Here is a 113,532-nt window from a genome sequence, read left to right on the forward strand (position 1 = left end):
CATACGGACCGCTCGTTTGCGCAGCTCAGGGGGATAAGAGGAGGGGCGTGCCATGACTCAATCCTTTCACGGAATCGAGTCTCTACCGAACCCGGGGCGGTTCAACATCCGCCGTGGTCACGGTCACCTCCAGGAGCAGACCCTCGGTGTCGGTCAGGATGTGGCGCTTGCGTCCGTCGCGGGACTTGCCGCCGTCGTATCCGCGGCTGTCCTCGCCGACGGTCTCGGAGGCGTCCACCGACTGACTGTCGATGATTCCCGCACTGGGCTCGGCCTTGCGCCCTGCGCGTTCCCGCGTCGTGCGGCGCAGGCGTTCGTAGAGTTCACGCGCGTAGTCGCAGGACCGCCAGCGGCGGAAGAAGTCGTAGACCGCCCGCCAGTACGGGAAATCGACCGGCAGAGCCGTCCACTTCACACCGTTGTCGACGAGGTATCGCACCGCGTCGAGCATCTCGCGATGGCAGAACGCCTCCGGGCGTCCGCCCCGCTTGAGGAGCCAGGCCGGCACCGGCATCGCGACACGGACCTCGGCCCACTCCGCGTCCGTCATGTCACTGGGATAGCAGCCGGACCGCCGTCCCGGAGCGATCGAACCGAACCGGTGCACGTAGCAGTCACACCCAGGGGTGACCGCGGTGGACGCAGGCACAGTGATACTGCTCAACTGATCGGGCAACGGGCTTCCTTGGTCGTGCTGGTGTCGTAACCGCGTCACTACCAAGGAGCCCGTTCTTTCATGCCCTCGGCCGCACCCGCACCTCAGTCCAGACGATCACCCGCGCCGCACACCTCGAACGAAATCCGGTTTGCCACAACGCACTGACACGTCACGGGCACTTAGGCCAGCCGTATTGGCCTGTGCTTGCAGGAACTCGCCGAGTGTGAAATCGGGTTCAACCCCGCGCCCCGCTGATCCCGTCACGCTTGATTTCCCCCAACTTTGTGTCCCACGGATGTCCCAGGGCTGCCCCAGGGACGCTTCTGAGAAGCAGTTTCTCACCACAGCTCAGTCTGCGGAGCGCGATGACCTACGCCAGGTTGTCCCTGATCGCCCCAGTGTTGGTTGGGGGCATCGCGTCACCCTCCACATTCTGGCCTCTGCCGTTGGCGGAAACCCCAGGTTTGCCGCAACTAGTTGGAGGAGCGCGACGATGCCCATGCACATGCCCGTAGACAACGTGACGCAGACGATCACAGCCACCTGCTCCGGCCAGGCCACCACCCTTCAGGACCTGATGCTGGCCTCTGTGCCCGAGTTTATCGGTGGACTCGCGGCGACACTTGTCATTGCCGCGGTGCACTGGGCTATCCGAAAGGAATCTAGGCACCGTGAATCGGTGCTTACCAGGGGTGACCAGGGTAGTTGACGCCCCCGCAGAGGGCGTCCTGGCTTCAGGCGTGTTCGGCCCGAGGCCAAGACTTCCTCATGCACCTCATCACAAGGGCCTACGTCGTCAACCGGCTGCTGGGCTGCAACCAGGCCATCGCTCACAACTGGCGAATGCCGACTTGAGCAGCCTCGGCCGCGACTGCGTTGGTGGAATCTCCTGGTGCTTACCTGCTCATACGTCGAGGGCGCGGTGCCACCTCTACGGCGAGACTCCGTGTTCGGCGTATCGGCGCTACGGTTCGCTTCCGCCGTGAGTGTCGTTGGGGCTGTTCCGCGCGAACGGCTAGGGGTGGCCTTCGGGACGCCTGGTGGGGAGCCCGCCCTGCCGTTTCGCCGTCCCTGATGGTGGGACTGGATCTGTTGAAGCCGGCGGATCCTGTTGCTTCCCTCCTGCCCGTGGGCTTTGGTGATCGGGTCGATCTAACGCTGGCCAGCCCCTGGCACCTCCCCAAGCAGGGCTGCATTCCGCAACATCTGATAGCCAGGTGCACCAACATCGGACATTGACCTACGGGAGTTGGATCAGTGGGGGCGGGAGAATGTGGTGCGGGGGTCGACCGGTAGGGCCGCCGCAGCCGGGGGGACCGGTGTGTGGACCGGCAACCTGCCCGGGACGCCGGTACGGGCCGGGCTCCTGGAGAGCGCAGCGGCGTTGATCGGAGATGCGCGGGGGGTGTCCTGGCGCTGTTCGCGGGCCACGGTCGTCACGGGGGCAGGGCGGTGGCACGCTGCTATGTGCCGGGCGAGGTGAGGCTGCACCGCGACGCGAACATCGCACTGGTGCAGCGAGTACGTGGTGTCGGTGACCTTCGCCAGGGCCTCGTGACGGCCGGTGGTGGCGGGCAACGTGTAGATGTCCAAGCTGAGGTTGTGCCGCCAGCCGTGCTCCAACAGGGCGAGCCCGGTGAACCCGGAGACACGGCTGTCAACGGCCGCGACGATGCCGAGCCGTGGATGCTCGGCGAAGGCGACATGGAGTTCACCGATCGGGACCTGGTCGCGGAGGGGAGCCGCGTCGGGTGCCAGCGAGGGATCGAACGCGACATCCACGTCGACCCGATAGCTAGACGCACGCAGCAACGCGACTGCTCGGGTCGTACGACCCTGTCCGTCGCGTTCCTGATCGGCCAGTACGTACAACGCCGGCTGGTCCGGAACGGGGTGGAAGTCGAGCCCTTCCAACATCCACCTGCTGGCTGCGAGGTTCTTCGGGTTAGCGGCGACAATGCCGTGAACGGGGTGGTGGCCGAAGGCGAGATCGGGCAACTCGTCATAGTGGCTTGGCATGGCGGATCCATCCGGGGTGGGCTCGGTCGCGATTGGGGCCGAGGGCCGAACCGCCTCTTGCGGTGTGACGCACGGAGGACTCCAAGTCGGTGGGCGGTCAGCGACCGGTGGTGGACGAGGGCGTCCGGACGGCAGCACGGTGGGCGCAGGCGATTCGGTCGGCGGGCGGGCCGGGACCGTGCGCTGCTGGACACAGCTGGCGGAGGAAGTGGTGTTTGACGGGGGTCAGCGCGAACGCGGCGTGGCCGTCCGGTTCTGCACGGGCGGTGCCGGTGGCAGAACGGGAGGTGCTCCGGTTGCCGGGGCGGAACGGGCCAGCGCAGTCGCCTTGATGGGCCTGGCCAGCGCGCACTGTCGGCCTCCATCCGGGCGGCGAGGACCTCGGCCGCGTGAACGAGCGCCGGACCCTGGACGGACAGCTCGTCCGCGTACTGCCGGCCTTCTGCGTTACGGATCTGCCGGGCCCGCCTGACGTAGGTCTCCCGCACGTCTGCGGGGGCGTCCAGGCGGGCGATGTCCGCATCCCACTGGCGGCGTGTCTCGCTCGCCATCGTGATGACGGTCTCGAATCCGCGCAGCCGTCCAAGGTCCTGACAGATCGGCCCGTCGAGGTAGTCGGTTTGCCGGGCGGCGGCGCGGACACCGGCCAGTACCTCGGCACCGTGGGCGAGGAAGACGGTGACGTGCTCCCATGCTGCGGCGTCGCGGGCAGCCCTGGCACCCGCGTTGCCGTTGTTGTCGACGACGCAGCCGTAGCGGTCGAGGGGGAGTCCGGAGAAGTCCTCCTTGGTAGCCGTTGCCCTCCGGATGCCGTCGACGGCGGCAGCCAGAGTCGGGACGTGCGCCCGCCACGCCGTGCGCCCGGCAGCCGTATGAGTTGGGCGGTTGGAGAGGGAACGGGACCGGGACGCGGCGGACATGGATCAACTCCGTTGTGCGAGATGAACGTTGATTCAGGCGGACATGCGGGCGTCGGTGTCGAACAGCTCGCGCTCGGCCGGGTGCAGGATGTGCTGGGTGATGAAGGAGCGGCCCGCGACTTTCCACAGGCCCCGGCCCTTGGTGAGGGCGGACACCGCCTGGGTTTCGACGCCGGTCAGGCCGAGCAGGGAGGCAGCGGCGGCGAGCTGGTCGGGCTCCTGCCGGTAGATGATGCGGGTGGAGCAGTCCGCCAGGAGGCCCTCGGCCAGGACTCGGCCGCGTGAACCGGCGTCACCGGCGCTGAGCAGGTCGCTGAGGCGGTGGATGACCATCAGGTTCGCGATGCCGAGGCCCCGGGACAACTTCCACTGGCTCTGCATCCGTTCGAGCAGCCCGACGTGCCGCATCAGCCGCCATGCCTCGTCGTAGATCACCCAGCGTCGGCCGCCGTCGGGGTCGGCGAGGGCGGATTCCATCCACGCGCTCGCGCAGGTCATCGCGAGCACCAGCGCGGTGTCGTCTCCCGAGCCGCCAAGGCGGGAGAGGTCGATCGACAGCATCGGCGTGGCAGGGTTGAACACCACGGTCGACGGGGCGTCGAACATGCCGCTCAGGTCACCGTGCACCAGGCGGCGAAGGGCGTGCGCGAGGTCCTGGGCGGCCGAGCCGAGGCGCCCGGCCTGGGTGCCGAGGGCCCGGTCGAGGCGTTCGGGCGAGCCCAGGGCGGACGCGATCTCGCCGAGCAGGGGCACCGTGATACGAGCGGCGGCCTCGGCGACGACCAGGTCGAGGGCGACGTCTAGCGCGGTGTGCTCCATCGGCAGGAGATCGCGCTTGAGTACGGTGCGCGCCAGGCCGGCCAGGAGCAGCAGGCGTCGCTTGCGTACCTCGGTCGACCAGTCGTCCTCGGTGACGGAAGCGGGCCGGGCCGGTGCGTCCAACGGGTTCAGCCTGCCGGGGAGACCCGGTCCCAGCGCGATGCTGTAGCCGCCGAGCGCCTGTGCGACACCGGTCCACTCCCCTTTGGGGTCGCACGGAACGTAGACCCGGTAGCCGTGGGCAATCGCGCGGGTGGCGATCGACTTCGCCAGCGCGGACTTGCCCATGCCGATGATGCCCGCCAGGACGGCGTTCGGGTTGGTGAAGCCCTCGATACGCCCGCTGCCGTACAGGGAGAACGGGTCGTAGCAGAACGCGGCCTCCGCGTGGACGTCGCGGCCGATGAAGATGCCCTCGGCGCCGAGGCCGCCCTCGGCAAGGAAGGGATAGGCGCCGGAGACGGTGGCCGTGGTCATCCGGTGGGTGGGCAGTTTCAGCTTCCCGCCGCGCGCCGAGGAGGGACCGGGCCGTCCCGACGGCGGGTAGGTCGGCCGCAGTTCGGGGTCGAAGGCGTTCTCCGGGCGGCGCTTGGGCGGTGTATCGGCGATACGGGCCTGGCGGCGGGCCTCGGCGAATCCGGCGCGGGCGGCCCGCTGTGCGGCGCGAGGTGCCTTGCGGGGGACGTACAAGAGGGAGGCGCTGGCGCGCGGGCGTGGCATGAACGGTTCTCCAGACGAGGGGAGGTCAGCGGCGTACGAGACCGGTGAACGGCGCGTGCAGGTCGGCCGGGGTGGTACGGCGGCGCATCAGGTGGGTGGTGCGCTGGTGGCGCTGGCAGATGGTCAGTTCCGGTGCCCCTTCGGGCAGGCCGACAGAGCACGTCTCGGGTTCGGATATCTCGCCGGAGCCGGGCCGGGGCGCCGCGTGATAGGCGGAGTGCACGTGGTCGGCGGCCTGCCAGATGCGGGTGCGGGCGTTACGGAGGTGGTCGCCCTCGACGGGGACGAGCTGCCCGACGCGAAGGGCATGCGCGTCGAACAGCCCGTGCAGCGCGACGAGATGGGCGTGCAGGGCGTCCAGTTCGGCGCGGGTGGTGACCAGGGAGCCGCCTGGGATGTTGAGCGCGCGGTGGAAGTCGAGCGCGGCGGTGGCGAAGGGCACGAAGTCCTGTGCGGTCGGGCTGGCGGTGCGGGACATGGGCGTGCTCTTTCGAAGGGGGGAAGGCCGGCGTCAGACGGCGAGCGCGAGCGGCATCGCGGCGGCGGTGAACGCCTCGTTCTGCTGCCAGGTAAGCGGCCGGAGGTCGAGCTGGGCGCCGACGGCGGCGGTCTCCACGACCGCGCAGGCGGAGCGGAGTTCGTCCTCGGAGTCGGCCGAGACGGTCAGCAGCCCGGTCAGGGCGACGTCGGCGTGACCGGCGATGAGCTGGCGCTCGCGGGTCTTGATGTCCTGGTACTCGATCGAGTCCGCCTCGGAGTCGACCTGGCCGCGCCTGGCGCGTTCGGCGGCGTCGGCGATCACGCTGGACTTCTTGCGCTGGACATCGCGCAGGGCGGCGTCCAGGTTCTTCGGCTCGTACGACAGCGAGAGCGTGCGGCGGACTCCGCCGGTGAACAGGAGCTGGTGCAGGAAGCCGGCCGACGTCTCCGTCCTGGGCCAGTTCTCCACCCAGTACGTGGCGTGGACGGCCGAGTCGGTCGCGATGTGGTCCGCCTTCTCCACGACCACCACGGGTCCGGCGGCGGCGGGGTCCGCCTCGGGACGCCCGGCGGTCGACCAGCGGTCCAGCGCGGCGAGGGCCTTGGGGTCGTACGCGGTGCGTACGACGGCGGCGATCTCGCGGGTGTTCAGCCAGCCGGAGGGGTTGAGCCCGGCGGTCCGCGCGGCCTGGTCGAAGGTGGAGGTGAGCTGCGCCAGGACGCTGAAGGCGCCGGTCAGACCGCCGCCGGCCTGGTGGATCAGCCGTCGTGCGGCTCGGGTGTCCAGCGCCACCGCGACGTACGCCTCGTGGGGTGCCGCCGCCGGGCCCGCGCTCTGGATCAGCTCGCTGTAGATCGCGCCCGCCAGGGGGGCGTCGGTGCGGCGGTGTTCCTCCCAGTAGCGGCGCAGAGCATCGCCTGAGTCCGGGACGGTGCGCTCGATCACCTGGATACGGGCGACCTGTCCGGTACGGGCGAGCGCGGCCAGTGCGCGCCCCCAGCCGTCGACATGGGCGCTCTGGGTGCCCGGGTCGAGGAGCGCGTAGGCACGGGAGGCGACCTTCACCACGGCGGTCAGCGTGTTGCTGTGCGGGTCGTGGACGGCGCCGTACCGGTGGTCGGGCGCGGTGATCACACGCAGGCTGGCGGCGGTGCCGGGCAGATGGAGAAGCCCCTCGCGGGTCGGCCGGCGGGAGGGCCGGGTGAGCCAGATGAGCTGGCCGCGCATCCGGCGCAGGGCGTACCGGGTGACGATCGGGGCCCAGTCCGCCAGGGCGCGTCCCCGGTAGCGGAAGAGGACGAGCAGGGCGATGGCGGCCCAGAGCGGGATGAGCTGAAGGGCACCGGTCACGCCGCGGGCGAGGATCACGGCGAGCAGGAGAAGGCCGGCCAGGCCGGCGACGGCCAGTTGCGGGGCGGTGAGACCGAGCAGGATGCCGCGCCTGCTGCGGTGGGGGAACTTCACGGTGGCCGGGGTGACTTCGGCCTGGTGCTTGCCGGACATGGTGGTTCCAGACGGTGGGAGCGGGCGGAGGACGGGGCGTGCTGCGCTCTTCTGGACGTCATGGCGACACTCCTCTGCTGGTCGGGTGGGGTGGGGGCGGGCTGTGGAGGACAGCCCGCCCCCCGGATGCGGTGGGTCAGGAACTCGACGGTGGCTGGGTGGGGAACATCCAGTTCGTCGGCGTGGGGGAACCGGTGGGCGACGGCCCGGCGGAGGGCGGCGGCGGGGGTGCCGGGCGCGCGGTGCCCAGGTAGGTCGCGCCGCCTCCGGGAGCCGACGTGCCGGCGGGAGTCGCCTCGGGACCTGCCGCCTCGCCGTCGCCGGGGCGCGTGATCAGCGGCGGGATACCGGGCCGCTGGATCAGGGCCCGCCCCTTGTCGCCGGTGGCGTTGGGGTTCTCGCCGTACCGGAAGCGGGTCTGCTGCTGGGGCGTCCCACCGTCGATGCCTTCCTTGCTGAGGTTGCCACCGGTGGGGTTGATCCCGGTGGCGACGCCGTCGGTACCCGTGCCGGGGACCTGGGGCGGACCCTGCGGCGCGCGCATTCCGGTGCTGGCCCGGACGGCCAGGGTGCCCGCGGTCTTCGCGGCGCCTGCGGCGACCGCCATGCCGGCTACGCCGGTGCGGTGGAGGTCGTCCTGGCCGCCGCCGTCGCTCGCCCAGTGGACGAACTTGTACGTGGCGTACGGGCAGAGCAGCACCAGGACCATGATGACGATGCCCGCGAGCGCGTCCGACAGGGCTGCCAGTCCGTCCTGGGGATCGGACTTGCCCATGGCGGAGACGCCGATCAGGAAGACCACGGTCATCAGGAGTTTGGAGACGATGAGGGTGGCGGTGGCCTCGATCCAGCCGCGCCGCCACCGTTTGGCGACTTCCCAGCCGCCGCCGGACCCGGCGAAGACGGCGAGTGCGACCAGGATCAGGATGCCGACCTTTCGGGCGAGCATCACGCCCCAGTACAGGAAGGAGCCGATCGCGCAGCCGAGGGCGACCAGGGAGGGAATGCCCCAGCCGAGGCCGTACATCGCGCCCAGGTGCTGGACCTCCACCACGCGGCGGATCGCGTCGTCCACGGAGGTGTTCGCCGCCTGGAACAGGCCGTCGGACAAGGCGTCGACCACGGTGATGGCGACGGTGGTGAAGGCGATGGCGGAGAAGCTGAACAGGACGCCGATCATGGTGCCGATCGCCGCTTGGGCGAGGGCGCGTTCGTCCCTCCGCCAGGCCGCGAACATCAACTGGAGGCAGAACGTGCCGACGGTCAGGGCGAGTCCGATGGGCAGCAGTAGTTCGTAGTTGTCCCGGAACCATCCGGCGTTGAGGTCGATCGCTGTCGTCTTGTCGACGGCGGTGGCGGCGAGGTCCGCCGCGCTGGCGGCCAGTTCGCCCATCGACTTCGCGATCCACGCGCCGATGCCGTCGGTGACGGCCCCGCCGGGGTTGCTGGCGAAGTCGATGGCGCCGCACAGCGAGTCCATCAGGGGCAGGTCGCAGACTTCCATGGCGATACCTCCTTTCTGGTGTGGGGGTCAGGGCGCGACGGACGGCAGGGCGCCGGACAGGGCGCAGGGCTGATTCGGGCGGCACTGCACCGCGAGGGTGGTGACCCGGCTCTCGGCGCCTCCGGCGGGGGATCCGTTCCAGGTGATCGACTGCTTGCCGGAGACGGTGACGGCGTAGACGTACGCCTGCGTGATCGCTCCGGGGTCCGCCTGGAGGGCCCGGGTGAACGCGTCAGGGAAGTGGCCCTCGTTGACCTCGGCGGTGGCGAACTGGCCGTTGGTGGCCATCTCCTTCCACAGCACGGGCGTGGGGACGAGCGTGTCGACCGACGCGGCGTCGGCGTACTTCGTCTCCGGGGTCAGCCAGTTGTGCAGGGCGGACAGCAGCTCGGGCCGGGAGTAGGCGCGTGTGTCGTAGGACCACAGCGCTCCCGCCGCGGCCTTCGCGAACACGATCGGATCACCGGTCTGGGGAGGCACGGGGAGCGAGTCGTGGTGTACGGCCGACCGGGTCGAGAACGGGGCCGGAGTGGTCGACGCGGCCGAACTCGCTGAGGGCGCGAGCTTGTTGACGGGTTCGCGGCTGTCGCGGGTGAGGTAGGCGACGAGGCCGGCGAGGGCGACGAGCACGGTTAGGACAGCGGCGGCGAGCAGGGCCCGGTGGCGTACGCGGGCGGTGCCGCCGGGATGAGTGGGGCGGGGAGGCATCAGTGGACCTGCGTACCCAGCGTGCTGAAGAACGCGACCACACCGTTGGCGGCACCGAGCAGGAGAGCGGCGCCCGCGCTGACCAGCACGCCCTTCTTGCCGGTTGCCTCGGCCTGGTGGCCCCCGGTGTGATGGCCCCACGCCCAGACGCCTGCGCTGACGGCGAGGGCGCCGACCACGGCGATGATGCCGAAGAGGTTGACGGAGCCGATCACCTCCTTGAGGACGTTCAGTCCCGGCAGACCGCCTTCGTTGGGCTTGATTCCCGGGTCGTAGGCGAGTTGGACCAGCGTGTCAGCGAGAAACATGGGAACTCCAGTTCGATTATGGCTGCGCCGAAGCCCGGCGGGGCGAAACGGCGGCGCTGAGGAAGAGAGAAAGGGGAGGCGTTGCGGGCCCGTCAGACGACTCGGCGGGCCGCGAGAATCTGCGGCTTCCAGGACGCGAGGGTCGCGATACGGACCACGTCGCCGGTGCGCGGGGCGTGGACGACCAGGCCCTGCCCGATGACCATCCCGACGTGCTCGGGCACGGCGGCCGTGCCCCGGGTGAAGAGGAGGTCGCCCGGCCGAAGGGCGTCGGCCGATACCGCCTTGCCGTCCTTGACCTGCGTGTACGTCGTGCGGGTCAGAGTGACGCCGCCGGCCTTGTACGCCTGCTGCATCAGGGACGAGCAGTCGCACCGGCCCATCGGATTCTTGCCGTGAGAGTCGGTGCAGGTCCCGCCCCACTGGTACGGCGTGCCGAGCTGGCCGAGCGCCCACCGGATCGCCGTCTGGACTTCGCGCGGAGCGTCGGCGGGGATCCTGTACGCGGCCGGCAGCGCGCCGGGCGGAATGGTGCCGAAGTCGGTCCCGTCCGCCGAACAGCCGACCGCGCTGATGGGCGGGGTCCCGCCTGTGCCTTCCGGGCCGGACGGCGACGGACCTGGTGATCCGTCACCGGCTTTCGGTAGCAGCGGTTCGATGGCCTTCTGCAGGGCGGTGGCCAGCGGCTCCCACTTGGCGTACGCCTCCGGGAAGCCCGACCGCTGCACTGCTTGGGCGGCCTGGGCGATCGTCAGGGACTGCCAGCCCGACACCTTCCGCAGCCGCTCGTAGAACATGGTCGAAGCGTGCACCGGGTCAAGGATCTGGTTCGCGGTGCCCCAGCCCTGCGAGGGCCGCTGCTGGAACAGACCCAGGCTGTCACGGTCGCCGTAGGTCAGATTCCGCAGACCGCTCTCCTGAAGGGCGGTCGCCAGCGCCACGACCTGCCCACGGGCCGGGATGTCCATCGCGACGCCGGTGGCCTGGATCGTCTTGGCGTGCGGTACCTGCTCGGCCGGGTTGTCGAGGCCCGGCACGGAGACCGGGCCCGTGTCGCCTCCGTCCAGAATGGCCTTCACCTGGGCGGCGACGGCGGCGGCATCCACCGACTGCGCACCGCCGGTCGGGCAGGCCGAAGCGGTCGCGGCGCCGATGGCGACGATCGGCACGGCCAGCAGCAGAGCGCCGGCCGCGCAGAGACCGAGAACGGCTCCGGTGGTCTTCTTCATCGCCGCAACCGTTCACCAAGGCAGTGATACCGGCAGGGCGACGGCACGGGGTCGGGGCGCGGACGTATCTGGATGTGCTGCATCGCAGCGGCTCCTCGGTGCTTGTGAGAGGCGCGGTGCCGACTTTGTGCTCAGTCGGCACCGCGCCGATGTACATCCGCCGCTCGGGCGGTCACGTGCGGCAGCCAGCCGCGCTCGTAATCTCAGGCAGTGCACCGGGGCTCCTGACGGCGTGTGGAAAGAAGGAAGACGCGCTTCCCCGCTGCTCGTTCGGACGAGACAGCACGGATAAGCACAGGTCAGCGAGCATGAAGCGAGGCTTCGGCCCGGTGACAGGCGAGACAGTAGAGCGGGAATCCGGCCGCACCAAACGACCCCGGAACCGGCCGCGACTCGTTGGGTCCGGCCGGAGATCGCCGCTACCCTCCGCCACAACCCCGCCCGGAACGAACGCCGTTGAGCGCTGCCCCGCAGCGGGACCGGAACCACCGCGCCCAGAGAGGCCCCCATGACCTACACCCTGCACCGAGGCGACGCCCTGACCGTGCTGAAGACCCTCCCGGACGAGAGCGTCAACGCCGTGATCACCGACCCGCCGTACAACTCCGGCGGACGAACCAGCTCGGACCGCACCGGCCGCACCGCGCGAGCCAAATACGTCACCAGCGGATCGGCGCACGACCTCGCCAACTTCCCGGGCGAGAACCGCGACCAGCGCTCGTACCGGTCCTGGCTGACCGAACTGCTCACCGAGGCGTACCGGGCCTCGACCGAGCACGCGGTCGCGGTCGTCTTCTCCGACTGGCGTCAGGAGCCGACCACGTCCGACGCCCTGCAGATGGCGGGCTGGACCTGGTCCGGCACCATCCCCTGGATCAAGCCCGCCAGCCGGCCCCGCAAGGGCGGGTTCAAGCAGTCCGCCGAGTTCATCACCTGGGGCGTCAAGGGCAGTCTCGCCAAGGACCGGGACCTCTACCTGCCCGGCCACTTCATCGCCTCCCAGCCCCGCAAGGACCGCGTGCACATCACCCAGAAGCCGGTCGAGATCATGCAGAAGCTCGTCCAGATCTGCCCCGAGAACGGCGTCGTCCTGGACCCGTTCACCGGCAGCGGCACCACGGGCGTCGCAGCTCTCCGCGAGGGCCGCCGCTTCGTGGGCGTCGAACTGTCCGCCCACTACGCCGACGTGGCCGAGCAGCGGCTCCGCGCCGAACTGACGAAGGACGACGTCGCCCTCGCCGGACCGGAGGCATGATCATGAGAGCGGAGGACTCTCCGGCGGCGGGCCGCAGAACGCCGAAGGGCGGCCGGTACATCGAACAACCGATGCGCCGACCGCCCTTCGCTCCGTCTCAGGCCGCCTCGAACGCCCGCCGGATCAACGGCGCCGCTCTCTCCAGATCCGCCGCCGAGCCGAGACGCACCTCCAGGTCCCCGGTCCCCAGGTGCCCGATCCCCCGCATGCCCCGGGTGAACCCTTCCTCCAGCACGACCGTGTCCGGGTCGAGCCGGAGGTAGACCAGGATCGCCCCCTGCCTAGGGCGGAAGATCACCGACGCCACGTTCACCAGCCGCCGGTAGGCGATGTAGTGCCGAAGCACCGCCACCTCCACCTCGCCCCACGCCGTGAGCGCGTCGTCCACCTCCGCGTACAGATCCCGCAGACACTCCGGAACGAGGCCGGCACCCGCAGGCGCAGCAGCCACCGGGGCCGCCGCATCCCGTTCAGGGCTCCGCCGGGTTGAAACGACGTTCGGCGAACCGGGCAGGGAGTCGACGAGCAGCAGGCTCAACAGGTCACCGTCGAAGACCCGGTAGCGCACCAGGTCGATCCGCTCGGGCAGCCGCTGCACGGCCACCCGGTCGTGGTGCGAGAAGCCGGCCGCGATGCACACCATCCGCGGACGACGCCAATCCACGGACTCCGCCACCTCCGCGCCCAGCACCTTCCGCACGAGGGCCTCGAACTCGTGATGTGCCGACTCCAGCCACGACAGGTACGAGACTGCCTGCGACAACACCCCTTCTCTGAACTTGCCCAATAGGGTCCGAGCAGGGGTCCAACGTTCGCACTTCTCTTCCGGCGAGGTGTCGCTTCGCTTCTGGGGTCGGGTTCCTGTCAGTGGCTCCTGTTAACGTCCGCGCCGTGACCTCAACCGATCATTTGCTTGCATTGATCCGGGACACCCCCGGCATCGCTGACCTGCTGCATTCGTCCTTCGAGTTCGGAGTCTTCCGCAACGAACACGGCGAGGCGGTCCGAGTGTCCTCGGGTGCCGCGCTGGAGGCCATCGCTGGTGACTGGGCTGGCGGGACCTTCTTCCTGTGCCATGACGAGGATGGGCGTCGACCGGTGGTGTTCGCGAGCTCCGAGGGGCAGGGTGGCCTCATCGCCGATGACTTGAAGGCAGCGCTGGAGATCATCACTGGGCTGGCTGTGTGGCAAGACTGCCTGAAGTTCTCGGACGGCGGCAGGTCGGAGGTCATGGAGGCCACCGCTTCGCTTCTTGAAGGGGACCTCATTCGTGACGAGCCTAAGATTGCCGAGCACCGTGCCCGTATTGCTGCTGCTCTGTCGCTGCGCCAGGTGTCCGTAACCGAGCTTGTCTCCCGGCTTCAGAGCGCGGTAGCCAGGACCGAACCGGGCCATGTGGTGGTCACCGAGTCGGGCGATGAGTACGAGTCACTATTTGGCACGTTCCTGCCCACCGACAACCCGAGCTGGCGATGATTGAGGACCGGGCTCGTCGCGTCAGTCATCGTCTTCAGACGGCCCCGGGACTGCGACGGTCCGCCCGGCGAAGCGGTTGAGGGCGGGCATACCGAGGTGGACCGTGGTGCGATGGTCGAGCTGGGCAAGCTTGCCCTCGGCTCCGGCGAGGCTGATCTGCAGCCCTTCCATCTCGCCGAGCCATCCTTCGCGTTCGGCCTCGGCGATGCGGGCGAGGAGATTGTCGCGGATCTCGACGAGCCGGTCGCGCTGGGCGGGGTCGGGCCAGAGCATCGGGCAGCGCACGCAGGCGTGTTCGTGGATGCAGGGGGTGCTGAACGCGCGGCCGCAGGCGCCGATGGAGACTTTGCGCCGCTCGAAGTGGCCGAGGAACTCTTGCCATTCCTCGTCGGTGGGGACGCGGTATTCCTCGCTCGGGCGGAGGGACCTGCGGCGGGCGAGGAAGGCCATGTGCGCCTGGATCGCCTCTTCGGGGTAGACGGCCTTGTAACCGAGAGTCACGTTGATGTCCTGGTGGCCGGCGATCACCTGGGCGATGTGTGGCGGCAGCCCGTTGAGGATGGCATCGGTGATGAACAGCCGGCGGAAGTCGTGCGGTGTGTAGCGAAGTGGGGCCCCGGTGACGTCGGTCAGGCCCGTGTCGATGAGGGCCTGGTCGAGCATGGTGCGAACGGTTTCATCGGTGAACGCGCAGTCCTCACCGCGGATGCGTCGTTGGAACAGCAGCGGGGCCGGTTCCTGCCACGCGCATTCGCGGCGGTCGTAGGAGCGGGCCAGGGGAACGGCGTCGGCGGTCTGCCGGGCTCGGCAGATGATCGCGCTCAGGACGTCGGCGAGTTCGGGGCTGACCAGCAGCAGCCGCTCGGCATCCGTCTTGGACGGGACGATCTGAAGGAGGGGGACGAGCTCACCGGTGGTGGGCAGCCGGTATTGGACCAGGCTGTGATGGCTGAGTTCCATCAGTTCCTCGATGCGGATGCCGGTGGCCCGCAGGACCTCGACCACGGCCCAGGTCCAGAAGGCTCTCTCGTCCTCGAGTCCCAGATCGCGGCGTTTCCCGGTGGGCGGGTCCTCGGCCCAGATCCTGCCCGCTGTTCCGTGCGGAACCACGGCGCGTACGAGTTGCTGACCGGCAGCCGTGAACACCTCGCCGGGGCCGGCATGGCGAGCGGCCTCCAGTACCGCGGAAGCGTCCTTGCGGCGCTGGTCGACGGTGCGGACGAGGATCGGCAGGACCGGCAGGCGCTCGCGGGTGCGGGCGTCCATCCTTGCCTTGCGCCGCCGTTGCACTTTGCGGTTCTCCAGCTCGTCAGCCTTCACCGGGCTCGGTGCCACCCACGGGCCCCAACGGCCGGGATCTTCCAGTGCCCACTGGGCGATATCGAGGTAGAAGGCCCGCACCTGGGTGAGCGTGTCCCGGTGGTTGAGTCTCTCGACCTTCGTGCTGCTGCGCCGGCCGTCGGGTCCGGTAACGGTCTTGTCCTTGGTGCGAGTCCTCTGCTTCCACTGCCCGATGACGTCCGGGGCGAGGCGGAGACTGGCGGCGTCGGGGTGATGCTGCTCGATGTCGTGCCAGAAGCGCTTGCCGAGGTGGTAGGAGAGAGACTTCAAGCTATTGTAGTCCAGAGCGGGCTGGCGTTCACGGAGATAGTCCACGAGCAGGTCACGGACGGGACGACAGCGCAGTCCGTAGCGGTCGACCAGTTCCTCAGGGGTTCGCTGTCCCCGGTTGCGGACCCCGCGCAGATTCTGTGGGGCCGCCTCTCCCAGGGCCCCGAGCTGGTGCAGCAGCCGGTAGAACACCTCGGTCCCCGCCGTCATCCGCTTGAGGAGCGTGGCCTGGGCCTCGAAGAGCTCCAGGACGTCACCGACGGTGATCCCGGTCAGTGTGCCGCCCTTGGCCGCGAGGATCAGGGCGCCGCGGCAGAGAGAGGAGCTGACGGCACCCGACCGTACGTCCTTCACTGACGCGCCCAGCTCCCGCAGGCGCTCGAACCCGTGCGGGTCGCGGCTGCGGGCCATAGAGCGGACCAGCACCCCTTGGCGGCTGGCCCCGATGGCCAGCCAGTTCACCGACGGCCGCAGAAGATCAGCACTGATCACTGTCGTCAGGGCCCGGCCCACCACCGGCATGCGCCAAGCTGCCTTGAGACCGCGCTCGTGCAGCCAGTGCTTGATCACCGGCCGCCAGGCGGCGCCTGCCTGCTCGATGCCGCTGGCCTGCCACCGTTCCTGCCAGGTCTGTCCCGGCTGGTCCTCCAGCCAGTCCAGCACCATGACGATGCCATGCCGGTGGTGCAGCTCACTGCCGACGTTCTCCAGTGTGAAAGGCGGACGGGACAGCAGCCGGGCCACCTCGGCGCGGGAGCGCTCGGTGCCCGGCCAGATGTCCGGAACGGCCCGGGCGGGAAAGCGCTGCTGGGCTGCCATAGAGCGGGTGAGTTGCGGCTCCATTCCAGTAGCCGGTGTGCAGGAGCCGGCACGGGCCGACGAGGTGATGGTCATCCGGCACCAGCTCCGAACAGCACTTTGAGACTTTCCGGCCGGTAGTCGGCGGCTGGCGGCGGGGCGATGCGGGCGGCTGCCTGTCGTGTCTGTTCGGCGTGGTGGGCCAGCAGTCGCTGGATCACCACTTCCTTGCGAGGCGTGAGGTAAAGCTGTGTCGTGGTCAACTGAGCGTGACCGAGGACGAATTGAACGTCGGTGAGAGGGAGGCTGGGGTCCTCGGCCATCCGGTAGGCGGCGGTGTGCCGCAGCGCGTGCAGCGTCGCGGACGTTCCTGCCTTGGCGTTCGCCCGCTCGAACATGCGGTGAACCGCGTGGTAGGTCAGCGGCCTCGACGGCGAGCGCAGGGTCCACCACAGCGGGAGACGCCGCCCGCGCGGGATCGCACCGTCCATCTCCAGCTGATAGAGACGCAGCCAGACGAACGCGTCGGTCGAGGCCGGCAGTTCCTGGACCTCGCCGGTGCCCTTGCGGACAACCGAGATCAGCTGGCGCCCCGGATCGGCGCCGGCCTGCCACGTGCTGAGCAGTTCGCCGGCCCGTGCACCGGTGGAGACGTAGAAGGCGACCAGGGCGCGGTCCCGGTGCGAAGGAAGCCGCGCGAAGATCTCGTTGAACTTCTCGTCAGGGACACTGCGGGGTACTCGCTTGGGGACTTTCGGCCGGTAGAGCCCGGCGCGTTCGTTCCGAGCCGGATCCATCGGGTTGCGGTGGGCGTGAGCGCGCCGACCGCGACGTGATCGGTCCAGCGGAAACGGGTTGAGGACCGGCCCGGTGCCGATGTCGCGGTGGAAGTCGTAGAAACTCCGCAGCACTGTCTCGCTGTGCGCGCGCACAGACGGTGCGTACGGCTTGCCACCCGCCGCCCACCGGCCTTCCTCGCTCGGGCGTCGCCAGTGCGGACGCCTCGGCTGCCCGGCGACCTGAAGCCAGCGGGAGAAGTCCCCCGCCTCGATCCGGCTCGCCCGATTCCACGGCACCTCGACAGCCCAGAGGAACCGGAACCAGCGCAGCATGTCCATCCCGTAGGAACGGGCGGTCGTCGTCGAACGGCCGGCTCCCTGCAGGTCCCGCAGGAAGGCGCGAGCTCCCTCGACCGGTTCTCCGGCCGGGTCGATGAGCCGGTAGGGCTCCCACGGATCAACCCTGGCCACCAGTTCCCCGACCAGGGGGACGGAGAGGGCAGCCAGGTCTCGAGATGCGTCCATGGTCGACTCAACGACGTCACCGCCACAACGTCACTGACCTGCGCAAACTCCGCCAGTAGTTCAGTCAACAGGTCGCTGTCGGACCCCTTCTTGAACTCGATCACCACCGGGGCGCCGTTCTCGTCCAGCCCCAGCGTGTCGATCCGGCCCCGATGCCACGGACCGGTCGCGTACTCGGAGGCCAGAAACCGGATACCGAGCATCCGCTCCAGCCCGGCCTCTACCCGCCGCTGCAACTCCACCTCCAATGCCACTGTGGAACCAGGCAGTTCAACATCCCGCCCGTCCGCGCCCCGCCGGAACAACATCAGCTCGGCCACCAGTACCCCCTCCCGCGATCTCTGCAGAGGAGCAATCAACGGACATCGTCATGTATTCCACGGAGGTCGAGACACCGGGCCTCGCGCCTGGATCGGGCCCTGGTCTGTGTTGTCCCGCCAGGACATCCAGGACCGATCTGCCGGATGACGGCGGGGCGCCGCAGGAGACCCACAACCGACTCTTGAGTGGGCGCTGCCACGCCCACGGGCGGATCGTGATGTTGCATAGCGGCATCACCGTGCGGCATAGTGCTGAAATCTGGCTTCTGACGCGGCCAGCTCTGCCGGACGTCCACCGACCCTGACGGCCCGAGCACGAGAATCCACGTCGCAGTGCGGGCACATAGGTGCTCTCCGAGAGCCAAACCCCTTCTCGAATCGTGATGCACTGCGCTGGCGCAGGGTCGGACGCAATGGGCTGGCGCGCTCAGGAGCACACGATGAACATCCCCCTCGCCGGAGTCGACGGACTCGACCGCGCCGCCACTGCGGCCTCGCAGGTCAGCGGAGAACGCCTCACCCACGCACGCCAGCGTCTGTACGGCTTTGACACCTATACAGGTCTCATCCCTGACGCCGGCGTACAGCAGGCGCTCCTGGAGTCCCTGGTCTTGAGCGCACTCGGCCGTCCCGGCTCCGAGAATCGGCACCGAATGCTCGGCGTCGAAGAAGTCCGGCTCGACGAGAACAGTCTCCGGCTCCGAGTCGAGGACCCGGCTGCGGTTCAGGCCATCCTGGGGATGCTTCCGGTCAAGGCCCGCCGCGGCACGCGGCGCGGAGTTCGGGAGCTGAGCGCTGAGGCCGTTGGCAAAGACGTCTTCCTGAGCTTGCGTGGCGTGCCGAGTCCGCATCCCGTCTTTGCCGGAAAGCGGCACCTCACGGCAGGGGTCCGCGTTCAACTGCTCGGCGCTACCTGTAGTGCGCAGCTCTTGGACGAACTGACGGTGCAGGTCACTTCGGCGGGCGGTACCCCCGTGTGGAGCCCGAGCATCGCGCTCCATGTGCCCGGCCGCCGTCCGCCCATCGAGCGGTGCATCGCGGAGCAGCACGCCGCCGGCGGCGGATTGGCCAGCAGCCTCCTACGACGCTCACACCTGTGGGACTCACTGGCGGGGCAGCAAAGCCTCACGGTCCAGCCGGCCATGGTCGACCACGGATTCGAATGGACCGTCAGCCGCACGATGTCCCCCGGAGCATGCCTCCACGACGCGCGCCTCCACGAGATCCTGACAGATCCGCTCGTCGGCCCGGGACTCAGGGCCGTCCACCACGCTTGCACGGCCACGGAGTGCACAGCCGCCTACGTTCTCCGTAACTACGGCGTCCAGCACAGTTCAGCTGGAAGCCTGGTCGTTACGAGCCGTCACGCGGCGACCAGCACAGGCCCATCGACTCGACGTCGCGCACTCCTCGCGCTCGGTGAGCAGCCCACGAGCCACCCCAACGCGCCTCGCGTTCGCCGAGTGCGGCGCCCTGCCGAGCGCGTTGTTGTCGGCGTCCGGTCTATGAATGCGCTGGGGCTGAACTACGGAGACCCGGAGTCCTTCGCGATGCAGACCGCAGCGGCCTGGGCCGCCGACGGATACCGCGTGGCAGTGATCGTGGCCGAAGAGAGGTCGACGTTCCACGACGTACACCTCAGCAACCGTCGATGGGGCAAGAGGGTGACGAAGCTGCCGTATCGCAATGACGATGCCCCAGTGCAGTGGCACCGTAGCCGCCTGGCGCCGTTTCCAGGTGAGCTGTGGCGTGTAGAAGTCGACGCGATCCAGGTCGACGTAAAGGACGCGATCCGGGAGGCTCGTCATCGCTGCGAGCGGGTCATCGCCGTGGACATGACTCGGTACATGGAGGCCGGCCTGTCGTCGTGCACAGATCAGACGCTCGTCGTCAACCGGTCACGCTCCTTCGAACGAGCCGTCGCCGGCCCCGCTGGTACGACCCTCGCGCTGAGCCCGGCCCTTGCCGCAGCACGGTGGCACGAACGCGAACTGTCCGGCAAGATCGCCGCCAATTGCTTCGGTGTCGTTCTGGTGCATGCGGACCTCTCAGCCACCGGTACACGGGTCGACGACTACGACCGCGAGGTTGAGCGCCACCTGGCGCGCTACGGCACGCCAATCCTCGCCCGCCAATGGCTCAGCCCTGGGGAGGCTACTGTGCTCGATCCGATGGAACCCACAGAGGCAGACCAGCTCAGGAAGCAGGCTGACGAGCTGGCCGCCATCCTGACCCGCACTCAGAGCCAACCGGTTCACCGAGGCTAAGCGCTCCCGGTCGGCGGCTCGCGCGCGGGTCGCCGACGGGTCAATCCATGCTGCCAGCACGCCGCTTCATTGATACCTCCCGTGGGCCACCAGCGAGAAGCCTGACGTTCCCCGTCCTCAAGGACAGGCATCGAATTGGTCTAATTCGCCGCGCACAGTCCGGTAGGGCACAGCAGACCGATGAGCCGGACAGACACCGACCGTTCCGGCCGCGAGCGGCTGCGAACCAACTGATATGGCGAACTGCTGCAGGCAATGGTCTGGTGGGCCACCATGGCGTTGTGGAGGACCCACAACCGGCGTAAAGGTCGTCGCCGTCGCCCCTGACGCCCTCTGCGGTGGCCAGCCGGTGGCCGGACGCCTTTGGACCACGTAATACGAGGGATCACAGGGCAAGCAGTCACGCATGCTCTGATCAGGCAGAACGTCACTCAGCAGCACCACCGGGCACCACACGGCACGAACGCTCGCGGTCTTGTAATGCGTGGTTCTCGATCTCGGAACGCCCCCGCGCGGGCGGGGAGGACGGCGGGCATACGGGGCTCGGGGCGGCGAGCGGCGGAACACCCCCGCGCGGGCGGGGAGGACATGGGCATCACCGACGGGATCACCGGGGAGACCGGAACACCCCCGCGCGGGCGGGGAGGACCCTGGGGTGAGACCGGCTTGGTCACCTTTCCGCGGAACACCCCCGCGCGGGCGGGGAGGACGGCGTTGCATCCGTATCAAAACTCAGGACAGGCGGAACACCCCCGCGCGGGCGGGGAGGACCCGGACACGTCAAGGCCGAACGCGGCGAGAAGCGGAACACCCCCGCGCGGGCGGGGAGGACAACTGGGTGAGGATCGCGGCGGGCGAGGCCAACGGAACACCCCCGCGCGGGCGGGGAGGACTCCTCGCCACCACCCTCCGCGTCGCCACCTCACGGAACACCCCCGCGCGGGCGGGGAGGACGTCGAGACCATCGACGGGGCCCCGCCCAGCAGCGGAACACCCCCGCGCGGGCGGGGAGGACGTGCTGCCGGACCCGAAGCTGATGAACTGTTTCGGAACACCCCCGCGCGGGCGGGGAGGACCGGGCCGCCGCAGCCATCACTGCCGGTCCCGCCGGAACACCCCCGCGCGGGCGGGGAGGACCACCACCCAGTCCGGTGGTGGCGGGCGCCGGGCGGAACACCCCCGCGCGGGCGGGGAGGACCAGTTTGTGACGGTTGACCCGTCGGCTGCCAGCGGAACACCCCCGCGCGGGCGGGGAGGACGATGTTGCCGAGTGCGCAGCCCCAGCGTGGGGCGGAACACCCCCGCGCGGGCGGGGAGGACGATGGCAGCGTCGGCAACAAGATCGAGCCCGTCGGAACACCCCCGCGCGGGCGGGGAGGACCGCTCCAGCGACCGAACAGCTCGGACACTGCCCGGAACACCCCCGCGCGGGCGGGGAGGACATCGCGGGACAGTCCACAATCGACCTGCCCGAGGGAACACCCCCGCGCGGGCGGGGAGGACTCTTTGTGACCTGCGGCTTAGTGGGGCCTTTGCAATCCCTTTGCTTTCGTCCGTGCGTCGCGGTTCGTCATCCGACAAGGGTAGCGCGAGCGGTGAAGCCCGAGCGGTGTGGCACGTATCGGTGCTGGTCAGGGCGATTGTCAGTGCTGGCTGCTTGTATGTCTCTCCTTCGATGCATCGGTGAGGAGACGGAGCAGCGTGGCCGAACAGGGTTTGAATGAGCGGGACTTGAGTCCTTGGGGCAAAGTGGGAGTGGAGAAGGCCGCAAAGGCGTACCCGTTGCTGTTTCACCTGCTCGATACCGCCGCTGTGGCGTTGGAGCTTTGGGAGCGGTTCCTATCGCCGAATCAGCGGGCCGCCATCGCCGGTGGGCTGGGGGTCGAGGAGGGAGAGGCCCGGTTGCTGGTGGCGTTCTGGGCAGGTCTTCATGATCTTGGGAAGCTGACGCCGGGATTCCAGCAGTGTGTCGCGGAGGCGTACGCGGAACTGAGCCAGGTGTTACAGGACGATGTCGGCGAAGTCGACGCCATGCGGCACGAACGCGCTTCCATGCACTGTGCGTTGGGCTTGTTGGGTGATCTTGGGTACGGGGTCGACACGTCCCGAGGGGCTGGGGTGCGTGTGGCGCAGATCCTGGGTGGGCATCACGGGCGGTTTCAGCCGGTGGACCTGCAGCGCGTGATGGCCTCGGGGGAGGTCGGCGCGGACGACGGTCTCGGCGGGCGGGAGTGGGGGCGGCAGCGTGAGAAGTACGTGGGTGTACTGCGGCAACTCCTGAACGTACCGGCCGCGCCGAGGGAGGTGAACGTTCCCAGCGCGGTTTTGATCACCGGTTTGGTGATTCTGGCGGACTGGCTGGTGAGTCAGGAGCACTACTGGCGGCCGTTAGCCGACGGCCCAGCGGTGAGTGCGGAGGAGCATTTCGCACGGGCTGTTGCCGCCGCGCCGGAGCTGGTGGCGGCGGCGGGCCTGCTCCGGGTGCGGCCCGAGCGGAAGGGATTCGCCGAGGCGTACGGCATCGAGAAGCCGAATCCGCTGCAGAGTTCGATTCTGGAAGAGCTTGAATCGGCGGTGGACGACGGTGCGGGCGGGCTGCTCGTCGTTACGGCGGGCACGGGGGACGGGAAGACCGAGACGGGTCTGGTCGCGGAGGGCATCCTCGCGGATGCGGCGGGCACGTCGGGTCTGTGCTTCGTGTTGCCGACCATGGCGACGAGCAACGAGATGTACAAGAGGGTCGCGAGGGTCGTTGATGCCCAGTCGGGGCCGACGGAAGGTGCGACAGCCTCGATGACGCTCACCCACAGCATGGCGTGGCTGAACGAGGCGTACACCGATTCCGAGGTCGAGGCCGGCGTGAACGTGATCTCCGACGAGTCACGGGGAACGGCTATTGGAACCGACGGGCGCCGCACTCGTCCCGTCCAGTGGTTGCGAGGGCCGAAGCGCCCACTCCTGGCGCAGTACGCGGTGGGCACGATCGACCAGTCCCTGTTGTCTGTCCTTCCCGTCAAGCACAGTGCCTTGCGGATGCTGGCGCTGTCCGGGAAGACGTTCGTCGTCGACGAGGCGCATGCCTACGACCCCTACATGCAGGTGCTGTTGGCGCGGCTGTTGCAGTGGCTGGGTGCCTACCGCTGTCCGGTGGTTCTGCTGTCCGCGACGCTGCCCTCCTCGGTCGGAGAGCGGCTGATCCGTTCCTACCTGGCGGGGGCGGGGCACGGGAAGAGGAGCTTGCGGCGTCTTGATTTTCGGCCTCCGTACCCGGGCTGGCTGTATGTGGATGCCTCGACGGCGAAGCGGTCCGTCATCTCGGCCACGCGTCAGCGTGAGCAGGGCCGTGAGCGTGCCTACGCTCTCACGGTGGAGACACGTCCGGTCCGGTACATCGCGGAAGCGGACGACGGACAACAACTGCCCTCCGACTCGCGCCTCGCCGTGATCGCGGATGTTCTGGGCCCATTGGCCAGAGACGGCGGAGCCGCCGCAGTGGTGTGCAACACCGTCGCGGATGCCCAGGGGACGTACGACTACCTGAAGCGGAGGTTCTCGCTGAGGGCGGGCGAGGAGATCGTTCTGCTCCACGCACGTTTCCCGGCTGACCAACGCGAGGCGGCGACGAGCGCGGTGGTGGAGGCGCTGGGACGTACGGGGCGACCGCCGGCGGACCGCCTGATCGTGGTGGCCACCCAGGTCATCGAGCAGTCGCTCGACCTGGACGCCGACCTGATCGTCAGCGACCTGGCACCGATCGCGCAACTGCTACAGCGCGCGGGTCGGTGCTGGCGCCATGAAGAGGCGTGGCGCAGGGGAGGACAGCGCCTCCGGGAGCGCCTCAGGTGGGCCAGGGACGTCGGTCCTCGACTGGTGGTGCTTGACCCGCTGAATGAAGATCAGGAGCCCCCCAGGCACTGGGGAAGCGTCTACGCGCCCTACCTCCTGTCCGCCACGTCCGAATGCCTGCACGGCCTCCCGCAGGCTGGCGGGCCGGGGACGCCGACACGGATCGAGGTGCCGGAGCGGGTTCAGGAACTGGTGGAGCGGGTGCACGGCGCCGAGTCCAGGTTCGAGGCGGAAACCGAGCAACTAGAAGCACAATTGACGGATCATCAGGCCGAGACGATGGCCCAGCGGCATCTGGGCGAGGCCGCGGCCGTCCCGGGACCCGGACGAGTGGGCGGCCTGCACGATCTGCACCGTGAGAACGTCGACGAGGTCGAGGCGGCGACCCGACTGGGAGCGGAGTCCGTTCGCGTACTGGGCTGCCACCTCCAGCCTGACGGGCGCCGGACCCTTGACGTTCACGGTGAACACCCCCTTCCGGCGCCCGTGCGAGGCCGGTTCGGCGCGGCGGATGTACGGGCCGTGATGCGACGAACCTTCCCCCTGCGAGCCGGGCTTCTCAAGGAGCGTGGGTCGGACCAGGAGCCGCCGCCGTCCTGGCGGGAACACTCCTTCCTCGGTGAGCTCGTGCTCCTTGTCCACGAGGTGACAACGGCGGGAGCGGTCAACGGCGTCCAGGTCGGTTCGGAGTACTTCCGGCTGGACCCTGAACTTGGACTGATTCACCGACGAATCTGAACAACTCCCCTTCACGACAAGCCTTGTGTGTGTAGCGTCGTCAGCGCGAGCCGGACAGATGCCCCCACAACGGTGGGGAGCGGTGAGACGCGCTGTCCTCGCGCCCTGGTGTCACGTCAAGCCGGAACACCCCCGCGTCGGCGGGGATCACGAGCGCCTCAAGCTACCCCTGATTTCGGTCGCTACTGAAAGTCGAGGAAAGCACATGTCGGACCCGTCCCGCTACGACCTGCGGGAAGAGCCATGGAGCCCGGTGCGGGTCGCCGGCCGGTCCGAGCAGTTGGGATTCCGGCAGCTCTGCCTGCGGGCTCACGAGATCGACGACCTCGCTCTGCCCGTTCCCCCGGCGGCGTCCGCCCTGATGCGGGTGCTGACGGTGATCGCCGCCCGGATCACGGGTCTTGACGACCCCGATCTGTCTGCCGATGAGTGGCTCGCCCTCCGCCGGGAGGCCCTTGAGCGGCCAGGAGGATTCCTTCCCGATGCAGTGAGCGAGTACTTCGACGCTCCCGGCAGGGCTGACTGCTTCGGTCTCTTTGATCCGGTGCGGCCTTTCTTGCAGGACCCGGCGCTCGCGGATCAGTGTGAGAAGCGGGCGGGAGTCAACAAGCTGGCCGGCCGGGCGGCAGGCAACAACCCGGTCTGGTGGGGCCCGTTCGCCGATATCGACCCCCGGCCGCTGCCCGCTGACCAGGCCGCCTGGTACGTGCTGGTGCAGCACTTCTACGGGCCCAGCGGGCGCTGTTCCGCCCGCACGGTCGACGGGGAATCCGAAGCCAACAGCATGGCCGGACCCCTGCGTAAGACGATCTCCTTCCATCCGCTGGGCAGAAATCTGTACGAGTCGCTGCTGGCCGGTCTGCCGCGGCTGACCCAGGACGCTCCCGACGAGGATGATCTGTGCCCTTGGGAGGAGGACCAGGCGCCTGATCCGCGGAAACGTCCGGCTCCGGTGACCTGGCCGGGGCGCCTGCTCACGGGGCGGTCACGACACGCGGTGCTCCTGGTGGCTGGGGCGGACGGTCGTACGGCTACGGACGCGTATGTCACCTGGGGTACGAGGCACGCGCCGCTGGCGGCCACCGACCCTTTCGTGGTGATGAACACCGTGCGCTCCGGCGCCAACGCAGGAAAGCGTTACCCGCGCGAGGCGGACGGGTCCCGGGCTCTGTGGCGTGACCTCGACGCGTTGCTGCTCAAGAGCGACGAGGTGGCTGGATTCCGGCGACCGGCCGTCTTCGACGATCTCAACGACCTGCCGCCGGACCTGCGCGCGGCCCTGCGGGTGCGCGCCTACGGATTCGATCAGGACGGGCAGCAGGTCGACCGGTCCTGGTTCACCTCTGTGACCCCGCCGCTGCTGCGCTGGAGCGAGGAACAGGCCCCGAACGCCGCCCGCCGGATCTCGCTCTGCCGTGAGGCGGCGGAACAGATCGCGAACGCACTCGGCCATGCCGCTCGGGTCGCCTGGGCGGAAGCCACTCTCCCTCCACCCAGGGAGGGCACGAAGATCAAGCTTGACGCCAAGCGTCATGGTCCCTGGAAGCAACTGGCTTACGACGCCTACTGGCCGCTGGCCGAGCGGACCTTCTGGCACCTGATCGACGCCCCCGGCGCCCAGCCGTACCGCGCCTTCTATCAGGAGGCCGAGAAGGCTCTTCGCTCCGCGGTCGGCGGTGCGGTGAAGGAGCAGAAGGCGGCGAAGGCGCTGAACCATGCCTTGGCCATCGTGCGCAAGGTCATCCCGGCGAAGGAGACAGCATGAGCACCAGCAAGTCGTGGCGGTCCACCCGTGACGACCGCCGGGAGGGAAGGGACCGGTTCGTCGCCGAGATCACCGATCTGTGCGCCGACCGCGGGACCCGAGCGGATCTCCGCAGCGGACTGGGACGTCCGGTGAAGCAATGCGGGCGTATGCATCGGTATCTGGCCCGGCGAGTGCCCGAGAACTCCTACGGTGAACACGCCTACTACGCCGTTGCCGCACTGATCGCGGACCGGCCACGCTCCGTCCGGGACGCCCAGTCCGCGATCGCCGTTGTGCCGACGGACGAGAAGGCCGGGCAGGGGCGGGACTCAGGGGATGCCGACGACGCCTTGAAGGCTGCCCCGCTGCCTTGGAAGCGGCGCCCCAACCTCGGGACGAGCCTCGCGCTGGCCGTACGGGCGGGCATGAAAGAAGGCTCCGCCGAGTCCCATTTGCGTCTGCTCACCCGCCAGAGCTTCACCTCCGTCCACCCGCGTCTGCACTCGCTCGTGCGGTACGCACAGGACAAGGGTGCCGAGATCGACTGGGCCGTGCTGCTGGACGACCTGGTCGGCTGGGACACGAACCGCGACGCGGTGGCCACCCGCTGGCTCCAGTCCTTCTACCGCACCCTCAGCGGCGAGCCGCCGAACCGCACCCCCGACAGCGAGAACAACTCCGAGACTGAGAAGAGCGAGAACCGCTGATGGCCCTGTACATCGACCTGCACGTCCTGCAGTCCGTCCCGTTCGCCAACCTGAACCGCGACGACCTGGGTACCCCCAAGACCGTCCGGTACGGAAACGCCGACCGCATCCGTGTCTCCAGCCAGTCCTGGAAGCGCGAGATCCGCCACGAAGTCGAGGAGCGGCTCAACGAGTACGCCAAGCGGACCCGACTCGTTCCCGTCAAGGTCCGGCAGGCACTGGAAGAGGCCGGCTGGCCCAAGGAACTCGCCCAGTTCGCCGGAGAACAGGTGGCCCGATCGGCGGGCAAGGATGGGCTGAAGACCGAGGAGGGCGGCAAGACCTCCGTCCTGCTCTACCTGCCGCAGAGCGGCATCAGCGAACTCACCGCCCTGTGCCAGGAACACCGGCAGGCCTTGGAGACAGCCGCCAACAAGATCGCCTCCGCCAAGGACGCCAAGGCCCGGACGAAGGCCGCGTCCGAAGCCGTACTCCCCAAGGATCTGGTCAACGCCGTACTCAAGGGCCGCACCGCGACCATCGACCTCTTCGGCCGGATGCTCGCGGAACTGCCCGGAGGCAAGGTCGACGGCGCCGTGCAGGTCGCCCACGCGTTCACCGTCCACGGTGCCGATCCCCAGCGGGACTTCTTCACCGCCGTGGACGACTGGCTGCCCGACGACGAGACCGGCAGCGGCCACATGCAGACCGGCGAGTTCAGCACCGGCACCTTCTACCGCTACGCCACCCTGAACGTCACCGACCTGCTCAAGAACCTCGATCAGGACCGGGCCCGCGCCAAGGAACTCGTCACGCTCTTCATCGATGCCTACCTGATGTCCATCCCCCAGGCAAAGAAGAACAGCACCGCTCCTCACACCCTCCCCGACCTCGCTTACTACGCCGTCCGGGACCGCCGCCCGATCTCCTTCGCCGCCGCCTTCGAGCAGCCCGTACGCCCCCTGGCGGGGGGCTTCTCGGAAGCCGCCCGCCAGGAACTGCTCACCTACGCCTCCGCCGTACAGCGCCTGACCGGCGGCCACGGACGACTCACCCATGGGTACGTGAGCATCGACGACAAGCCGCTGGAAGGGCTCGGAGCCCGTCACGAATCCTTCGACGACTTCACCGGAGCACCGGTGACGACCGCCTTCGAAGCCCCGGAGGGCGCGCAGTGAGCGCACTCATTCTCCGGCTGGCTGGCCCGCTCCAGTCCTGGGGCGAACGCTCGGCGTTCAACACCCGCGACACCGCGCCCTTCCCGACCCGATCCGGCCTGATCGGAATGCTCGCCGCGGCCGAGGGACGCGGTCGGTACGCAGCACTGGACCGCTACGCGCCCCTCCGCGTCACGGTACGGATCGACCGCCCCGGTAATCGCGTCACCGACTTCCACACCGTCGGGGGCGGCCTGCCCGCCGCGCGCACCGTCCCCACCAGCGAAGGGGGTCGGCGAGCCCAGGACAAGTCGACCATGGTCACCCGCCGCCAGTATCTCGCTGACGCGGTCTTCACCGTCGCGTTGGAGGGTCCCGAGACGCTGACGGAACCCCTGGCCGCCGCCCTGGAGCGCCCCGCGTGGGCGCCGTACCTCGGGCGTCGCTCGTGCGTGCCCGACGAGCCCCTTCTCCTGCGCAGCGGTGTGACCGACCCGGTGGCCGAGCTTCGCCAGGCTGTCCCGCTCAGCCTGAAACGAGCCCCACGGACAGAACAGACCACCGTGCGGGTGGGGTTCGTCTGGGAGACGCAGCCACCGCAACTCCCCGCCGGCGCAACGCTGTACGAGATCACCGACGTCCCTGACAGCTTCGCCCCCGACTCCCGCCGCTACAGCTCCAGACGACTGTGGCGCACCGACGAAGACCTGTCGGCGGACCTCTACGCCGGACGCAGCCCCGCACGTCGAATCATCGACTACGCCCTGCGGGAGACGGCATGACATTCCACACCCCGGTACCCAGGAAGGACCGCCGGTGACCACCGCACTGCTCACCCGAATTCAGCTCAACCCCCGTCACCCGTCGGTCGTCAAGGACCTCGCCGACGCGGTCGGCCTGCATCGCACGATCATGCGTCTCGCGCCCCACGATCTGGGCGACCGGGCCCGCGAACGAGCCGGGGTGCTCTTCCGTCTGGACGAGAATGAGGACGGAGCCACACTTCTCGTCCAGACCCGCATCCCGCCCCGGCTCGGTGAGCTCCCCAACGGCTACGGTCGGGCCGACAGCCGCGACCTCGCTCCGATGTTCAAGGCCCTGGCAGTCGGCACCCAGGTCCGCTACCGCATCGCGGCCAACGCGTCCAAACGCCTTCGCCCCTCGGCCGAGCAGGAGGAAAAGGGCCACACGCGAGGGAACGTCGTACCCCTGCACGGTGAAGAGGCCACCGCGTGGTGGAGCCGTCGCTCCGCCGAGTCCGGACTCGACGTACACACCGTCCTTGCCACCTCGCTGCGCCCCGCCCAGGTCCGCAAAGGTCCCGGACCTCGCCATGCGCTCACCCGTTTCGACGGCACCGCGACCGTCACCGACCCCGAGGCGCTGGCGCACGCCGTCGTGACCGGCATCGGCAAAGGCAAGCCGTACGGCGCCGGCCTTCTCAGCCTCGCCCCCGCGAGCCGCGGATGAGCACCGGAGCCCGAAACGGCGACGCGCGGGCGCGACTGGCCGCGCCCACCCTCGCCATGCTGCCCAAGATCGCTGACTCGCTGTCGTTCCTCTACCTCGACCTCGTACGCATCGTCCAGGACGACACTGGTGTCTGCGCGCAGATCGAGACCAAACGCGGTACGGACACGGTGTACCTGCCCACCGCTGCACTTTCCTGCGTCCTGCTCGGCCCCGGTACGTCGATCACCGCCCGCGCCCTCAGCACCCTGGCCCGCCACGGCACCACGGTCGTCTGCACCGGATCGGGCGGCGTGCGCGCCTACGCCGGCATCCTGCCCGACTCGCTGACGACCACCTGGCTGGAAAACCAGGCCCGCGCCTGGGCCGACGAGGACTCCCGTCTCGACGTTGCCGTCCGCATGTACGAGCAGCGCTTCGGGACCGACGTTCCTGCGGGTACCACCCTGGCGCAACTGCGCGGGATGGAAGGTCAGCGCATGAAATCCCTTTACAAGCTCCTCGCTCAGCAGCACGGTATCGGCCGTTTCCGGCGCAACTACCACCCTGATCAGTGGGACCAGCAGGACCCCGTCAACCTCGCATTGTCTGCGGCCAACACGTGCCTGTACGGCGTTGTCCACGCGGCTCTGCTGGCCATGGGCTGCTCCCCGGCCCTCGGGTTCGTCCACGCGGGAACCCAACATGCCTTCGTCTACGACGTGGCAGATCTCTACAAGGCCGAAACGACACTGCCCCTGGCATTCGCGCTGCACGCCTCACCCAACCCCGACCAAGAAGCCCGGCGTAAACTGCGCGACGGATTCAGGCTCATCAAACTCCTGCCTCGCGTCGTCGGTGACATCCAGGCATTGCTCTCCCCGGACACCGACACGGACGACGACTCCGAACCGGACCGCCGGTCGGCCGACATGGTCCACCTGTGGGACCCGAAACTCGGAGTCCTGCCAGCAGGCGTCAACTACTCACCGGAAGACGCCTGATCATGCCCGCCATGGCCGTCATCGCCACCACAGCCGTCCCCGATAGCCTCCGAGGCGCGCTGAGCCGCTGGACCGTCGAGGTCACCCCGGGCATCTTCGTCGGCACTCTGTCCGCCCGAGTACGTGACCAACTGTGGAACGCGGTCACGGAAGTTGTCGGGGACGGCGCCGCGCTTCTCGTGCACCCCGCAGCAAACGAACAAGGTTTCGCACTGCGTACGGCCGGTACGCGTAGACGCCACCCGGTCGACTTCGACGGCCTGACCTTGATCAGGATGACGGCCCAACGCCGAGTCGGCGGCGATCAGGAACGCCTTGGACCTGAAAGCGAGGCGGGAGTGGGGGGAGAGCCTGTCTAGGGACCCGTGGGTCTGGAAGAGGACGAGCCTGGCAGCAATGTGCGCGACCTTGGCGGGGGAACCCCGATTGCCTGCGCCCGCCTAAAGCGGCCGATGGAAAACCCCGCGCAGGCGGGGAGGACGCCCCAGCCACGGCCTGCGCGTACCCCGCGACCGGAACACCCCCGCGCGGGCGGGGAGGACATGCACCCCTGGGGCTGTCACTTGCACTGGACCGGAACACCCCCGCGCGGGCGGGGAGGACCCGCTCGGGACGAACGGGAGTTCCTTCGTCAACGGAACACCCCCGCGCGGGCGGGGAGGACGTCAACTCGCCGTCCACCACGCTCGACCGGAACGGAACACCCCCGCGCGGGCGGGGAGGACGGCATCACCGTATGCGACCGGTGGCGTGCCGACGGAACACCCCCGCGCGGGCGGGGAGGACGTGACTGCCGCGGTGTTGACCGTGATGGTCGACGGAACACCCCCGCGCGGGCGGGGAGGACGTGACTGCCGCGGTGTTGACCGTGATGGTCGACGGAACACCCCCGCGCGGGCGGGGAGGACCTGGGCGCTGCGCCGTTTGAGGATGTGGCGGGCGGAACACCCCCGCGCGGGCGGGGAGGACTACCCCGAGGCCATCGCAACGGCGCACGACGACGGAACACCCCCGCGCGGGCGGGGAGGACCGCTACCTGGCCGACCCCGAAGGCTGAAAGTGCGGAACACCCCCGCGCGGGCGGGGAGGACGGTAGGGCAGGATCAGCGTTTTGTCTCAGGAGCGGAACACCCCCGCGCGGGCGGGGAGGACGCTTCAACGCCGCGTCCCGGAACTACGAGATGCGGAACACCCCCGCGCGGGCGGGGAGGACCCCCCGCCGAGTTCAACCTCATCCGCGACGAACGGAACACCCCCGCGCGGGCGGGGAGGACGTAGGCGCGGGCGAAGTGGATGCCGATGTGGGCGGAACACCCCCGCGCGGGCGGGGAGGACGCCGCTACCGCGCCAGGCCATCTGAAGCATGACGGAACACCCCCGCGCGGGCGGGGAGGACTCTTTTTGACCTGCGACTTAGCGGCGGCTTTGCAATCTCTTTGCCTGGGCGGTGGAATCGTGGTTCGGCATCCGTTCAGCCTAACGCGGCAGGCTGTGACTGAGTCCGCCGGCGCTCTCTCCGCCGACCCGAAACGTTCTGAGGCGCGGGCCCGTTGTGCCCGAGCGTATCGTGTTGCTGTGACGCCGTAGCCGTTCGGGATCGTCGCTCTGCCTTGTTCGCCCGAGTCGGGGAATGGAGCAAGAGGCACGATCGGTGGTCGTGTTCATGCGGCGCGATGGGAACTGGGTGGCCCTGTGGCCCTTCCATCTCCTGTCGTTTGCGGTACACCCAGAGCTGCGGGACCGCATACGTAAGCCGATCATCAGGCGCGGAACGCGGTCTCGGCGATACCGATGGTGGTGTGTAGCAAGTCCTCCCGGCATCTCCAAACCGGTCCGCACCGCTCAGAGTGCTGGACGCCCGAGTAGTTGCTCGGGAGTTCGGCTAGGGCGAGGGGTTGTTCGTGGTGGTGGCTCAGTTCATGGATGTGCGGGAGACGGCTGAGTATCTGAACATGTCGGTTCAGTGGGTGTATCGCGAGGCGTCGCGGGCCGGGTTGGCGTCGTACAGGTTCGGTGCGGGGCGGAACGCGAAGATTCAGTTCAGGGTGTCCGAGGTGCAGGCGTGGGTTCGGCAGCAGCGGGAGGGTGGCTGACTGGCCTGGTTGGGCGGGCTCTCGGAGCGTGATGTCGAGAGAGCCCGCCCACGGTCAGGCCGCCAGGCCGAGGTCCAGGATCTTGGCGGCCTTGCTGATGGAGCCCGGCATCAGATGGCGGTAGATCCTGAAGGTGATGTCGAGACTCCGGTGGCCCATCCACTCGGCCACGTCGGTGATGGGGATGTTGTGGGAGAGGCAGTTGGAGGCGAAGAAGTGACGGAAGCCGTAGACGGTCATGCCGTCCGGGACCTCGACGGATTCCGACTTCTTGATCCGCTGCCACTGGTTGGACAGGTAGTAGTACGGATACGGCTGGGCCGCGTTTCGGGGGTGACGGAGCAGGTATCCGTCGATGGTGCCGTAAATGTCGGCGTACCGTTCGATGCTTTGGCGGGCCCGGGCGGGAAGGGGGACGTCCCGGTATTCGCCGACCTTTCGGTGCTTCAGCCGGGAGTAGGTGTTGCTCGTCTGGTTGACCTGCTCGTGGACCCGGTACGTGTCGTCGGCGACGATGTTGTCCAGACGGACCGCCGCCGCTTCGCCGTTGCGCAGGCCGCATCCACTCATCAGGTCCGCGATGAGAGCGAATGCGTCGTCACCCGCATCCCGGAGACCGGCGAGTTGGGCCGGCGAGGGTATGACGGCGCGCTCCGGGTCGTACTGCGGGGGTTTGACGGACTCAAGGGGGTTGTCGTCGTACAGGCCGAGCCGATGGGCGGAGAGGAGGATGGCCTTCAGCTTGTCGAAGGCGTTGGCCTGCGTCGCGAGACCCACGCCGTCGCGTTCCATGGACACGATGAAGGCGTTGACCACCTTGAAGTCGAAGCTGCTCATCCGGCGGCTCTCGAACGCCGGCAGGAGGTGGTGGGTGAACAGCGAGTCGAGATGGCGCAGCGAACTGTCGGCGAGGTGGCGCTGCTCGCCGCGCCACTCCTCCGCGAAGTCGGCGAACCGCATGGGGGCGTACCTCTTGATGCGTTCGGCCTTCGCCTTGCCCCGGTTCTGGGACTTCTTGGCGCGGTAGATCTCGGTCAGCCGCTCGATGGCGTCGTCCTGGGTGGTGAAGCCGGACTCCTCGAGCTGTTTCTGGGTGGCGTCGCGGTACCTGATCTTGTAGAGGTGCGGGCACCTGGGCCAACGCGAGCGGGGGTGCTCGCAGTCCTTGAAGAAGCCGCCCATTCCGTGGGGGAGTGCCTTGGAGGCCATGGCTGTTCGTTCTCCTCAGTGCCAATGCTGACGTTTTGCTGACCGCCGAGGATGGATCACCCCCCTGAGCTGGGGAGAATCCGAAATCTTGTGATATGTGGTGGAACTTCGTCGGCAGGTCCCAGCAGGAGATCGAAGAGGCCCGACGGGACTGGACGGAGGGATCCGGCTTCGGCGAGGTGAAGGGCTACGACGGCGCCCGGCTGCCCGCTCCCGAACTCCCGCCGGTGGCGCTCAAACCACGGGGACGCGTGCGCTGACCTGCTCCGACGGCCCGGCCCTACGCCACCGTGCTCCCGGAGTTTCGCGTGCCGACCGTGGCGCGCGTCTTCCGGGGGAGCGCTTCGCCGTCTTCCGCTTCATGTCCGCACCCACCGCTCTGGTGGCGACGGAGCGGAGAGGATTCCTAAAATGGGACCATGCGCCCCGAGGATGTCCTGGCCGCGATCGGCGTGGGTCTGTGGGAGTGGGACAGCGCGGCCGACACCGTCGCCCTGGACCCGCAGGCGGCACGCCTCCTTGAGCTGCCCGAGGGATCAACGGACCTCCCGGCGGCGGCGGTGTTCAACCGCGTCCACCCGGTCGACCGGAACACCATCGACAGCACCATCCAGCTCGCCTTCGCCGAGGGCACCCTGGCCGAGTCCCGGATGCGGGTGATCAACGAGGCGGGTGAGGTCATCCGGACGATCCGGACCCGGGGCAGGCCCTACGACGCGGGAACGGCGCCGTCCGGCGACCGGCCCGAGCAGAAAATGGCGGGCAGCATCCACGAGGTCATCCCGTCGGCCGGGGGCGACGGCAGCGTGGAGGACCCGGTCACCGCGGACCGGCGCAGGACCCGGGAGGCGTTCCTGCTCGACGCGGGGCGGGCGCTGGCCGAGGCCCATTCCACCGCGGAGGTCCTGCGGGTGGCCGCGTCGCTGTCCATGCCCGATTTCCCCCCGGGCACGCTGGCGGTCTACCAGGCGGTGGGCGACCGGCTGAAGGTCACCGGCTACAGCGGGGACATGCCGGACGAACTGATCCCCTTCACGGACCTGCCGCTGGACACCAACTATCCGGCGGTGGACGTCATCCACAGCGGTGAGGCCATCTACCTCAGCGGCGCACGGGCCTACCGCAGCCGCTATCCCGCCGCCTGGCAGTACGCGGGGCGCTTCGGGCGGGGGGCCTGGGCCTTCGTACCGCTGACCGTCGGGAACCGGACGCTCGGCGTCTGGCGGGTCGCCTTCAACGAGGAGATGGCCTTCACCTTCGACGAGCGCGTCGTGCTGACGACGGTCGCCCGGATGCTGGCCCAGTCGCTGGCCCGCGCCGGGGTCACCGAATCGGAACGGCAGCTGGCGCTGGGGCTCCAGCGCTCGATGATGCCGACCACCGGCCCGGAGATCCCCGGAATGACGGCCATCGGGCGCTACGTGCCCACCGGAGGCAGCCTCCAGGTGGGCGGCGACTGGTACGACATGATCCCGCTGCCGGGTGGCTCCACCCTGGGGGAGGACAGCACCGGCCAGCGGTTCGCCCTGGTCATCGGGGATGTCGAGGGCCACGACGTACGGGCCGCCGGGCTGATGGCGGCCCTGCGGATCGCGTTGCGCGCGTACGCCTCCGAGGGGCACCGTCCGGACGCGGTGCTGGCCCGTGCCTCCCGCTTCCTGACCGGACTCCAGCCTGACGGTCCGTCGTCACCGGGGCAGGCGGGCTACGGCGAGCGGCCGTCGGGCGACGGCGTGCCGGTGGGCACCGGTGACCATCCCTTCGGCCCGGCCGACGCGGCGGATGACGCGCCGCGCTTCGCGACCTGCCTCTACGTGGAGGTGAATCCGCAGGACGGGACGCTCGACGTGGCGCGCGCGGGCCACCCCGACCTGTTCCTGCTGACCACCGACGGAACCGCGCTGGTCCGGCCCACGGCCGGCGGGCTACCCCTCGGGGTGGAAGCCGACGTGAACTACCCGACCACCCAGCTCACGCTGGAACCGGGCGAGACCCTGATGCTCTGCACGGACGGGCTGATCGAAGCGGTCGGCAGGGACTACACCGCGGGTGCCCAACGCCTCCAGCGGGTGATGGAGGAACACGGTGACCGGTCGGCGGACCAGCTCGCCGACGCGCTCGTCGGCAACGCCCGCGCCAGCGGGCCGTACTCCGGACCGGCTCGCCCGGTGAGCGGACGTGAGGACGACATCGCGCTGCTCCTGCTGGCGCGGGACAAGGCGTCCGTCGGCGCGGCAGGACGAGCCCCCCGGCGTACGGTCGCCACCATCGCGCAGGCCGAGCCGGAGCGGATCGCGGGCGCCCGGCGGCAGGTGCGGGATCTGCTGCAGGACTGGGCGGACGAGGAACGGGTCGACTCGGCGGAGCTGATGGTCTCCGAGATGGTGACCAACGTGCTGGTCCACACCGACGGGGACGCGCTGCTCGTCGCGGAGGCGGACGGCGAACCCGTACGGCGGCTGCGCGTCGAGGTCGCCGACAGCAGCGACGAGCTGCCGCACCGCCGCAGCCCCGGTGAACTGGCCTCCAGCGGGCGCGGACTGGTGCTGATGGAGGTGCTGGCCGACGCGTGGGGGGCCGATCCGCGCGGCGAGGGCAAGTCGATCTGGTTCGAGCTCTACGAGGACGGCGGGGGCCCCGAATCGTCCTCGGATCCGGCACCCGGCTCCGCACCCGAGGGGAGGTCCGCACCCGACGAGAGGTCCGCGCCCGAAGGCGCTCCATGAGCGCGACGGGCCCCTACCCGGCGATGCCACGACCGGGCCTCGCGGGGGCCGCTGGGGTGAGCCGCGCACGCGGCCGTTTCAGCTCCGGCCGCCGCGGCAAGACCTCCACTCATGCGGCTACCCTCAGCGATTTTCGCGAAGTCCGTGGTGCTTGCTTCCGACACCGACCGGGCGGATGGCCCCGCCGCCCGTCGCGCGGCCTCCCTCGTGCGGAGTCTCGACGCACTGGGTGAGGCCGAGCAGCTGGACGCGGTGATCAGGCCGATCCAGCGCGCGGTGCGTGCCCTGCCCCTGGGGCGCTACCGGGACGTGCTGCACGGCCGGCAGATCGGGCATCCGCTGCACCCCGTCCTGGTACAGATCCCGATGGGGGCATGGCTGTCCGCCGCTGTGCTGGACGCCGTGCCGGGCGCCGGGCGCGGTGCCCGCCTTCTCGTCGCGGTGGGCGTCCTCTCCGCCGCGCCGGCCGCGTGGGCCGGCTGGGTGGACTGGGCCGAGCAGCACGAGCGGCAGAAGCGCACCGGGCTGGTGCACGCGGCGTCCAACGCGATCGCCGTCGGTCTGTACGCCCGCTCGTGGGTGGTCCGCGGCCGCGGCCGGCCGGTGCTCGGAAGGCTGCTCGGCCTCGCCGGCCTGTGCGCGGTGAGCGCGGGCGGGATGCTCGGCGGACATCTCGCCTACCGGCTGGCCGCCGGTGCCAACAAGTCCGAGCCGGTGCCGCATCTGCTGTCGCCCGGCTGGCAGACACTGGGCCGGGTGTCGGACTTCCCGGTCGGTGAGGCGGTGCGCCACGAGCTGGGCGAGGTACCGCTGTTGGTGGTCCGTGAGGCGAGCGGTGACATTCACGTCCTGGCGGACCGGTGCAGCCACATGTCGGGCCCGCTGTCCGACGGCACGATCGCCGACGGCTGTGTCACGTGTCCGTGGCACGGCAGCGTCTTCCGGCTGTCGGACGGCTGGAACGTACGCGGTCCGGCCACCGCTCCGCAGCCCTCGTTCCAGACACGGGTGGGCGACGACGAGACCGTGCAGGTGCGGCTGCCCGGCGCGGGCTGACCGCCGCGGGACACGGGCGGAAGCCGTCCGCCGCCGTGGACGGGCCCCCGGCCGACAGCACGCCGGACCGGACGGCAGCGGCGGGGCCGGCCCGGATCCGTTCACCCGATCGGACGTGCATAAGCCCCGCGCGGCGCGCCGGACGTCCACGCTGAGTCCATGTGGCATCGAAGGATCAGCCGGGGAATGACATTTCTGCCGCTGGCTCTCGTGTTGACGTGCGCGGCTCCGGTACACACGACATCGGAGCCGCGGCACCGTCAGGCCGCACGCCGCCCGATCCCGATGGTGCCGGAACCCGCCATCACACGGCGGCGGGCGTGGCACGCGGACGAGAGCGCCGTACGGGAGAAGCCGTCCTACGCGACGTCCGTGCGGGTCGTGTTCCTTCACCACACCAATCACTCCAACGACTACGACTGCCGCGAGGACGTGCCGGAGATGCTCCGGTCCATGCAGGGACACCACCTCGACGAGGGGTGGGACGACCTGGGCTACAACTTCGTCGTCGACCGCTGCGGGAACATCTACGAGGGCCGCGCCGGCGGTGTGGACCGGGCGGTCCGTGGCTCGCACACCAAGGGGTTCAACGCCGGGAGCGCCGGCATAGCGGCGCTCGGCCACTTCGAGAAGGGGGAGCGGGTGCCGCGCCCCATGCTGGACGCGATCGCCGCCCTGGTGGCGTGGAAGCTGAGCCCCGGCGTCGATCCGAAGGGGCGGGTGCGGATGGTGTCCAGCAGTGACGTGAGCCGCTACCCGAAGGGGAGCCGGGTGCGACTGGACGTGATCTCGGGGCACCGGGACGGAGACGAGACGACCTGCCCCGGAGCGGCGCTGTACCAGGAACTGCCCTGGCTGCGGGAGACGGTGGCCCGGCTGCGGCAAGGACGACGGGTCCGCTGAGCCCCGTCCCGCACGCCGTGGGGGAGTCGTGGGGGGCGAAGGGGGGCACACCGACCTCCTCTTACGGCCCCCACGCGGCTCATACGGTCCAACACGACGCGCGGCCACCCGCGAACAGCGCTGCAATGGAAGGGTGACCGCGCCTCCGGACGACTGCCTCGCGCGCAACGAGTGGCTGTGCGGCGCCTACCTCTCCAGCCGCCGCCAGATTCTCTGGGAAGCGACGCTCCAGCATCTCCAGCTCACCGTCGTCCCGGTGCTGCTCGGCCTGCTGATCGCCGTCCCCCTCGCGCTGGCCGCCCGCCGCTGGCACTGGGCCGCCGGGCCCGTCCTCGGCATCACGACCGTTCTGTACACGGTCCCCTCGCTCGCGCTGTTCTCCCTGCTGCTGCCGGTGTACGGGCTCTCCGCCGCGCTGGTCGTCGCCGGGCTCGTCCTCTACTCGCTGACCCTGCTCGTCCGGAACATCCTGGCCGGACTGCGCGCGGTACCCGAGGAAACCCGGCAGGCGGCCCGGGGCATGGGATACGGACCGCTGCGGCTGCTGCTCACCGTCGAGCTGCCGCTCGCCCTGCCCGCCGCCATGGCGGGCCTGCGGATCGCGACGGTCTCCGCCGTCTCCCTCGTCACCATCGGCGCGATCGTCGGCCACGGCGGCCTCGGCAACCTCATCTACGCCGGGATGAACACCTTCTTCAAGGCCCAGGTGCTCACCGCGTCCGTCCTCTGCGTACTCATCGCCGTCGTCGCCGATCTGCTGCTGCTGGGACTGGGACGGCTGCTCGCCCCCTGGGCCCGGGAGCGCCGCACGTGAGCGCGCTCCCGTCCGCCTGGGCCTGGCTCACCAGTGCCGCCCACTGGTCGGGGTCCGACGGCATCTGGCACCGGCTCGGCGAACACCTCTTCCTCACCGCCGTCTGCCTCTCCCTCAGCTGCGCGATCGCACTGCCCGTCGCGCTGGGCCTGGGGCACCTCGGCAAAGGCGGCGCCCTGGCCGTCAACATCTCCAACGCCGGCCGGGCCGTCCCCACCTTCGCCGTCCTCGTCCTGCTGCTGCTCACCCCGGTCGGCGGGTACGGGCAGTGGCCGACGATCATCGCGCTGGTCCTGTTCGCGATCCCGCCGCTGCTCACGAACGCCTACATCGGCATGCGGGGCGTCGACCCCGATGTCGTACGGGCCGCGCGCGGCATGGGGATGACCGGTGGTCAGCTGCTGCGGCGGGTCGAGGCGCCGCTCGCCCTGCCGATGATCCTGACCGGTGTACGGATCGCGGCCGTCCAGCTGGTGGCGACCGCGACGCTCGCGGCTCTGGCGGGCGGCGGCGGACTCGGCCGGATCATCACCGCCGGATTCAATCTCGCCTCCACCCCGCAGGTCCTCGCGGGGGCGCTGCTCGTCGCCGTGTTCGCGCTGCTGGTGGAGGGGGTCTTCGAGCTGGTGCGGCGGCTAAGCCCGTCGTACGGACGAGATGGTTCCGGATGAGGACGCCGCGTACGGCCGTCGTCCTCGCCGCGCTCCTGACGGCGGCCACCGGCTGCGCCACGGGACCGTCGCTGGAGACCCGGGGGCAGGTCACCACGCCGCCCGGTGACAGCAGGCATCTGACCATCGGGTCGGCGGGCTTCACCGAGAGCGATCTCCTCGCCCAGATGTACGCGACGCTGCTGAACCGGGCCGGCTACCGGACCGAGATTCTGTCGGTCACCAACCGGGAGATCTACGAACCGGCCCTGGAGAGCGGCCAGATCGATGTCGTACCCGAGTACGCCGCGACCTTCGCGAACTGGCTGAACGCCAAGACCAACGGCGCGGGCGCCGAGCCGGTCGGCTCGCCCGACCGGCACGCGACGATGAGGGCGCTGCGTTCGCTGGCGTCGGCACGCGGCCTGACCGTCCTGGCCCCCGGCCGGGCGGTCGACCAGAACGCCTACGCCGTCGCCGCCTCCTACGCGCGTGAGCACCGGCTCAGGACCCTCAGCGATCTGGGCAGGTCCGGGCTGCCGGTACGGCTGGCGGCGGGCGACGAATGCGTTCAGCGCCCGTACTGCGAGCCGGGCCTGAAGAAGACGTACGGCATCGACGTCACCGGCGTCGACCCCAAGGGTGTCGGCACCACCCCGGCCAAACAGGCCGTCCAGCGTGGTCAGGACCAGCTGGTCCTGACCACGAGCACCGACGCGACGCTCGACCAGTTCGGGCTCGTCCTTCTCACGGACGACAGGCACCTCCAGGACGCGGACCACATCGTTCCCGTCGTCAACCGCTCCCGGGCCGGCGGCCGGGGCGTCGCCGCGGTACTGGACCGGCTGAACACCGTGCTGACCACCAAGGACCTGGCCGCGCTGAACCGGCAGGTCGACAGCTGGCGCCGGCTGCCCGAGGACGTCGCCAGGAAGTACCTGAGGTCCAAGAACCTGATCCCGCCCGCTGCCCCGTGATCCCGCCCGCTGCCCCGTGATCCCGGCCGACCCGCCCGGGCCCGCGGAAGGCCCCCGCGCCCGGCTCAGGCGTCCGCCACCGAGTCGAAGTCGACCTCGTCGCGGCCGATGCCCTGGGCGTCCGCGTCCACCGAGCGGCGCAGTGCCTCGTGCAGCTTCGCCGGGGTCAGCACCCCGAGGAAACGGGCCCCGTCCAGCACCGCCACCCAGCCCGCGTCGTGCTGGAGCATCTCGCTGAAGGCCTGCTTGAGCGGCGAACCGACCGGCACCCACGCCTCCATGCGCCGCGCCAGCTCACCCACCGAACCCTGCTCCCCGGCGATCGCCAGCGCGTCCGCCGACACCCAGCCGTGCAGTTCACCCGCGCCGTTCAGCACCACCGCCCAGCGCGCCCCCTCGGCGCGCATCCGCGCCGCCGCGTCCCGGGCCGGCTCATGTGTCCTCGCGACCGGTGTCCCCTCCAGGTCGGCCGGCTCGACGGCGGTGACCGACAGCCGCTTCAGCCCGCGGTCCGCGCCCACGAACCGCGCCACGTAGGGCGTCGCGGGCGCGCCGAGGACAGCGGCCGGGGTGTCGTACTGCTCGATGCGCCCCTGCCCGTACACCGCGATACGGTCCCCCATCCGCACCGCCTCCTCGATGTCGTGCGTCACCAGGAGGACCGTCTTGCGGACCGTCGCCTGCAGCTTGAGGAATTCGTTCTGGAGCCGCTCCCGCACCACCGGGTCGACCGCGCCGAACGGCTCGTCCATCAGCAGCACCGGCGGATCGGCGGCAAGCGCGCGCGCCACGCCCACCCGCTGGCGCTGCCCGCCCGACAGCTGCGCCGGATAGCGCGGACCGTACGTCGCCGGGTCGAGTCCCACCAGATCGAGCAGCTCCGCCGCCCGTTCGCGTGCCTTCGCCTTCTTCCAGCCGACCAGCACCGCCACGGTCGCGGTGTTGTCGAGGACCGTCCGGTGCGGGAAGAGACCGACCTGCTGGATGACGTAGCCGATACGGCGGCGCAACTGGACCGGATCGGCCCCGGCGATGTCCCTGCCGTCGACGAGGATGCGCCCCGAGGTGGGCTCGATCAGCCGGTTCACCATCATCATCGTGGTCGTCTTGCCGCAGCCGGACGGCCCCACCAGGGTCACCAGTTCACCCTCGCGCACGTCGAACGACAGCTCGTCGACGGCGGCCGTACCGTCCGGGTAGACCTTGCTGACCTGCTCGAACCGGATCATGGCCTCACGCTAGGAGCGGCCGGGTCCCGGCGCACACGGGCCGCGACCGACCGAGTCACGCCCCGCCGCCCCGCGTCGGCCCTCCGTACGGAGGCCGGACACGAGTGTGCTGAACTGTCGGGCGTGACTGCCCCCGCGAGGGCGATCGAGCAGAGGAGCCTCCTTGACCAGCTACCGCCAGCCCGGCGTCGTTCTCACCGACCACCGTTTCACGGTCCCGCTGGACCACGGCGACCCGTCGGGCGAGCGGATCGAGCTGTACGCGCGCGAGGTCGTCGCCGGCGCACACGCCGACGCGGACCTGCCCTGGCTCGTCTACCTGGAAGGCGGCCCGGGCAGCGGCGCGCGCCGGTTCGTCGGACAGCAGGCGTGGCTGGGCCGCGCCCTGAAGGAATTCCGGGTGCTCCTGCTCGACCAGCGCGGCACCGGCCTGTCCACCCCCGCCAACCGACAGACCCTGCCGCTGCGCGGCGGCCCCCGGGAGCAGGCCGACTATCTCGCCCACTTCCGCGCCGACTCCATCGTGCGCGACTGCGAGATCATCCGTCCGCAGCTGACCGGCGGCGCCCCCTGGACCGTGCTCGGCCAGAGCTTCGGCGGCTTCTGCGCCGTCCGCTACCTCTCCGCCGCCCCCGAGGGCCTGCGTACCGTCCTGATCACCGGCGGTCTGCCGTCGCTGGACGCCACGGCCGACGAGGTCTACCGCGCCGCGTATCCGCGCATCGCGCGCAAGGTGGAGGCGCACTACGCCCGCTATCCGCAGGACATCGGCCGGGCCCGCCGGATCGTGGAGCACCTGGCCGAGCACAGCCCCGTCCTTCCCACCGGCCACACCCTCACGCCGGAGGTGTTCCAGTCGCTCGGCATCATGCTCGGCGGCGGGGACGGCAGTCACGAGCTGCACTACCTGCTGGAGGACGCCTTCGTGCCGTCCCCGGGCGGCCGGACCCTGTCCGACGCCTTCCAGGAGAACATGGCCGCGGCCCTCTCGTACGCCGGACGCCCGCTGTACGCCGTGCTCCACGAGGCGATCTACGCCCAGGACAAGCAGCCCACCGACTGGGCCGCCGAGCGCGTCCGTGGCGAGTTCGCCCGCTTCGACGCCGCGAACACCCTGGCCGGGGACGGCCCGCTGTACTTCACCGGCGAGACCATCCACCCCTGGCACTTCGAGCACGACCCCGCGCTGCGCCCGCTGCGCGAGACCGCCGAACTGATCGCCGCCCGGACCGGGTGGACCCCGCTGTACGACACCGGCCGGCTGGCGGCCAACGAGGTGCCCGTCGCCGCCGCCGTCTACCACGACGACATGTACGTCGACACGGAGCACTCCCTGCGCACCGCGCGTGCCATCCGCGGCCTGCGCACCTGGGTGACGGACGAGTACGAGCACGACGGCGTGCGGGCGGGTGGCGGCCACGTACTGGACCGGCTGCTGGCGCTCGTACGGGACGAGGTGTGAGGCACGGGCCCCGCCCGTCCCGCACGGGGCGCGGGCCCTGTCCGTCCCGTACGGGACGCGGTCCGAGGCGCTGAGACCGTCCCGGTGAGCGGTGCGGAGCCCCCGCTCTCCGCCCTGCCCGGCCCGCCGTTCACCCGGACAGGAGCTCGCTGCTCCAACACCGCACGTACATCGAGGTGTTGACGGGCGAGGATCCGGAGACGTACTGCCGTACCCTGCTCGCCTCCCATGCCCAGGCCGGGGCGCCGCGATTCGGCGGCCGGCCTGCGGTGTCCTTCGAGGTCGTCGCCCGCTGAGGCCCGCTTCGGCCCGCTGAGGTCCGCTGAGCTCCTCCGGGAATCGCCCGGGGTCCCCGCCGGGGCTCGTCGAGCGGATGCGGGACGGCGGGGGGAGAATGGAAGGCGGGGGACTGGTGCTCAGCTGTGCGCGGGGCCGGTCCCGTCCCACGCCGCCCCGGCGGCCCAGGCGTACCTGAAACCCTGGGCGGGCGGGCGCGACTCCGATGCTGGAGGTGCTCGACATGCTGCTGCCGGACAGACATCTGGTCGCCGATCTGCTGAGCCGTTACCGGGCATGGGAACGGCTGGTCCTCGCCGACCCGCTCGACGCGGCGAAACGAAGCCGCTTCGAGGACGTGGCGTACACCTTGTGCGTGCTCATGGGGCAGCGCACCGCGCGTGAGGCGATCTGGCAGGCGGAGTCGTACCTGCGCCGGATACGGCCCGTGCCGATCTTCCCGGAGGGAGCGGAGACACCCGCGCCGGGAGTCCACGGGTCCACCCACGACCGGGTCAGCGCGACCGGTCCGTGACCGGCCGGGCCGGGGTGTTCCCCACCGGGCAAGCGACCGCTTAGTATGCGGGAGAGTCGCAGGACTGCCCATCGTGTGGAGGCTCCGAAATGCAGGCATGGCGTGTGCACCGGAACGGCGAACCGGGCGAGGTGATGCGGCTCGAAGAGGTGGAGCGCCCGGTGCCCGGCCAGGGGCAGACGCGGTTGCGGGTCCGGGCCGCGAACATCAACTTCCCCGATGCCCTCCTCTGCCGGGGCCACTACCAGGTGCGCCCGCCGCTGCCGTTCACCCCCGGGGTGGAGATCTGCGGTGAGACGGAGGACGGGCGCCGGGTCATCGCCACTCCCGCCCTGCCGTACGGCGGTCTCGCCGAGTACGTCGTCGCCGACGCGGCGGCCGTCCTGCCCGCGCCCGAGGCGCTGGACGACGCGGAGGCGGCGGCCCTCAACATCGGCTACCAGACAGGCTGGTTCGGTCTGCACCGGCGGGCCCGGCTCCAAGCGGGCGAGACACTGCTCGTACACGCGGCGGCCGGGGGGGTCGGCAGCGCCGCCGTACAGCTCGGCAAGGCCGCAGGAGCCACCGTCATCGGTGTGGCCGGAGGCCCAGGCAAGGCACGCGTCGCCCGCGAGCTGGGCTGCGACGTGGTGATCGACCGCCGTACGGACGACATCGCCGCCGCCGTGAAGGAAGCCACCGGCGGCCGGGGCGCGGATGTCGTCTACGACCCGGTGGGCGGCGACGCCTACACCAGCTCGACCAAGTGCGTCGCCTTCGAGGGCCGCATCGTGGTCGTGGGCTTCGCCGGCGGAGTCGTCCCCGCCCCCGCCCTCAACCACGCGCTGGTGAAGAACTACTCGATCATGGGCCTCCATTGGGGCCTGTACCACGCGAAGGACCCGGCGGCGGTCCTGCGCTGCCACCAGGAGCTGACCGAACTCGCCGAGCGGGGCGCGATCAAGCCGCTCATCAGCGAACGGGTGCCGATGAAGGGCGCCGCCGACGCCGTCCAGCGCGTCGCCGACGGCACCACCACCGGACGCGTGGTGGTCATTCCGGAGGGGGGGACCCGATGACCGACGCCGCCGATCTGCGCGGGCGCACGGGGCAGTTGCTCGCCGAGCATCCGCCGGCCGCCACCGGCCGCACCGACTTCCTCAGGGCCCGCTTCGACGCCGGACTCGCCTGGGTGCACTACCCCGCCGGACTCGGCGGGCTCGACGCGCCCCGCTCCCTCCAGGCCGTCGTGGACGCTCAACTGTCCGCCGCCGGCGCACCCGACAACGATCCGCGCCGGATCGGCATCGGCCTCGGCATGGCCGCCCCGACCATCCTGCGCTACGGCACCCAGGAGCAGAAGGAACGCTTCCTGCGGCCCTTGTGGGTCGGCGAGGAGGTGTGGTGCCAGCTCTTCAGCGAGCCCGGCGCCGGCTCCGACCTGGCAGCGCTCGCCACCCGCGCGGTACGCGAGGGCGACTCCCCGACCGGCGACTGGATCGTCAACGGCCAGAAGGTCTGGACATCGAGCGCCCACATCGCCCGCTGGGCCATCCTCATCGCCCGTACCGACCCTGACCTGCCCAAACACCGGGGCATCAGCTACTTCCTCTGCGACATGACCGACCCCGGTGTCGAGGTGCGTCCGCTGCGCCAGATCACCGGAGAGGCCGAGTTCAACGAGGTCTTCCTCACGGACGTACGCATCCCCGACACGCACCGCCTCGGCGAGATCGGCGCGGGCTGGCACGTCGCCCGGACCACCCTGATGAACGAGCGCGTCTCCATCGGCGGCGCCCGGCTGCCGCGCGAGGGCGGCATGATCGGTCCCATCGCCCGCACCTGGCGCGAGCGGCCCGAGGCGCGCACCCACGAGCTGCACCAGCGGCTGCTCACGCTCTGGGTGGAGGCCGAGGTGGCCCGCCTGACCGGCGAACGGCTGCGCCAGCAGCTCGTCGCCGGAGAGCCGGGCCCCGAGGGCAGCGGCCTGAAGCTCGCCTTCGCCCGGCTCAACCAGGAGATCAGCGGCCTGGAGGTGGAACTGCTCGCCGACGAAGGCCTGCTGTACTCCGACTGGACCATGCGCCGTCCCGAGCTGGTCGACTTCACCGGGCGGGACGCCGGCTACCGCTATCTGCGCTCGAAGGGCAACTCCATCGAGGGCGGCACGAGCGAGGTACTGCTGAACATCGTCGCCGAGCGCGTCCTGGGCCTGCCCCCGGAACCGCGCGACGACAAGGACGTCGCCTGGAAGGATCTGACCCGATGAGTACGGGCACCGACCCGATGAGTACGGGTACGAACACGCGGCCCGAGCAGCCGACGCCACCCGTCCGGCCGCCCCGGCCCGACACCTCGCCCGACCTCCTCTACACCGACATCGAGGACGATCTGCGGGCCGCCGTCCGGTCCCTGCTCACCAGCCACCGCGACGTACCGGCCGCACTCGTCCGCGCCGAGACCGGTGATCCCTACGACCCCGAGCTGTGGACCGCGCTCAGCGCCGGGATCGGCGTGGCGGGCCTGCTCGTCCCGGAGAGCCTGGGCGGCCAGGGCGCGAGCCATCGCGAGGCCGCCGTCGTGCTGGAGGAGCTGGGCCGGGACGTCACACCCGCGCCGTACCTCACCAGCGCGGTGATGGCGACCGAGACGCTCCTCGCCTGCGACACGCGGAGTACGGATGTCGCCGGGCTGCTCACCGCGCTCGCCAACGGTCACCGGGTCGCGGTGCTCGCCCTGCCGCTCAGCACCGCCCCCGACGCGCCCCTGCCCATCGGTGCCGCCACGGTCACCGGCGTCCCGGACGCCACCCGGGCGGATGTCCTGCTCGTCCTGCGGGACGACGGGCTGTACGCGGCCGAGACCTCGGGCCCCGGCGTCACCGTGGAGCGGCTGACGCCGCTCGATCTGACCCGGCCGCTCGGCACCGTCACGGTCGAGCCCGGCACCGGCGTCCGGATCGCCGACGCGGCCACGGCGGACACCGCCGTACGCCGCGGGCTGCTGGCCGGAGCCGGGCTGCTCGCCTCCGAACAGCTCGGCATCGCCGAGTGGTGCCTGACGGAGAGCGTCAGGCACACCCGCGAGCGCCATCAGTTCAACCGCCCCATCGGGTCCTTCCAGGCGCTCAAGCACCGCATGGCACAGCTGTGGCTGGAGGTCGTCTCGGCCCGGGCCGCCGCCCGCAACGCAGCCGACGCACTGGCCACCGACGCCCCCGACGCCCCGCTCGCGGTGGCCGTCGCCCAGGCGTACTGCGGCCGGGTCGCCGTCCACGCCGCCGAGGAATGCGTGCAGTTGCACGGCGGGATCGGCATGACCTGGGAACACCCCGCGCATCTGTATCTCAAGCGCGCCAAGTCCGATGAGATCACGCTCGGTTCACCGGGCCGGCACAAGGAGACCGTGGCCGCGCTGGCCGATCTGCCCGGCCCCCGGTAGCGCTCCCGGCCGGGTCCGCCCGGACAACCACCCGTACGGCGGACACGCCGGTCGGCCGTACGGGCCTCCTCCTCCGCCACACTGGCGGCCGAATGCCGCGAATCCGGCGCGGCCGGAGGAGGTTCTCGATGGCCATCACGATCTCACTGGCGCTGCTTCTGCTGGTGTTCGCCGTGATCTTCCTGCGCACGGGCGGACTGAAGCTCTCGCACGCGACGGTCTGCGTCCTGCTCGGCTTCCTGCTCGCGAGCAGCAGCATGGCGCCTACCATCGCGAACGGCATCACCGCCACAGCCGGGGTGGTCAGCAGCCTCAATCCGTGACGCCGTCACCGGCCGCCGGCCGGAGCGGCCGTCCTGCGCTCCCGGCGGCGCACCCGGTTGCCCGCCCGCCGGCGCGCGGTGGAGGGCCTGCTGCTCGCGGCCCACGCCGGCGGCTACCTCACCCTGCTGCTCACCACCCTGACCCTCGGCCAGGCCGTCGTCTTCGCGTCGCTCCACCAGATGCTGCTCGGCCCGCACCTGGGTCTGGCCTTCGCGCCCAACCACAAGGGCATGGAGATGCCCGACCCGGAGAACAGCGAGGGCTGGGACCACCTGCGCCGGCAGGTCCTCACCTCACGGAACATCCGTCGCGGAGCGCTCACCGACTGGTTCCTCGGCGGGCTGAACTACCAGATCGAGCACCATCTCTTCCCCAGCATGCCGCGCCCCCATCTGCGCCTCGCCCGGCCGCTGGTACGGGCGCACTGCCGCTCGCTGGGCGTCCCGTACACCGAGACCGGACTGATCGACTCGTACCGCCAGGCCCTCCGTCATCTGCACGCTGTCGGCGAACCGCCGCGCGCGGGCGCATAGTGGAACTGGCGGACGACTGTGTGCGTCCACCGAGCAGGGAGCGGCCATGGCCGCGAAGGAGGCATCGAGATGTCGACAAGAGCGAAGATCGCCGTCGGGGGAGTGGCCGTAGGCCTGATTCTGATCCCGCTGATCGGATTCTGGTTCGCGCTGCTGGTGGTGCTCGGAGTGCCAGCGGCCGCCTATCTGATGCTCGACCCGTCGCAGCGTCGCAGGCTGCGCCGGATCAACCGCAAGGGGATCGGCCGCTGAGCGGCTGAGACCCGCCGGCGCGCGGGTTTCCCCTCGGGTGCGGGGTCCGGGACCATGTGGTCGCGGACCCCACACGTTCGTGCCGGAGAGCGGCGGCGTCAGCCCTGCCGGACCGCCAGGGCCAGGAAGCGGGCGTCCTCATCCGCGTACGACTCCAGACGCCACCCCGAACCGGCCAGCAGGGGGCGGAGATTCGGCTCGGCGCGGAGATCGTCCGCCAGGATGCGACGGGCCTGCCGGGCGGCCAGCGCGCCACGGCCGAGAGGATGGAACAGCGCCAGCCGTCCACCCGGCCGGACGACCCTGGCCAACTCCCTCAGCCCCTCGTCGGGTCGCGGCAGATGCGCGATCAGTCCCGCGGCGAACACCGCGTCCAGCGCGGCCGGGCGCACCGGCAGCCGGGCCACATCGGCGAGCAGCAGCCGGCCGTCGCTCCGCCGGCCCGCCCGCACGGCCGCGTCGAGCATCGCCGGCGTCAGATCGACGCCCAGCACCGTGCCCGCCGGACCCACGGCGTCCCGCAGGGGCGGCAGGGCCCGCCCCGTTCCGCACCCCGCGTCCAGCACCGCGTCCCCGGGGCGCACACCGAGATCGGCGACGGCGGCCGCGTAGGCGGGACCGTCGTCGGGGAAGCGCGCGTCCCAGTCCGCCGCCCTGGCACCGAAGAATTCCCGCACATGCGTGTGGTCGTGGGCCATGAGGACATGGTCCCTCAGTGCTGCCGCCCCCGCCGCGCCGCAGCGCGCGGGCCGCCCCGCTTCCGGCTAGTTTTTCCTCAGAGACTTTTTCCGGAAATCTCCGCCGGAGGTGTCGAAATCGCGGCGCGTGCTTCTACCTGTCCGTGAGAGACGCCCACAGGGGCGCGACAGCGTGAGGAGAAGGTCATGAAGTACATGATGCTGATGCAGTTCAGCGAGAAGACGGTCGACTTCCCCCCGATCACGGAATGGTCCTCCGACGAGATCAAGACCCATATCGCCTTCATGCAGGACACGAACGACAGGCTGCACAAGGCGGGCGAATTCGTCTCGGCGGAAGGGCTCGCGTTTCCGGACCAGGCCAAGATCGTCCGGGCTGGCGGCGACGGGAGTCCCCTGGTCACCGAGGGGCCCTTCCCCGAGACGAAGGAATTCCTCGCCGGCTTCTGGATCATCGACTGCGACAGCGCCGAGCGGGCGGTCGAGCTGGCCGCGCACGTGTCGACCGCTCCCGGCCCCGGCGGCAGGCCGCTGAACATGCCGATCGAGATCCGCCAGGTGATGGCGGGGCCGCCGGAGGAGCTGTGACCACTGACTGATCCCGGGATCCTTACGGAGCCGACGGCCGAGGACCTGCTGCGCACGCTGGCGCCGCAGGTCCTGGGCGTGCTCACCCGCCGGTTCGGGGACTTCGACGCGGCCGAGGACGCCGTACAGGAAGCACTGCTGGCCGCGGCGACCCAGTGGCCGGGCGACGGCGTGCCGCGCAATCCGCGCGGCTGGCTCATCCAGGTCGCCCACCGCCGGATGATCGAGCGGGTACGCGGCGAGCAGGCACGGCGCCGCCGCGAAGACCTGGCGGTCAGGCGGGAGCCCGCCGACCGGTACGCGGCGCCGCCCGCCGACAGCCCCGGAGCGGCGGACCAGGACGACTCGCTGATCCTGCTCTTCCTGTGCTGCCATCCCGCCCTGTCGACGCCCTCCGCGATCGCCCTGACCCTGCGCTGCGTCGGGGGACTGACCACGGGCGAGATCGCCCGCGCCTTCATGGTGCCCGAGGCGACCATGGGGCAGCGGATCAGCCGGGCCAAGCAGCGCGTCAAAGCGTCCGGGATCCCGTTCCGGATGCCGGAGGACGAGGACCGGCCGCGCCGGCTGGAGGCCGTACTGCGGGTGCTGTATCTGATCTTCAACGAGGGCTACGTCACCGGCGAAGGCCCCGACCTGCAGCGGGTCGAACTGTCCCGCGAAGCGATCCGGCTGGCCAGAGCCCTGCGCGAACTGGTCCCCGGGGACAGCGAGGTCGCCGGACTGCTCGCACTGATGCTGCTCACCGACGCCAGGAGCGCGGCGCGCACGGGCCCGTCCGGCGAGCTGATCCCCCTGGCGGAACAGGACCGGAGCCGGTGGGACGCCCGGTCCATCGGCGAGGGCACCACGCTCATCACGGCGGCCCTGCCCAGGGGACCGGTCGGCCCATACCAGGTGCAAGCGGCGATCGCCGCCCTGCACGACGAGGCGCCGACGGCCGAGGAGACGGACTGGCCGCAGATCCTCGCCCTGTACGACGTGCTGGAGCAGCTGTCCGCCGGCCCGGTGGTCTCACTCAACCGGGCCGTCGCCGTCGCCATGGTGCACGGCCCGGACGCCGGACTCGGCATTCTCGACTCCCTGGAGGACGACGAGCGCCTGTCCGGCCACCATCGGCTGTACGTGGTGCGGGCGCATCTCCTCGACATGGCGGGGGACCGCCAGGGCGCGCGGGAGAACTACAGCGAGGCGGCCCGGCGCACGACCAGCCTTCCGGAGCGGCACTACCTCACGCTCCGCGCCGCCCGGCTCGCCACGCCCCCGGGGAGCGGCTGACCTGGGACGGGGGCCGCGCGCGGGCGGGCGGGCCCCGGCAGGCAGTATGGGGGCACCCGCGCGCTCGCGCCCACGCACGTATGCCGGGTGCGCGTCCGTGCGCGCCGCGTCCGCCTGCCCGTCCGCCCGTCCGTTCGCCCGCCCGCCAGGAGAGCGTCCTGTTCGACACCGATCACCGCAGCGAACCGCCCGCCAGGCCGGGGCCGGGAATCGTGGACCTGTGGATGCTGGACCTCGCACGGCTGGACGAGAGCGCTCCCGGCCTCCTGGACCTCTCCGTGCTGGACGCCCAGGAGCGGCAGCGCGTCCAGGGTTTCGTCCACGCGAAGGACCGGCTCCGTTACGCCGTCGCCCACACCGCCCTGCGGCGGATTCTCGGGGCGTGTGTCGGGGCGCCCGCCCGGGACATCGTCCTCGTCCGCGAGACCTGCCCGTGCTGTGGCGGGCCGCACGGACGGCCGGCGCTCGCGGACGCCCCCTTCCCGCTGCACTTCTCCCTGTCCCACGGCGGCGACCGGGTGCTGATCGGTCTCGCGACGGTGGCCGTGGGGGTGGACGTCGAACCCGAGGCGACGCCGGAGACGTCCGGCGAGCTGATCCCCGCCCTGCACCCGGCCGAACAGGCCGAACTGGCGGCTGTGCCCCAGGAGCGGCGAGGGGCCGCCTTCACCCGGCTGTGGGCCCGCAAGGAGGCCTACCTCAAGGGCATCGGCACCGGCCTCGGCCGTGACCTCGCCGCGGACTATCTGGGGACGGGCGGTCTCGCCGGCTCCCCGCCCGGCTGGAGCGTCACCGACCTGCCGGCGGGTCCAAAACACTTCGCCGCCTGCGCCGCACTCGGCGCCGCCCACCGGACCCGCGTACGGCACCTGTCCACTCCGCTCTGATGCCGCGGGAGTCCCTGGCGGCGCGCGGCGTCCCCGGATGACGGTGCCGCCGCTGTCCAGCACTCTGGAGGAGGGGGATGTTTCATGACACCACTGTCGATCCGAACCCTCGGGAGAACGACATGACCACTGTCAGCGGAGCAACCGTCCTGGTCACCGGCGGTCAGCGCGGCCTCGGCCGGGCTTTCGAACAAGAACTTCTGGAGGCGGGCGCCGCCAAGGTGTACGCCACGGCCCGTACGCCCGCCGCCGAGAGCGACCCGAGGGTCGTTCCCATGGAGCTGGAGGTGACCGATCAGGAGTCGGTCGAGAACCTCGCCCGCGTCGCGGACGACGTGTCCATCGTCTTCAACAACGCCGGCATAGGCGGTTCCGGCCCGCTCCTCGAAACCGACATGGACGAGGTGATGGCCGTCTTCGACGCCAATGTGTTCGGGGCGCTGCGCGTCGCCAAGGCCTTCGCCCCGATCCTCGCGGCCAACGGTGGCGGCGCCCTCGTCGACATCCACTCGGCGCTGTCCTGGGCGGCCGGCAGCGGGGCCTACGGCGCGACGAAGGCCGCTCTCTGGTCACTCACCAATTCGCTCCGGCTGGAACTGGCGTCCAACGGGACGCAGGTGGTGGGCGTCCACCTCGGGTACGCCGACACCGACCTGACCCGCGGTATCGACGCCCCCAAGAACGATCCGCGCGTGGTGGCCCGCGATGTCCTCACCGCGCTGGCGGACGGCGAGACCGAGGTCCTGGCGGACGACGCCAGCCGCGCCTTCAAGGCCGCCCTCTCCGGCCCGGTGGAAGGGCTGAGCCTGCCGTCGCGTTCCTGACCGGGTCGCTCTCCTCGGGCGCCTGACCGGTCCGCTTTCCTCGGGCGCCTGAGCGAGGGCGTCCCCTCGGGCGCCCGAGCGAGGCCGTCGCGGCGCGGCTCCCCCAGGGCGGAGCGAACCGCGCCACGCCGGTGGGTCAGCCCGCCACCTCCGCGAGGGCCGAGACCTTGTCGATACGGACCCGCACCAACAGCTCGCCGGGTGCGGCGTTGCGGGTCCCGAACTCCTTCGCCCGCTCCTCGCCCATGTACCGGGCGGCGATGCGGGTCGACCAGGTGAGCAACTGATCCGGATCCTCATGGATTTCGGCCCGCCCCTGGATCACCACGAACGCGAACGGAGGCCGTTCGTCGTCCACGCACAGCGCGACCCGGCCGTCACGCAGCAGATTGCGGCCCTTGACGGACTCTTTGCCGGTGTTGAAGACAAGATCGTCACCGTCCAGTACGAACCAGATGGGTGCGATATGGGGACTGCCGTCGGCCCGTGCCGTCGAGAGTTTTCCGGTGCGCGTGCCTTCGGAGAGGAAAGCCCGCCACTCTTCCTTGCTCATGTTTGTCGCCATAACCGCATTTTCTGCCGCGAGAGTGTTCCGCGCGATGCGACTCCCCGGCCCGGAGGATCGCTTGCCGCCGAGCGATCGGTGCGGAAGGCTACGGGCGTTGCGGTACCACGGGGTACATCTCGACGGGGAGGCACGGCGATGGCGCTGGACAAGGGGCTCGACTGGCTGCTGGACGAGCTGACCGGGCGGGTCGAGCACATACAGCACGCACTGGTGCTGTCCAACGACGGCTTGGTGACGGGGGCCAGTTCGGGTCTGGTGCGCGAGGACGCGGAGCATCTCGCCGCGGTCTCCTCGGGGCTGCACAGCCTCGCGCGGGGATCAGGACGGCACTTCGGGGCGGGCAGGGCCCGGCAGACCATGGTCGAGTTCGACGAGGCGCTGCTGTTCGTCACGGCGGCGGGTGACGGCAGCTGCCTGTGTGTACTGACCGAGGCCGAGGCCGATGTCGGGCAGGTCGCCTATGAGATGACCCTGCTCGTCAACCGGGTCGGCGAGCACCTCGGCGTCGCGGCCAGGCAGCCGGGGCACAGCAGCCTGAGCGGGCTCTGAGCCGGGCCCCGAGCGGCCTCCGGCGGCTCCCGAGGGCTCCCAGGGCCCCGCGCGGTTCCGGGCCGGCCCTCGCGCACCCGCTGTGACGGTGGTCCACGGACAGTTGTCCACAGGCCCGGCGAAGAGCGCCGCCGGCGGGCTACGGTCATCACCGGGAGTAGTCACGCCTCACGGGGGAGGACCAGTATGTCCATCAGCGATGTCCGGACCCAGGATGTCGGCGCGAGCCGGGCCGCACAGGAACTGGATCTGAAACGCGGGGAGTTCGAGCTCGCCGTACAGCTGGGTCATGTCCGTACCACGGTCGCCGCCCCTGGTGCGGCCTGCGGGACGGCCGGCCGGCGCCGGATCAGCCGTCAGGAGATCGACCGTCTGCGGGCGCTGGAAGGGTTTCCGGACGTCCTGCGCGAGCGGGTACGGACGGTGGGCACGGCCGAGGGCGCGAAGCTGGCGCACGTCAGCCCGGGCCGCTTCACCCGGCTCGCGCGGGCCGGATGCGTCGCGCCGGTGAGGTTCCGTCTCAACCGGTACCGCGCGGTCGTGTGGCTGTATCCGGCGGACGAGCTGAGGGCGTTCGCCGCTGAGCGGCCGGCTCTGCTCACCGGCCGGCTGCCGGAGCCACTGCGCGCGGCTCTCGACGCGGGAGAGGACCGGCGGCCGCGCAACTGGCGTGGCCGGCGTATCGGCCAGTTGCTCCACGAGAGTGAGGACCCCTGGGAGCGGGCGGCCATCACCGGCTGTGTGCTCGACCCGGCCCAGCTGGCCGGGCTGGTCCGTGATCCGTACGAGCGAGCCTGTCTGGACCGGCTGCGGCCGGAGCTGGTCCAGGGACACGCCGGCTCCGGCGCGGCGCGGGAGACGGTGCGGCGGCTGCTGGTCGCCGATCACCCGGACGAGATCCGGTGGCACCGGGCCGGCCTGGCGGCGCTGCTGGAAGAGGCCAGGCGAGCCCGGCCCGCCCCGCGTCCCGACGCCGTCGTCCGGCGTCGCGGCAAGGCGGGACCAGGGGTGCCGGGGAGGCCGCCGAGTCTGTCCGGGCCGTCTCATGGGGCGGCCCGTGCGGGTCTGTCGGCGCGGCCGCGGATCGGCAAGGACAGACACCCGGGACCGCCGCTCCGATGGTGAGGGGGCGGCCCTGAGTGAGGGGACGGCCCTGAATGGTCATCAGGGGGCGACCCGCAGGACGAGCTTGCCACGGGTCCGGCCCGATTCACCCCGGCGGTGGGCCTCGGCCGCGTCCTCCAGCGGCAGGATGTCCTCGACCTCGACCTTCACGACTCCCTTGTCGATCAGCCCCGCGATCCGGGTCAGCGCGGTGCCGTCCGGCTCCACCAGGAAGGCGCTCGCCCGCAGGCCCTGGGCGCGGGCCGTGTCGAGCAGTCCGGGGGCCGCACCCGAGGGGACGGGGATGAGGGTGCCGCCGGGCCGCAGGGTCTTCAGTGAGCGGGTGCTCGTGGAGTCGTGCCCGTCCCCGACCAGGTCGATCACGACATCGACATCGTGGACCACGTCCTCGAAGCGGACCGTGGTGTAGTCGACGAGCTCGTCGGCGCCGAGCGAGCGCAGCCAGTCGTGCTTGGCGGCGCGGGCCGTGCCGATGACCCGGGCGCCGAGGTGCTTGGCGATCTGCACCGCGAAATGGCCCACCCCGCCGGCGGCGGCGTGGATCAGGACGCGCTGCCCCGGCTCGACCCGGGCGGCGTCGACGAGTGACTGCCAGGCGGTGAGCGCGGCCAACGGCACCGCGGCGGCGTGGTCGTGGTCGATCGTCACCGGCTTGCGGGCGAACTGGCGGGAGGGCGCGGTCACATACTCCGCGTAGGCGCCGGCCTGCCGGGGAAACCACAGCAGGCCGTACACCTCGTCACCCACCTCCAGGGTGTGGACCCCGAAGCCGGTCTTCGTCACGACACCGGAGACATCCCAGCCGAGCACGAAGGGAGGATCCCCCATGACGCCCGCCATCCCGCCGCTCCGCCGGGTCTTCCAGTCGACGGGGTTCACCCCCGCCGCGTGGACGCGTACCTGCACCTCGGTCGGCAGCGGTTCCGGCCGGGCCATCCCGGTGAGGTGGAGCACCTCGGGGCCGCCGAGGGTGTCCTGGGTGATCGCGCGCATGGTCGTCTCGCTGCTCATCACATGTCTCCTGTGGGGCGTGCCGGGGCATCCGCGCACCGCCCGGCCGGTTGCTGATCGACACCGGCACGCTATCCCGCGTGCCCCGGCGACCGGAGGACCGTCAGGGCTTCCCGCCACCGGTGACGAGGGTGCGTTCCGTGGAGAACCGGCCCCAGTTGCCGTCGGGCAGCTTGGCGCGGATCTTCACCCGGTAGCTCCTGCCCGGCTCCCTGGTCGTGTACACGCTGTACGTCGCCCGGCCCCGGGGGGCCTCGCCGCCCCAGATCAGCGTGGTCGCGAACGCGCCGTCGAGGTAGATCTGGTACTCGGGCGCGTCGGTGCCGGCCTTCGGCGGCAGCCAGGACAGGTCGGCGTAGTACGCGCCGTCGGCGGCGTGCGTGGTGGCCCGGAAGTCGCCGGGCGCGGTGTCGGGATCGTCACCGGAACCGTGCGGGGTGGTGATCTCGACGGCGCCGCCGGCGGGGGAGACGTTGTCGGCGGCGTCCCTGGCGGTGATCGTGAAGCGGTAACGCGTCCCCGGCCGGAGCCGGCCGATCCGCGCGGTCGTCGCGTCGCCGCCGACGCTGTGGATCCTGGAGCCGCCCTGGTAGATGTCGTACGAGGTGATGCCCTGGTCTCCCGGCGGCGCGCTCCAGCTGAGCCGCACGGCCCGCGCGCCGTCGCTGCCGCCCCGCAGTCCGGCGGGCGCGGCAGGAGCGTCCCGGTCCTCGGCGACAGCGGCCGGGGTGGTGACGCGTTTTTCGTCGCTGTCCGCCGAGAGCGCGCCCTCGGCGTTCCGGGCCCGGACGGTGAAGGTGTAGGCGGTCGACGGCTCCAGGCCGGTGATGTCGGCCATGTTCGTCGCGGCGGGGACGTCCTTGACCTTCGTCCCGCCCCGGTAGACCGTGTACCCGCGGATCCCGGCCTTCCCGGGGGCCTGGCTCCACATGACATGCACCGAGGTCGCGCTCCCGGCCTGCACCGAGACTCCATCCGGCGCCGAAGGTGCCTTCGTCCCTTCGCCGTTGGAGCCGCACCCGGCCGACGAGAGAACGGCGAGGGACACGAGGGCGGCCATGGTGGGGATCCTTCGCACGGCCGTCTCCTCCGCTCGGGGCAATGGTCTAGACATATATGACACAGGTGTCGGGTCCACATCAAGAGGGCGGCGGGTGTCGGCCCGTCATGCGCGATCGTCGTCCCAGGCGAAGCCGGGAGAAGCCAGGGGGAGTCGGGGGATCCGGGGGAGCGGGGGGAGCGGGAGAAGCCAGGGGGAGTCGGGGGAGCCGGGGGAGCGGGAGAAGCCAGGGGGGAGCCGGGGAAAGCCTGAGGACACGTCAGGCCCGCTCGTGTCGGCGGCGGATGCCGGGCCGTCGCGCGGTAGCTTCCGAGCAGCCTCGTTGAACCTCTCGCCACCGGGTGGCGTGCTGAGCCCACCGCCGGGGAGCCCTCATGACCGTCCGCACGCCCGCCACCGCCCGCAGACCCAGGATCGGACTGGTCGCCGGAGGCCTGGGCGCCTACTGGCCCCAGTTCCCCGAGCTGCTCCCGCGGCTGCGCCGGTCGGCGGAGCGCGTCACCGAACGCATGCGGGAGTTCGACGCCGAGGTCATCGACGCGGGCTTCATCTCCGACGCCCGGGAGGGCGCGGCGGCCGCCGAGAAGCTGCGTGCGGCCGGCTGCGATCTGATCGTCGGTTTTCTCACCACCTATATGACGGCCACGATGCTGGTCCCCGTCGCCCAGCTCGGCGACGCGCCCGTCCTGCTGATCAATCTCCAGCCCACCCCGTCGATGGACCACGCCCACGTCGACACCGGCCAGTGGCTCGCGTACTGCGGCGCCTGCCCCCTGCCCGAGATGGCCAACGCCTTCGAACGCGTCGGCGTGCCCTTCCGCTCGGTCTCCGGACATCTGGAGGACGAGCACGCCTGGCGGCGTATCGGCCGCTGGATCAGGGCGGCCGGGGTCCGCGCGGTGCTGAGGCACGGCCGGCACGGCCTGATGGGGCACCTCTACCCCGGCATGTACGACGTCTCCACCGACCTCACCCTGGTCCCCGGCAATCTCGGCGGACACGTGGAGGTGGTCGAATTCGACGATCTGCGGGTACGGGTCGACCAGGTCGCGGACAGCGAGCTGACGGCGAAGCTCGACGAGACCCGGGCGCTCTTCGAACTGGCCGACTCCGTCGTGGAGGACGACCTCCGGTGGGCCGCCCGGGTCGCCGTCGGCCTCGACCGGCTCGTCGCCGACTTCGACCTGGACTCGCTCGCGTACTACCACCGCGGTCTGGACGCGGAGATCCACGAACGGCTCGGCGCGGGCATGATCCTCGGCGCCTCGCTGCTGACCGCCCGGGGTGTTCCGGCCTGTGGTGAGTACGAACTCCGCACCTCACTCGCCATGCTGATCGCCGACCGCCTCGGCGCCGGCGGCTCCTTCACCGAACTCCAGGCGCTGGACTTCACGGCGGGCGTGGTCGAGATGGGCCACGACGGCCCCGGCCACCTGGCCATCAGCGCGCGCAAGCCCCTGCTGCGCGGCCTCGGCGTCTACCACGGCAAACGCGGCTGGGGCGTCTCCGTCGAGTTCGACGTACGGCACGGTCCTGTCACTCTCGTCGGACTCGGCCAGAGCCGCGACGGCCGGTACCGGCTGATCGCCGCCGAGGGTGCCGTCGTACCGGGACCGCTGCTGGAGATCGGCAACACCACCTCCCGAGTCGACTTCGGCTGCGACCCGGGGGAGTGGACCGACGCCTGGAGCGCCGGCGGCGTCGGCCACCACTGGGCGCTGGCCACCGGAACCCTGCTGCCGGAGCTGCGCGCGCTGGCCGATCTGACCGGGCTCGAACTCGTCGAGGTCTCCGTCTGACCGACCCGTTCCCCTCCCCCTGCCGTTCGAGCACTCCCGCCGTTCGGCTCCCTCCGCCGTTCCCCTTCCCCTCCCTGGCTTGGTCTAGACCTTGACAGGTATGCGGCAAGTCCGGTTTGGTTCCCTCACCCCCCATGGCGGCCATCGGCTCCGCGCCGGCCGCGCGAAGGAGTGAGTCGTTTGAGACAGCGCGTCCTGGCCCTGCTCACGGCGATGGTTTCGGCCCTCGCCCTCGCGATGTTCCTGCCCGCCACATCCGCCTCCGCCGCCTCGTGCGCCGCCGGCTGGAACGCGTCCGCCGTCTACACCGGCGGCAACACCGCCTCCTACAACGGGCACAACTGGTCCGCGAAGTGGTGGACACAAGGAGAGCCCCCCGGCACCACCGATGTCTGGGCCGACCAGGGCGGCTGCGGCGGCTCCACGCCCGGCGGCGGCTCCGGCGGAAGCTGTGACGCCCCGGCATGGGTCGCGGGCCGGGCGTACGTCACCGGCGACATCGTCACGTACACCGACGGCAAGCTCTACCAGGCCGAACACGATAATCCGGGCTACGACCCGGTCATCAGCACCTGGTACTGGGAGCCGTACACCTGCACCGGGACGCCCCCCACCGACCCGCCGCCGTCCCAGGGCGGCTTCGTGGTCAGCGAGGCACAGTTCAACCAGATGTTCCCCGGCCGGAACTCCTTCTACTCGTACAGCGGTCTGACCGCCGCGCTGAGCGCCTACCCGGGCTTCGCCAACACCGGCAGCGACACGGTCAAGCGCCAGGAGGCCGCCGCCTTCCTGGCCAATGTCAGCCATGAGACCGGCGGACTCGTCTACATCGTCGAGCAGAACACCGCCAACTACCCGCACTACTGCGACACGTCCCAGCCCTACGGCTGCCCCGCCGGCCAGGCCGCGTACTACGGGCGCGGACCCATCCAGCTGAGCTGGAACTTCAACTACAAGGCGGCGGGCGACGCCCTGGGCATCGACCTCCTCAACAACCCCGGCCTCGTGCAGACCGACGCGGCCGTGGCCTGGAAGACGGCCCTCTGGTACTGGAACACCCAGAGCGGCCCCGGCACGATGACCCCGCACAACGCCATGGTCAACGGCGCCGGCTTCGGCGAGACCATCCGGAGCATCAACGGCAGCATCGAGTGCAACGGCGGCAATCCCGGACAGGTGCAGAGCCGCATCAACAGCTATCAGAGCTTCACGCAGATCCTCGGGACGACCCCCGGGAACAACCTGAGCTGCTGAACCCCTGACGCGCCGGGCCGGTCCGATGACGTCCTGCCGTCGGACCGGCCTTCGCGGGGAGTACCGGTGACTACCGGCTGTGCCGGCCCGCCGTCGCCGCCCGGGTCTGCGCGGCCGACCGGTCCATGGGCGGGGGCGGTACGGGGACGGCGGCGCCGCCCACGCCCACGGCCCCCCGCGCCAGCTCGGCGTTGAACTGCGCGCCGGCCAGCAGGGAGAGGTTCGTGACCCAGAGCCAGACGAGGAACACGATGATGCCGGCGAGCGATCCGTAGAGCCGGTTGTACGTGCCGGCGTGGGACGTGTAGAGCGCGAAGCCCGCCGAGGTCAGCAGCCAGAGCACCACCGCGAGGATCCCCCCGGGCAGCGCCCGCCGCAGCCGGCGTGTCCCCGCCGGGCCCGTCCGGAACACCATGAGCACCAGGACCGCCGCCAGCGCCAGCAGAAGCGGCCACCTCAGCCCGCTCCACACCAGCCTCACCGCGCCGCCCATCCCGAGCATCCGGCCCACGGCCGCCGCCGCCTCGCCGGTGAGTACCAGGGTGAAAGCGCTGGTCACCAGCAGCGCGAGCAGGGCGCAGGCGGTGAGCGCGATACGCGGCGCGGTACGCCACGGTGGCCGGCGGTCGACCGAGCCGTGCATGGAGTGCAGGGCCCGGCGGAACACCCCGAGATAGCTGGAGGCGGACCACAGGGCGCCGATGGTGCCGAAGGAGGCCAGTACCCAGGCGGCGGACCGCTGATCCGCCATCTCCTCCAGCGCCCCGCGCACCAGGGGCTGGGACTGCGCGGGGATGAGCGCCGTCACCTGGTCGGCCAGCCGGCCGCTGGCGTCGGGTCCGGCGAGACCGATGGAGCAGACGGTGACGAGCAGCGCCGGGAAGATGGCCAGGACCGCGTAGTAGGTGAGAGCGGCGGCGTGATCGGTGGCGTCGTCGTGCCAGAGTGCGACCGGCGTACGCCGCAGCGCGCCGAGGAACCGGCCACGGCGCTGTTCAGCGTGGTGCGCCGTGGTCTCGGCGCTTCGCCCCGCGGGGCGTCCCTGGTCCTCGGTGGACACGCTGCCTCCTGCGTCTTTCCCATGGTCGTCGCTGCTCTGCCGTGCTGGTGGTGCTCCGCCGGCCCCCGCATACCCTGCCCTATCACGCGGGGCATCCCGGCCCACGCCGACGCCGTCCGGCGGGCCGTGTCCCGTACGGAGCCTGTACCCCGTCGTGGCGCGGACAGGGAATGCCGAGCCGCCCATCTGAACTGCCTTGTCAGCAGGGGTGGTTCGCGAAGCCGGAGAACTGTTTCGCCCCCGTCTCGTTGTCCCGGGCGGGACGGCGGCCGGTCCGGTGTGTCCTCACCGCGTACCCGGATCCGTTGCCCCGTTACCCCGTTCAGCCCAGTGCCCCGCCCGCCGGTACACGCGGCGGGGGCACCACCGACGAGTGGAGGTCCTTCATGCCAGGCAGAATTCGGATCCGGCCGGGGCTCGCGTACGCACGGCGTCCGGAACCGGTGGCCCGGCGCGGCCGATCGCGGCGCCAGCTGCTGCGTACGGTGTTCACCTTCGGCGTGGCCGCGGGCACCGCGGGCGCCCTGGCCCCCATCCTCGGAGCGGGCCGCCGGGCCACCGCACTGGCGGCGGACGAGCGGACGATCGGCGACGGGCTGGGCGGCTTCTTCGAGGAGATTTATCGCGGCAGGCACATCGCCGTCGGCTCCGCCCTCACATCGGCGGGCGGCCCCGCCACTCCCGCCGCCCCGGTCGCGTCCGTCTCCCCGCTGTCGCCGGCGTTGTCGGCCGATGTCCGCATCGACGGCCGGATCCTGCATCTGATGCGGCGGGCCGACGGCGGCTATCTCAGCCTCGTCAACCATTACGAGTCGTTCCCCACGCCTCTCGAAGCGGCCCGCGCGGCCATCGACGACCTGGGCGGTGCCCAGCTGTCGCTGTCCGGACCGGTCCACCACGTCTGACCGGTTCACCGCGTCTGACCGATTCACCGCGTCTGACCGCGCCACCCCATCCGACCGAGGAAGAGCCTGCACCGGTGTACATCAGAAAGAACCAGCGGAATCTCACCAGCGCCGAGAAGAAGAGGTTCGTCAACGCCGTCCTGGAGCTCAAACGCCGCGGCGAGTACGAGGACTTCGTCGGACTGCACACCGATTTCTACAACTCCGACGGGGAGGGCGGACCGCGCGCCGGGCACATGGCCCCGTCGTTTCTGCCCTGGCACCGGCGCATGCTGCTGGAGTTCGAGGGCGCTCTGCAGCGGGTGGATCCGAACGTGACCGTGCCGTACTGGGACTGGACGACGGACAACACGCCCGCCGCCGCCCTGTGGGCCGAGGACTTCCTCGGCGGCGACGGCCGCGCGCGTGACCAGCAGGTCCTGACCGGCCCCTTCGCCTACGGGGGCGGTCACTGGACGATCAAGGGAGGGGTGACGGAGGGGAAGTTCCTGACCCGCAACCTCGGCCGTCCGTCCGCTCCGATCTCGCTGCCGAGCAAGGCCGAACTGGCCTCGGCGATGGATGAGACCGTGTACGACGCCGCCCCCTGGGACTCGACCTCGGCATCCGGTTTCCGCAACCGGCTGGAAGGCTGGACGTCCGACCGCGAGCAGCCCTGGCTCAACCACAACCGGGTCCACCGATGGGTCGGCGGCCACATGCTGGGCGCGTCCTCCCCCAACGACCCGGTCTTCTGGCTCCATCACGCCTTTGTCGACCTGCTCTGGGACCGCTGGCAGCAGAAACACCCGAAGGCGACCTATCTGCCGCGGACGAGGCTGCCCGCCGACGATCCCCAGTACGGCCGGGCGATCAGCCTGGAGGAGCCCATGCCGCCATGGGACGTGAGGCCGTCCCAGCTCCTCGACCACAAAAATCTGTACCGCTACGACGCCTGACCCGGTGAGTGCGACGGCCTCCCGCGTGGTGCGCGGGAGGCCGTCATTCAGCGTTCACAGCATGGGGTACGGGGCGAGGTCAGCCGCCGTAGCCGCCCTCGTGACCGTAGCCGCCCTCGTGGACCTCTTCGCCGCCGCTGCGGCCCAGGAGGCCGCCGGAGGTGTTGGCGCACTGGTTGCCGAAGGCCGGGTTGAGCACACCGACGACGTCGATGGTGTTGCCGCAGAGGTTGACCGGGATGTGCAGGGGCACCTGGAGCACATTGCCGGAGAGCACACCGGGCGAACCGATGGCCGCGGCCCCGGCGCCGGCGTCGGCAGCGGCCATACCGGCGCCACCGGCCAGCACAGCGCCCGTGCCGACGAGAACAGCGGTTGCCTTCGCGATACGCGACATCAAGTTTCTCCTTGAACAGTTGAGAGGACGGCCGCACGGGACGCGCGGCCGTCACGCACGTTCAACGCGGCGACTCACGCTCGGTAACGGACAAGGGCCGCCCGATCGTTATTCGCCCGGATCGCCGACCGGCGGGAGCGCGGAGGAGGGCACCCGCCTCCCGGTCCGGTACGACGGAACCGCCGTACCACCGGTCGCGAGCTCCGGTGGTGCGACGGTTCCGTCGGTGGTGTCTCTCCAGAGGTGGAGCTACGCGTGGAGCGGCGTTGCCTTCGCCGGTGCCGTGGTTCCGGCGGGGTCGGTGTCGACGTCGCTTCCTTCGACGTCGACCGAGGGCAGGATGCGGTCCAGCCAGCGGGGGAGGTACCAGGCCCGGTCGCCGAGCAGTTTGAGGACGGCGGGTACCAGGGTCATGCGGACGGCGAAGGCGTCGATCATCACGCCGAAGCCGAGTGCGAGCGCGATGGGCATGCTGTTCGGGTCCCTGGTGAAGAGGAAGCTCACGAAGACCGCGATCATGATGAGTGCCGCGGTGGTGACGACCCGGGCGGAGTGGCGGGTGCCGGCGATGATGGCGTCGTCGCTGCGGCGGGTCTTCACGTAGCGCTCGCGCATGGAGGAGACGAGGAACACCTCGTAGTCCATGGCCAGTCCGAAGAGCACGGCCATCACCAGGATCGGGACGAAGCTGGCGATCGGTCCGACGCTGGGGACGCCGAGTGTGTCGGACAGCCACCCCCACTGGAAGACCGCGACGATCGACCCGAAGGACGCACCGACCGAGAGCAGGAAGCCGAGCGTGGCCTTGATGGGGATGGCGATGGAGCGGAAAGCCACCATCAGCAGCAGAAGCGAGAGTCCCACGACGACGATGGTGAAGGGCAGCAGGGCGCCGCTCAGTTTGTCCGCGATGTCGACGCTGACCGCTGTGATCCCCGTGACGGCGACGTACGCACCGGTCTTGCCTTCGACGTGCGCGGTCATCTCGCGCAGCTGTCCGACGAGGTGGCTGGTCTCCGAGGTGCGCGGTCCTGTGGTCGGGATGACCTGGATACGTGCCGCGAGCCGGTCGGCCGACGGCTGGGCGGGGCTGGTGAAGGCGACGCCCTTGGTGCCGGCGAGCTCCTTGACCATCAGGTCGGAGGCCGCTGCCACCTTGCCCTCGTTACCCGGGGTGCCCTCGACGAGGACGATGAGCGGTCCGTTGGCGCCGGGACCGAAGGCGTCGGACACCCTGTCGTAGGCCTGCCGCGTGGAGGAGGACTTCGGTTCGGAGCCGTTGTCGGTGAGGGCGAGCTTCAGCTGCATCGCCGGTATGGCGAGGACCAGGAGGCCGAGGACGACGGCGACCACGGTCCGCTTGGGACGGCGCATGACACCGGCGACCCACCGGGTGCCCATGGTGGAGCCGTGCGTACGGGTTTCCCGGCGGGCGGCGCGTGATCCCGGCTTCGGTATGAGCCGGTCGCCGGCCATGGAGAGCAGCGCGGGGAGCAGGGTGAGCGCGAGCAGTACGGAGACGGTGACCGCTCCCGCCGCCGTGAGGCCCATCGAGGTCAGCATGGGGACCCGGGCGACCGTGAGTCCGACGAGCGCGACCACGACGGTCGTCCCGGCGAAGACGACGGCGCTGCCGGCGGTGGCGGTGGCCTTGGCGATCGATTTCTGCACCGGCATGCCCTGCGCGAGCTGGGAGCGGTGGCGCGACACGATGAACAGCGCGTAGTCGATGCCGACGGCCAGGCCGAGCATCATCGCCATGACCGGGGAAGTGTCGGAGATGCCGACGACGGAGGAGAGGCCGATCATGGCCATCATGGTCCCGGCGACGCCGAGGATGGCGGTCAGCAGCGGCAGTCCGGCCGCGAGCATCGATCCGAAGGTGAGGATCAGGATCACCAGCGTCACGAGCACGCCGATGATCTCTGTCACGTTGACGGGGGCGGCGGATTCCTTGAAGGCGTCACCGCCGAAGAGCATGGAGGCTCCGGCCCGCTCGGCCTGGGCTCCGGTCTGCTTGAGCCCGTCCAGCGTCCGCGCCGGGACCGTCCCGTCCTTCGGCGTCGAGAAGGTCACCTGGACGACGGAGGTGCGTCCGTCCTGGGAGAGCTGGGCGGCAGGTTCGCTGACCGAGGTCACTCCGGGCACCTGTGCGGCGGACTCAAGTCCTGACCGTATCGGTGTCCGCAGCCCCGGTTCGTCCAGGACATGTCCTGGTGGGGCCTGGATGACGATCTCGGCGGTCTGGGTGTCCGAGCTGGGGAAGTGGTGGTCCATCTTGTCCAGTGCGACCTGGGCGGGTGAGCCCGGGATCGACCGGGCGGATTCCATGGTGCCGGCGAAGGCGACGCCGAGCGTGGCGATCGCGGCGATGGCGACCAGCCAGCCGGCGAGCATCCGGTACTTGTTGCGACTGCTGAGGGCTCCGAGGCGGTAGAGCAGCGTGGCCATGGAGATTCCTTTCCGCGTGTGGTGGGGCCGTGTTTGGGTGCGGCCGACAGGGGCCGGTGGAGCGGGATCTGCCGCTCGCCGCCAAGGGCGGTGTCTTGCGCGAAAGAAAAGACGGCGGGAAACAGCCGTAGCCTTACAGCTGTAAGTTTTAACCCATAGGGCAACGGATGTAAAGTTACGCCTGTGACTGGATCCTCGAATCGAACGAAAAACCTTCGCGGCGAAGGTGCGCGACTGCGCGTGGAGATCCTCGACGCCGCCCGTGAGCTGCTGGAGCAGACGGGAAGTGAGGAGTCGATCACTCTGCGTTCGGTGGCGCGGCGCGTCGGCATCTCGGCGCCGTCGATCTACGCGCACTTCGCCGACCGGGACGCGATCGTCGAGGCCATCGTGGTCGACACCTTCCACGAACTGGCCGCGGTGGCCGAGCAGGCCGCGACCTCGCGGCAGGATCCCGTTGACCGGCTCCTGGCGCTGGGCCGGGCGTATCTGCGCTTCGCCCGGGAGCGGCCGGAGCGGTACCGGGTGCTGTTCAACCGGCACGGCTCACTGGCCGGCGCCGGCGCCGACGCCGTGGTGGTCGATCCGGTCGTCGACAGCCTGGTGGGTGGACGGGCCTTCGCCCCCGTGGTCGACGTCATCGCGGCGTGTGTGGCGTCCGGCGAGTCGGACAGTCAGTCGCCCTTCGAGGACGCGATCGCGCTGTGGGTGACGCTGCACGGATACAGCTCCCTGCGCCGGCGCATGCTGTCGTTCCCCTGGCCGGAGGAGGAGGCGTTCCTCGATGCCCTCATGCTCCGGGCGGCCCGCATCACGCCGCGGGCGTCGGACGGCCGTGCCGCCCCGGCCGCCGATGCGCCCGGACAGGCGTCCTGACGGAGGGGTGTGCCAGGGGCCGGGGCCAGGGGCCGGGGGCCGGGGCCGGGGGCCGGGGTCGGCGCGTCCGGCTGGGCGGGGCGACGCGAGCTTCCCGGCCGGCCGGGCTGCCTGTCCGCCCGGGTCCGCGCCGGTGGAAAGGCACCTGCCCCGGACCGGCAACGCCCGCGACCGGCGACCGGCAACGCCCGCGACCGGCGACCCCGCGACCGGCGACCGGCGACCCCGCGACCGGTAAGCGGCGACCCCGCGACCGGCGACCCCCGTCCGGGGCCGCCGTCCGCCCGGACTCAGCCCAGGCGCCTCGGCTGGAGCGTGGTGGCGTACGCTCCGCCCCGGGCCAGCAGCTCCTGATGGCTGCCCACCTCGACGATCCGGCCCTGGTCCATCACCACGATGCGGTCCGCGCTCTGGATCGTGGACAGCCGGTGCGCCACGACGAACACCGTCCGGCCCTTGACGAGACGGGACAGCGCGTCCTGGATCAGCCCCTCCGAGCGGTTGTCGAGCGCGGAGGTCGCCTCGTCGAGCACCAGAATCCGCGGATCCCTGATCAGCGCCCGGGCGATCGCCAGCCGTTGCCGCTGGCCGCCGGAGAGCCGGGCACCCCGCTGGCCGACCACCGTGTCGAGACCGCCGGGCAGCCGCTCGACGAACTCCATGGCGTTCGCGGCACGCAGCGCCCCCCGTAGCGCGCTCTCGTCGGCGCCGCCTTCCAGGCCGTACGTCACGTTCTCCCGGATGGTCCCCTCGAAGAGGATCGACTCCTGCGGCACGACCGACAGGAAGCGCCGGTAGGTACGCAGGTCCAGGGACGCCATGTCCGAGCCGTCCAGCAGGATGCGGCCCTCGGTCGGCCGGATGAATCCGATCAGCAGATTCAGGATCGTCGACTTGCCCGCGCCCGACGCCCCGACCAGGGCTATGGTCTCGCCGGGCCGTACGGACAGGTCGAACCCGCGCACCGAGGACTCCGTCGCCTCCGGGTAGCGGAAACCCATCCGCTGGAAGTCGATCCGCCCCTCGATCCGGCCGACCGACGTCTTGCCCTCGTTGCTCTCCAGGTCGGGCGCCTGGAGCACCTCACCGATCGAGCGCACCGACTCCAGCCCCTTGGAGATGATCGGGGTCAGGTTCATCAGCGTCATCACCGAGGCGGTCAGCGCCGTGAAGAAGGTGCTGATCATGACGACGTCGCCCGCCGAGAGGCCCAGCCAGCCGTAGTACGCGACAAGGGCCGAGCCCGAGAGACAGCCGACCGCCATGGTGTTGAGCAGGATCCAGGAGAGCGATCCGAAGCGGCCGTTGAGCACGTCGAGCCGGAACCCGGCGGTGAGTACCCGCTCCAGGGTGTTGTCGACGCGGTGCAGCGCGGTCCGTTCCAGGCCGTGCGCGCGGGTGATCGGGATGAGGGTGGTCATCTCGCCGACGCGTGAGGAGAGCCGTTCGATCTCCAGCCGGAACTCCTCGTTGTTGGTACGGATCCGGGAGCGAAGCCGGCGTACCAGCAGCGCGGCCAGCGGTACGACGACGAGGAACACCGGCAGCACCACAGGGGTACGGAAAGCGATCACGGCCACGCCGCCGAGGAGCGTCATGATGGCCCCCAGACCCATGTCGGCGCTCTGCTGGGTCATCGTCTCCACCGCCTCGACGTCCCGGACGACCTTGGTCTGCAGGACGCCCGCGCTGACCCGGGCGTGATAGCCGATGGACAGATACTGCATCCGGCGGCAGAGCGCGGAGCGCAGCTCGCGGCCCATGCGGCGGATGCTGGCGCTCATCAGGCGCGCGTAGAGCAGCGCCAGCGGGAAGTTCAGGAGCAGGACGAACACGACGGCCCCGGTGTTGTACCAGAGTTCGGCGACCGGGCTGTGGTCCACGACCACATCGACGATGTTGGCCGTGATCAGCGGGAGCAGCCAGACCGGGATGTGCTTGACGGCGAACACCAGCACCGCGAGGCCCAGCCTGCGGCGGTCGGGGCGGAAGAGGTAGGCGAGGGTGCGGAGCGGGTGCTCCCCGGAGTAGTGGTGGTCCAGCGGACTGGAACGCGGAGCGGATTCGGGTTTCTGCATGGAGAGCGAAGTCCTCTTTCGGGGGCGATGACACGCGCTCGACGTGCAGACACGCAGTCTCCTCCGGCGCGCCCGCCGCCGGAAGCGGTTTCCAGGTCGCGAGACGGCGCCGCTCGCCCGGTCACCGCGTGTTCTCCCCGTGGTTTCCCCGAAGCCCTGGTTCATTGGTGTGCGCACGGCGATGCCGGGCGGCCGACAGCGCTTACCACCCGCGTATCCACCGTCTTTCAGGAGAAGTTGTGGGCTCAGGCTTCGCCGGGCGGACCGCCGTGCTGTGCGCGGCGGTGACCGTCCTGACGGCGGGGACGGTATCCCCGTCCGCCGCCGGCTCCACCCCCGCCCCCCGCACCGTCGCCGATGTCCCCCGGCCCGTCGCCCCGCCGCCCCCGAGCGCGGCCGCCTCCACCCGACCGGCGGGAGCCGCCGGGAGCACGCCGGTGGTCGGCGACGCCGACGGCATCGAGACGGCGCGTGACTCCCGGCCGGTCGCCCCCGGTATCCGGCTCACCTCGTACGACCGGCTCACCTCCGGCGGCTGGCAGCGGGTGGACGCCCTCTCCGTCGACCTCGGCGGGGGCGTCGCCCGTGCCGGATATCTCTCCTCGGGCAAGGTCTCCGACCGCCGTACGGTCTCCGAACTCGCCGCGCGCCACGACCCGGGGCCGGGCCGCCGTACCGTCGCCGCGATCAACGCGGACTTCTTCGACATCAACGGGACGGGCGCGCCCGAAGGGCCCGGCATGGCGGACGGCGAGGTGATCCACTCCCCGGCCGCCGGCGCCGAAGAGGCCGTCGGCTTCGGTCCTGACAACGCCGGACGCGTCCTGCGCCTGTACTTCGACGGCACACTGACACTTCCGTCGGGACCGCGCGCGCTGGCCGCGTACAACGCGGCGAACGTGCCCGCCGGCGGCATCGGCGCCTACACGGCGGGCTGGGGCGGGGCCGACCGCACCCTCGCCGTCGACCAGGCGACACCCGTCGCCGAGGCGGCCGTACGGGACGGCCGGGTCGTCTCCGTGACGGACCGGCCGGGCACCGGACCGATCACCGGGGGCACCACGGTCCTGGTCGGCCGGGAAGCGGGGGCCGAGGCGCTCGCCGCGCTGCGGCCCGGCGATCCGGTGACGCTCGCATACCGGCCGCGAACCGACGGCGGACCCGTCCCCAGGACCGCAGTCGGCGGCCGTGAACTGCTGGTCGTGGACGGTGTGGCCCGGAATCACGAGGGCGAGGGCAACAACCTCGCCGCCCCTCGCACCGCCGTCGGTTTCTCCCGGGACGGCTCCACCATGCAGGTGATCACGGTCGACGGCCGGCAGGTCGACAGCGCCGGAGTCACCCTCACCGAAATCGGCCTGATGATGCGTCGCGCCGGGTCGTACAGCGCGCTCAACCTCGACGGCGGCGGCTCCTCCACCCTGGTCGCCCGGGTGCCGGGCAGCGACACGCTGCGGCTGGAGAACAGCCCCTCAGACGGCGGCGAGCGCCCGGTCGCCAACGGCCTCGCCCTCACCGCGCCGGACGGCAGCGGACGGCTCACGGGCTTCTGGGTGCGGACGCGTACGCCCGCCGGTGGTGCCCCGACCGTCGACCCGGTCAGGGGCGGCCACCCCGAGCGGGTCTTCCCCGGGCTGACCAGGCGGCTCACCGCCGCCGGTCACGACGAGACGTACGGTCCCGCCGCCGGGCACCCGCACTGGCGGACCGTACGGTCCTCGGTCGGCCGGGTCGACGGCCACGGGGTCTTCACGGCGCGCGCTGGCGGCACCACCGAGGTACGGGCGGAGAACGGACCCGCCCGGGGCAGCACGGAGTTGACGGTGCTCGACCCGCTCGCCCGGATCCGGTCGACGGCCCCGCGCGTCGGTCTCGCCGACGCGACGGCGACCGGGACCTTCGGCATCGTCGGACTCGACGCGCACGGCAGCAGCGCGCCGGTCGAGCCGGCGGACGTGCGCCTGGACTACGACCACACGCTCTTCGCCGTCACCGACGACGGGCAGGGTTCCTTCACCGTGAAGGCCCGGACAGGCGGCGGCGCCGGACGGATCACGGCGAGTGCCGGGGGCGCCACGACCGTCCTCGCCGTCAGCGTCGGCCTCGACGAGCGGGCCGTCTCCGGCTTCGACGACGCCGCGTCCTGGACCTTCGGCCAGGCGCGGGCGGGCGGCTCGGTCTCCGCCACCCCGGAGGGCCACACCGGAACCGGACTCACCCTCGCGTACGACTTCACGCGGTCCACCGCCACCCGAGCCGCCTACGCGACACCACCCGCGCGGATCCCGGTCCCGGGCGGCCCGCGCTCCTTCACGCTCTGGATCGACGGTGACGGCAAGGGCGCCTGGCCCACCCTGCACCTGACGGACGCGGCCGGCTCCGACCAGCTGCTGCGCGGACCGTACGTCACCTGGACCGGCTGGCGGCAGGTCACCTTCACCGTGCCGGCCGGCGCGGCCCTGCCGCTGAGCGTGGAGCGCTTCTACCTGGCCGAGACGGCGGCCACGAGCCGCTACACCGGCGAGATCCGGATCGACGACCTGACGGCGCAGTCGCCCCCCACCGTGGAACTGCCCCCACAGCCCCGCCCCGTCGACCCGCTGATCGACTCGGCGGCCGGAACGGAAGGCAGGGACTGGCGGTTCGCGGTGATGTCCGACGCCCAGTTCGTCGCCCGCGACCCGGACAGCGCGATCGTGGCGCAGACCCGCCGCACCCTGCGCGAGATCACGGCGGCGAAGCCGGACTTCCTGGTCATCGACGGTGATCTGGTCGACGAGGGCTCGCCCGAGGACCTCGCCTTCGCCCGGCGCGTGCTGACCGAGGAGCTGGGGGACTCGCTGCCCTGGTACTACGTGCCGGGCAACCACGAGGTGATGGGCGGCACGATCGACGACTTCGTGGCCCGATTCGGCTCCCCGCAAAGGATTTTCGACCACGGGGGAACGCGCTTCCTCACCCTCGACACATCGAGCCTGACCCTGCGAGGCGGCGGCCTCGCCCAGATCAGGGCGGCGCGCGAGCAGCTGGACGCGGCGGCGCGGGACGACCGGATCGGCTCGGTGATGCTGATCGGGCATGTACCGCCGCGTGACCCCACCGTCCAGAAGGCGAGCGAACTCGGCGACCGCAAGGAGGCGGCGCTCGTCGAACAGTGGCTCGCGGACTTCCGCCGTACGACCGGCAAGGGCGCCGGGTTCATCGGCGGGCACGTCGGCGCCTTCGACGCCTCGCACGTGGACGGCGTGCCCTACCTGATCAACGGCAACGCGGGCAAGGCGCCGTCCGCCCCGCCGGCCGAGGGCGGCTTCACCGGTTGGTCGCTCATCGGCGTGGACCGGGTCACCCGGGCCGAGTGGTCGGCCGCGCGCCGGGAGCCGTGGAAGGGCGGCCCCGACTGGCTCTCCGTACAGACCCGCGCGCACACCGGCGCACTGGCGCTGGACGCGCCGGCCGTGCTGCCCCCGGGCCGGGGCGCGCGGGTCACGGCGACGCTCACCCAGGGGAGCAGATCGCTCCCGGTCGCTTTTCCGCTGAGCGCCGACTGGACCGGCTCCCCGAACCTCCGCATCGGAGCTCCGGACGGCGCCCGGCAGCGCCATGTGGCGGCTTTCGACCCGGCCACGGGGATCCTGACCGCGCTGCGGCCGGGGACGGTCACGCTCGCGGTGACGGTGAGCGGCGTGACACGGCGGGCGGAGATCAGCGTCGCGGCGGAGGCGGAGGCGCAGGCGCCGCCGAACACCGCGAGGACGCCTGCACCCGGTGGCTCCTGGACACCTTCGACCGGATCGAAGGACGGTCGATCTGCTCGGGCACGACCGGGAGGCGCTGCTCACCCCGCGCGCCGCCGGTCCGTCCGGGGGATGGCACGGGGCCCGCGAGCCGCCGCAGACGTCCTGGAGACCTTCCGGTCCTCCCTCGCCCGGCCCTGACCACCGCCGCCCGCGTATGCTGCCCGCCGTGGCGAAGCGGATCGAACCGACTGATGACAACGCGAAGATGGTGGCCTTCGTGCGCGCGCGACTGGACGAGGAAGACCGGATCGCGAGAGCGGCGGGCGGTGACAGCTGGCGCACCCCGCCCGACCTGCCGGGCGAGGTGCACGACCGTGTCGGCGGCATCGCGTTCAGTGTGCGCATGCGCGGCTACGAGCATCACATCGCACGCCAGGACCCGTCGCGCACACTCCGCCGCATCGAGACGAACCGGGTCATCGTCGACGAGTACGCCGAAGTGGCCGCCCTGGACACCGACTCCCCGGCGGAGGACCGCCCCTCCGGCCGCGCCGTCGGTCTTGGCTTCGCGGTCCGCCAGATGGCAGCGGAACACGCCGACCACCCCGAGTACAAAGCCAGTTGGCTGCCGAGGTACTCCCGGTAGTGCTCCGCGGCCGTGCGCCGCCTGCACGCTCCCTCTTCACGCGCTGCCTTCCGCGTTGCCTTCCGCGTTGCCTTCCGCGCTGCCTTCCGCGCTGCCTTCCGCGCTGCCTTCCGCGCCGCCCTCCGCGCCGCCCGGCCCCGGCCGGAACGCCCCGAGGTGGCCGCGCGCCCAGGCTTCGTACGAGCGGGCCGGCCGTCCGAGGAGCCGCTCCACCGTCGGCTCCACCCGGGTCTTCGCGCCGGACCGCTGCCGTCCGGCGCCCTCCATCAGGGCGGCGGCCACGGCGGACGGATACCGGGCGAGCAACCGCTCGTACGCCTGATCCCAGGTCAGCTCGACGCACCGCAGCGGGCGGCGCAGCAGGCCGGACAGGACGGCCACCTGTCCGGCGGCGCTGATCGCCCTGGGACCGGTGAGGGAGTACGCGCGGCCCGCGTGGCCGTCGCCGGTGAGGCAGAGCACGGCGGCGTCGGCGATGTCGCGGGGATCGACGGTGGCGCCGGCCGACTCACTGCCGTACGCCCGGACCACTCCCTCCTCACGGACGGACCGGGCCCAGCCCAGGGTGTTGGACATGAAGGCGCGGGGGCGCAGGAAGGTCCACTCCAGGCCCGAGGCCCGGATGAGCTCCTCGTTCGCGCGCTGCCAGCGGGTGATCAGATCCGTGGCGCCGGGCTCGGCGACCGCCCGGGCCGACAGCTTGACCACGAGCCGCACGCCGGCCGCGCGGGCCGCCGCGACGAAGTGCTCGTCATGCGCGTGCGTCAGCGGGTCGGACGTGACGAGAAAGGCGGCCCTGACCCCCGCCAGTGCCCCGTCCAGGCTGGTGGGATCGGCGAAATCACCGGTCACCACCTCGCACCCGGGGCGGGCGGGCGCGGCGGTGCGGCGAGGGGCGCGCGTGAGCAGCCGGACGGGCTCACCGGCGGGCAGTCGCTCCGCGACCAGCCGCCCCACGGTGCCGGTGACTCCGGTCAGCAGGATCATCGGAGGGCGGACTCCTGACGTGCCGGGTGAGGCGCCGGGGGATCGGGGCCGGGCGGGAACGACGCGCAGACTACCCGGCCGGGCGCTGATGACGGCTCACGCGGCTCACGCGCCGCGCCACGGCCGCCGGCCCGGACCTGGGAGCGAGGTCCGGGCCGGCGGTTGCCACGCGAAGGCGAAGTGTTCCGCGTCAGACGAGGTCCCTGGGGAAGGCGAGCGACCAGTTGCGGGAGAACACCCGCCGCGCTCCCTCGTACGCGTCGAGCGTCGCGTGCAGCAGGAACGCGTCCTCGGTGGAGCTCAGCTCGGTGCTGGTCACCGTCCGGGTCTCCCACGTGTCGCGGCTGAAGGTCATCGTCCAGGTGGACTCGCCGCGCACCGACGAGAAGTCGTCGGCGACCGAGGTGTAGCGCTCGTACGCGCGCCGCCCCACATCGAGGTTGATGTCCTCGTAGTGCGTGACCCCGCTGTCCTTGACGATCTCCAGCGCGGAGTTGTATCCCACCAGATCCCGGGAGACCTCCCAGCGCTGCTCGGGCGGCCGCCGCCGGCTGGTCGCGATCGGCGCGGCGCCCTCCGGCTCGCCGAACGGCCGGGCGTCGGCGGCGTCGGAGCCGTCCAGCGGGCGGACCGGCAGCGTCAGGGAGCTGAGGCCGCCGTGGACCTTCATCCGTACGGGTTTCGGCGGCGGCCAGGCGAGCGGCCAGTACGACGTCGACAGCGACAGGCGGACCCGGTGGCCGGGCGGGAAGGCCTGCGCCACACCGTTGAGCTGGACCTGGACACGGTAGCGCCGGCCCGGTTCGAGCGGCTCGGGCTCGTCCTGGCCCTCCCGGCGGGTGAGGTTGAGCAGTCCGTAACTGACCCGGGTGGCGCGCCCGTCGGGGGCCACGTCGGACAGCCGGGCGGCGACCATCGCGACGGGTTCGCTCACGGAGAGCTCCAGCTCCACCGAGGGCGAGCCGAGGATCTCCAGCCGCTCGGTGAGCTCGTCGCTGTCGAAGACCAGCGAGCCGCCGTCCTCCTCACGCTGGTCGTAGGGGAGGTCGGGCGGCGCGTTGTAGGAGGCCCACTTCCCCGCGAACTGGCCGACGGACAGCGGCGACTGGACCGACAGGACCGACTCGGCGGCCGATTCGTCGAAGGCGGCGATCCGGTGCGGCACCAGCGGATGGCGGACCCGCTCGATCCGCGGTGACGGCCACTCCTCCTCACCGACCCAGCGGCCGGGGCGCTCCTCGTACGACGTCGACGGGGGCACGCTCTCCTGCATCCACGTCCGCAGCACGGGACCGTCATCGGCCCCGTTGTCCGCGTCCTTCAGCCAGCGGTCCCACCAGCGCACGACCTCCTGGAGATAGCCGATGGCGGGGCCCGGCTCACCCAGGTGGGGGAACTTGTGGGACCACGGACCGATCAGCCCCTTGCGCGGGGACGTGAGGTGTTCGAGCAGCCGGGTCACCGCGTTGGAGTAGCCGTCCGCCCAGCCGCTGGAGGCGAGCACCGCGCACTCCACGGAGGTGTAGTCCTCACAGACGGAGGCGTGCCGCCAGTAGTCGTCCCGCCGCTGGTGGCGCAGCCACTCGGCCACCCAGGGCCCGCTGCTCTCCAGCCGCTCCAGCCACATGTCCCGCCACCGCTCGCCGACCAGCGCCGGATCGGGCGGGCAGGTGGCGTAGGCGAACATCGTGCCGGCCTCGGCGAGGTTGTCGGACAGCATGCAGCCGCCCATGTAGTGCATGTCGTCGGCGTAACGGTCGTCCGTGAAGGAGGAGATGGCGATCGCGTCCAGCCCCGGCGGGCGGCGCGCCGCGACCTGGAGGGCGGCGAAGGCACCCCAGGAAATGCCCATCATGCCCAACCGCCCGTTGCACCAGGGCTGTTCGGCCAGCCAGGCGAGCACGTCCTCGGCGTCCCGCTGCTCCGTCTCCAGGTACTCGTCGAGGAGCACGCCCTCCGATTCGCCGGTGCCGCGCAGATCCAGACGTACGCACGCGTAGCCGTGGCCCGCCATGTACGGATGGTGGACGGAATCGCGGACGGACGTCAGATCCCCCTTCCGGTAGGGAATGGCCTCCAGTACGGCGGGCACCGGCTCCTCGTCCGACGAAACCGGCCGCCAGATACGTGCGGAAAGGCGGATTCCGTCGGAGACCGGGATCCTGACGTGCTGTTCTTCCTTGACCGGGTGGGGGAGGTCGGTCACAGAACGCATTACCGTGCGTCATCTCCTTCTGTCGGGCTGTCGGTGATCTCGAAGTTCAGCGAGGCCACACACCGCTCGTACTTCGCACAGAGCTCCTCCTCGCTGTGCGCGCCGATGAAGACGTGGGCCAGTTCGTAGCTGTAGCTGTCCTGATCCAGCATCTCGGAAAGCAGCCGGCCTTCCTGCGGGATGACGTCGATCTTCACGCCAGGAATCTTGTCCTGGAGCTCGTCTATTTCCTGCCGGGTCGGTACGCGTCGCACGACACCGTCCGTGAAGCGCCGGTAGTACCACTTGGCGCCGACCTCGTACTCGCCCTTCCCCTTCGGCATATGGGGATCACGGCCGAGCGCGAGGCTCAGCATGGCGTGGTGATTCTGTACACCGTCGACATACTCGAACATTTCTGCGTGCGACTGCGAGTGGCGGGGGTTGATCTCCAGGACATTGATCTCGCCCGTCTCCGGGTCGTAGAAGAACTCGATACTGAAGGTCACCGAATCCAGCCCCAGTTGCCGGATCACCCGCTCGGAGACGTCCTCCAGCCGGCGCACCACCCCGTCCGGCAGGCCCGCCGGGTACTGATGACGCAGGAAGCAGGCGCTGTCGGGGTACGTGATCGAGTCCAGCGCCCCGTAGACCGTCACGTCGCCGTTGAACACGTAACCCTCGACAGCCACCTGCACGCCGGCCAGAGCCTCTTCCGCCAGACATGCCCTGCCGCCCACATCGGCTATCTCGGCGGGAACGTCCAGGTGCGCGAGAACATCCTCGAAAGGCCCGCCGATGCGGCCGATCCCCGCGCGGATCTCCTCCACGGCCCGGTCGAACTCCTCCTTGTCGTTCACTCCGAACGCGAGATCGGAGGAGAAGGATTTGACCGGTTTCAGCCACAGCGGGAAACGGAGACCGTCCGGAACGTCCGGTGTGCCCTCCAGATCGACGATTCCGAAGCCCGGCAGTTCGCTGATGACTTTCCGCTGCTCGATCCTGCTCCAGTATTTATGCTCGCATTTGACGATGGATTCCAGGCTGGTGCCGCGTACCCCGTACCGCTCGCACAGAATGGGGACCAGCGAACTCACCGGGAAATCCCAGTACCCGACAATGGCGTCGATGGTGCCGTCGAAATCATCCAGCCGGCGCTCCGCCCTGGCGAGCAGAGCGGGGATATCGATATCGCCGGACTGGAGTTCTTCGATGGTCAGCAGGGAATGAAATCGGAACCCCTCGGCGCCCGGTGCCCGGAGCAGCATCTCCTTGTTGAGATCATCCAGGCCCATGACGAAGATATTGGTCGAGTCTGTGGTGGCGGAATCCATTGAGTGCAGTGCTCCTCGCGCAGCGGTCCATTGCCTTAGGAAACGTCGGGTGCCCGAGGTCCGCGCTCTCACACCAGCCCCCGGGGAGCCCCCTCGGCGGACGCCGGTCCCCTGATCGGACGCAGGAGCCGGATCCGTCCCTACGTTCCGTGATCGCCGCGCGGAAGCCTGACGGTCCGTCTCCTTGCCGACCCGACGCTCCCCGGCCCGCTTCAAGGTGCCCTATACACCGGTATTTCCCGGGTTGCGGGGTTGTCGGGGAGCCATGAGTGTGGGCCGCAGTTGACAGCGAACACGAATGAAGGAGAGCGCGTCGTGGCGACTCTGTGTAAGCCTGCTGTCTCGGTCCCCGAGCATGTGATCACCATGGAAGACACGCTCGCCCTCGCGCGCTCGCTGCACGCGGGCCATCCGCAACTGCCCCTCGCACTGCGGCTGATCGAGAACACCGGGGTGGCCAAGCGTCATATCGTCCAGCCCATCGAGGAAACCCTCCGCCATCCGGGGTTCGAGGACCGCAACGCGCTCTACGAGGCCGAGGCGAAGGCGCGCGTGCCCGCCGTCGTCCTGCGCGCGCTCGACCACGCCGAGCTGCGGCCCGCCGACATCGACATGATCGTCTACGTCTCGTGCACGGGCTTCATGATGCCCTCGCTGACGGCCTGGCTGATCAACACCATGGGCTTTCCCGGCCACACCCGGCAGCTGCCGATCGCCCAGCTCGGCTGCGCGGCGGGTGGCGCGGCCATCAACAGGGCGCACGACTTCTGCCAGGCCTACCCCGACGCCAATGTACTCATCGTCGCCTGCGAGTTCTGCTCGCTGTGCTACCAGCCGACCGACCTCGGGGTCGGCTCGCTGCTGTCCAACGGACTGTTCGGGGACGCGGTCGCCGCCGCCGTCGTACGCGGGGAGGGCGGCACCGGCATCGCGCTGGAGCGCAACGGCTCGCACCTGGTGCCCGACACCACCGACTGGATCGCGTACAGCGTCCGGGCCACCGGTTTCCACTTCCTGCTGGACAAGCGCGTGCCCACCACCATGGAGCCGCTCGCCCCGGCGCTCCGTACGATGGCGTCCCAGCACGGCTGGGACGCCACCGGCCTCGACTTCTACATCATCCACGCGGGCGGCCCGCGCATCCTGGACGACCTCAGCCACTTCCTCGAGGTACCGCCCGAGGCGTTCCGGTTCAGCCGGGGCACGCTCACCGAGTACGGCAACATCGCGAGCGCCGTCGTCCTCGACGCCGTCCGCAGACTCTTCGACGAGGGCGGCGCCGACGACGGCGCCCGGGGCATCATCGCCGGCTTCGGACCCGGCATCACCGCCGAGATGGCCCTGGGACGCTGGACCACCGCGGGGCGGTCCGGAGCGGACACCATGACGGGCCGCCAGGTGCTGGGCGCGCCGGTGCGAACCGCCATGGCCCCGCCCGCCGCCGAACCGGTGAGCTGACGTGACGATCAGTACCACCAGGACCGAGGGTCTGATCGTCCCCCCGGGCGGGGGCACCACCATCCGTACCCCCGCCCAGCAGGTGACGTTCAAGGTCACCGGCGAGCACGCGCGCGTCGCCTCCAGTTTCGAGGTGGTCGTCCCGCCCGGCTTCGATGTCGGCGCGCACCGGCACGCCTGCGGCGAGGAGCTGTTCTACGTCCTCGAAGGGGAACTGGACGTCCTCGCCTTCGAGCCGCGCGTACGGACCGAGGACTGGCGCCACTGGGAATCCGCGTCGGGTCTCACGGCGGTGAGGGCGACGCCCGGAACGGTCGTCGTGGTCCCGCCGGGCTGCCCGCACGCCTTCGCCAACCGGGGCGACCAGCCCGCCAGGATGTTCTTCCAGGCGTCCCCGCCCTCCCGCCACGAGCGGTACTTCGAGGAGTTGCTCGACATCCTCAAGGGCGGCGGCCCGCCCGATCCGGAGGCGGTCGCCGAGCTGCGGGTGCGCTACGACATCGAGCAGCTCACGCCCCTGCGGCACGAGTCGTGAACGGCACGAGAAGCGGCCGTCCGGCCGACGCCGGACCGTACCCGGCCGGCTGACATCGAACATCAAACGATCAGCGTCCGCGCGGGCCACTCGTATGAGTCACTGGCGCTGCGTGGACACCGCCCCTGACGGACCGTAGGTGAATGGACTCCGCACCGCTCACAGCCGCCTGGCGGCCACCTCGGCGATCGGCCCGAACGGCCCGGTGGGCGGTGATCGGCGTCCTGCTGGTCATGGCGGCCCTGACAGCCGGCTGGCCGCTGATCGACCAGGCCGTGGGCGACGGCGAGAGTCTGCCGGCCGGCGCCGTACTGGAGCTGGGGCCCGACGACGACACGGCCACGCTGCGGGTCACCGGCGCCGGTTGGGTACTGAGCAGATCGGGGAGTGATCCGCGGGCCCGGTACGCGCTCCACCGGGGCGGCGTCGACCTGGCCGCCACCTATGTCGCCCTGCCCGCGACCACCGACGCCGCACGGCTCTGGGCCGGTCTGCGCGCGGTCCAGTCCGTCGCGGACGGCGGCAGCCGGCTGGGCGGTCCGCGCCGCGTCACCAGCGCCGGGGGAGCGGACGGCGAGACGGGGACCCTGACCCGGGACGGCCGCGCCGGCTCGGCCACCGTATGGCCGGCGCCCGGCGGCGGATACGTCGTGGAAGTCACCGTTCTCGCCACGAAGGAGGCCGGCGGGCGCGCCCTCGCCGACGCCGCGGCCGTCGCCCGCAGCGTCACCTTTCCCCCGGAGGCATCGTGACGAGGGGCGTCACCTCCACGGCGTACACCTCCCTGCGGACGTCCTGGTCACGCCGGCCGCTGGTGTGGCTGTGCGGCGTCCTCTGCGTCCTCGGCGCGGCGCTGATCATCTTCGAATTCGCCGCGGTCATCCGTGTCTTCCCGGGCGCCGCGCTGCTGGCCCTGGTGCTCCTGCTGATCACGGTCGGGTTCGGCACGGCCGTCCTCGGGCGCCTGCGTCCCTTCCAGCCACCGCCGCGTCCCTGGGCCTGGAGCGGTGTCCTCTGGGGAGCCACCGCGGCGACCGGCTGCGCCATCGTCGCCAACACCGGTCTCCAGGGCATCTGGTTCAAGACCGCCGGTATCGGCTTCGGCTCCCGGTGGGCCGCGGCGCTCACCGCCCCGCTCAACGAGGAACTCCTCAAACTCTCCGGCGTCGTGCTGATCGCACTCGGCGCCCGGCGGCTGGTCCGGGGCCCGCTCGACGGCTTCTTCCTCGGCGCGTTCACCGGCCTGGGCTTCCAGGCCGTGGAGAACTGGACGTACGCCATGAACTCCATCCTGCTCGGCGGGGGAGTGGACCAGCGGGCCGAGGTGCTGCAGTCGTTCATCACCCGCGTCCTGGTGACGGGTCTCGGTTCGCACTGGACGATGACCGCCGTCGCCGGAACCGGGGTCGGCTTCCTGTTCGCCCACGACGACCGGCCCGCGCGCCGCCGGACCGGTCCGGCGGCACTCTGCCTGCTCACCGCCATGGGCATGCACTGGCTGTTCGACGCTCCTCTGCTGGGCTCCCTGGCCGGCCTCGTCGGCAAGGTGGCCCTCAACTTCCTGATCGCCGCCGGTTTCTGTCTCACCCTGCGCCGGGCGGCGCGGCGCAGGGCCCGTGCCTTCCTGCGCTCGCCCCGGACGGCCTACTCCATGGACCTGCTCACCCGGGGATCCCGGCGGCGCGCGCTGCGGAACATCCCACCGGACCGGCGGGCGGACGCCGAGGCCCGGGCGGCCACCTATCTGGCCGTGGTCGAGGAGCACGCGGCGACGCCGGAGAACAGACCGTCCGGAATTTCATTTCGGACATAATCCGCCCGGTTGGATGAAGGATGCAGGACGGGAGTTCTCGGGCTTTCCGTCCGGAGCCTTTGCGAGATTGCTTGATGTGCCGGTTCGTCGGCAGTGGCGTTGACGTGTTGTCATATCTGGTTCTTGACTGGGGAGCCCGGGAAACAGTGCGGGCACGGTCTCGGTGATCGTGTGAGTGTCGAAGTCCCATGAACACTTGGTGGGTCCGTGCCTGCTCCTGCATCTTCCCCGTGCCCGCCGCGCTGGACCAGCCGGCCCAGGCTTCCGCACCCGTCCCACTGACGGACGCGGTTGCTCTGTCCGGCTTTCTGGGCCTGGTGTCCGACCCGAGGGGTGTTCGGCGGGCGCCGCTACCAGTTGTCCGCCCTGGTCGCCGCTGCCGCGGCGAGTGTGCTGGCCGGCGCCCGGTCGCTCACCGCGATCACCGAGTGGATCGCCGACGCCCCGGACCAGGCAATCGGGGCTTTCCTCACCGCCGTACCACCGCGACCGGCCCCGCACCGCGGGCGATCGCCGTCGACGGCAAGGCCCTGCGCGGCTCACGCACCGCCGCCACCCCGTACGTCACCCTGCTCGCCGCGATGGACCACACCGGTCACGTCCTGGCCCAGCGCCAGGTCACCGACAAGAGCAACGAGATCCCCGCCTTCCGGCCCCTGCTGGATCATGCCAGGGACCCTGGGCTTTCTGCGAGCATGGAATATGCGGAAACCCTGGAATCCCCCGGCCTCGGCACGCATGCCCCTCGTGGGGATGAAACCCCTTGCATCGAGGGGCGGTTGGGGGGCAGGTGTGTGCCGGCGGGTGGGCGGTCCGCTGCCGGGGGGCAGTGGACCGGAATTGTTCCGGCATTCTTTTCCATTGCGATGTTTAAACGTCGTGGAGCTGCGCTTCAACCCCTCTGTCGCGCCCGGTAAATAGGGGTGATGGAGACATATTCGACAGGTACGTAAGAATTCAAGAACTCATGCCGGGGCGCGGCTAGCATGCCAGATGTCGAACAGATGCTTTTCGACGGGGATTCGACGACGTGCGGAGGAAGCCGTGGAGATTCAGGTTCTGGGTCCGTTGAATGCCGGGGAAGTCCGGTGAGCGCGCCAAAACATCCGGTGGCTCTGATCACCGGCGCGACGCGGGGCATCGGTCTCGGGGTCGCTCGGGAGCTGGGCCGGCGAGGCCATCGGGTGTTCATCTGCTCGCGGACGGCCCAGGAGGTCAAACAGACTGTCGAGGACCTCCGCGCCGAGGGGATCGAGGTCGAGGGCGCCGTGGCCGACGTCCGCAAACGGGCCTCGGTGGCCGCTCTGGTGGCCACCGTGGTCGGACAGTTCGGCCCGGTCAACATCCTGGTGAACAACGCGGGCCGGGGCGGCGGCGGTCCCACCGCCGAAATAGCCGACGAACTCTGGTACGACGTCATCGACACCAATCTGAACGGGGTCTTCCTGCTGACCCGTGAGGTGCTCCTGAACGGAGGTCTGGTGGAGGCCGGTTACGGCCGCATCATCAACATCGCCTCCACCGCGGGAAAGCAGGGTGTTCTGATGGGCGCCCCGTTCTCCGCCTCCAAACACGGCGTCGTCGGTTTCACCAAGGCGCTCGGCAAGGAACTGGCCCCGGTGGGCGTCACCGTGAACGCGGTCTGCCCCGGCTATGTGGAGACCCCCATGGCCGAGCAGGTACGCCAGGGCTACGCGGCGGCGTGGAACACCACCGAGGACTTCGTCCAGGAGCAGTTCGAGGCGAAGATCCCGCTGGGCCGCTACTCCACCCCCGAGGAGGTGGCGGGCCTCGTCGGCTATCTCACGACGGAGAGCGCCGCCTCCATCACCGCGCAGGCGATCAACGTCTGTGGCGGCATGGGCTACTCCTGAGACGAACGCGTATGTAACTGAGCTTTGCAGCTATGTCGCGTCTCACCGGGGTGGACTTGACTGTACGCATGACGCAGAGCACGCAGAGCAACCGGACCGCCAGGACCCAGCAGGCGGAGAAGACGACGACGCTCGTCATCGGCGGCACCGGCAAGACGGGCCGCAGAGTCGCGGCCCGGCTGGCGGCGCAGGGCCTTCCGGTGCGTGTCGGCTCGCGCCACGCCCACGTGCCCTTCGTCTGGGAGGCCCCCTCCACCTGGGAAGCCGCACTGGAAGGTGTCGGAGCCGTCTACGTCGCCTACCACCCGGACCTCGCCTTCCCCGGAGCGGCCGAGGCCGTCGGCGCCTTCTCCCGGTACGCCGTCGCCCGGGGCGCGGTCCGCCTGGTGCTGCTCTCCGGCCGGGGCGAGGAGGGCGCGCGTCAGGGCGAGCTCAAGCTGAGGGAGTCCGGCGCCGACTGGACCATCCTGCGGTGCAGTTGGTTCAACCAGAACTTCAGCGAGAGCTTCTTCCTGGGACCCGTCCTCGACGGTGAACTCGCCCTGCCGACCGGGGACGCAGTCGAGGCGTTCCTGGACGTCGACGACGTCGCCGAGGTGGCCGTCGCCGCGCTGACCGACCCGCAGCACATCGGGAGGATCTACGAACTGTCAGGACCTCGGCTGATGAGTTACGGCGAGGTGGCGGACGAACTGTCCAAGGCCACCGGCCGGCCCGTCATCTATACCCCGGTCACCTGCGAGCAGTACCGAGCCGTGCTGGAGGAGAAGGGGCTGCCGGTCGCGTTCGCCGAGCTGTTCGGCATCGTTCTCGACGGCCGGAACACGCACCTGGTGCACGGTGTGGAGGAGGCGCTGGGCCGTAAGCCCCGCGACTTCTCCGAGTTCGCCCGGGACGCCGCCACCACCGGCGTCTGGAACGTCTGATCCCGTCCCCACGGCCGGCGGACCCGGCCGCGGGAGTCCCCCGCGGCCGGGAATCCGCCGCCGGGCCGGCACGCACCAACCACGAGGAGGCGACCATGAGTACCCCCATGTCGAGCGAGCACGGACTCGGTTCCCTGCCGGGTCACTTCCACGGATTCGCGCTGATGCACATCGCGATGCGCCGGGACGCCCGGCGGCTGCTCGCCGCCGCGCCCGTCCTGACCAGGGCCGGGCTCGGCCCGGCCGGTGCGTGGTGGCAGCAGCTGCGCGACATCATCGACTGGCACCACCGCAGCGAGGACGACGTGCTCTGGCCCGGACTGCTCAGCAGGGCGCCGCAGTTCGCCCCCCAGGCGCGGCTGCTCGGTGAGGACCATGTGGTGCTCGACCGGGCCATGGAGGCGGTCACGGCCGCGCTCCGGCCGGGTGGTGATCCCGCGGCCGTCGGCCCGGCGGCCACCCGCTTCGACGCCGTCCTGCGCGAGCACCTCAAGGACGAGGAGAAGGTGTCCTTCCCCGTCTTCGCCCAGCTCTCGCCGGACCAGTACCTGGAGGTCGAGCGCAGGGTGGTCGCCAGCGCCCCGATCAAGGTCATGACCTCCCTGCAGCCCTGGATGTTCGACGGCGCGGACAAGCGGTCGGTGGCGAACGTCGCGGCCACCATCCCGCCGCCCGTCCGGCTGATCGGCAACACCGTGCTGCGCAGGCGGTACGAGCGGACCCTCACCGGTGTCACCCGCCCGTCCTGACCCACGGGACCGTGTCCCACCTGATTCCGTCCCGACCACTGCCCCGGATCCCGTCCCGGGACCGCAGGCCCTGTCCCCGCCGTACCCCGACGCCCCTGAGGAAGCCCGATGCCCACCGTTCCAGCAGCAGCCGGCCTCTCGCCGGTGACCGTACGCACCGGTGACGGGGCGGCCGGACCCGTTCTCGCCGCCGCCACCATCGGCACCGGGCTCATGGCGGGGCTGTACTTCGCCTTCGACATATCGGTCATGCCCGGCCTGGCCCGCGCCGACGACGAGACGTATGTGACCGTGATGCGACGCATCAACGGCGTCATCGACAACAACGGGCTGTTCGGCCTGCTGTTCGTGGGAGTGTTCGTCGCCACCGGCGTGGCGGCCGCCCTCCAGCGGCGCCTCGGCCACCTGGACGCCGCGCGCTGGACGAGGACCGCCTTCACCCTCTACGCCCTGTCCATCGTGATCACCATGCTGGTGAACCTCCCGCTCAACAGGATGCTGGCCCGCACCGGTTCGCCGGCCGCCGGCACCGACTTCCGGGCCGTACGCGGCCGGTTCGACCGGCCGTGGCGTACGGCCAACGCCGCCCGCACGCTCGCCTGCGCGGCTGCCCTCGGAGCCCTAGGCCACGCCCTCCTCCTGCGCGGCAGGGGAGCGGCCGGCCCGGCCTGACCCACCCCCTGGGCGTGCGGCGCCTCCGCTGCGCCGCGCCCGCCCCGAACCGCGCCCGTCCTCTCTCCCGTTCCCCCGCGGGGAGGGCGGGCGCGTCCCCCTCCACCGGACCGCGACGGCCGGCGGCCGCTCGCGACAGCCCGTGGCGGCCCGTGGCGGCCCGAGACGGCCCGCGACAGCCCGTGGCGGCCCGAGACGGCTGAGACAGATCCGGTGAAACCAGTGCCGTTTCATACGGCGTCGTCTAAGGTTCTGGCATGGACACACTGACCGGTCTGCTCGAAGGTCCGAAGGCCCGCGGCGCGTTCCTCCTGAAGTCGGTCTTCCGTCCGCCGTGGTCCCTGCGGGTCGAGGACCGGGCACCCATCTCCGTGGTGACGATGGTGCGCGGCGACGCCTGGGTCCTCCCCGACAAGGGGTATCCCGTCCAGCTCCACCCCGGCGATGTCGCCGTGATGCGCGGCCCCGACGCGTACACCATCGCCGATCAGCCCGGGACCGACGTCCAGATCGTCGTCGGGCCCGAACAGCGCTGCAACACCACCGACGGCGAGGACGTCACCGAGTCGATGGCCCTGGGCGTACGCACCTGGGGCGACGACAGCCTGGGTGACTCCTCGGTGATGCTCAGCGGCACCTACCAGGCGCCCAGCGAGATCGGCCGGCGCCTGCTCGCCGCCCTGCCCGTTCTGCTCGTCCGCCCCGCCGAGGTGGGCGACAATCCGCTCGTCCACATCCTCGCCGCGGAGATCAGCAAGGACGAGATCGGCCAGGAACTCGTCCTCGACCGGTTGCTGGACCTGCTCCTTGTCAGCGTCCTGCGCACCTGGCTCGCGGTACCCGAGTCCGGCGCCCCCGCCTGGTACCGCGCCCAGAGCGACCCGGTGGTCGGACCCGCGCTGCGGCTCCTGCACGAACAGCCGGGCAAGGCCTGGACGGTGGCCTCGCTCGCGGACACCGTGGGGGTCTCCCGGGCCGGCCTCGCCCGCCACTTCACCCAGCTGGTCGGCGAACCGCCGATGGCGTACCTGACCGGCTGGCGCCTCACCCTCGCGGCGGACCTGCTGCGCGAGCCGGACGCGACGGTGGCAACGGTGGCACGGCGGGTCGGCTACAGCGGAGCCTTCGCGCTCAGCGCCGCCTTCAAGCGGGTACGGGGTGTGAGCCCGCAGGAGTTCCGCAAGGGCGGCCGGACCCACACCGCCCAGCGCCTCACCGCGCCGACCCAGACCGTGGTGCTCGACCGCTGACCGCTGACCGCTGACCGCTGACCAGGAGCAGGAGCAGGAACGGGTTCCGGGGAGCCGGTTACCGGGAGACCGGTTCCGGAGACGCCTCCCGGCTGACCACCGTCATCAGGAGATCTCCGCGTACCAGCCAGCGGCCGGTGAAGCCGGTGCACGCCCCCGGCGGCGGGTCGGCCGGGTGCAGGCGGGCCGTGAATGTTCCCCCGGGGCCGAACTCCACCTCGGCGTCGGCGAATCCCAGCCACCGCCGTGTCGCGGGGAACCACGCCTTGTAGACGGCTTCCTTGGCCGAGAACATCAGCCGGTCCCAGCAGACGTCCGGCCGCGCGCCGGCCAGCCGCTCCAGCGCCGCGCGCTCGGTGTCGGAGGCGACCAGGCCGAGCACGCCGCGCGGCAGCGGGAGGGCGGGCTCGGCGTCGATGCCGAGCGCGGCCGTCCGCGCCGACCTGGCCACCACCGCGGCCCGGTAACCGTCGCAGTGGGTGATGCTGCCCACCACACCCTCGGGCCAGAGCGGTGCGCCGCCGGGGCCCGGCAGCAACGGCGCCGGGGCCACGCCCAGTTCGGCCAGCGAGCGCCGCGCGCAGGCCCGGGCGGTGGCGAACTGCCGCTGCCGCCGGGCCCGTCGCCCCGCCATCAGGGCGGCTTCCTCCGGAAACAGCGGAGCGGGCGCCAGGTCGTCGAACGCTTCGGCCGACCTGACGCCCGGGGGCAGAATCTCCTCGATCATCGCGAGGCTACGAGCGGGGGCCTGCGACCAGGGCGGCCACCGCGCCCAGGACCTCGTCCGGCCGCTCCAGCGGCAGCATGTGACCCGCGCCCGGGAGCAGTTCGTACCGCGCGTCCGGCAGCGCCTTCGCCACCACGGCACCCAGCTCCGGCTTGACGACCCGGTCGTTGTCGCCCGCCAGCACCACGGCGGGCACCCGCACCCGGGCCAGCCCGTCGCGCAGGTCCATACCGCGCGACGAGCGGAAGCAGTCGGCACGTACCTGGGGTGAGACGGCCGCGAACAGCTGCCGGTTCACCTCCATCAGGTACGGGTCAACGTTCTTGCCCATGGTCTGGGCCAGCAGCCGCCGGCCGAGCGCGGGCCGCCGCAGGGCCCGCGAGAACAGCGCGCTGCCCATCATGCGTACTTCGCTGTCGGCGGTGTCCTGGTCGTGCGCGGCGGTGCCCAGCAGCACCAGGCCGCGCAGCCGCCGCGCGGCGGTCGGATCGGCGGTGACGTACGCCAGCGTGGCGAAACCGCCGCCGGAGTGGCCCACGAGCACGGCGTCCCGCGCGTCCGTCTCGCCCAGCACGGCGGCCAGGTCGGCGCCGAGCCGGCTGATGGCGATCGGCGTTCTGCCCAGACTCGACGCCCCGTGCCCGCGCTGGTCGTACAGGACCACGCGGTACCCGGAGCGGATCAGCCGGTCGGCGACCGTGCCCCAGACCCGGCGGCCCGCCGCCCAGCCGTGCGCGAGCACGGCCGTCGTGCCGCTGCCGGGGCCGGGCGCCAGCGGCGCGAGGACGGTGACGGCGAGTGCGGCGCCGTCGTCCGTCCGTACGGTGGTCTCGTCGGTGCGGGGCACCGGCGGGACAGGGAGGGCGGAGGCGGTGGAGGCGGTCGGGCGGGCCGCCGTGGCGCCGCTCACCGGGCGCTCCCGCCGCCGACCCGGGTCCGTGCCCCGGCCAGCTTCGCGTCGAGCGCGGCGAAGGCCGCCTGCGCCGCCTTCGAGTGCTCGGCGCCGATGTCGGCGACCTTGGCCAGCAGCTTCAGCTTGCCGTTCGGCCGGCCCTGGAAGTGCATGGAGATCCTGGTGCGGTGCCCGCCGTCCAGCGGCTCCAGAGTGAAGCTGGCGGGCCCCCGGAAGACGCCGTCGACGTACTCGACGGTGAGTCGCCGGCCCGGTTCGACGGAGGTCGTCCGGGCGGTGAAGCGGAGCTTGGGGCCCCCGTTGCCGACGCCCTTGGTGTGGACGATCCCCGCGACCCGGCCGCCGATCTCGTCGGGGGCGCCGGACACGGTCTCGAAGGTGTTGGCCGGGACCCACCATTGGGCGGCACCGCGGAACTCGGCGATGAGAGCGTCCCAGACGACGTCCGCGGGGGCGTCGACCACCGCCTCGTCGATGATGTCGTAGCCGTTCATGCCAGTCTCCCTGTGGTGGGACGGCGGATGAGGATGAGGATGAGGATGGTGCGGAGGAACTGAAGAAACAGAAGAAGCGGAAGAAACAAAAGAAACAGAAGAGGCGGTCGCGGCGCGGGAGCGGGGCCCGCGGCGGGGCCCCCGCTCCCGCGCCGTCCGGCCGTCCGGCCGGGCCCGGTCAGGCGAAGCAGCCCCGGCCGGGGGTGACGATCTCCTGGACGGAGCCCGGCAGCGGGACCGCCCACGGCACCGTCCGGGTCACCGGGCCGCCGCCGTGGCCCGCGTCCCCGTGGCCGGGCCGGCCCGCGACGGCGGTCGCCAGGGCCGCCGTACCGCCGGGGACCCGGCGCCGGGAAGGCGCGTCGGTGCTCATCCGCTCCGTGCTTCCGTTCGTCATACGTGCTTGACGGCCGGCCTGCCGGCGCCCACCGTGGTGGCGAGCTGGTACTCGCCCAGATCGAAGCGCTTGGTCCCGTTGCGGAAGCGCCACGTGTACGTGGGCCAGATCGACGGGTTGCGCCCCTGGCTGTCCAGATACCAGCTCTTGCAGCCGCCGGCGCTCCAGACCGCGCGGGCCTGCCGCTTGTCCAGGACGGCGTTGTACGACTGCTGCGCCTCGGGCCTGACCTCGACGCTGGACAGGCCGCGCTTGTCCATCTGCTTGAGCGCGTCCATGACGTACGCGATCTGCGCCTCGATCATCACGGTCTGCGAGGAGTGCCCCAGCGTCGTGTTGGGGCCCAGCATCATGAAGAGATTGGGGAACCCGGCGATGGTGGTGCCGCGGTGGGCGGACATTCCTCCCTCGCTCCAGGCGTCCCGCAGCTGGACCCCGTCCCGGCCCCAGATCCGCCGGGTGACCGGCCGGTCGGTGGCGAGGAAGCCGGTGCCCATGATGATGGTGTCGACCTCGCGCTCCTGGCCGTCCTTCGTCACGATGGACTTGGCCCGGACATGGTCGATGGAGTCGCTGACGATGTCCACGTTCGGCTGCTGGATCGCCGGGTACCAGGTGTTGGAGAACAGCAGCCGCTTGCACGCCACGACGTAGTCCGGCGTGAGCCGCTCCCGCAGCGCCGGGTCCTCGACGCTCTTCTTCAGATGGTCGGAGGCCATCTTCTGCACCTTCAGCGCCACCTTGGGGCGGGCGAAGGCGAAGCCCAGGACCTCCCGGCCCCACATGTTGAAGTTGCGCCGGAACTTCTGGTAACCGGGGAAGCCGCGCAGCATCTTCGAGTGGAACGCGCTGTTGGGCTTGTCGTTCTTGGGCCCGACCCACGGAGGCGTGCGCTGGTAGAGGTCCAGCTGCCCGACCTCGGGCTGGATCTTCGGCACGAACTGGATGGCGGAGGCGCCCGTACCGATCACGGCGACCCGCTTGCCGGTCAGATCATGATCGTGGTCCCAGCGCGAGGAGTGGAACACCTTCCCCTCGAAGTCCGCCAGCCCCGGCAGATCCGGCACGGCGGGCTCACTGAGGTAGCCGGCGCCCGCGACCAGGACCTGGGCGGTGTACTCGCCGCCGGAGGTCTCGATGTGCCAGCAGCGGGTGTCCTCGTCCCAGCGGGCCGCGATCAGCTCGTGGTGGAAGCGGATGTGCGGGCGGACACCGAAACGGTCGGCGCAGTCCCGCAGATATCCGAAGACCTCGTCGCGCTTGGCGAAGGTGCTCTTCCACTCCGGGTTCCTCGCGAACGAGAAGGAGTAGAGGTGGGCCTGGACGTCGCAGGCGCATCCCGGGTAGGTGTTGTCGCGCCAGGTGCCGCCCACCTCGCCGGCCCGCTCGAAGACCAGGAAGTCGTCGATGCCCCGCTGGAGCAGCCGGATGGCCGTTCCCAGGCCCGAGAAGCCGGTGCCGATGACCGCGACCCGCAGATGACGGGTCGGACCCCGGCCGGCCGGCTGCTCCGACCCGCTGCTCACCCCGTCACCGCGGGCGGGTTCGAGAATGCTTGTCACGGTGGCCCCCTCAGCCCTTGCGCGCGATGGTGACGCGGAAGTTGTTGAAGAACTTGTCCTCGAGCGTGTACGCGAAGATGTCGAGGTAGCGCTCGAAGCGGGCCACGACCTCCTCGCCCTCCAGCGCCACAGCCGTCGCGCGGTCCGCGGCCAGCCGCTTCAGCCAGGCGCGGCACGCCATGGCGAAGGACTCCCGCTCGTTGACGATCTCGACGACCTCGAAGAGACCCTCGGCGGCGGCGGTCAGCTCGTGCAGGTGGGGGATGTGCATCCCCTCGAACTCCGAGCGCTGCAGGAACTTGAGGTCCGCGAGGATTTCGCGGGTCATCGGCTGCGCCTCGGCCGTCATGGTGTGCAGGACGAACTTCGCGCCCGGGTTCAGCGCCTTCGACACCTGGTTGAAGAAGAAGCGGTAGCGCTTGGTGCGCTCACGCGGCGGCAGGTTGGAGGACACGAAGTGCTCCAGCGCGTTGATGCAGAACGCCGCGTCGTACTTCTCGTCGCTCTCGTGGTCCGCCCAGCTCTCCACCCGCGTGGTGATGCGCGGGTTGTCCAGGCCGGCGATGAACGCCTCCTGGGTACGGCTCAGCGTGAGACCGACCGCCTGCTCCACACCGTGGACGGTGGTGAGCCGGTTCAGCATGGTGCCCCAGCCGCAGCCGATGTCCAGCACGCGGCTGGTGCCCGCGGCGCCGGCGATCTCCGCGAAGACGTCGAGCTTGCGCTCCTGGGCCTCGTCCAGCGTCGCGACGAGGTCCTCGCCCTGCTCCCAGTAGCCGCCGGAGTACATCATGGTCGGGCCCAGCAGGAGCCGGTAGAAATCGTTACTCACCTCGTAGTGGTGCCTGACCGCGTCGACCTCGGGGTCCACCGACCTGGGTGCGACCGTTGTCATCTCGACCTCTTTCCTGTCGCTTCTCTGCTCGTCCGACCTGGTGAATCGGTCATGAGATAACCGCGTTGCTCGCAACAGACGCGCAAGACGGCCAGGGACCGGCGGTGTTGCGCGCCGGTTGCGCGGGCCGCGCTTCCATGCCTCTCGAAACCGGATGCACCGCGAGAGAGGACCGAAGCTCATGACGCTGCCCACCATCGAAGAACTGGCGAGCCAGCTCGAGGCCGTGTCGGGTGCCCAGGAGGTCAGCCCCGATGCACCGCTGCAGCACATCGCGGACGTCGACTCGCTGGACCTGATGGAGTGGCTGTACGGGTTCCAGAACCAGTACCCGGACATCCCCGCGGACGAGTCGCTGTTCGCGGACCTCGACGACACGACCACGCTGCGCCACGTGTACGAGCGCATCCTCGCGCTCGTCCCGCAGCCGGCGCAGGCGTAGCGAGACCGCCCGTGAACGGCTTCGACATCACCGGGTGGGGCATGGCCGTACCCGAGCGCAAGGTCACCAGCCTGGAACTCGCGGAGCGTTTCGGTGTCGACGAGAACTGGATCGTCAGCCGGTGCGGTATCCGCGAGCGCCGGGCCGTGGGACCGGGACAGACGACCGCCTCACTGGCCGTCGAGGCCGGCCGGCGGGCGCTGGAGAAGGCGGGCCTGACCGGCGCCGACATCGCCCATCTGATCGTCGCGACCGCCACGCCCGAGCAGCCCTCGCCCGCGACGTCCGCGTTCGTCCATCACGACCTGGGCATCGCGGGCAGCGCGCACGACGTCAACTCGGAGTGCGCGGGGTTCGTCTACGGTCTCGTGTCGGCGATGGCGCTCATCGCCATCGATCCCCGGCCGATCCTGCTGATCGGCTCCGACACCCACACCCTGACGGCGAACCCGGCCGACCGCGACCTGTCCATCCTCGTCGGCGACGGGGCCGGCGCGGTGGTACTCCAGCCGGGACCCGAGAACCGGGTCAAGGCATGGAACCTCGGCGCGGACGGCTCCTGCACCGGCAGCCTGAAGGTACTGGCGGGCGGCAGCAGGATGCCGACGACCGAGGAAACGGTCCGCGAAGGACTGCATTTCGCCAAGATCAACGGCAATGAGATCTATCTCAACGCCGTCCGCTACACCGTCCGTACGGTCCGGGAGACACTGGAGAGCGCCAAGGTCGACGCGGCCGACATCGACCACATCATCCCGCACCAGGCCAACATCCGGATCATCAATTCGATCCTCAGCCACACCGGTCTGCGGAAAGAGGCGCTGGTCACCAATCTGGAGCGGTACGGCAACACCGCGTCCGCGTCCATCCCGATCGCCCTCACCGAGGCGCTCGACGACGGCCGGATCCAGAACGGCGATCTCGTCATGCTGGCCGGCTTCGGCGCGGGAATGACCTGGGGATCGATGCTCCTGGAGTGGGGCGGGGAGAGGAAATGAGCCGTAACAGCGGGCCGGGCAGCCGGCCCGAGCAGCCGGTCGCCCTGGTCACGGGGGCGTCCGGCGGGCTCGGGCAGGCCCTGGCACTCGAACTCGACGCGCTCGGCTGCCGGGTGGCGGTCCACTACAACAGCTCCGAAGCACAGGCGAAGGCCGTCCAGGAGAAGCTCACCAACGACTCGGTCGTCGTGACCGGGGACGTCGGGTCCTGGGACGCCGTCACCGCGATGTACGCGCGGATCAGCGAGCGGCTCGGTCCGGTCGACGTCCTCGTCAACAACGGCGCGATCCGCAAGGACGCGCTGATGGCGATGCAGTCGCCGGCGGACTGGCAGCAGGTGATCCAGACCAACCTGGTGGGTTCCTTCCACACCGCCCGGGTGGCCGTGCCGTACATGCTCCGCCAGCGGTGGGGACGGATCATCAACGTGGTGTCGCCCTCCGGCCTGATCGCGACAGCGGGCCAGACGGCGTACTCCGCCTCGAAAGCCGGCCTCATCGGCTTCACCCGCACCCTGGCCGCGGAGTGCGGCCGGCGCGGGGTGACCGTGAACGCCCTGTCCCCGGGCTTCATGATCACCGGGATGACGAAGGACCTGCCCGGCCGTGTCATCGAGGGGATGGAGGACAAAGCCCCCATTCCCCGCTTCGTCACGGTCGAGGAGGTGGCCCGCAGCGCCGGTCTCTTCCTGGACCAGGACTGCATGACGGGCCAGGTCATCAGCATCGACAGCGGGGTCTCGATCACCTGAGACCGCCGGTCGGCCTCCGGCCCGACCGAGACCCGTCAGGACCCGTACGGCCGGTGTGCTTCCTTCAGCGCCCCGGCCGTCCGGCATGCCCCGGCAGCACGGCAGGCACCCCGAGCCCCGACCGGCCGGCAGGCGAAATGAAAGAGGCGGCCCGGCGTCATCGCCGGGCCGCCCACGCGTTCTCCCCCGCTGTCCGCTACGCGGCACGCCGTCCCGGCACAGGCCGCGCGGGCCGCGTCGGATGCGTTTCACAGCCGTCCGCCGTCAGGGAGCACGGCCGGGGCGCCGCGGGCCTCGGGTACGGGGCCTCGAACATGCCCATCAGCACCGGATCCAGCCGGGTCACGGCTTTCGGTTCCGGCCGGCGCTGTGGATCGGGCGCCCGCAGCAGCTCCAGATAGGCGGCCTCGCTCTCCGGCGCCGGATCGATGCCCAGCTCCTCGGCGAGCACCTCCCGCAACTGCTGGTAGGTGCGCAGCGCCTCGGCCCGGTTGCCGGCCGTCCGGTGCGCGGCCATCCGGCACCGGTACGCGCTCTCCCGGAACGGCGCGCGCCGTACCGCTTCCTCGGCGTACCGCAGCGCGTGGTGCTCGTCGCCGAGCGCGGCGGAGGCGAGGCTCGCGGTCTCCAGCGCGCACAGCCGGAGCTCGTCGAGACGCTCCCGCATGCTGTTGACCCACTCGCCCTCGTGGGCCGGCAGGAATGACCCGCGTAGATTGGAGACCGCCGCGGAGCCGAGCTGCTGGGCGACCGCGTAGGAGCCGATGGCGTACGCCTCGGCCGCCTCGGCCACCGCCGCCTCGGCACACTCGATGTCCACGGCCGCGTCGTCGGGAAGCCGGAGCAGATAGCGGCCGCCGTGCGCGACGAGCGGGGTGACCCCCGGCTGCTGCTGCGGGAAGGTGACGAAGGTACGGACCCGGCTCACCACACTGCGCAGGGCCGAGGCCCAGGTGTCGGGCAGGCCGTCGGGCCAGACGGTGTCCGCCAGTTGGTCGCGGCTCGTACCGCCGGACCGTTCAAGGATGAGCCGGGCGAACGCGACTTGAGCCTGTGCGCTGGACAAGTGCTGCGGCGGAGCCCCTTCGGGCTCGATCGTGACGAGACCAGCAAGTCTGATGAGCAAGCTGTACTCCCCGGTGCGGGCGGCTGTCTGCCGGTTGCACCGACGGCGGATGCCGCCGGCGGCGGTGTCTCCATCGCGCCAGGGGACCCGTCACAGTCGTCCTTGTGAAGGAGATCAGGACACGCTGTGCATGCCCCCTGCACAAGAATTGGACGATACCGTTCAGTGTTCTCGGTGTGTCAACAGTGGCTGGAGAACATTGCCGAGTAATTGGTCGGAGAGCCACGTTCCGCTTACCGCCTCTCGTCGCGTTCTTCTTGCGTTTTTGAATTCGTCCATCTCAGCGCCGTGTTGCGCGCGCCTTGCGCGCCTGTCGTTGAATTGCGACGCACTTTGAGTCCAGGTTGAGCGGACTCGGGTAATTGTCCGAAACGTGGATGAGAGGACGCACGTGAACACATCTGGAGGATGGGAACGTCTCGCGCCGAAACTGGACGCGACACGTCGCCGCGTGCAGTCCCTCGAGTGGGAGCCCGCCCGCCGCAACAGCTTCGTGACGTACACGGTCGAGCGCGACAGCGCCTACGCCGACCTCGACGGCGAGCGCCTCCTGATGATGTCGGGCTACAGCTACCTGGGCCTGGCCGGCGACGAGCGCGTCGTCGCGGCGGCGAAGGCCGCGGTCGACCTGTACGGCACCGGCAACCACGGGGTCCGGGCGCTGGCCGGCTCGATCCCGCTGCACGAGGAACTCGAGGCGGAGGTGGCCCGGTTCGCCGGCCGGCAGGAAGCCCTGGTGTTCGGCTCCGGCTACGCGGCCAACGTCGGCACGGTCGGCGCCCTGGTCGGCGCCGGCGACACCGTCCTGATCGACAAGTACGACCACGCCAGCATCGTCGACGGCTGCCGGCTGAGCGGCGCGACCGTCACGCGCTTCCGCCACAACGACGTCGACCACCTCGACCGGCGGCTGGCCGCCGCGAGCCCCGACGGTGTCCGCCTCGTCATCGTCGACAGCGTCTACTCCATGGACGGCGACATCGCCCCGCTGCCCGAGCTGCGCCGGGTGTGCGATGCCCACAACGCCCTGCTGATGGTCGACGAGGCCCACGCCCTGGGCGTCATCGGCGCCACCGGCAAGGGCATCGAGGAGCACTTCGACCACACCGCGAAGGTCGACGTCAAGCTGGGCACCCTGTCGAAGGCGATCCCCTCCATGGGCGGTTGGGTCGCCGGACCCAGCGAGCTGATCGGCCACCTCAAGTACGCGGCCAGGCCCTTCCTCTTCTCCGCCGCCCTCGGTCCCGCCCAGTCGGGCGCGGCCCTGGAGTCGCTGCGCATCCTGGAGCGCGAGCCCGAGCGCGTCACCCACATCCAGCAGGAATCCGCGCGCTTCCGCCGGATGCTGAACGACGCGGGCATGCGCACCGGTGACAGCGAGACCGCGGTCGTCCCGGTCATCGCCGGCTCCGACGAAGCGGCGTACGACTACGCCACCGCCTGTCGCAGGGCCGGTGTCATCGGACTGCCGGTGGTCACCCCGGCCGTCCCCAACGACCTGGCCCGGCTGCGGATCGCCATCACCGCCCGGCACACCAAGGCCGACATCGACTTCGCCGCGGAGGCCTTCCTCAAGGCCGCCCGCGAGTGCGGTCTGATCCCGGCCTGAGCCGCCGCGCCGGCCCAGCGCGCCGGCGCCCCTTCCGCCCTTCCGCCGCTCGTACGGGATACGGGATCCGAGATGCCAACCTCACCGAGGCACGCACAGTCGAAAGCACCCGTCGCGATCACCGGCATGGGCGTCGTCACCCCGGCCGGCTGCACCCCTGACGACCTGTGGGCCACCCTGCGCGCGGGGAGGTCCACCGCCGCCGAGCTCACCCACCTCGACCTGGAACGCCACCGCGTACGCATCGGCTGCCGGGTCCGGGGACTCGACGACATCGGCCTGGTGCCCGCCAAGGAAGCCCGCCGGATGGACCCGTTCGCCCTGTACGGGACGACCGCGGCCCTCGCCGCCCACCGCGACGCGGGCGCCCCGGCCGCCGACCCCGGCCGTACCGCGATCGTCGTCGGCAACGCCGTCGGCGGCCGGGCCACCAGCGACGAGGAGTCCCGCAAGTTCACCGAGGCGGGGCCGCACCGGGTCAATCCGCTGATGCCGCTGATGACGATGCCCAACGCGGCGGCGGCCCAGATCGCGATGCGGCTCGGCTGGCAGGGCCCCGCCCTGACCATCGCCACCACCTGCGCCAGCGGGGCCGACGCCATCGGCCACGCGCTGATGCTCCTGCAGACCTACCGGGCGGATGTCGTCCTCGCGGGCGGCTGCGAGTCCACCCTCACCCCCGTCACCCTCGCCGGCTTCGGCAACCTCAACGCCGTATCGCTGCGCAACGACGACCCGGAGCACGCCTCCCGGCCGTTCGACACCGACCGCGACGGCTTCGTGATGGGGGAGGGCGCGGGCTTCGTCGTCCTGGAACGGCTCGACGACGCCCGGGCGCGTGGCGCGCGGACGTACGCGACCGTCGCCGGCTACGCCGCCACCGCCGACGCCTACCACCTCGCCATGCCGCTGCCGGACGGCGCCGCCGCCGTCGGCGCCATGCAGGGAGCCATCGCCGACGCGGGACTCGCCCCCTCCGACATCGTCCACGTCAACGCGCACGGCACCTCGACCCAGCACAACGACCGGGCCGAAGCGACCGCTCTCACCAAGGTGTTCGGCACCGACGGGCCGCCGGTGACCGCGAGCAAGAGCGTCATCGGCCATCTCATCGGGGCCGCGGGCACCGTCGAGCTGATCGCCACCGTCCAGGCGATGCGCCGGTGCGAGGTCCCGCCCACCGCCAACCACGAGCAGCTGGAGCCAGGCATGGAAATCGACGTGGTCCACGGCGCCCCGCGCACCGTGGTGTCCGGTCCCGCGCTGTCCAACTCCTTCGGCTTCGGCGGCCACAACTCCAGTCTGGTGGTGGCACCGGTATGACCACCCCGCCCACCCCCGTCCCGGCGGCGACGCGCACCGTCACCGCGGAGGAGATAGCCGCCTACCGTGACGCGGTACGCGCCGAGTTGCCCGCCGCCAAGGACCAACTGGCCTCACCCGTGCACGCGTTCGTCCTCGCGCACACGGTCGCCGAGCGGACCGTGTCCGCGCTGACCGAGGAGGAGCCGGGACCCGTATCGGTCGTCCACCTCGGCCAGGACATCCGCTGCCACCGGCTCGTGCGCCCCGGCGAACAGGTCACCGTGACGCTCGACGTGCTCGGCGCCCGCCGCGAGGGACGCGGGGTGCGGGTCGCCCTGCGCTCCCGGCTCACCGGCGACGGCGCCACGGACGCCACGGCCCGTACGGACGCCACGGCCCGTACGGACGGCGCGAGCGGTACGGACGCCGCGGCCCGTACGGACCACGCGGACACGGCGGAGCCCTTCGCCGAACTGGTCACCAGCGCCCTGCTGGTGGGCGCCACCGCCCTCGAACCCTTCGGGGACATCTCCGGGGGCCCCGCCGCCCCGGCCCCCACCGGGGCCGGTGAGCCGGCGACCGTCACCCACGAACCGACCGCCGAGTGGATCCGCCGCTACGCGCACGCCTCCGGCGACGAGAACCCGATCCATCTCGATCCCGAAGCGGCCCGTGCCGCCGGGTTCGCCTCGGTCATCGCCCACGGCATGAGCGTGGTGGCGCTGGCCGTCGAGGAGACCGTCGACCGCTACGCCGACGGCGACGCGTCCCGGGTCCGGGGCATCGGCGGACGCTTCTCGACCCCGGTGGCGCCCGGCGAGCCGCTCCGTGTGGAGCTCCAGCCCGACGAGTCGCACCGGGTGATCCGCTTCACCTGCCGCACCCCGGCGGGACCGGCCGTCAAGAGCGGCTGGATCGAGCTCGCACCGGCCGCGGCCGGTGACGGAGCGACGGACAACGACACGGACGCGAACGGAGGCGGCGATGACGACTGACAGCCTCGGCCTGGTGGGCGGTTTCCTCCTCCAGGTCCGCGAGCGCCCCGACGCGCCCGCCCTGCTCTGGAACGGCGAGGAGATCACGTACCGCGAGCTGTACGAGCGCGCCGGCCGCGAGCGCGACCGGCTGGCCCAGTTGGGCCTGACCCCGGGCGAGCCCGTCGGGGTGCTCGCCGGCAAATCGCCGACGGCCATCGCCCTGGTGCTGGCCTGCCTGCTGGCCCGCCGCCCCTTCCTGCTGCCGTCGCCCGCCCTCGCCGACACCCTCCTCGCGGATCTCTTCGCCCAGGCGGGCTGCCGCCGGGTGATCACTCCCGAGGGCGACGCCGCCCGGGTCGTGCCGAACCCCGAGGTCACCCCGCAGCCGCTCTCGCCGCGCGAGGCCGCCGAGGTGTCGTTCATGCTCACCACCTCCGGCTCCACCAGCCTGCCCAAGATCGTCCCGCTCGGCCGGGGAGCCGTGAACCGGTTCGTCGCCTGGGCCGGATCCGCCTTCTCCATCGGTCCCGGCAGAACGGTGCTCAACTACGCGCCGCTCAACTTCGATCTCTGCCTGCTGGACGTCTGGACGACCCTGGCCCACGGCGGCCGCGTCGTCCTGGTGGACCCGGCCCTGGCCGCACGCGGCGGTCACCTGCTCGACCTGCTGGAGCGCCACGACGTCGACGTGGTCCAGGCGGTGCCGATGTTCTACGGTCTGCTCCTCGACGCCGCCCAGCGGCGCGAGGCGACCCTGCCCGGCGTCGAGCACGTGATGTTCAGCGGCGACGTCATCCCGGACCGCACCTTCGCCGCACTGCCCGGGCTGTTCCCCTCGGCGCGCATCCACAACATCTACGGCTGCACCGAGACCAACGACAGCTTCGTCCACGAGGTCGACCGCAGCGCCACGGCCTTCCCACCGGTCCCGATCGGCCTGCCGCTGCCGGGCGTCGAAGCGCTGATCCTCGACATGGACGGCGCCGCCGTCGAAGGCCCCGGCTCCGGCGAGCTGTACGTCTCCACGCCCTTCCAGGCGGCCGGCTACCTCGACCGGACCCGCCACGCCGACAAGTTCACCGGCCACCCGCTGGGACTCGACGACCGCCCCTGGTTCCGCACCGGCGACCTGGTGCGGCGCGACGCGGAAGGCAGGCTCCATCTCACGGGACGCGGCGACCACCAGGTCAAGGTGCGCGGCGTCGCCGTGAACACCGCCGAGATCGAGCGGGTGCTGCTGGACCACCCCGACGTGCTCGAAGCGGGCGTGGCCGCCGTGCCGGACCCCATCGAGGGCCGCCGGCTCGTCGCCGCCGTACAGCGCGCGCCCGGCAGCTCACTGAGCAGCCTCACCCTGCGCCGGCACTGCGCCCGGAGCCTGCCCAGGGCGGCCGTACCCGCGAAGCTCCAGATCCTCGGCGAGCCCCTGCCGAAGACCGCCACCGGAAAGGTCGACCGCAAGGCGCTCGACCGCCTCCACGAGTTGTCAACAGCCAAAGGAAGGACGTCATGAGCCACGTCGGCACCATCAAGCAGTTCGTGATCGAGGAGTTCCTGCCCGACATCAGCGCCGAGGAGCTGGCCGACGACCACGACCTGCTCTCGGACGGGGTCATCGACAGCCTCGGCGTGCTCAAGCTGATCGCCTGGGTCGAGGACCGCTTCGAGGTGGCGATCGGCGACGCCGACCTCGACCCGAACAACTTCCGCAGTGTCGCGGCGATCGACGCGTTCATCGCCGGTGCGCGCACAACCGAGGTGGCAGGTAGCTAGCGGTGCATGACGCACTCATCGGCCTGCTGGAGCAGCGCGCGCCGGTCGGACACGAGACCTGGCGGTCCCTGTGGGACCAGCTCGGCGACGGAGCCCTCGACAGAGCCGAGGCCCTCGCCCTGCTGGCCTCCCTGACCACCCGGTTTCCCGACCACGAGACGCTGCGCCACCTGCTGGCCTCGCTCGCCGAACGGCGGCCCGCCCACGAGGCGGGCCGCTGGCCCGGCACGGTCAACGTGGTGGGCACCGGCGGCGGACCGAAGACGTTCAACATCTCCACCGCGTCGGCGTTCGTCGCCGCCGCGGCCGGGGTGAAGGTCGTCAAGACCGGCTCGCGCGCCTACACCAGCAGCCTCGGCTCCGTCGATCTGCTGGAACGGCTCGGCGTCCGGCTGACCTCCTCGTACGAGCAGACCGCCGAGACCCTGGAGCGCCACGGCATCGCCTTCGCCGGGCCGTTCGTCTACCCGGCGCAGCTGACCCGGCTGGCCAGGACCATCGTGCCGGCGAGCATGAAGCCCTTCGGCCGCTTCCTCAACGTCCTCGGGCCCTTCCTCGCCGATCTGCCCGTCACGGCGCAGGTCACCGGAGTCTCGGCGACCGCGCCACTGGCCGAGCTGCGCGCCCTCGCCGCGACCGTCACGGGACGCACCCTGTGGCTGACCAGCAACAGCCTCGGCGCCGACGAACTGCTGGGCTTCGCCGACAACACCGTGCACACCGGCGACGGCCGCGAACTGCGCTTCCCGGCGGGCGAGCTGGTCCCGGCGGGCGGCGGCTTCGACGATCTCCTGCCGGCCCCCGACCCGGCCTCGGCGCCCGACCACTTCCTCTCCGTCCTCGCCGGCACCGCCGGGGAGGTGGCGACCCGCACCGTCTGCCTCAACGCCGCGGCACTGGCGGTCGCGAGCGGCCACCTCACCGACTGGACCCAGGCCGTCCGCACCATGCGGGAGGCGGTCAGCGGCGGAGCCGCCCGTGACCTCGCCGAGCGCGTACGAGCCGAAGGAACGCGCCCGGCCAGGGCGGCACTGCGTCCGGTCCCGGCGCACCGACCCGAGGCGGCGACCCATGGCTGACTTCTTCACCCGCACCGGACCGGACGCCGGACCGGGCCTCGCCCTCTTCCTCAACGCGGGGGATCCGCCGCTCGACGTCCTCGCCGACCTGGTGCTGATGCTCGACGAGGAGGGCGTCGACTGCCTCGAACTGGCCGTGCCCTTCCCGGACTCGGTCACCGACGGCCCGGTCATCCGCCGCTCGGCCCGCCGCGCCCTCGACCTCGGCACCGGCCTCGACGAGGTGCTGGCCTTCATCGCCGTGGTACGCCCCCGGCTGCGCCGGCTGCGGATCGCGCTGCTCGCCGACTGGAGCCACTCGCTCAAGCGCCGGGACCCCGCGACCACGCTCCGTGCCGTCGCGGACTCGGGCGCGGACGGCCTGCTCGTCCACGGGCTGCCGCCCCGGCTGCGTACCGCCCACTACGCGGCGGCCCGTGCGGCGGGGGTGCCCGTCGTCACCACCTGCTACCAGCAGAGCCCGCCGCAGACCGTCGCCGAGGCGGCGGCCGAGGCCACCGCCTATCTCTATCTCGTCGCCCACTACGGACGCAGCGGCACCGCCCCGGCCACCGGTCACGCCGGTCTCGCCGGCACGGTCGCCGCGCTCCGGGCGCACACAGCGTCCCCGATAGCCATCGGCTTCGGGGTCAGGACCAGAGAAGACGTGGAGACCGTAGGCGCCTGCGGAGCCGATGCCGTAATCATCGGCTCCGCAGGGGTCGCCCGGATCGAGCAGTCGCTCGACCGAGGGGGCGACGTCATCGCGGACTTCCGCGCCTTCGTCAGGTCCGTAACGCCCACCCGTTCCACCACACCTGCGAGAACAGGGAGTTGAACATGATCATCCGCGACCTGGACAGTGTCAAGACGGTCGAGTGGGGCAACGGCCTGAGCCGTCGGTTCCTTGTGGCCGCCGACGGCCTCGGTTACAGCGTCACCGACACTACCGTGCTGGCGGGCACCAAGTCCCGTCTGGAGTACCGCAATCACCTCGAATCCTGCTACTGCATCGAGGGTTCCGGCGAAGTGATCGAGCTCGACGGCACCTCGCACCCCATCGTGCCCGGCCGGCTCTACTCCCTCAACGAGAACGACGCCCACTACCTCGTGGCCAGCCCGCACGAGGACCTGAGACTGGTGTGCGTCTTCTCCCCGGCGCTCCAGGGCGACGAGGTGCACCAGCTCGACGAGCAGTCCTCCTCGGCCTACTGAGCAGCACCGCCCTCCGATCCGCACCTGATCCGCACCTGATCCGCACCTGATCCGCAACTGATCCGCATACGGAAAGGCTCGCCGTGATCCGCTGGAACGCCGACCAGGCCGCACTGCGCAAGGGCCTGGCCCAGTGGGGTGAGGCGCTCAGCGCCGGCCACATAGAACAGGACGAACAGGCCACGTTCTCCTGGGACAAGTGGAAACTGATCCGGGAGACCGGCATCCTCAGCCTGCCCTTCGACGAACGGTGGGGCGGCCTGGGCCAGTCCCTGCTCACCACCATGTACGTCCTCGAAGGGCTGGGTGAACACTGCCGCGACTCCGGGCTGAGCTTCTCGGTCACCACCACCATGGCCAGCACCGGCGTGCCGGTGGAGCAGTTCGGTACGGCGGAGCAGAAGGAGAAGTACCTGACGCGGATCTGCTCGGGCGAGGCGATCGGCGCCCATGCCATCACCGAGGCCGAGGGCGGCTCGGACGCCATGGCGATGACCACCAGGGCGGTACGGGACGGCGACCAATTCGTCCTGAACGGCTCCAAGATCTTCGTCAGCAACGGACCGGTCGCCGATGTGTTCGTCGTGTACGCGCGTACGCGTCCGGACGGCGGCGCGCTCGGGGTCACCGCGTTCCTCGTGGACCGGGACACCCCGGGGCTCACGATCGGCGGACCGACCAAGAAGATGGGACTGCGCACCTCGCCGCTGAGCGAGCTGTTCTTCGACGAGTGCCGGATTCCCGCGACTCAGGTCCTGGGCCGGGTCGGCGGCGGGTTCATCGTGCTCGACCACGTGATGAAGCGGGAGATCCTCTTCTCCTTCATCGTCAACGTGGGGGAGATGCGGCACCGGCTCGACCGCTGCGTCGAGTACGCGAAGACCCGCCGTTCCTTCGGCAAGCCCATCGGCTCCTACCAGTCCGTCGCCAACAAGATCGTCGACATGAGGATCCGACTGGAGACGGCCAGGAAATGGCTGTACGACACCGGTGAACGCCTCGCGGCCGGCGAGAACGTCACCGAGGACATGGCCATCGCCAAACTGGTGACGAGCGAGAGCCATCTGGCGACCAGCCTGGCCGCCGTGCAGATCTTCGGCGGTCACGGCTACATGACCGAGTACGGCCTGGAGAAGGACGTGCGCAACGCCGTGGCCGGCACGATCTACTCGGGCACCAGCGAAATCCAGTACAACCGCATCGCCTCGATGCTGGGTCTGGGCAAATGAGCCCGGAGCCCGCCTCCAGGCTCCCGGCGGGACACTCGGCCGCACCCGAGGCCCGCCGGGTCCTGAAAGTCTGCGGGGCCACCACCCCCGACGACATCGCCACCCTCGACGCCGCGGGAGCGGACTGCGTCGGCCTGTGGCACGGCGTCCCCGGCGGCCACGCCGAGCTGCCCGAGCGGCTGCTGACCGTCCTGGCCGGGGCGGCCCTCGCCACCGGCCGCCTCCAACCGGTCCTCGTCACCTTCCTGAGCGACCCCGAAGCCCTCACCGGCCTGGCCCGCCGCACCGGCCTGCGCTGGCTGCAACTCCACGCGTACCAGCCCCCCGCCGTGGTCAGGGCCGTGCGCGCGGCCCTGCCCGACGCCGTCCTCGTCAAAGTCCTCCACCTGCGCGGCGGCCGCTGCCTCGAACGCCCGCTGATCGGCGCGTACGAACGGGCCGGCACCGACCTGTTCCTGCTGGACACCACCACCGAGGACGGCCGCGTCGGCAGCACGGGACACCCACTGGCGGAAGACGACGTGCTGGCCCTGCTGCCCCGCCTCAGCCGGCCGTTCCTGCTCGCCGGGGGCCTCTCCCCGCACAACCGGCCCGACTTCGACACCGTCGCCCGCCATCCCGGGTTCCGCGGCATCGACGTCGACACCGCGGCCCGCGACGGCCACGGACGCTTCTCGGCGCCTGCCGTCACCGCCCTGGCCCGCGCCTGGCGGACCGCCACGTCCCCTGAGGAGTCTCCATGACAGCCCGATTCCTGGAAGCCCTGCTGGCCGCGGAACGCCCCCTGGTCATGGAGGTCAAACGGCGTGACGCGCACGGCTACGACCTGCTCGGCGGCCGTACCCCGGCCGCGATCGTCGAGTCGTACGAGAAGGCGGGCGCGCCCTGCGTCTCGGTGGTGACAGGACGCTGGTTCGGCGGCACCCCCGCCCTGCTCCGCGATGTCGCCGCCCTCACCGACCTGCCGCTGCTCCAGAAGGACTTCATCACCCGCCGGGACCAGCTGCGCACCGCCAGGGAACTCGGCGCCTCCGCCGTCCTGCTCACCGCCGCCCTGCTGCCCAGGTCCGCCATGCGCAATCTGATCACCGGCTGCCTCTCCGCCGGCCTCACGCCCTTCGTCGAGGTGACCGAGGAGGCCGAGCTCGACGGGCTGCCGCACACCGACGAATGCGTCATCGCCGTCAACAACAAGGACATCAAGGCCAAGGAGACCGACCGGGGCAACCTGGACCGCAGCCTCGCGCTGCTGCCGGCGCTCCGGGCGTCCGGGACCCGCTGCCCGGTCAGCGCCAGCGCGATCGACGGCCCGGTCGCCGCCGCCGAGCTGCTCGCCGCGGGCTTCGCCGGTCTGCTCGTCGGCACCTCGCTGCTGCGCACCGAGAGCGCGGCCGGCTGGCTCGACCAGCTGGACCGCGCCCGCGCACGTCCGGCGGTCCGTTCCGTCTGACGCCCTGACCGGCTCGTCCCCGCCTCCCAGGAGAGTCCGCCCGCCATGACAGCACCAGCCCCCGCCGCGGTCCCCGGCGACGCCGAGCCCGGCGGCACCGCACCGGCCGACACCGCCGCGGCCGCCGTTCCCGCCCTCCCCGCCCCGGTCCCGGCCGCCGCCGACGTCGCGGTGCTGGGCGCCCTGCCCGCCGCCCCGCCGGCGGGCGCCGAGCCGGCCGGTGTCCCGCCGGCCGGCGTCGTGCCCGTCGGCGCCCTGCCGGGCGACGACGCGACTTTCGGCGCGGTCCTCGCCGCCGCCCCCGTACCCGCCCCCGGCCCCGTACCGGCTCCCGGCCCCGTACCGGCTCCCGGCCCCGTACCGGCTCCCGCCCCCGTACCGGCTCCCGCCCCCGTACCGGCTCCCGCCCTCGTACCGGCTCCCGGCCACGTGCCGCCCGACGGGACCGCGCCGCTCCCGGCCGAACCCGCCGTACGGCCCGTGACGCTCGACGGCGGCGGCGTACAGGTCTCCGGGCTGCTCGCCGAGCCGGAGGGCGGCGACCCCCGTGCCGTGATCGTCGCCGTCCACGGCCGGGGCATGTGCGCCGACTACTTCCACGGCCTCACCGACCCCGTCAACTCGCTTCTCACGCTGGGCGCGCGGCTCGGCCTCACCGTGCTGGCCCTGGACCGCCCCGGCTACGGGGCGTCCGCGAGCCAACTCCCCGAGGGCCAGCCGCTCGGCGAGCAGGCGACGACACTGAACACCGCGCTCGCCGACTTCGCCCGCACCCACCCGACCGGTGCCGGGTTCTTCGTGGTCGCCCACTCCGACGGCGGCAAGGTCGCACTGCACATGGCGGCCGAGGACGCGGGCCGCGCGCTGCTCGGCCTGGACATCAACGGCTGCGGCTGGCAGTACGCCCCGGGGGCGCGGCACTTCCCCGACACCCTCGGCGGCGGCGCGTCCAAGCTCAACTGGGGCCCGCTGCGCCACTATCCGCCCGGGACCTTCCAGGCGAGCCGTTCCCTGCTGAAGCCGGTGCCCTCGCGCGAGGCCGCCCAGACGGCGTTCTGGCCCGCCCAGTACCAGCGTCTGGCAGGCCGCGTCACGAACCCGGTCAGGCTCACCTTCGCGGAGGACGAACTCTGGTGGGAGCTCGACGACGACGCGCTGGCCGCGATGAGGGACCGGCTGACGGCCGCCCCCCTCGTCACGGTGGAACGACTGCCGTCCGCCGGGCACAACATCAGCATCGGCCGCACGGCCCGCGTCTACCACCTGCGCGCGCTGGCCTTCCTGGAGGAGTGCCTGGCACGGCGCCGGGACACCCCGGCACGGAGCTGAACTCCGCACACGAAAGGGCCTGTTGGCCGGTTCCGCCACGCCCGTGATCACTCCGTGGTCAGGCCCGGGGGAGCGCCGCCCATCGCGGCTACTGTGAGCGGAGCGTACTCGCCCGGACACTGAGCGACACTCCAGGAAGGACCCCGGCCATGGCGGCAGAGACCGCAGACCGTCCCCAGCATCCCCGGCCAGGCCGGCGCGATCTGCCGGCCGACGGCGGACGTTCGTACTCCTTCGAGTTCTTCCCGCCGAAGACCGAAGCGGGTGAACGCACCCTGTGGAACGCCATCCGCCGCATCGAAGCGCTCGCCCCGTCCTTCGTCTCCGTGACGTACGGCGCCGGCGGCTCGTCCCGGGACCGGACCATCGAGGTGACCAAGCGCATCGCCGCCGAGACCACCCTGCGCCCGGTCGCTCACCTCACCGCGGTCGGCCACTCGGTCGCCGAACTGCGCCACATCATCGGCCAGTACGCGGACGCCGGCATCCGGGATGTACTCGCGCTGCGCGGCGACCCGCCCGGCGACCCGCGCGGCGACTGGGTCCGCCACCCGGAAGGCTTCGCCCAGGCGAGTGAACTCGTCTCCCTCATCAGGGAACTGGGCGACTTCACCGTCGGTGTGGCCGCGTTCCCCGAACGCCATCCACGCTCGCCCGACTGGGACAGCGACATCCGCCACTTCGTCGCCAAGTGCCGGGCAGGCGCCGACTACGCCATCACCCAGATGTTCTTCGACGTGGACGACTACCTGCGGCTCCGGGACCGGATCGAGGCCGCGGGCTGTACGACCCCCGTCATCCCGGAGATCATGCCGGCCACCGATGTCCGGCAGATCCGCCGCTTCGCCGAACTCAGCGACGCCCGCTTCCCGGACGCGCTGGCCCGGCGGCTGGAGGAGGCCCGCGACCGGCCGGCGGACGGCCACCGCATCGGCGTCGAGTACGCCACCGTCATGGCCGAACGGCTGCTCGCCGAAGGCGCCCCCGGCCTGCACTACATCACCCTCAACCGCTCCACGGCGACGCTGGAGATCCACCAGAACCTGGGCGTGGCCGAGTCCGGCGTACGGACGCCGGCCACCACCGCGCCCTGACCTGCCCGGCCGTCCGGCTCCCGTGCGTGGGGGCTGCCTTGGACGCCGGGACATGGACCTGAGCTTCTCGGCTATGTACCCGCGGGCCGCGCCGGACTTGACTGTCCTCATGACGCCGCCCGCAGCCACCGGGCCCCACCCGGCCACGGGGCAGACGCACCGCCGTGTCGCACCGCGGCGGCGGCGTCGGCGACACCCCCGTGGCGGCCACCGGATCACCTCGCGTCGGACGGCTTCGACCACCAGACAAGGAAGTCCCATGAGCTTCAACCAGACCGGAACGCCCAACCCCTACGCGCCCTACCCGCCGGCTCCCGCCACCGCGCCGCCGGTGCGCCGCGGCAGGTGGGCCGGACCGCTGCTGATGATCGCCACCATCACGATGGGGCTCATGGCGGGCCTCTTCTTCGCCTTCGACGTCTCGGTCATGCCGGGGCTGGCGAAGGCGGACGACCGCGTCTACGTCGCCGCCATGCAGAACTTCAACGCGCTGATCGACGGCAGTGGTCTCTTCGGGATGGTCTTCATGGGAGCCCTGGTGGCCACGGGGGTCGCCGCGTTCCTGGAGCACCGGCAGGGCCGGCGGGGTGTCGCCCTGTGGATCGGCGCGGCGACCGTGCTCTACCTGATCGCCCTGATCGTCACGTTCAGCGTCAACATCCCGCTCAACAACGAGCTGGCCGACGCCGGGAACGCGGCGAAGATGACGGACTTCGCCATCGTCGACAAGTTCAAGGGCACCTGGGAGTCGACCAACATCCTGCGGACCCTGCTCTGCACTGCGGCGCTCGGCTTCCTCGCCCGCGCTCTCGTCCTGCACGGCCGGGGTACCGGAGCGGACACCGCGTCCGGCGCCGCCCCCGGCAGTCCGGCGATGCGCCCCTACGGCGTCTGACGCCCACGAGCGTCCGGTTCCCGGCGGCCCCGGCCGCCCCACGAGCAGCGCCCGTCCTCCCGAAAGGCTCCCCCCGGGGAGAGGCGGGCGCTTCATCCTCCAGCGACCGGGACGCCGAACGCGCGGCGCCCGGGCGCCCGGAGACCGACGCGGTCCTGCGGGCCGGGCATCAGTCCGCGACGTCGCCGTGGAAGGCCCGCACCTCGATGGGGAGGGTGGTCGCCAGGGCGGCCTGACGGCCCCAGGCCAGTGCCGCGTCGAGGTCGGGTGCCCGGACGACGCACAGCCCGCCGAGGTGTTCCGTGCCCTGGGTGTACGGACCGTCGGTGACGACCGTCCCGCCGTCCGAGGGACGGACCACGGTGGCGGTCTCCGGGGCGTGCAGGCCACCGGCGAAGACCCATGCCCCGGCCGCCCGCAGCTCCTGGTGGAAGGCGGCCAGGTCCTGCCCGATCCGCTCCAGGACCTCGGGCGCGGGCGGCTCCCCGTCGGGCTGCATCACGCTGAGCAGGTACTGCTTCATGGTGTTCCTCCTCGGCTCTGGCGCCGGCTCCGGGCCGGCGGCTCCCTCTCCGCTTCTCACTCTGCGCCCGTTCCTCAGGGTGCCCGCAGGACCGACACGGCACCCGGCGAGGAAGTTTCCGGAGCGTGCCGGGCCGGTACGGCGCCGGCCCCGACCGCACCCTGAGGGGCGCGGCCGGGGCCGGGTCGTGCGGCGGGACGTCGCGGGGTCAGGCGACCGGGGCCGCCGGAGTGTCCGAGGCGTCGGCGGGCTGCTTGCTCTCCTCGGCGAGACGCTCCATGCCGCTCGTCGTCTTGAGCGGCTTCTCCTTGATGAACACCACCGCGAGCAGCGCGAGCGCCGCGAACGGAGCGGCGACGAGGAAGAGTTCCGCCGTGGCCAGCCCGTAGGCGTTCTCCACGATCTCCCGCATGGCCGGGGGCAGCTTCGTCATGTCCGGTACGGAGGTCTCACCCGAACCGCCGGACGCGGCCTGGCCGGCCGTACCGAGGCTCTTGGACATCTCGGCGGACACCCTGTTGGCGAGCACCGCGCCCAGGACGCTCACCCCGATCGTCCCGCCCATGCTGCGGAAGAACGACAGGACGGACGTGGTCGCGCCCAGCTCGGAGGCGGGGACATCGTTCTGCGCCGCGAGGACCAGGTTCTGCATCAGCATGCCGACGCCGATGCCGAGGACGGCCATGTAGAGGCTGAGCAGCCCGAAGCCCGTGTCGGTGTCGATCGTCGACAGCAGGCCCAGACCCGCCGTCATGATGGCACCGCCGCCGACCAGGTAGATCTTCCACTTGCCGGTGGCGCTGATGATCTGGCCGGCGACGGTGGAGGACACCAGCAGACCGAGGATCATCGGCAGGCTCATCAGGCCCGCGACCGTGGGGGACTTGCCGAGGGCGATCTGGAAGTACTGCGAGAGGAAGACGGTGCCGCCGAACATGGCCACACCGACCAGCAGGCTGGCGATGGTGGTCAGCGCCACGGTGCGGTTGCGGAAGATGGTGAGCGGGATGATCGGCTCGGCGACGCGGGATTCCACGAAGACCGCGGCCACCAGCAGCACGACACCCGTGCCGGTCAGGGCGGCCGTCTGCCAGGACGCCCAGTCGAAGCGGCTGCCCGCCAGCGAGGTCCAGATGAGCAGCGAGCAGACGCCCGCGACGATCAGGGACGCGCCCAGGAAGTCGATCTTCACCTCGCGGCGGACCGTGGGCAGCTTCAGCGTGCGCTGGAGCAGCAGGATCGCGGCCAGCGCGAAGGGTACGCCGATGAAGAAGCACCAGCGCCAGCCCAGCCAGGAGGTGTCCACCAGCACACCGCCGACCAGCGGACCCGCGACCGTACCGACGGCGAAGACGGCGCCGAAGATACCGGCGTACTTGCCCAGCCTGCGCGGCGGGATGACCGCGGCCATGACGACCTGCGCGAGAGCGGTCAGACCGCCGGCGCCGATGCCCTGGACGACCCGGCTGAAGATGAGCAGGCCGACGCCCTGCGAGAAGCCGGCGAGCAGGGAGCCGACCACGAACATGCCCAGCGAGAGCTGGAGCAGCAGCTTCTTGTTGTAGAGGTCGGAGAGCTTGCCCCACAGCGGCACGGTGGCCGTCATGGCGAGCAGCTCGGAGGTGACCACCCAGGTGTACGAGGACTGGCTGGCGCCGAGGTCCGCGATGATGCGCGGAAGGGCGTTGGCCACCACCGTGCCGGCCAGGATGGCGACGAACATGCCGGCCATCAGCCCCGACATGGCCTGGAGTATTTGACGGTTGGACATGGAGGTCGGCGCCGACTCCGGCGCCTCAGTTGTACTCAAGGTGTCCTTCTCGAAATTCATGGATCGGATGCACAGAGAAACAGCGGTAAAACAGCGGGAAAGCAGCGGCGGAAAGCAGCGGCGGAAAGCGGGGCGGGAAAGCAGTGAAGGAAGACGGCGGGCGAAAGAAGCGGGCGAAAGAATAGGGGGAAAGAAGTCAGGGGCTCAGCCGTCGGCCGGCGCCCGCGGCGACTCCGCTTCCGATGATTCCGCCGGTTCCGGAAGACCTTCGGCCAGATGCGTGAAAACGCGCCGGAAAACCTCGGGGAAAGCGACGGCCGGGGCCTGCGCGCACCAGTGCTCGACGGAGACCCGCACGGCGGTCCCGGCGATGGCGGCCAGCAGCCTCGGATAGAGACCGGGAGCCGCGCCGGCGGAACCTCCCGCCCGCCCGGGACCGAGCCGGTGCTCGATGGCCTCGGCCAGTTCGAGTTCCTCGGCCAGATGCACGCCGAGGCCGCGGACCAGCAGATGCGGGGAGCGCCGCAGCACCGTGGCCCGCAGGCTCCAGATCTCCTGCCGCTCCTCCACGTCCGCTAGTTCGGTGGCGAGCGCCTCGCGGACGGCGTCGAGCGGGGGCACCGCGGCGGGCGCGTCGCGCACCGCGCGCCGTACGCGCTCCCCTATCTCGCGGTCGATCATGACGAACGCGTCGTCGTGGCTGTCGAAGTAGTTGAAGAACGTACGCGGCGAGACGCCGGCGGCCTCGCTGATCGCCTCGACGGTGACGTGCTCGGCGCCGTGCTCGGCGGCCAGCCGTACCGCCGCCTCCGACAGGGCCGCGCGGGTGGCCTGCTTCTTGCGCTCGCGGAGCCCGGGCGCGGCAGCTTCGTTCCTCACAACTTGCAGAGTATGCAAAAGTGCAGGATCTGCAAAATAATGCCCCCACGCCGGACGACGTACCATGATCAGTATGGAGCAGCGTGTAGTGGGCAGGACGGGACAAGAGGTCTCCGTCGTCGGACTGGGTACCTGGCAACTGGGCGCCGACTGGGGCGAGGTGACCGAGACGGACGCCTTCGCCGTCCTGGACGCGGCCGTCGAGTCGGGCGTCACCTTCTTCGACACCGCGGATGTGTACGGGGACGGCCGCAGCGAGCAGCTGATCGGCCGGTATCTGAAGGAGCGCGCGGACGCCCGGGTCTTCGTCGCGACGAAGATGGGCCGGCGGGCCGAACAGCTGCCGGAGAACTACGTCCTGGACAACTTCCGCGCCTGGAACGACCGGTCGCGGTCCAACCTCGGCGTGGACACCCTGGACCTCGTTCAGCTGCACTGCCCGCCCACGAGCGTGTACGCGTCCGACGCGGTCTACGACGCGCTGGACACCCTCGTCGCGGAGAAGCGGATCGCCGCCTACGCGGTGAGCGTCGAGACCTGCGCGGAGGCCCTCACCGCCATCGCCCGCCCCGGCGTCGCCAGCGTCCAGATCATCCTCAACCCGTTCCGGCT

The 113,532-nt window shown here is 70.9% G+C and carries 101 protein-coding genes, 3 pseudogenes and 2 CRISPR repeat arrays (1 of these 106 only partly in view); of the genes and pseudogenes, 67 read left to right on the plus strand and 37 right to left on the minus strand.

All coding sequences use genetic code 11. The features are described from left to right. Positions 1–82 precede the first annotated feature (82 nt). From ACIBAE_RS16630 to ACIBAE_RS16670, 9 genes are all read right to left on the minus strand, one after another. Positions 83–550 carry a transposase gene (locus ACIBAE_RS16630; protein ID WP_399285553.1) on the minus strand — a complete coding sequence of 156 codons (468 nt, stop codon included), beginning with the start codon at positions 548–550 and terminating at the stop codon, positions 83–85. Between the two features lie 1,362 nt (positions 551–1,912). Continuing rightward, entirely contained in the window at positions 1,913–2,677 is a 765-nt protein-coding gene (locus ACIBAE_RS16635) for a hypothetical protein (RefSeq protein ID WP_399285554.1), read from the minus strand. 953 nt (positions 2,678–3,630) lie between these two features. Beyond that, positions 3,631–5,136: an ATP-binding protein gene (locus tag ACIBAE_RS16640; RefSeq protein ID WP_399285555.1), complete on the minus strand. Its 1,506-nt coding sequence runs from the start codon at positions 5,134–5,136 to the stop codon at positions 3,631–3,633. Positions 5,137–5,161: 25 nt separating this feature from the next. After that, complete coding sequence (locus ACIBAE_RS16645) at positions 5,162–5,614, minus strand: DUF6238 family protein (RefSeq protein ID WP_399285556.1); 453 nt, start codon at positions 5,612–5,614, stop codon at positions 5,162–5,164. Positions 5,615–5,647: 33 nt separating this feature from the next. Next, positions 5,648–7,120, minus strand: a complete 1,473-nt coding sequence (locus tag ACIBAE_RS16650) for an SCO6880 family protein (RefSeq protein ID WP_399285557.1) — start codon at positions 7,118–7,120, stop codon at positions 5,648–5,650. A 136-nt stretch (positions 7,121–7,256) separates the two neighbouring features. Next, the gene (locus ACIBAE_RS16655) at positions 7,257–8,624 is read right to left on the minus strand and encodes an ATP-binding protein (RefSeq protein WP_399285558.1); all 1,368 of its coding nucleotides are present in this window, start codon (positions 8,622–8,624) and stop codon (positions 7,257–7,259) included. 27 nt (positions 8,625–8,651) lie between these two features. Next, on the minus strand, positions 8,652–9,332 hold the full coding sequence (locus tag ACIBAE_RS16660; RefSeq protein WP_399285559.1) for a hypothetical protein: 681 nt from the start codon (positions 9,330–9,332) through the stop codon (positions 8,652–8,654). After that, complete coding sequence (locus ACIBAE_RS16665) at positions 9,332–9,640, minus strand: DUF6112 family protein (protein ID WP_399285560.1); 309 nt, start codon at positions 9,638–9,640, stop codon at positions 9,332–9,334. The genes ACIBAE_RS16660 and ACIBAE_RS16665 overlap by 1 nt, the downstream gene beginning before the upstream one ends. A 92-nt stretch (positions 9,641–9,732) precedes the next feature. Then, positions 9,733–10,869: a C40 family peptidase gene (locus tag ACIBAE_RS16670; protein WP_399285561.1), complete on the minus strand. Its 1,137-nt coding sequence runs from the start codon at positions 10,867–10,869 to the stop codon at positions 9,733–9,735. Positions 10,870–11,377: 508 nt separating this feature from the next. Here ACIBAE_RS16670 and ACIBAE_RS16675 point away from each other — a divergent pair. Next, positions 11,378–12,124 (plus strand): DNA-methyltransferase, encoded by a 747-nt coding sequence (locus ACIBAE_RS16675; protein WP_399285562.1) that lies wholly within the window; start codon positions 11,378–11,380, stop codon positions 12,122–12,124. Between the two features lie 97 nt (positions 12,125–12,221). Here ACIBAE_RS16675 and ACIBAE_RS16680 read toward each other — a convergent pair whose 3' ends face one another. Beyond that, a complete protein-coding gene (locus tag ACIBAE_RS16680; protein WP_399285563.1) occupies positions 12,222–12,911 on the minus strand; it encodes a DUF5655 domain-containing protein in 690 nt (229 codons plus the stop codon). Positions 12,912–13,015: 104 nt separating this feature from the next. Here ACIBAE_RS16680 and ACIBAE_RS16685 point away from each other — a divergent pair, with 104 nt between their 5' ends. Further along, the gene (locus ACIBAE_RS16685; protein ID WP_399285564.1) at positions 13,016–13,600 is read left to right on the plus strand and encodes a hypothetical protein; all 585 of its coding nucleotides are present in this window, start codon (positions 13,016–13,018) and stop codon (positions 13,598–13,600) included. Positions 13,601–13,621: 21 nt separating this feature from the next. On the opposite strand, the gene ACIBAE_RS16690 is transcribed toward ACIBAE_RS16685, so the two are convergent. The 3 genes and pseudogenes from ACIBAE_RS16690 to ACIBAE_RS16700 all read right to left on the minus strand — a co-directional run. Beyond that, positions 13,622–16,054 (minus strand): tyrosine-type recombinase/integrase, encoded by a 2,433-nt coding sequence (locus ACIBAE_RS16690; protein ID WP_399285565.1) that lies wholly within the window; start codon positions 16,052–16,054, stop codon positions 13,622–13,624. A gap of 47 nt (positions 16,055–16,101) precedes the next feature. Next, the gene (locus tag ACIBAE_RS16695) at positions 16,102–17,313 is read right to left on the minus strand and encodes a tyrosine-type recombinase/integrase (protein ID WP_399285566.1); all 1,212 of its coding nucleotides are present in this window, start codon (positions 17,311–17,313) and stop codon (positions 16,102–16,104) included. Between the two features lie 50 nt (positions 17,314–17,363). Further along, positions 17,364–17,633: pseudogene (locus ACIBAE_RS16700) on the minus strand (hypothetical protein); the annotation flags it as partial. 440 nt (positions 17,634–18,073) lie between these two features. Between ACIBAE_RS16700 and ACIBAE_RS16705 the strand changes: the two are divergent. The 10 genes from ACIBAE_RS16705 (at position 18,074) to ACIBAE_RS16750 (ending at position 32,620) form a co-directional block, all read left to right on the plus strand. Then, on the plus strand, positions 18,074–19,900 hold the full coding sequence (locus ACIBAE_RS16705; protein ID WP_399285567.1) for a hypothetical protein: 1,827 nt from the start codon (positions 18,074–18,076) through the stop codon (positions 19,898–19,900). Positions 19,901–20,398: 498 nt separating this feature from the next. Beyond that, positions 20,399–21,403: a CRISPR direct-repeat array (repeat unit 29 nt; unit sequence CGGAACACCCCCGCGCGGGCGGGGAGGAC). Positions 21,404–21,601: 198 nt separating this feature from the next. Then, positions 21,602–24,484 (plus strand): CRISPR-associated helicase Cas3', encoded by a 2,883-nt coding sequence (gene cas3, locus ACIBAE_RS16710; RefSeq protein WP_399285568.1) that lies wholly within the window; start codon positions 21,602–21,604, stop codon positions 24,482–24,484. Between the two features lie 205 nt (positions 24,485–24,689). Then, positions 24,690–26,249 carry a type I-E CRISPR-associated protein Cse1/CasA gene (gene casA / locus ACIBAE_RS16715; RefSeq protein WP_399285569.1) on the plus strand — a complete coding sequence of 520 codons (1,560 nt, stop codon included), beginning with the start codon at positions 24,690–24,692 and terminating at the stop codon, positions 26,247–26,249. Then, complete coding sequence (casB, locus tag ACIBAE_RS16720) at positions 26,246–26,938, plus strand: type I-E CRISPR-associated protein Cse2/CasB (protein WP_399285570.1); 693 nt, start codon at positions 26,246–26,248, stop codon at positions 26,936–26,938. The genes casA and casB overlap by 4 nt, the downstream gene beginning before the upstream one ends. Beyond that, the gene (gene cas7e, locus ACIBAE_RS16725) at positions 26,938–28,095 is read left to right on the plus strand and encodes a type I-E CRISPR-associated protein Cas7/Cse4/CasC (protein ID WP_399285571.1); all 1,158 of its coding nucleotides are present in this window, start codon (positions 26,938–26,940) and stop codon (positions 28,093–28,095) included. Before casB ends, cas7e begins: the two co-directional genes overlap by 1 nt. Further along, positions 28,092–28,856 (plus strand): type I-E CRISPR-associated protein Cas5/CasD, encoded by a 765-nt coding sequence (cas5e, locus tag ACIBAE_RS16730; RefSeq protein ID WP_399285572.1) that lies wholly within the window; start codon positions 28,092–28,094, stop codon positions 28,854–28,856. Before cas7e ends, cas5e begins: the two co-directional genes overlap by 4 nt. Before the next feature lie 34 nt (positions 28,857–28,890). Further along, positions 28,891–29,544 (plus strand): type I-E CRISPR-associated protein Cas6/Cse3/CasE, encoded by a 654-nt coding sequence (gene cas6e / locus ACIBAE_RS16735; RefSeq protein WP_399285573.1) that lies wholly within the window; start codon positions 28,891–28,893, stop codon positions 29,542–29,544. Continuing rightward, positions 29,541–30,527, plus strand: coding sequence for a type I-E CRISPR-associated endonuclease Cas1e (gene cas1e / locus ACIBAE_RS16740; RefSeq protein ID WP_399285574.1), 987 nt, complete (start codon positions 29,541–29,543; stop codon positions 30,525–30,527). Before cas6e ends, cas1e begins: the two co-directional genes overlap by 4 nt. A gap of 2 nt (positions 30,528–30,529) precedes the next feature. Beyond that, positions 30,530–30,886, plus strand: a complete 357-nt coding sequence (cas2e, locus tag ACIBAE_RS16745; RefSeq protein WP_399285575.1) for a type I-E CRISPR-associated endoribonuclease Cas2e — start codon at positions 30,530–30,532, stop codon at positions 30,884–30,886. 93 nt (positions 30,887–30,979) lie between these two features. After that, positions 30,980–31,923: a CRISPR direct-repeat array (repeat unit 29 nt; unit sequence CGGAACACCCCCGCGCGGGCGGGGAGGAC). Positions 31,924–32,446: 523 nt separating this feature from the next. Next, on the plus strand, positions 32,447–32,620 hold the full coding sequence (locus ACIBAE_RS16750; RefSeq protein ID WP_399285806.1) for a helix-turn-helix domain-containing protein: 174 nt from the start codon (positions 32,447–32,449) through the stop codon (positions 32,618–32,620). A 54-nt stretch (positions 32,621–32,674) separates the two neighbouring features. Here ACIBAE_RS16750 and ACIBAE_RS16755 read toward each other — a convergent pair whose 3' ends face one another. Further along, positions 32,675–33,829, minus strand: a complete 1,155-nt coding sequence (locus ACIBAE_RS16755; RefSeq protein ID WP_399285576.1) for a tyrosine-type recombinase/integrase — start codon at positions 33,827–33,829, stop codon at positions 32,675–32,677. A 95-nt stretch (positions 33,830–33,924) separates the two neighbouring features. Between ACIBAE_RS16755 and ACIBAE_RS16760 the strand changes: the two are divergent. From ACIBAE_RS16760 to ACIBAE_RS16790, 7 genes and pseudogenes are all read left to right on the plus strand, one after another. After that, positions 33,925–34,089, plus strand: a pseudogene (locus ACIBAE_RS16760) (pirin family protein); the annotation flags it as partial. Between the two features lie 159 nt (positions 34,090–34,248). Next, entirely contained in the window at positions 34,249–36,555 is a 2,307-nt protein-coding gene (locus ACIBAE_RS16765) for a SpoIIE family protein phosphatase (RefSeq protein WP_399285577.1), read from the plus strand. Positions 36,556–36,699: 144 nt separating this feature from the next. Then, a complete protein-coding gene (locus ACIBAE_RS16770) occupies positions 36,700–37,611 on the plus strand; it encodes a Rieske 2Fe-2S domain-containing protein (RefSeq protein WP_399285578.1) in 912 nt (303 codons plus the stop codon). A 285-nt stretch (positions 37,612–37,896) separates the two neighbouring features. After that, a complete protein-coding gene (locus tag ACIBAE_RS16775) occupies positions 37,897–38,514 on the plus strand; it encodes an N-acetylmuramoyl-L-alanine amidase (protein ID WP_399285579.1) in 618 nt (205 codons plus the stop codon). A 133-nt stretch (positions 38,515–38,647) separates the two neighbouring features. Then, complete coding sequence (locus ACIBAE_RS16780; RefSeq protein ID WP_399285580.1) at positions 38,648–39,328, plus strand: ABC transporter permease; 681 nt, start codon at positions 38,648–38,650, stop codon at positions 39,326–39,328. Next, entirely contained in the window at positions 39,325–39,999 is a 675-nt protein-coding gene (locus ACIBAE_RS16785) for an ABC transporter permease (RefSeq protein WP_399285581.1), read from the plus strand. Before ACIBAE_RS16780 ends, ACIBAE_RS16785 begins: the two co-directional genes overlap by 4 nt. Further along, positions 39,996–40,955, plus strand: a complete 960-nt coding sequence (locus ACIBAE_RS16790; RefSeq protein WP_399285582.1) for an ABC transporter substrate-binding protein — start codon at positions 39,996–39,998, stop codon at positions 40,953–40,955. The genes ACIBAE_RS16785 and ACIBAE_RS16790 overlap by 4 nt, the downstream gene beginning before the upstream one ends. 65 nt (positions 40,956–41,020) lie before the next feature. Here the strand turns inward: ACIBAE_RS16790 and ACIBAE_RS16795 are convergent, their stop codons facing one another. Beyond that, positions 41,021–42,184: an ABC transporter ATP-binding protein gene (locus tag ACIBAE_RS16795; protein ID WP_399285583.1), complete on the minus strand. Its 1,164-nt coding sequence runs from the start codon at positions 42,182–42,184 to the stop codon at positions 41,021–41,023. Between the two features lie 163 nt (positions 42,185–42,347). Here ACIBAE_RS16795 and ACIBAE_RS16800 point away from each other — a divergent pair, with 163 nt between their 5' ends. The 8 genes and pseudogenes from ACIBAE_RS16800 (at position 42,348) to ACIBAE_RS16835 (ending at position 48,986) form a co-directional block, all read left to right on the plus strand. Further along, positions 42,348–43,646 carry an alpha/beta fold hydrolase gene (locus ACIBAE_RS16800; protein WP_399285584.1) on the plus strand — a complete coding sequence of 433 codons (1,299 nt, stop codon included), beginning with the start codon at positions 42,348–42,350 and terminating at the stop codon, positions 43,644–43,646. 502 nt (positions 43,647–44,148) lie between these two features. Next, the gene (locus tag ACIBAE_RS16805) at positions 44,149–44,457 is read left to right on the plus strand and encodes a DUF5133 domain-containing protein (RefSeq protein WP_399285585.1); all 309 of its coding nucleotides are present in this window, start codon (positions 44,149–44,151) and stop codon (positions 44,455–44,457) included. Positions 44,458–44,546: 89 nt separating this feature from the next. Further along, complete coding sequence (locus tag ACIBAE_RS16810; RefSeq protein ID WP_399285586.1) at positions 44,547–45,515, plus strand: NADPH:quinone oxidoreductase family protein; 969 nt, start codon at positions 44,547–44,549, stop codon at positions 45,513–45,515. Then, the gene (locus tag ACIBAE_RS16815; RefSeq protein ID WP_399285587.1) at positions 45,512–46,705 is read left to right on the plus strand and encodes an acyl-CoA dehydrogenase family protein; all 1,194 of its coding nucleotides are present in this window, start codon (positions 45,512–45,514) and stop codon (positions 46,703–46,705) included. Before ACIBAE_RS16810 ends, ACIBAE_RS16815 begins: the two co-directional genes overlap by 4 nt. A 17-nt stretch (positions 46,706–46,722) precedes the next feature. Continuing rightward, on the plus strand, positions 46,723–47,877 hold the full coding sequence (locus ACIBAE_RS16820; protein ID WP_399285808.1) for an acyl-CoA dehydrogenase family protein: 1,155 nt from the start codon (positions 46,723–46,725) through the stop codon (positions 47,875–47,877). Positions 47,878–48,005: 128 nt separating this feature from the next. Further along, positions 48,006–48,200, plus strand: coding sequence for a hypothetical protein (locus ACIBAE_RS16825; protein WP_399285588.1), 195 nt, complete (start codon positions 48,006–48,008; stop codon positions 48,198–48,200). Positions 48,201–48,254: 54 nt separating this feature from the next. Continuing rightward, positions 48,255–48,734: pseudogene (locus ACIBAE_RS16830) on the plus strand (acyl-CoA desaturase); the annotation flags it as partial. 69 nt (positions 48,735–48,803) lie between these two features. Beyond that, positions 48,804–48,986, plus strand: a complete 183-nt coding sequence (locus tag ACIBAE_RS16835) for a hypothetical protein (protein ID WP_399285589.1) — start codon at positions 48,804–48,806, stop codon at positions 48,984–48,986. A 98-nt stretch (positions 48,987–49,084) separates the two neighbouring features. Here ACIBAE_RS16835 and ACIBAE_RS16840 read toward each other — a convergent pair whose 3' ends face one another. Continuing rightward, positions 49,085–49,684 (minus strand): class I SAM-dependent methyltransferase, encoded by a 600-nt coding sequence (locus ACIBAE_RS16840; RefSeq protein ID WP_399285590.1) that lies wholly within the window; start codon positions 49,682–49,684, stop codon positions 49,085–49,087. Between the two features lie 186 nt (positions 49,685–49,870). Between ACIBAE_RS16840 and ACIBAE_RS16845 the strand changes: the two genes are divergently transcribed. From ACIBAE_RS16845 to ACIBAE_RS16860, 4 genes are all read left to right on the plus strand, one after another. Then, a complete protein-coding gene (locus tag ACIBAE_RS16845; protein WP_399285591.1) occupies positions 49,871–50,272 on the plus strand; it encodes a YciI family protein in 402 nt (133 codons plus the stop codon). 18 nt (positions 50,273–50,290) lie between these two features. Further along, positions 50,291–51,550: an RNA polymerase sigma factor gene (locus ACIBAE_RS16850; RefSeq protein WP_399285810.1), complete on the plus strand. Its 1,260-nt coding sequence runs from the start codon at positions 50,291–50,293 to the stop codon at positions 51,548–51,550. A gap of 224 nt (positions 51,551–51,774) precedes the next feature. Continuing rightward, positions 51,775–52,437, plus strand: a complete 663-nt coding sequence (locus ACIBAE_RS16855) for a 4'-phosphopantetheinyl transferase family protein (protein WP_399285592.1) — start codon at positions 51,775–51,777, stop codon at positions 52,435–52,437. Positions 52,438–52,559: 122 nt separating this feature from the next. Next, positions 52,560–53,261, plus strand: coding sequence for an SDR family oxidoreductase (locus tag ACIBAE_RS16860; RefSeq protein ID WP_399285593.1), 702 nt, complete (start codon positions 52,560–52,562; stop codon positions 53,259–53,261). Between the two features lie 136 nt (positions 53,262–53,397). On the opposite strand, the gene ACIBAE_RS16865 is transcribed toward ACIBAE_RS16860, so the two are convergent. After that, entirely contained in the window at positions 53,398–53,826 is a 429-nt protein-coding gene (locus ACIBAE_RS16865) for a PPOX class F420-dependent oxidoreductase (RefSeq protein ID WP_399285594.1), read from the minus strand. A 138-nt stretch (positions 53,827–53,964) separates the two neighbouring features. Here ACIBAE_RS16865 and ACIBAE_RS16870 point away from each other — a divergent pair, with 138 nt between their 5' ends. Continuing rightward, entirely contained in the window at positions 53,965–54,378 is a 414-nt protein-coding gene (locus ACIBAE_RS16870; RefSeq protein ID WP_399285595.1) for a roadblock/LC7 domain-containing protein, read from the plus strand. Positions 54,379–54,564: 186 nt separating this feature from the next. Then, the gene (locus ACIBAE_RS16875; protein ID WP_399285596.1) at positions 54,565–55,503 is read left to right on the plus strand and encodes a DUF6397 family protein; all 939 of its coding nucleotides are present in this window, start codon (positions 54,565–54,567) and stop codon (positions 55,501–55,503) included. 39 nt (positions 55,504–55,542) lie between these two features. On the opposite strand, the gene ACIBAE_RS16880 is transcribed toward ACIBAE_RS16875, so the two are convergent. Beyond that, on the minus strand, positions 55,543–56,514 hold the full coding sequence (locus ACIBAE_RS16880; RefSeq protein ID WP_399285597.1) for an NADP-dependent oxidoreductase: 972 nt from the start codon (positions 56,512–56,514) through the stop codon (positions 55,543–55,545). 103 nt (positions 56,515–56,617) lie between these two features. Then, positions 56,618–57,574 carry a fibronectin type III domain-containing protein gene (locus tag ACIBAE_RS16885; RefSeq protein WP_399285598.1) on the minus strand — a complete coding sequence of 319 codons (957 nt, stop codon included), beginning with the start codon at positions 57,572–57,574 and terminating at the stop codon, positions 56,618–56,620. Positions 57,575–57,948: 374 nt separating this feature from the next. Between ACIBAE_RS16885 and ACIBAE_RS16890 the strand changes: the two genes are divergently transcribed. Further along, positions 57,949–59,373 carry an arabinose isomerase gene (locus ACIBAE_RS16890; protein ID WP_399285599.1) on the plus strand — a complete coding sequence of 475 codons (1,425 nt, stop codon included), beginning with the start codon at positions 57,949–57,951 and terminating at the stop codon, positions 59,371–59,373. 180 nt (positions 59,374–59,553) lie between these two features. Continuing rightward, positions 59,554–60,627, plus strand: coding sequence for a glycoside hydrolase family 19 protein (locus ACIBAE_RS16895; protein WP_399285600.1), 1,074 nt, complete (start codon positions 59,554–59,556; stop codon positions 60,625–60,627). 70 nt (positions 60,628–60,697) lie between these two features. Here the strand turns inward: ACIBAE_RS16895 and ACIBAE_RS16900 are convergent, their stop codons facing one another. Then, the gene (locus ACIBAE_RS16900) at positions 60,698–61,687 is read right to left on the minus strand and encodes a YihY/virulence factor BrkB family protein (protein ID WP_399285601.1); all 990 of its coding nucleotides are present in this window, start codon (positions 61,685–61,687) and stop codon (positions 60,698–60,700) included. Between the two features lie 386 nt (positions 61,688–62,073). On the opposite strand from ACIBAE_RS16900, the gene ACIBAE_RS16905 reads away from it, so the two are divergent. Continuing rightward, entirely contained in the window at positions 62,074–62,592 is a 519-nt protein-coding gene (locus tag ACIBAE_RS16905) for a tyrosinase family oxidase copper chaperone (RefSeq protein WP_399285602.1), read from the plus strand. Positions 62,593–62,666: 74 nt separating this feature from the next. Next, a complete protein-coding gene (locus tag ACIBAE_RS16910; protein WP_399285603.1) occupies positions 62,667–63,530 on the plus strand; it encodes a tyrosinase family protein in 864 nt (287 codons plus the stop codon). Between the two features lie 79 nt (positions 63,531–63,609). Here ACIBAE_RS16910 and ACIBAE_RS16915 read toward each other — a convergent pair whose 3' ends face one another. Both ACIBAE_RS16915 and ACIBAE_RS16920 read right to left on the minus strand, forming a co-directional pair. Beyond that, on the minus strand, positions 63,610–63,927 hold the full coding sequence (locus ACIBAE_RS16915) for a chaplin (protein ID WP_399285604.1): 318 nt from the start codon (positions 63,925–63,927) through the stop codon (positions 63,610–63,612). Positions 63,928–64,176: 249 nt separating this feature from the next. Next, positions 64,177–66,378 (minus strand): MMPL family transporter, encoded by a 2,202-nt coding sequence (locus ACIBAE_RS16920; RefSeq protein WP_399285605.1) that lies wholly within the window; start codon positions 66,376–66,378, stop codon positions 64,177–64,179. 240 nt (positions 66,379–66,618) lie between these two features. Between ACIBAE_RS16920 and ACIBAE_RS16925 the strand changes: the two genes are divergently transcribed. Next, positions 66,619–67,254, plus strand: a complete 636-nt coding sequence (locus tag ACIBAE_RS16925) for a TetR/AcrR family transcriptional regulator (protein ID WP_399285606.1) — start codon at positions 66,619–66,621, stop codon at positions 67,252–67,254. A gap of 290 nt (positions 67,255–67,544) precedes the next feature. Here the strand turns inward: ACIBAE_RS16925 and ACIBAE_RS16930 are convergent, their stop codons facing one another. Continuing rightward, positions 67,545–69,332, minus strand: coding sequence for an ABC transporter ATP-binding protein (locus ACIBAE_RS16930; protein WP_399285607.1), 1,788 nt, complete (start codon positions 69,330–69,332; stop codon positions 67,545–67,547). A 239-nt stretch (positions 69,333–69,571) separates the two neighbouring features. Here ACIBAE_RS16930 and ACIBAE_RS16935 point away from each other — a divergent pair, with 239 nt between their 5' ends. Both ACIBAE_RS16935 and ACIBAE_RS16940 read left to right on the plus strand, forming a co-directional pair. Then, a complete protein-coding gene (locus ACIBAE_RS16935; protein WP_399285608.1) occupies positions 69,572–73,267 on the plus strand; it encodes a phosphodiester glycosidase family protein in 3,696 nt (1,231 codons plus the stop codon). Between the two features lie 67 nt (positions 73,268–73,334). Then, entirely contained in the window at positions 73,335–73,715 is a 381-nt protein-coding gene (locus ACIBAE_RS16940) for a DUF6221 family protein (protein WP_399285812.1), read from the plus strand. 36 nt (positions 73,716–73,751) lie between these two features. Here ACIBAE_RS16940 and ACIBAE_RS16945 read toward each other — a convergent pair whose 3' ends face one another. From ACIBAE_RS16945 to ACIBAE_RS16955, 3 genes are all read right to left on the minus strand, one after another. Further along, on the minus strand, positions 73,752–74,702 hold the full coding sequence (locus tag ACIBAE_RS16945; RefSeq protein WP_399285609.1) for an NAD(P)H-binding protein: 951 nt from the start codon (positions 74,700–74,702) through the stop codon (positions 73,752–73,754). A 190-nt stretch (positions 74,703–74,892) separates the two neighbouring features. Next, complete coding sequence (locus ACIBAE_RS16950; RefSeq protein ID WP_399285610.1) at positions 74,893–76,917, minus strand: CocE/NonD family hydrolase; 2,025 nt, start codon at positions 76,915–76,917, stop codon at positions 74,893–74,895. Further along, positions 76,917–78,230, minus strand: a complete 1,314-nt coding sequence (locus ACIBAE_RS16955; protein ID WP_399285611.1) for an acetyl-CoA carboxylase biotin carboxylase subunit family protein — start codon at positions 78,228–78,230, stop codon at positions 76,917–76,919. Before ACIBAE_RS16955 ends, ACIBAE_RS16950 begins: the two co-directional genes overlap by 1 nt. 315 nt (positions 78,231–78,545) lie before the next feature. Between ACIBAE_RS16955 and ACIBAE_RS16960 the strand changes: the two genes are divergently transcribed. The 4 genes from ACIBAE_RS16960 (at position 78,546) to ACIBAE_RS16975 (ending at position 82,036) form a co-directional block, all read left to right on the plus strand. Beyond that, positions 78,546–79,688: a type III polyketide synthase gene (locus tag ACIBAE_RS16960; RefSeq protein ID WP_399285612.1), complete on the plus strand. Its 1,143-nt coding sequence runs from the start codon at positions 78,546–78,548 to the stop codon at positions 79,686–79,688. 1 nt (position 79,689) lies between these two features. Then, positions 79,690–80,223, plus strand: a complete 534-nt coding sequence (locus tag ACIBAE_RS16965) for a cupin domain-containing protein (protein WP_399285613.1) — start codon at positions 79,690–79,692, stop codon at positions 80,221–80,223. A gap of 143 nt (positions 80,224–80,366) precedes the next feature. Beyond that, positions 80,367–80,975: a hypothetical protein gene (locus ACIBAE_RS16970; RefSeq protein WP_399285614.1), complete on the plus strand. Its 609-nt coding sequence runs from the start codon at positions 80,367–80,369 to the stop codon at positions 80,973–80,975. After that, positions 80,972–82,036 carry a PrsW family intramembrane metalloprotease gene (locus ACIBAE_RS16975; protein ID WP_399285616.1) on the plus strand — a complete coding sequence of 355 codons (1,065 nt, stop codon included), beginning with the start codon at positions 80,972–80,974 and terminating at the stop codon, positions 82,034–82,036. Before ACIBAE_RS16970 ends, ACIBAE_RS16975 begins: the two co-directional genes overlap by 4 nt. Positions 82,037–82,575: 539 nt before the next feature. Here ACIBAE_RS16975 and ACIBAE_RS16980 read toward each other — a convergent pair. After that, entirely contained in the window at positions 82,576–82,704 is a 129-nt protein-coding gene (locus tag ACIBAE_RS16980) for a hypothetical protein (RefSeq protein ID WP_399285618.1), read from the minus strand. A gap of 420 nt (positions 82,705–83,124) precedes the next feature. On the opposite strand from ACIBAE_RS16980, the gene ACIBAE_RS16985 reads away from it, so the two are divergent. The 5 genes from ACIBAE_RS16985 to ACIBAE_RS17005 all read left to right on the plus strand — a co-directional run bounded on the left by ACIBAE_RS16985 (position 83,125) and on the right by ACIBAE_RS17005 (position 87,507). After that, positions 83,125–83,910, plus strand: a complete 786-nt coding sequence (locus ACIBAE_RS16985; RefSeq protein ID WP_399285620.1) for an SDR family NAD(P)-dependent oxidoreductase — start codon at positions 83,125–83,127, stop codon at positions 83,908–83,910. A 68-nt stretch (positions 83,911–83,978) separates the two neighbouring features. Beyond that, positions 83,979–84,836 carry an NAD(P)H-binding protein gene (locus ACIBAE_RS16990; RefSeq protein WP_399285622.1) on the plus strand — a complete coding sequence of 286 codons (858 nt, stop codon included), beginning with the start codon at positions 83,979–83,981 and terminating at the stop codon, positions 84,834–84,836. Positions 84,837–84,931: 95 nt separating this feature from the next. Further along, the gene (locus tag ACIBAE_RS16995) at positions 84,932–85,585 is read left to right on the plus strand and encodes a hemerythrin domain-containing protein (protein ID WP_399285625.1); all 654 of its coding nucleotides are present in this window, start codon (positions 84,932–84,934) and stop codon (positions 85,583–85,585) included. A 108-nt stretch (positions 85,586–85,693) separates the two neighbouring features. After that, positions 85,694–86,257, plus strand: coding sequence for a DUF1772 domain-containing protein (locus ACIBAE_RS17000; RefSeq protein WP_399285627.1), 564 nt, complete (start codon positions 85,694–85,696; stop codon positions 86,255–86,257). 257 nt (positions 86,258–86,514) lie between these two features. After that, the gene (locus ACIBAE_RS17005; RefSeq protein ID WP_399285629.1) at positions 86,515–87,507 is read left to right on the plus strand and encodes an AraC family transcriptional regulator; all 993 of its coding nucleotides are present in this window, start codon (positions 86,515–86,517) and stop codon (positions 87,505–87,507) included. A 58-nt stretch (positions 87,508–87,565) separates the two neighbouring features. On the opposite strand, the gene ACIBAE_RS17010 is transcribed toward ACIBAE_RS17005, so the two are convergent. The 6 genes from ACIBAE_RS17010 to ACIBAE_RS17035 form a co-directional block, all read right to left on the minus strand. Further along, entirely contained in the window at positions 87,566–88,234 is a 669-nt protein-coding gene (locus ACIBAE_RS17010; RefSeq protein ID WP_399285630.1) for a 4'-phosphopantetheinyl transferase, read from the minus strand. A 7-nt stretch (positions 88,235–88,241) separates the two neighbouring features. Further along, positions 88,242–89,144 carry an alpha/beta fold hydrolase gene (locus tag ACIBAE_RS17015; RefSeq protein WP_399285632.1) on the minus strand — a complete coding sequence of 301 codons (903 nt, stop codon included), beginning with the start codon at positions 89,142–89,144 and terminating at the stop codon, positions 88,242–88,244. Then, a complete protein-coding gene (locus ACIBAE_RS17020) occupies positions 89,141–89,641 on the minus strand; it encodes an SRPBCC domain-containing protein (RefSeq protein ID WP_399285634.1) in 501 nt (166 codons plus the stop codon). Before ACIBAE_RS17020 ends, ACIBAE_RS17015 begins: the two co-directional genes overlap by 4 nt. A gap of 178 nt (positions 89,642–89,819) precedes the next feature. Further along, a complete protein-coding gene (locus ACIBAE_RS17025; RefSeq protein WP_399285636.1) occupies positions 89,820–90,014 on the minus strand; it encodes a hypothetical protein in 195 nt (64 codons plus the stop codon). Positions 90,015–90,034: 20 nt separating this feature from the next. Further along, complete coding sequence (locus ACIBAE_RS17030; protein ID WP_399285638.1) at positions 90,035–91,600, minus strand: flavin-containing monooxygenase; 1,566 nt, start codon at positions 91,598–91,600, stop codon at positions 90,035–90,037. A 10-nt stretch (positions 91,601–91,610) separates the two neighbouring features. Next, positions 91,611–92,495, minus strand: coding sequence for a class I SAM-dependent methyltransferase (locus ACIBAE_RS17035; RefSeq protein ID WP_399285640.1), 885 nt, complete (start codon positions 92,493–92,495; stop codon positions 91,611–91,613). Between the two features lie 181 nt (positions 92,496–92,676). Here ACIBAE_RS17035 and ACIBAE_RS17040 point away from each other — a divergent pair, with 181 nt between their 5' ends. The 3 genes from ACIBAE_RS17040 to ACIBAE_RS17050 are packed head-to-tail and all read left to right on the plus strand — an operon-like array spanning position 92,677 to position 94,687. Further along, positions 92,677–92,937, plus strand: coding sequence for a hypothetical protein (locus ACIBAE_RS17040; RefSeq protein WP_046502425.1), 261 nt, complete (start codon positions 92,677–92,679; stop codon positions 92,935–92,937). Between the two features lie 11 nt (positions 92,938–92,948). Further along, positions 92,949–93,935 carry a 3-oxoacyl-ACP synthase III family protein gene (locus tag ACIBAE_RS17045; RefSeq protein ID WP_399285642.1) on the plus strand — a complete coding sequence of 329 codons (987 nt, stop codon included), beginning with the start codon at positions 92,949–92,951 and terminating at the stop codon, positions 93,933–93,935. Then, the gene (locus ACIBAE_RS17050) at positions 93,932–94,687 is read left to right on the plus strand and encodes an SDR family NAD(P)-dependent oxidoreductase (protein WP_399285644.1); all 756 of its coding nucleotides are present in this window, start codon (positions 93,932–93,934) and stop codon (positions 94,685–94,687) included. The genes ACIBAE_RS17045 and ACIBAE_RS17050 overlap by 4 nt, the downstream gene beginning before the upstream one ends. 196 nt (positions 94,688–94,883) lie before the next feature. Here the strand turns inward: ACIBAE_RS17050 and ACIBAE_RS17055 are convergent, their stop codons facing one another. Further along, complete coding sequence (locus ACIBAE_RS17055; RefSeq protein WP_399285646.1) at positions 94,884–95,813, minus strand: BTAD domain-containing putative transcriptional regulator; 930 nt, start codon at positions 95,811–95,813, stop codon at positions 94,884–94,886. Between the two features lie 451 nt (positions 95,814–96,264). Between ACIBAE_RS17055 and ACIBAE_RS17060 the strand changes: the two genes are divergently transcribed. The 14 genes from ACIBAE_RS17060 (at position 96,265) to ACIBAE_RS17125 (ending at position 109,747) form a co-directional block, all read left to right on the plus strand. After that, positions 96,265–97,422: an aminotransferase class I/II-fold pyridoxal phosphate-dependent enzyme gene (locus ACIBAE_RS17060; protein WP_399285648.1), complete on the plus strand. Its 1,158-nt coding sequence runs from the start codon at positions 96,265–96,267 to the stop codon at positions 97,420–97,422. 72 nt (positions 97,423–97,494) lie between these two features. Further along, a complete protein-coding gene (locus ACIBAE_RS17065) occupies positions 97,495–98,745 on the plus strand; it encodes a beta-ketoacyl-[acyl-carrier-protein] synthase family protein (protein WP_399285650.1) in 1,251 nt (416 codons plus the stop codon). Next, positions 98,742–99,722, plus strand: coding sequence for a MaoC/PaaZ C-terminal domain-containing protein (locus ACIBAE_RS17070; protein WP_399285652.1), 981 nt, complete (start codon positions 98,742–98,744; stop codon positions 99,720–99,722). Before ACIBAE_RS17065 ends, ACIBAE_RS17070 begins: the two co-directional genes overlap by 4 nt. Continuing rightward, the gene (locus ACIBAE_RS17075) at positions 99,712–101,217 is read left to right on the plus strand and encodes an AMP-binding protein (protein ID WP_399285654.1); all 1,506 of its coding nucleotides are present in this window, start codon (positions 99,712–99,714) and stop codon (positions 101,215–101,217) included. Before ACIBAE_RS17070 ends, ACIBAE_RS17075 begins: the two co-directional genes overlap by 11 nt. Further along, positions 101,214–101,477 (plus strand): acyl carrier protein, encoded by a 264-nt coding sequence (locus tag ACIBAE_RS17080; RefSeq protein WP_399285656.1) that lies wholly within the window; start codon positions 101,214–101,216, stop codon positions 101,475–101,477. The genes ACIBAE_RS17075 and ACIBAE_RS17080 overlap by 4 nt, the downstream gene beginning before the upstream one ends. 2 nt (positions 101,478–101,479) lie before the next feature. Next, positions 101,480–102,556: a hypothetical protein gene (locus tag ACIBAE_RS17085; RefSeq protein WP_399285658.1), complete on the plus strand. Its 1,077-nt coding sequence runs from the start codon at positions 101,480–101,482 to the stop codon at positions 102,554–102,556. Continuing rightward, positions 102,549–103,373, plus strand: a complete 825-nt coding sequence (gene trpA / locus ACIBAE_RS17090) for a tryptophan synthase subunit alpha (RefSeq protein ID WP_399285660.1) — start codon at positions 102,549–102,551, stop codon at positions 103,371–103,373. Before ACIBAE_RS17085 ends, trpA begins: the two co-directional genes overlap by 8 nt. 2 nt (positions 103,374–103,375) lie before the next feature. Then, positions 103,376–103,750, plus strand: a complete 375-nt coding sequence (locus ACIBAE_RS17095) for an ectoine synthase (protein WP_399285662.1) — start codon at positions 103,376–103,378, stop codon at positions 103,748–103,750. A gap of 83 nt (positions 103,751–103,833) precedes the next feature. Continuing rightward, positions 103,834–104,979 carry an acyl-CoA dehydrogenase family protein gene (locus ACIBAE_RS17100; RefSeq protein WP_399285664.1) on the plus strand — a complete coding sequence of 382 codons (1,146 nt, stop codon included), beginning with the start codon at positions 103,834–103,836 and terminating at the stop codon, positions 104,977–104,979. Beyond that, positions 104,976–105,722, plus strand: a complete 747-nt coding sequence (locus ACIBAE_RS17105; protein WP_399285666.1) for an N-(5'-phosphoribosyl)anthranilate isomerase — start codon at positions 104,976–104,978, stop codon at positions 105,720–105,722. The genes ACIBAE_RS17100 and ACIBAE_RS17105 overlap by 4 nt, the downstream gene beginning before the upstream one ends. Next, a complete protein-coding gene (locus ACIBAE_RS17110; protein WP_399285668.1) occupies positions 105,719–106,429 on the plus strand; it encodes an indole-3-glycerol-phosphate synthase in 711 nt (236 codons plus the stop codon). Before ACIBAE_RS17105 ends, ACIBAE_RS17110 begins: the two co-directional genes overlap by 4 nt. Positions 106,430–106,474: 45 nt before the next feature. Further along, a complete protein-coding gene (locus ACIBAE_RS17115) occupies positions 106,475–107,758 on the plus strand; it encodes an alpha/beta hydrolase (protein WP_399285670.1) in 1,284 nt (427 codons plus the stop codon). A 149-nt stretch (positions 107,759–107,907) separates the two neighbouring features. Continuing rightward, positions 107,908–108,852, plus strand: a complete 945-nt coding sequence (gene metF / locus ACIBAE_RS17120; RefSeq protein WP_399285672.1) for a methylenetetrahydrofolate reductase [NAD(P)H] — start codon at positions 107,908–107,910, stop codon at positions 108,850–108,852. Positions 108,853–109,111: 259 nt separating this feature from the next. Then, positions 109,112–109,747: a DUF1772 domain-containing protein gene (locus ACIBAE_RS17125; RefSeq protein ID WP_399285674.1), complete on the plus strand. Its 636-nt coding sequence runs from the start codon at positions 109,112–109,114 to the stop codon at positions 109,745–109,747. A 169-nt stretch (positions 109,748–109,916) separates the two neighbouring features. On the opposite strand, the gene ACIBAE_RS17130 is transcribed toward ACIBAE_RS17125, so the two are convergent. The 3 genes from ACIBAE_RS17130 to ACIBAE_RS17140 form a co-directional block, all read right to left on the minus strand. Beyond that, entirely contained in the window at positions 109,917–110,270 is a 354-nt protein-coding gene (locus ACIBAE_RS17130; RefSeq protein ID WP_399285676.1) for a YciI family protein, read from the minus strand. A gap of 208 nt (positions 110,271–110,478) precedes the next feature. Then, entirely contained in the window at positions 110,479–112,041 is a 1,563-nt protein-coding gene (locus ACIBAE_RS17135) for an MDR family MFS transporter (RefSeq protein ID WP_399285814.1), read from the minus strand. Positions 112,042–112,245: 204 nt separating this feature from the next. Then, a complete protein-coding gene (locus tag ACIBAE_RS17140; protein ID WP_399285678.1) occupies positions 112,246–112,920 on the minus strand; it encodes a TetR/AcrR family transcriptional regulator in 675 nt (224 codons plus the stop codon). A gap of 64 nt (positions 112,921–112,984) precedes the next feature. On the opposite strand from ACIBAE_RS17140, the gene ACIBAE_RS17145 reads away from it, so the two are divergent. After that, a protein-coding gene (locus tag ACIBAE_RS17145; protein WP_399285680.1) for an aldo/keto reductase crosses the window boundary here: on the plus strand, positions 112,985–113,532 show its 5' portion. Its footprint extends 445 nt past the window's final position; only the first 548 of its 993 coding nucleotides appear in the window; the start codon lies at positions 112,985–112,987; its stop codon lies off the right edge, out of view.

Source organism: Streptomyces sp. NPDC051569 (assembly GCF_044454085.1).
GTDB lineage: Bacteria > Actinomycetota > Actinomycetes > Streptomycetales > Streptomycetaceae > Streptomyces.

What these genes read in the sequence shown, in the direction of transcription:
- ACIBAE_RS16630 (WP_399285553.1), bottom strand. Translation starts at nt 550, where the DNA reads ATGACGGACGCGGAGTGGGCCGAGGTCCGTGTCGCGATGCCGGTGCCG.
- ACIBAE_RS16635 (WP_399285554.1), bottom strand. Translation starts at nt 2,677, where the DNA reads ATGCCAAGCCACTATGACGAGTTGCCCGATCTCGCCTTCGGCCACCAC.
- ACIBAE_RS16640 (WP_399285555.1), bottom strand. Translation starts at nt 5,136, where the DNA reads ATGCCACGCCCGCGCGCCAGCGCCTCCCTCTTGTACGTCCCCCGCAAG.
- ACIBAE_RS16645 (WP_399285556.1), bottom strand. Translation starts at nt 5,614, where the DNA reads ATGTCCCGCACCGCCAGCCCGACCGCACAGGACTTCGTGCCCTTCGCC.
- ACIBAE_RS16650 (WP_399285557.1), bottom strand. Translation starts at nt 7,120, where the DNA reads ATGTCCGGCAAGCACCAGGCCGAAGTCACCCCGGCCACCGTGAAGTTC.
- ACIBAE_RS16655 (WP_399285558.1), bottom strand. Translation starts at nt 8,624, where the DNA reads ATGGAAGTCTGCGACCTGCCCCTGATGGACTCGCTGTGCGGCGCCATC.
- ACIBAE_RS16660 (WP_399285559.1), bottom strand. Translation starts at nt 9,332, where the DNA reads ATGCCTCCCCGCCCCACTCATCCCGGCGGCACCGCCCGCGTACGCCAC.
- ACIBAE_RS16665 (WP_399285560.1), bottom strand. Translation starts at nt 9,640, where the DNA reads ATGTTTCTCGCTGACACGCTGGTCCAACTCGCCTACGACCCGGGAATC.
- ACIBAE_RS16670 (WP_399285561.1), bottom strand. Translation starts at nt 10,869, where the DNA reads ATGAAGAAGACCACCGGAGCCGTTCTCGGTCTCTGCGCGGCCGGCGCT.
- ACIBAE_RS16675 (WP_399285562.1), top strand. Translation starts at nt 11,378, where the DNA reads ATGACCTACACCCTGCACCGAGGCGACGCCCTGACCGTGCTGAAGACC.
- ACIBAE_RS16690 (WP_399285565.1), bottom strand. Translation starts at nt 16,054, where the DNA reads ATGGAGCCGCAACTCACCCGCTCTATGGCAGCCCAGCAGCGCTTTCCC.
- ACIBAE_RS16695 (WP_399285566.1), bottom strand. Translation starts at nt 17,313, where the DNA reads ATGGACGCATCTCGAGACCTGGCTGCCCTCTCCGTCCCCCTGGTCGGG.
- ACIBAE_RS16705 (WP_399285567.1), top strand. Translation starts at nt 18,074, where the DNA reads ATGAACATCCCCCTCGCCGGAGTCGACGGACTCGACCGCGCCGCCACT.
- casA (WP_399285569.1), top strand. Translation starts at nt 24,690, where the DNA reads ATGTCGGACCCGTCCCGCTACGACCTGCGGGAAGAGCCATGGAGCCCG.
- casB (WP_399285570.1), top strand. Translation starts at nt 26,246, where the DNA reads ATGAGCACCAGCAAGTCGTGGCGGTCCACCCGTGACGACCGCCGGGAG.
- cas7e (WP_399285571.1), top strand. Translation starts at nt 26,938, where the DNA reads ATGGCCCTGTACATCGACCTGCACGTCCTGCAGTCCGTCCCGTTCGCC.
- cas1e (WP_399285574.1), top strand. Translation starts at nt 29,541, where the DNA reads ATGAGCACCGGAGCCCGAAACGGCGACGCGCGGGCGCGACTGGCCGCG.
- cas2e (WP_399285575.1), top strand. Translation starts at nt 30,530, where the DNA reads ATGCCCGCCATGGCCGTCATCGCCACCACAGCCGTCCCCGATAGCCTC.
- ACIBAE_RS16750 (WP_399285806.1), top strand. Translation starts at nt 32,447, where the DNA reads ATGGATGTGCGGGAGACGGCTGAGTATCTGAACATGTCGGTTCAGTGG.
- ACIBAE_RS16755 (WP_399285576.1), bottom strand. Translation starts at nt 33,829, where the DNA reads ATGGCCTCCAAGGCACTCCCCCACGGAATGGGCGGCTTCTTCAAGGAC.
- ACIBAE_RS16765 (WP_399285577.1), top strand. Translation starts at nt 34,249, where the DNA reads ATGCGCCCCGAGGATGTCCTGGCCGCGATCGGCGTGGGTCTGTGGGAG.
- ACIBAE_RS16775 (WP_399285579.1), top strand. Translation starts at nt 37,897, where the DNA reads ATGGTGCCGGAACCCGCCATCACACGGCGGCGGGCGTGGCACGCGGAC.
- ACIBAE_RS16790 (WP_399285582.1), top strand. Translation starts at nt 39,996, where the DNA reads ATGAGGACGCCGCGTACGGCCGTCGTCCTCGCCGCGCTCCTGACGGCG.
- ACIBAE_RS16795 (WP_399285583.1), bottom strand. Translation starts at nt 42,184, where the DNA reads ATGATCCGGTTCGAGCAGGTCAGCAAGGTCTACCCGGACGGTACGGCC.
- ACIBAE_RS16805 (WP_399285585.1), top strand. Translation starts at nt 44,149, where the DNA reads ATGCTGGAGGTGCTCGACATGCTGCTGCCGGACAGACATCTGGTCGCC.
- ACIBAE_RS16810 (WP_399285586.1), top strand. Translation starts at nt 44,547, where the DNA reads ATGCAGGCATGGCGTGTGCACCGGAACGGCGAACCGGGCGAGGTGATG.
- ACIBAE_RS16815 (WP_399285587.1), top strand. Translation starts at nt 45,512, where the DNA reads ATGACCGACGCCGCCGATCTGCGCGGGCGCACGGGGCAGTTGCTCGCC.
- ACIBAE_RS16820 (WP_399285808.1), top strand. Translation starts at nt 46,723, where the DNA reads ATGAGTACGGGTACGAACACGCGGCCCGAGCAGCCGACGCCACCCGTC.
- ACIBAE_RS16825 (WP_399285588.1), top strand. Translation starts at nt 48,006, where the DNA reads ATGGCCATCACGATCTCACTGGCGCTGCTTCTGCTGGTGTTCGCCGTG.
- ACIBAE_RS16835 (WP_399285589.1), top strand. Translation starts at nt 48,804, where the DNA reads ATGTCGACAAGAGCGAAGATCGCCGTCGGGGGAGTGGCCGTAGGCCTG.
- ACIBAE_RS16840 (WP_399285590.1), bottom strand. Translation starts at nt 49,684, where the DNA reads ATGGCCCACGACCACACGCATGTGCGGGAATTCTTCGGTGCCAGGGCG.
- ACIBAE_RS16845 (WP_399285591.1), top strand. Translation starts at nt 49,871, where the DNA reads ATGAAGTACATGATGCTGATGCAGTTCAGCGAGAAGACGGTCGACTTC.
- ACIBAE_RS16855 (WP_399285592.1), top strand. Translation starts at nt 51,775, where the DNA reads ATGCTGGACCTCGCACGGCTGGACGAGAGCGCTCCCGGCCTCCTGGAC.
- ACIBAE_RS16860 (WP_399285593.1), top strand. Translation starts at nt 52,560, where the DNA reads ATGACCACTGTCAGCGGAGCAACCGTCCTGGTCACCGGCGGTCAGCGC.
- ACIBAE_RS16865 (WP_399285594.1), bottom strand. Translation starts at nt 53,826, where the DNA reads ATGGCGACAAACATGAGCAAGGAAGAGTGGCGGGCTTTCCTCTCCGAA.
- ACIBAE_RS16870 (WP_399285595.1), top strand. Translation starts at nt 53,965, where the DNA reads ATGGCGCTGGACAAGGGGCTCGACTGGCTGCTGGACGAGCTGACCGGG.
- ACIBAE_RS16875 (WP_399285596.1), top strand. Translation starts at nt 54,565, where the DNA reads ATGTCCATCAGCGATGTCCGGACCCAGGATGTCGGCGCGAGCCGGGCC.
- ACIBAE_RS16880 (WP_399285597.1), bottom strand. Translation starts at nt 56,514, where the DNA reads ATGAGCAGCGAGACGACCATGCGCGCGATCACCCAGGACACCCTCGGC.
- ACIBAE_RS16885 (WP_399285598.1), bottom strand. Translation starts at nt 57,574, where the DNA reads ATGGCCGCCCTCGTGTCCCTCGCCGTTCTCTCGTCGGCCGGGTGCGGC.
- ACIBAE_RS16890 (WP_399285599.1), top strand. Translation starts at nt 57,949, where the DNA reads ATGACCGTCCGCACGCCCGCCACCGCCCGCAGACCCAGGATCGGACTG.
- ACIBAE_RS16905 (WP_399285602.1), top strand. Translation starts at nt 62,074, where the DNA reads ATGCCAGGCAGAATTCGGATCCGGCCGGGGCTCGCGTACGCACGGCGT.
- ACIBAE_RS16915 (WP_399285604.1), bottom strand. Translation starts at nt 63,927, where the DNA reads ATGTCGCGTATCGCGAAGGCAACCGCTGTTCTCGTCGGCACGGGCGCT.
- ACIBAE_RS16920 (WP_399285605.1), bottom strand. Translation starts at nt 66,378, where the DNA reads ATGGCCACGCTGCTCTACCGCCTCGGAGCCCTCAGCAGTCGCAACAAG.
- ACIBAE_RS16930 (WP_399285607.1), bottom strand. Translation starts at nt 69,332, where the DNA reads ATGCAGAAACCCGAATCCGCTCCGCGTTCCAGTCCGCTGGACCACCAC.
- ACIBAE_RS16940 (WP_399285812.1), top strand. Translation starts at nt 73,335, where the DNA reads ATGGTGGCCTTCGTGCGCGCGCGACTGGACGAGGAAGACCGGATCGCG.
- ACIBAE_RS16945 (WP_399285609.1), bottom strand. Translation starts at nt 74,702, where the DNA reads ATGATCCTGCTGACCGGAGTCACCGGCACCGTGGGGCGGCTGGTCGCG.
- ACIBAE_RS16950 (WP_399285610.1), bottom strand. Translation starts at nt 76,917, where the DNA reads ATGCGTTCTGTGACCGACCTCCCCCACCCGGTCAAGGAAGAACAGCAC.
- ACIBAE_RS16955 (WP_399285611.1), bottom strand. Translation starts at nt 78,230, where the DNA reads ATGGATTCCGCCACCACAGACTCGACCAATATCTTCGTCATGGGCCTG.
- ACIBAE_RS16970 (WP_399285614.1), top strand. Translation starts at nt 80,367, where the DNA reads ATGGACTCCGCACCGCTCACAGCCGCCTGGCGGCCACCTCGGCGATCG.
- ACIBAE_RS16980 (WP_399285618.1), bottom strand. Translation starts at nt 82,704, where the DNA reads ATGATCCAGCAGGGGCCGGAAGGCGGGGATCTCGTTGCTCTTGTCGGT.
- ACIBAE_RS16990 (WP_399285622.1), top strand. Translation starts at nt 83,979, where the DNA reads ATGACGCAGAGCACGCAGAGCAACCGGACCGCCAGGACCCAGCAGGCG.
- ACIBAE_RS16995 (WP_399285625.1), top strand. Translation starts at nt 84,932, where the DNA reads ATGAGTACCCCCATGTCGAGCGAGCACGGACTCGGTTCCCTGCCGGGT.
- ACIBAE_RS17000 (WP_399285627.1), top strand. Translation starts at nt 85,694, where the DNA reads ATGCCCACCGTTCCAGCAGCAGCCGGCCTCTCGCCGGTGACCGTACGC.
- ACIBAE_RS17005 (WP_399285629.1), top strand. Translation starts at nt 86,515, where the DNA reads ATGGACACACTGACCGGTCTGCTCGAAGGTCCGAAGGCCCGCGGCGCG.
- ACIBAE_RS17010 (WP_399285630.1), bottom strand. Translation starts at nt 88,234, where the DNA reads ATGATCGAGGAGATTCTGCCCCCGGGCGTCAGGTCGGCCGAAGCGTTC.
- ACIBAE_RS17020 (WP_399285634.1), bottom strand. Translation starts at nt 89,641, where the DNA reads ATGAACGGCTACGACATCATCGACGAGGCGGTGGTCGACGCCCCCGCG.
- ACIBAE_RS17025 (WP_399285636.1), bottom strand. Translation starts at nt 90,014, where the DNA reads ATGAGCACCGACGCGCCTTCCCGGCGCCGGGTCCCCGGCGGTACGGCG.
- ACIBAE_RS17035 (WP_399285640.1), bottom strand. Translation starts at nt 92,495, where the DNA reads ATGACAACGGTCGCACCCAGGTCGGTGGACCCCGAGGTCGACGCGGTC.
- ACIBAE_RS17040 (WP_046502425.1), top strand. Translation starts at nt 92,677, where the DNA reads ATGACGCTGCCCACCATCGAAGAACTGGCGAGCCAGCTCGAGGCCGTG.
- ACIBAE_RS17050 (WP_399285644.1), top strand. Translation starts at nt 93,932, where the DNA reads ATGAGCCGTAACAGCGGGCCGGGCAGCCGGCCCGAGCAGCCGGTCGCC.
- ACIBAE_RS17065 (WP_399285650.1), top strand. Translation starts at nt 97,495, where the DNA reads ATGCCAACCTCACCGAGGCACGCACAGTCGAAAGCACCCGTCGCGATC.
- ACIBAE_RS17070 (WP_399285652.1), top strand. Translation starts at nt 98,742, where the DNA reads ATGACCACCCCGCCCACCCCCGTCCCGGCGGCGACGCGCACCGTCACC.
- ACIBAE_RS17075 (WP_399285654.1), top strand. Translation starts at nt 99,712, where the DNA reads ATGACGACTGACAGCCTCGGCCTGGTGGGCGGTTTCCTCCTCCAGGTC.
- ACIBAE_RS17080 (WP_399285656.1), top strand. Translation starts at nt 101,214, where the DNA reads ATGAGCCACGTCGGCACCATCAAGCAGTTCGTGATCGAGGAGTTCCTG.
- trpA (WP_399285660.1), top strand. Translation starts at nt 102,549, where the DNA reads ATGGCTGACTTCTTCACCCGCACCGGACCGGACGCCGGACCGGGCCTC.
- ACIBAE_RS17095 (WP_399285662.1), top strand. Translation starts at nt 103,376, where the DNA reads ATGATCATCCGCGACCTGGACAGTGTCAAGACGGTCGAGTGGGGCAAC.
- ACIBAE_RS17105 (WP_399285666.1), top strand. Translation starts at nt 104,976, where the DNA reads ATGAGCCCGGAGCCCGCCTCCAGGCTCCCGGCGGGACACTCGGCCGCA.
- ACIBAE_RS17110 (WP_399285668.1), top strand. Translation starts at nt 105,719, where the DNA reads ATGACAGCCCGATTCCTGGAAGCCCTGCTGGCCGCGGAACGCCCCCTG.
- ACIBAE_RS17115 (WP_399285670.1), top strand. Translation starts at nt 106,475, where the DNA reads ATGACAGCACCAGCCCCCGCCGCGGTCCCCGGCGACGCCGAGCCCGGC.
- metF (WP_399285672.1), top strand. Translation starts at nt 107,908, where the DNA reads ATGGCGGCAGAGACCGCAGACCGTCCCCAGCATCCCCGGCCAGGCCGG.
- ACIBAE_RS17125 (WP_399285674.1), top strand. Translation starts at nt 109,112, where the DNA reads ATGAGCTTCAACCAGACCGGAACGCCCAACCCCTACGCGCCCTACCCG.
- ACIBAE_RS17130 (WP_399285676.1), bottom strand. Translation starts at nt 110,270, where the DNA reads ATGAAGCAGTACCTGCTCAGCGTGATGCAGCCCGACGGGGAGCCGCCC.
- ACIBAE_RS17135 (WP_399285814.1), bottom strand. Translation starts at nt 112,041, where the DNA reads ATGTCCAACCGTCAAATACTCCAGGCCATGTCGGGGCTGATGGCCGGC.